The sequence below is a fragment of the Hymenobacter armeniacus genome (assembly GCF_014699055.1).
Lineage (GTDB): Bacteria > Bacteroidota > Bacteroidia > Cytophagales > Hymenobacteraceae > Hymenobacter > Hymenobacter armeniacus.
This window is the reverse complement of the sequence record NZ_JACXAC010000004.1, coordinates 115344-227947: the sequence shown is the minus strand read 5'-3', so window position 1 is coordinate 227947 and position 112604 is coordinate 115344. Positions and strand designations below refer to the sequence as shown.

Here is a 112604-nt window from a genome sequence, read left to right as displayed (position 1 = left end):
GGACGCCGGCACGCCCAAGCTGAGCCAAGCCAACGTGTAGTGTTCCACGGCTTACCTAGCTGATTAGTTGAAAAAAGCCCGGCCGCGCGCCGGGCTTTTTTTGTGCCTGGGGCAACCGTTTTTGCTTATCTTCCGAGTGGTTTAGTGAAGCCCCGCCAACCGCCGCTCGCATGCTGCACCTCTCCTCACCTAGCTCTGCTCCTCCTACCCTGCCCGAGCTGCTGGCAGCCTGCCAACGGCAGGAGCGCGTGGCTCAGCGCCGGCTGTACGGGCAGTTTCACGGCTTTGCGATGAGCATCTGCCTGCGCTACGCCCGCGACCGCGACCAGGCCCTGGAAGCGGCCAACGACGGCTTCCTGAAAATATTCCGCGACTTGTACCGCTTCGACGCGGCCCGCCACCCGGAGGACGTGCTGGGCTCGTTTCGGGGCTGGCTCAAGCGCATCATGATTCACACGGCCATCGACCACTACCGCGCCAACGAGCGCCAGCAGCACCAGCAGGAGCTCGACGACGCGACCCTGAACCAAGCCGACGGCGGCGCCACGCCCCTCGACACGCTGAGCTACGACGAGCTGCTGGGCCTGGTGCAGCGCCTGCCCCCGGCCTACCGCGCGGTGTTCAACCTGGCGGTGATTGACGGATTTGGCCACGAGGAAATCGCCGAGCAGCTGCGCATTTCGGTGGGCACGTCCAAATCGAATTTATTTAAAGCCCGAGCCCATTTGCGCACAATGCTGGCCCAAATCACTCCTATTACTTCAGCCCGCTATGTGGTCGGATAACGATATTGATAACGCTTTCCAACGGCTAAACCCGCCGGAGCCGGACCCCGCGCCCTTCCCGCTGGATGCCTGGCTGCGCCTGGAAACGCAGCTAGACAAGGCCGAGATTCAGCGGGCGGTGCGGCGGAAAATGTGGAAGTTTTTCGCGGCGGAAGTGCTGGTCGTGGCGCTCATGGGACTGGGCTGGCTGCTGTGGTGGCCCGCCGGCCCGGCGTCGCGCGCCAAAATGACGGCTGCCGCGAGCACGCCCGCCGCCTCTTACGCCGCCACTCACGCCGAGCATACCGGACACCAACCGGCCAACCAAAAGGGCGCTGCTTGGTCTGCTTCAGGGGCAAACGCCCCGGCGGCTTCGCCTGCCACACCGGCCTCAACAGCCACCACCACGCCCGCTACGACAAAGCCAACGGAGGCTACACCAACCACCGCCTTATCTCCTCCTTCTGCTGGCGAAACGGTGACCGCAACGGTGGCCCCGGCTGCGCAACCAGCCGCGCCCAAAAGGCCAGCGCCCACGCTGGCAGCCTTGCTGCCCAACCAGCCGGCTCGCTCCACTGCCGCGCCGCGCGAAGGCCGGACGGGCGGGGTGGTGCTAGCTGAAGCGGTGGCCGCTGCGCCAACCAAACGACCCTACGCAGCTGCACCAGCCGAAGCCCAACCGGCCGCTATAGCTCGCTACAACGCGCCGAAAGCGGCCTGGGCAACGGCGGCAGTTGGGCGGCGGCCTTCGCGGCGGGCCTTGCAGCGAGGTGCGCAAGAGCAGCCGGCTGTTGTTGTCCGCGCTGCAGCGCACCGCCTGGGGCATGCCCAGCCATCTTATCAGGCGACTGATAATGGCTCCTCGGCGCTATCCGTGGCGCAAGCTGACGGCGCTGCGCCTACGGCTTCAAGAAACCTTGCTCCCACCACCTCCGACAACGCCGCGTTGGCGCTCAAGGAAGTGCGGTTGACTCTGCCCACTGGCAGTGACTTGCCGGCTCCGCTGGCTTCGGTGGCACCAACGCCGACGCCGTCTCGGCCTGATGTGCCCGCTCCGGCCCGGCAGCCCCGCTTTTACGTGGGCCTGGTGGGAGCGCCCGATGTGACGACCGTGAAATTTGCCAGCGTGGAGAGCCCGCTGCCCAACCTGGGCGTGGTGCTGGAATACCGCCTGGGCCGCCGCCTGCGCCTGAGCACCGGCCTGCTGCGCTCGACGAAACAGTACAGCGCCCGGCGCGAAGACTGCGATTTTGGAGCTTACGCGCCTTACGTAAAACACCGCTATTTCGACGACGTGGACGGCACCTGCACCGTGCTCGACGTGCCCCTGAACCTGCGCTACGACCTGCTTTCGCGGCCCGGCTACGCGCTGTACGGCAGCACCGGCCTGTCGTCGTTCTTCATGCAGCGCGAAACCTATTCCTACGCCTACGTGGAGTACAACAAGCCCGGCTACTGGGAGGGCGAGGCCGTGAACGCCAACCGGCATTTGTTCAGCATCCTCAACCTGTCGGTGGGCTACGAGCGCGCCCTGAGCCCGCGCTGGAGCCTGCACGCCGAGCCTTACGTGAAGGTGCCTCTGGCCGGCGTGGGCGTCTACAAGCTAAAGCTGACCAGCGCGGGCGTGTTTGTGGGCGTGAAATACGGTTTTTAGCCGCCCTCAAATGCCCTGGTTGCGCCGTAGCTTGCGGGTTGAAATTTCACGCCTGGTTTATTCATCATTCACTTTCTGGCGATGTTCGGTATGTCCGACAATTACACTGTATCGGCCCGGCTGCGCGCGGCGTTGGCGGGCGTGGCCCTGCTGGCGCTGGGCGCGGCGGCCAGCTGCACCTACTCGCACGGCGACCCGGCCCCGGCCTGCGACGTGGCCCGCGAAAACGTGACGTACGCCAACGTCATCTCGCCCATTTTCGACGCCCACTGCCGCGAATGCCACGGGAGTACCGTGTATTCGGTGAAGGGTGGCGGCAACAATTTTGGCGATTACCAGGCCATCAACAGCTACTTCTCGCCCAGCAAGCTGCTCGGCTGCATTCGGCACGACCCCGGCTTCGACCCCATGCCCCAAGGCCGGCCCAAGCTGTCGGACTGCGACATCCAGCGCATCGAAGCCTGGATTGCGGCCGGCAAGAAAAACAACTAACGCCCCTTCTCACTGCTATGAAACGCTCCCTTTTTCTGCTGCCGTTGCTGCTGTTGCTCTTGGCCCAACCCCACGCACGGGCGCAAAGCAAGTTCATGACCAAGGCGGGGCGGGTGTCGTTTTTCTCGGCCAGCCCCATCGAAGACATCGAGGCCAAAAACCAGGAGGTGGCCGCCGTGCTCGATTTTGGCACCGGCCAGTTGGCTTTCTCGCTGCCCGTGAAGGGGTTCGTGTTCAAGCGCACGCTCATGCAGGAGCACTTCAACGAGAACTACATGGAGTCGGACAAATTTCCCAAAGCCACCTTCACCGGCCGTTTTGTGGGGATAGACGCGGCCACCCTGGCCACCCCCGGCTCGCACACCGCCCAGGTGGAGGGCGACCTTACGCTGCACGGCGTGACGCACCGCATCAAGGTGCCGGCCACCGTGGAGCTAAAAGGCGGCCAGCTACTGGCGGCGGCCGTGTTTTCGGTGGCTCCGGCCGACTATAACATCGAGATTCCGCTGATTGTGCGCAACAACATCGCCAAAATCGTGAGCGTGCGCGTGGCCCTGGCCTGCGACCCCGTGCCCGCCGCCGTGGGCGCCACCACGCGCCCCACCAACTGATTTTCTGCCGCTTAACATCTTATTCCATGCTCCGCAATTTTTACGCTGTTTCACTTAAGGGCTTATTGCTGGTCGGCTTGCTGGCTTGGGCCGGTGCCGCCCACGCCCAAACCGAAAACGACTTGCTGCGCGACCTTGAAAAGCAAACCACCGACTCGACCAAGCGCGAGGCGGTGGCGGCTACCTTTAAGGGCACGCACATCATCAACTCGCAGTCGGTGGAAACGCCGGGCCAGGGCACGCTGGCCTTCCTCATCCAGCACCGCTTCGGCACCATCAACAGCGGCCCGTACGAGTTTTTTGGGCTCGACAACGCCGTGCTGCGCCTCAGCTTCGAGTACGGCGTCACCGACCGGCTGGCGCTGGGCCTGGGTCGCAGCTCGCAGGAGAAAACGTTCGACGGCTTTGTGAAATACAAGGCCTTGCAGCAAAGCACCGGCGCGCACCCCATGCCGGTTTCGGTCACGCTGTTTGCCTCGTCGGCCATCACCACGCTCAAGTTCAACCAAACCGCCAACACCGCCGAGCGCAGCACCGCTTCGCGCCTCGATTACACCTACCAGGTGTTGCTGGCGCGCAAGTTCAGCCCCAGCCTGTCGGTGCAGCTTATGCCCACGCTCATCCACCGCAACTACGTGGCGCTGGAAGGCATGCAAAACGACGTGTACTCCATCGGCGCGGGTCTGCGCCAGAAGCTGACCAAGCGCTTGGCCCTCACCGCCGACTACTTCTACCTGCTGCCCGGCTACGTGGCCGACAACTACCGCAACGCCCTGGGCGTGGGCGTCGACATCGAAACCGGCGGCCACGTGTTTCAGCTGCACCTCACCAATTCCAGCGGCATGGTGGAGAAGTTCTTCGTGCCCCAAACCACGGGCAACTTCTTCGACGGCGACATTTTCTTCGGCTTCACCGTGGCCCGCAACTTCACGGTGAAGTCGCGGGATTAGACAACTGGCCGCCATGCAAAAGGCCCGCTGGAACACTCCAGCGGGCCTTTTTCTTGTACTTGCGTGGCTTCGAGGACTACACCATCACGCCTTCGGCCACTACGCTTTGCACCTCGGGCACCATGCGCTTGAGCAGGTTCTCGATGCCCGATTTCAGCGTAACGGTGGCCGAGGGGCAGCCGGAACACGAGCCCTGCAGGTTCACGGTCACCACGCCTTCGTGGTAGCTTTTGAAGGTGATGTTGCCGCCGTCCTGCTCCACGGCGGGGCGCACGTAGTTGTCGAGCAGGTCGATGACCTTCTGGGCAATCTGGCCTTCCTGCTGGGTGGGGTCGCCGGCGGTGGCGGCCTGGGCGGCCTTTTGCTCGGCGGCGGGGTCGACGGTGAAAATGGGCCCGCCGGCTTCCACGTAGCTCTTCAGGAACTGACGCAGCTCGGGGATGAGCTGCGTCCAGCCCAGCTCGGGCTGGGTTTTGGTGACGGTGACAAAGTTTTGGGCGATAAACACGCGGCCCACGTAGTCAAAATTGAACAGCTCCTGCGCCAGCGGCGAATTGGCGGCGGCTTCCACGTTGGGGTAGTCCACGCTCACGCCATCGGCCAGCAGGTTGTTGTTGAGGACAAATTTCATGCTCTCCGGGTTGGGAGAAGCTTCGGCATAAATGGAAACAGACATGGCTGGGGGCTTAAAATCAAGGAGAAAGCTTGACGCGTTTGCAACGGCAAAGGTACAACCGCAACGCGGCGCTAGAGGTTGCAAATGTACCTACATTGATTGACTCGCGCCCGGGCAGCCCGGCAATGGGGCTACACCTTGTCCAGCGCAAAATATCCGACGATGGTCGCGGCCAGCACCGTCACCAAAGGCCCAAACCGTTCTGCGGGGGTGGCGCCCGTGACCAGTCCCCATCCCACCCACACCGCCGCCGCCGCCAGCAACAGGACCACCAGCGCCGGGGCCAGCCGGCCGCCCCAGTTCACCGCGGGCGAAATTTCACCCACAAACGCCGTCCTGTCGGGCTCGTTTGGGTCGGCGTTGTTGATGTACTGCGAGATGCTGCGATGGTTTCCCACTTCCAACGGGGCGCCGTGGCCCCCCGAAAAGTAGGCGTATTCCTGCACCTGCTTGCCGCTATAGGCGCCCCGGAAGCCTTCGATGCCCCCGGTGCCCACGTCGCGGATGCCCAATACCTTGTTCATCACCCGGCACAAAATGCCCACCGGCCAGTCGGCGCAGGACTTGTCGTTGCGCAACGTTTCCACCTGGTGTTTTTTAAACAATTCTCCCCAGGGATAATCGACCGGCAACACCGTGCCCGCCAGGTACACGCGCTGAAAGCGCATGTTGGGCAAACGCCGCAGGCTCTCGCCCAAAATGTAGGTGCCGTTGCTGTGCCCCACGAAATGAAAGTTGGCGTTGGGGTACTGCGCCAGCGCGTCGCTGTAGCTGTTTTTAAACCAGCGGGTGTTGGCACGCCGCACGCCGGAACGAAGGAATTTGGCCGCCGAAAAGTATCCGTAGTTCCCGATGCGCACGTCCGTGTCTGGTCGCTTCAGCACGTCCCGCAGCTGGGTGGTCCAGTCGGGGTTGAGCGCGCGAATGCCCGGCATGACGAACACCACGTTTTGGACGGCATTGCGCTCCGCTTGCTTGGCCGAGGGCGCGTCCGACGGCTGGTGCTCGAAGGTGTAGTGCATCAGCATGCGCTTGTAGTCCTCCCGCTCGCTGCCCGCGGGCAGCCAGTCCCAGCGGTGCACGTTGCTGTGGGTGGCGCCGCTCAGCCGGCGCTGTTCGCCGGTGGGCAGCTGCTCTACTTCGAGGCTTTCCGATTCATCCACGATGCTGTCGGCGTCGCCGAGCAATTGCAGCACCACGGGCTGCTGGCTGGGGGGCGTGCGGCGGAAATACCGCAGCCAGCCAATTTTCAGGTTGCTGATGAAATCGGCGCCTTGCACCGTGTCGTCGAGCAGCGGCGAAAGCCAGCGGGCCAGCCCCAGAAAAGGCACCACGCCGAAGAGTTTGGCGCCGGGCACCACCACGCCCTGGTTGGGCGCGGCAAACAAGATGATGCGCGTGACCTTGCGGGCCCAAGCGTCGACCTCTTCCCCCTCATACGTGGCGTCTACGGCGGCCAGGTAGGCCTCTCGCACGATGAGCCCGCCCAGGCTGTGGCCCAGCAACAAGATTTCATCGGGCAGCCCCTGCACTTCTGCTCTGTTGCGGATGCGGTCGCGCAGCCGCTGGGCCAGCACCGCCACGCCCTCGCGGCTAAACGGGGTCGCGCCGTGCTCATAAAACAGCCACTCGTCTTGCGCGTGGCCAGGCTGGGCCTGGGCCACCGATTTAAAATCTTCCCACTGCACGGCTTTGCCACGCAGTCCGGGAACGACCACCAGAAGGCGGCGTACGGGGGTAGATGGTTGGGGAGTCACGGCGTTGATAGAAATAGAAAAGTGAGCGAGTAACGACAGCCAAACCAAGGGCCACTGGTTGCCCGGCAGCTACGTTGCGCGCTTCTTGCCTTTCTTTCTCTACTCAAGGCAACTTGGCCGGAATGCAACAGCACGCCGACATAAAAATGAAATTAATTCATCAAATAAACAAATTTATTTATATAATAAAGTAACCTCGGCTATAACCGGTTGGCCCGGGCGCGCAGCAGCAGGTCGGCCAGCACCAGTTGGGTCATGGCTTCCACGATGGGCACGGCGCGGGGCAGCACGCAGGGGTCGTGCCGGCCGCGGCCCACCAGCGTGATGGCCTCGCCCTGGTCGTTGATGGTTTGCTGGGGCTGCAGCAGCGTGGCCACGGGCTTGAACGCGACGCGGAAGTAGATGTCCTGCCCGTTGGAGATGCCGCCCTGGCTGCCGCCGCTGTGGTTGGTGCGGGTGCGCACGGCGCCGGTTTCGTCGGTGTAAAACTCGTCGTTGTGCACCGAGCCGGGCAGCTTGGTGCCCTCGAAACCCGAGCCGAACTCAAAGCCTTTCACGGCGTTGATGCTGAGCAGCGCGTGGCCCAACACAGCGGGCAGCTTGTCGAACACCGGCTCGCCGAGGCCGGCGGGCACGTGCCGGGCCACGCCCGTTATCACGCCGCCCACCGTGTCGTGCGCGGCCTGGGCTTCGCGAATGCGCGCTTCCATGCGGGCCGCGGTTTCGGGATGCGGGCAGCGCACCAGGTTTGTGTCGATAAGGCCAAAATCCAGCTCCTGATACGCCACGGGCACTTCCACTTCGCCCACAGCCGAGACGTAGGCAGCAATTTCAACCCCAAAATGCGCCAGCAGCTGCATGGCCACGGCCCCGGCAGCCACGCGGGCGGCCGTTTCGCGGGCCGAGCTGCGGCCGCCGCCGCGGTAGTCGCGGCGGCCGTACTTCACGTCGTAGGTGTAGTCGGCGTGGCTGGCGCGGTAGGCGTGGGCAATGTGCGAGTAGTCGTCGGAGCGTTGGTCAGCGTTGGGAATGAACAGGCTGATGGGCGTGCCGGTGGTGACGCCCTCGAACAGGCCCGACTGGATGTGCACCGTGTCGGCTTCCTTGCGCGGGGTGGTGAGGGCCGACTGGCCGGGCCGCCGCCGGTCCAGCGCCGCCTGAATGCGGGCCGCGTCCACGGCCACGCCGGCCGGGCAGCCGTCGATGATGACCCCGATGCCCGCGCCGTGCGACTCGCCGAAAGTGGTGATGCGAAAGAGGGAGCCGAAGGTATTGGACATGAGAATGGTTATCAGTTGGTTGTTGTCAGTTGTCAGGGCTCGCGTGGCCCGTTGCCTACCAAACCGACAACAAGCACCAAGCAGCTAACAACCACGAAAAGCCCCGCAAAACTACGCCCGCCGGCCGGCGCGCCACCAGCCAAACGCTGCCACCCCGGCCAGCGCCACCAGCAGCCACTGGGCGTAGCGGCGCACGTCGCGGTACACGTCCACCGACTGCAGGGTGGTGTCGGCGCTGGCCAGGGCGGGGCCGTAGAAGGGGTCGTCTTCGGGCTTGGGCAGCGAGGTGGCCACTTGCGCGGCGCCGCGCACCTGGGGCCGCAGCTCCGGCCGCAGCGTGTCGTAGCGGGCCGTGGCGGGGTTGAACACCACAATGCGCAGCAGGCTATCGAGCGGCAGCACGCCGGGGCGGCGGGCCACCAGGCGGTAGCGAAACAGCTTGCGCCCGCCGCCCGGCACCGGCTCCTCGCGCACTTCCGGGCCGTACACCTCCAGGCCGGGCCGGGCGGGCCACACCGGCGCCAGCACCGCCGACAGGTTGCCCTGCCCTTCTACCCCAAACGAGTACGTGAACGACTCGCCCACCCGAAACCGCGTCCGGCTGATGGCTTCTTTCACTTTGTAGCTGCCCACCGGTACGGGGCCGCGCTGGGCCGCTTCGGGCAGGGGCCGCACCTGCACAGCCACGCCGGGAGCGTAGTAGGTTTTGTAGCCGGCCAGGCGGTTGTCCTGGCCGGCCTCGGGCTTTTTCAAGACCTTGAACTTGACCATGGTCAGGGCCAGGGGCGGAAAGCGCAGGGGCTGTGCCGTCAGGGGATAGTACACGTTTTCGGCCAGGCGGAAGCGCAGGTAGCGCTGGCCCAGGTGGCGCACGGTGTCGGGGGTCACGCTGGCGTCGGGGCCGGGCTCCTGCCAGGCGGTGGGCTGGTGCAGTTCGTGCAGCAGCGGCGGCAGCTGGTCGTTGAAGTCGTGAAACGCCAGCAGGGCCTGGTCTTCGGGCTTGAGGTAGAAATACAGCCCCACCCGCACGCCCTCGCCCACAAACACGCTGGGCCGCTCGGCCACCACGGCCAGAAACGCGTGGTCGGGCACGTCCTGGTACAGCGCGGGCTTGGGCTTGCCAAACAGCTTGTCGAGGTCGCCCACGGCCTGCAGCGGCGCGGCGGGGTTGGCCGGCTTAGTCAGGGCCGGCGCCGTGGCGGGCGTGGCCGCGGCCGGCGGGGCCGAGGCCGTCGGCGCGGGCCCCACGCGCACCGTGGCGCCGGCACTTTTCAGCACCACGCCGTTCACGGTCATCTGAAACGGCTTGATGACGATTTCGCCCTCGCCGTAGGGCACGTAGCGCTGGGTGATGGTGACATCCGTGAAGCGGCGGCCCTGCACCGTGCGCGTGGTAATGATGCGCACCTTGGTGGTTTTCTTGAAGCCCTCAAGCTCCGGAAATTCCGAGTACTTGTCGGGGGTGCCACCGCGCACCCGGAAGCCCAGCGTGAACGTGCCCGTGACCGGCAGCGTGGCCGGGCCGGGCACTAGCACTACGTCGGCGGCGGGGGCCGGGCGTGCGGCCGGGGGCGGGGGGCCGGGCTGGGCCGCCGCCGGGCCGGCGGCCCCCAGCCACCACAGCCACGCTAATATCCCAAAAAGTCTCCCCATAGGTGTTGGTGCCATTGCAGCCCCTAAAAGTAGGTTTAAACGGTGGAATCGGGATTTTATCGCAGGCTGTACGTCAAGGGTATAATCATAAATCCGGATTCTTGCAACAGAAATTTTGGCGCTATTGAATCCTTTTGAGCTTCTCCCACCGTATCTGCCTTCACAACTCCCCTCACGGTTCAGGTTTTCACTTTCCAGAACGGGCCGCTGGCCCGCGGGGGCACTGCTTTGCCTTTTCCCAAGCGTCATTCATTTTTCACCAAATCCTTCTCACCCATGTCCGACAATCTCCAGCCCCGCGGCTCCGACGACGCCACGTTCGCTCAGCCGCTGTACACGCCCATCAAGCGGCGGTCCTTCTTCATGTACGCCGGCGCTACGGCCGGGGCCTCGGCCCTGGTGCTGGCCGGGTGCTCGAAAGACTCGGACCCGGTGAAACCCAACCTGCCCACCGGCAACTCCACCACCGCTGATGGCTCCATCAGCTTGGGCTCGGGCGACGTGGGCGTGCTCAACTACGCCTATGCGCTGGAGCAGCTGGAAGCCGATTTCTATAGCAAAGTGGCCGCCCTGTCCAACGGCGCCAGCCTGCTCGGCGCCACGGAATTTGCTTATTTCCAACAAGTAGCTAAGCACGAAGCCATTCACCGCGACTTCTTCAAGGCCGCCCTTACCCGCGATGCGGCCGGGCAGGTGCTGCGCAACCTCACGCCGAAGTACCCCGCTGGCACGTTCGACTCGAAAACCACTATTCTGGCCACGGCCAAAGCGTTTGAAGACCTCGGCGTGGCCGCCTACAACGGCGCCGGCAAGCTCATCAAAACGCCGGCTTACCTGGTCATTGCCGGCCAGATTGTGTCGGTGGAAGCCCGCCACGCCGCCTACATCCGCGACTTGATTACGCCCGGCTCGTTTGCCGCCGACGACCAGGTAGCCGCCGCCTCCGGCCTCGACATGGCCATGACGCCCAAAGAGGTGCTCAATACCGCCCAGAACTTCATCACGGAGAAGCTGAGCGGCGACAGCATCGGCGTCAACGCGTAGCTCATTCCCTTCCACTCGTAATCAATCCTCGCCATGAATTTCTTCAATATAATCAATCAGCTAGCCGAAGTGGACCCCGACGTAATGGGCCGCCTCGACACCCGTCGCTCGGTATTCAACTCGCTTACGTCGATGAGCAAGCGCGCCGCAATGGCCGCCGGCCCGGCCTTGCTGGCTTCGTTCTTCACCAAGGCTTACGCAGGCACCACCGCCGGCGACCCCAAAGAGGTGTTCAACTACGCCCTGACGCTGGAGTACCTGGAGGCAGACTTTTACAATAAGATGATTGCCTCGCCGTACTTCTCCACGGCGTCGGCCGCTGCGCAGGCCGCCATCCGTCAGATTTCCAAGCACGAAACCGCCCACGTGAACCTGCTGAAGGCCGTGGTAACCGGCATCGGCGGGACGCCCACGCCGGCCGTCACGTTCAAATCAGCCACGTTTGCTTCGCTCACGTCATTTGCGGCGCAGCTGCAGGTGGCACAATTGCTGGAAGACACCGGCGTGCGGGCCTACAAAGGCCGCGCCGGCGACTTGCTGGGCCTAGCCGACGTCACCATCACCGGCATCGGCACCATCAATCCCCTGCAGTCTGCGCTGCAAATTCACTCGGTGGAAGCGCGCCACGCGGCCCACATCCGCTACATGCGCAACCAGACGCCCTGGATTACGGGCACCGGCGACCTCGACTCGCAGCCCCACTACACCGGCGCCATTCCCGAAAGCAACACCACGCAATCGAACGTGAACCTCATTGCCGCCAACTCCATCACCCCGAACACCACGTATTCGGCGGCCGATGCCGCGGCCTCGTTCGACGAAATCCTGACGCCCGCTGAGGTGACGGACAACTCGCGCGCTGGCGGCCTGATTGGCGCTTAAGTTGCCGGGCCACGGCCCTGAACATGTTTTGCTGATAAAGCCGGTTTCGCTGTTGCGGAACCGGCTTTGTTTTTTGGGCCTTTGCAACCATTGAACAGGTAGCGAGTACCTTTGCAGTAGCTCGTGGCCCGAGGTTTCGGGCCGGCCGATTGATTTAACTACGCATGTCTGAACACTCTTTCTCGCCTGCCTGGCGGGCCCAGCCGCTGGGACGGCGCGGTTTTTTGCGGGTTTCGGCAGCTTCTGCCGCCACGGTGGCGCTGGTAGCTGCCACGGGGTGCGACACCTCGACCCCGGAGCCCGTGCTCCCCGACCCGAACCTGATAACGCTGCCCGCCGGCGACAACGGCCTGTTGTATTCCCTCTACCTGCTGGCGCTGGCGAAGGCCACGCTGTACCAGAAGATATACGAAACGCCGCCTACCGACCTGACGACCGCCGAGCGCGCCATTTTTTCGGACCTGCGCGACCACGAGGTGGCTTACCGCGAGCTGCTCCACCTCATCCTCGACCCCAACTACCTCGACCCCACCAAGGCGGCGCAGCTTTTCCCCACCGATTTTGCCTTCAAGCTCACTTCGTTCACGCTCACCACGCGGGCGGGGGTGCTGGTCGCGGCCCAGCAGCTCGAAGACCTGGCCGCGGCCACGTACCCGGTGATGGTGCCGCTGCTGACCAGCAGCAACCCCTACCAACGCGTGCTGCTGCTGAAGGCCGCCTCGGTGCAGGCCCGGCACGCCGCCGTGGTGCGCGACCTGCTCGCGCCCGGCTCGTTTGCCAACGACGACGTGGTGAACGCCGCCGGCCAGCTCAAGCCGAAGACTCCGGTAGAGGTGAACACCGCCCTGGCGCCGTTTTTCGCTCCTTACGTTATTTCCGTCGCCAATTTGCCCGTTCCCGTCCTATGAAGCTGATGTCCATTCTTGACCACGTAGCGTCTGCCCCCGCCGCCGCAGCGCCGCGTCGGGCCTTGTTTCAGCAGCTAGGCCGGGCCGCCGTGGCCGCGCTGCCCCTGGGCCTGGGCGCGGCCCTGCCCGCCGCCGCCGAAACCAAAGACACTTCCCTCGACGCCCTGACCCAGCTCCTGCTGCTCGAGCGGCTGGTGTCGGCGTTCTATACCCGGGCGCTGGCTAACACCAGCCTGATTCCGGCGGCGCAGGTTCCCGACTTCCAGCGCATCCTGCGTCACCAGACGCAGCACGTGGCCTTGTTCACGCAGGCCCTGCAGGACAGCGGCGCCATCATGCCCGCCATGCCCACCTTCGACTTTAGCGGGCAGCGCAACGTACCTGGCAACCCCGTGCTGTTTCCCAACGTGCTTACGGCCTACGACGATTTCCTGGCCCTGGCGCAGCAGCTCGAAGACCTGAGCGCCCGCCTCTACCGGAGCCAGGTGTTCAACATCTCCTACGACCCCAAGCTCTACAAAGCGGCCCTGAGCATAGTGGCCGTAGAAGCCGAGCACTCGGCCCACGTGCGCACCCTGCGCCGCAACCGCGGCGTGGCCGTGAAAAGCTGGCCCAGTGCCACCGATGCCGCCATTGCGCGGCCGGCAGCGGCCCAGGTGCTGGCCACGGCCGCTACCGGCGGCGAAGACAATCTTGCGCAAGAGCAACAGGCCGGCGTTCTGGTGCCCTTTGCCTCCTTGCTGAGCGTATTGCGCCTCACTTTCGTGAGCGACCCCTCAGTGGCTGAGGCATTTGACGAGCCCGTAAGCACTGCCGTAGCGCAGGCCGCCCTCAGTTTGTTCTATTAAATAGGGAAATATAGAACGATACATAATTTTGGCATTCCCCGGAAAAAGAGCGGCCCAGGCTGCTCTTTTTGCGTATTGGGGCACCCGGGCCTGGCCGCGCCCCTTGCGCCTCTTGCGCTACGCCGCCTTCATGTAGTATCTTTCTTATCAGGTGGCTGCCAAGCTCTTCCCGGAAGCTCAAGGCCCCTCTACTCTCTTCCCCTCCCCGTATTCTTTGATGCTATGCTAGACTACGTGAAAATGATTCTGCTCAAAGTCAGTTTCAGCAAAGCGCTGTTCGAGAAAGAGCTGCGCAAAGCCATCAAGATGCTGGTGCCCGCCGAGCTCACCGATTTTCGGGCGTGGTGCTACCAGCAGTTTGCGCGTGTGTACCGGCGGGTGTTGAAAAAGGTATTCGGCAACCCTCAAGGCGCATTGCCGGTGGTAGCGCTGGGCTAGTCTCCGGCCACAAACCGAATGTTGCGCTTCAGCCCCTCGTAGCCCGTGCGTTTCACGGCCGACTGGCGAAACAACTCTGAGAACAATTCGTTGGTAATCTCGCGCCAGTCGCCCGGCGTCAGGTCTTTCAGACCGGGCGCGGGGTCGAACTGCGGCTCGTTGTGCGGCTTCGAGAAACGGTTCCAGGGGCACACGTCCTGGCAGATGTCGCAGCCGAACACCCAGTTGCCGAACTGCCCGGCCACCTCGGTCGGAATCTGGTCCTTGAGCTCGATGGTGAAGTAGCTGATGCACTTGCTGCCGTCTACCACATAAGGCTCGGTGATGGCCTGGGTGGGGCAGGCGTCCAAGCACTTGGTGCAGGTGCCGCAGTAGTCGCGGATGGGGCCGTCGGCGGGCAACTCCACGTCCACAATCAGCTCGGCAATGAAGTAGAATGAGCCCGTGCCGGGCGTTATCAGGTTCGAGTTTTTACCTACCCAGCCGAGGCCAGATTTCTTCGCCCAGGCCTTGTCCAGCACCGGCGCCGAGTCGACGAAGCAGCGGCCGCCAATTTGCCCGATTTCGGCCTCCATGTCAGCCAGCAGCGTTTTCAGTTTGTCTTTGATGACGAAGTGGTAGTCGCGGCCGTAGGCGTATTTGCTGATTTTGAGGGTATCGTCGGGCTGCTGGGCTTCCGGCGCGGGGTAGTAGTTGAGCAGCAGCGAAATCACCGATTTGGCACCGTCTACCAGCAAGCGCGGGTCGAGGCGCTTGTCGAAGTGGTTTTCCATGTAGCCCATCTTGCCATTCATGCGGCGCGTGAGCCAGGTTTCAAGGCGCGGGGCTTCCTCTTCCAGAAAATCTGCCTTCGAGATGCCGCAGGCCATGAAGCCCAGCTCGGCCGCGCGGCGCTTGATGAAAGGAGCCCATTGGGACTGAGGAAGCATGGGCAACGAAAGAAACTGCGGTGCAAAGAAACAGGAAACGCGCCGCTGGGGGCGGCGCGTTCCGTTGGGCTAAACGATGCGTCTCGGCGTTAAACCTACACCGCATACGGCTGAGCATGCGGCGCGGACGCTGAGACGCGAAGTGTCGCGTCTCTACATCGCTCGGTCAGCTTGTTATCTCATCAAACAGGCTCACGCCGTTGTTGCCGCGCAGGTGGTTGGGCAACAGGCGGCCGAGGTGCTGGTACGCGGCCTCGGTGGCTTCGCGGCCGCGCGAGGTGCGCTTGATGTAGCCCTCCTGAATGAGGAAGGGCTCGTACACTTCCTCGATGGTTTCGCCTTCCTCGCCGCAGGCCGTGGCGATGGTGCTGATGCCCACCGGGCCGCCCTTAAACTTGTCGATGATGGTGGTGAGAATGCGCTTGTCCATGTCGTCGAGGCCGCGGGCGTCCACGTCGAGGGCGTTGAGGGCAAACTGCGCGATTTCGACCGTAATGGTGCCATTGCCCTTGATTTGGGCGAAGTCGCGGGTGCGGCGCAGCAGGTTGTTGGCAATGCGGGGCGTGCCGCGGGAGCGGCGGGCAATTTCAAAGGCCGCGTCCTCGTGAATGGGCGTGCCCAGGATTTCGGCCGAGCGCTGCACGATGGTAGTCAGCAGCTTGGAATCGTAGTACTCCAAGCGGGCCGAGATGCCGAAGCGGGCCCGCAGCGGTGCCGTGAGCATGCCCGAGCGCGTGGTGGCGCCCACCAGGGTGAAGGGCGAGAGCGAAATCTGCACCGAGCGGGCGTTGGGGCCTGAGTCGAGCATGATGTCGATGCGGTAGTCCTCCATCGCCGAGTACAGGTACTCTTCCACCACGGGGTTGAGACGGTGGATTTCGTCGATGAACAGCACGTCGTGCGGCTCCAGGTTGGTGAGCAGGCCGGCCAGGTCGGAGGGCTTGTCGAGCACCGGGCCGCTGGTCATCTTGATGCCCGAGCCCAACTCGTTGGCGATGATGTGCGAGAGGGTGGTTTTGCCCAGGCCGGGGGGGCCGTGCAGCAGCACGTGGTCGAGGGCGTCGCCGCGCTGTTTGGCAGCGGCCACGAACACCTTCAGGTTCTCCAGAATCTTGTCCTGGCCCGTGAAATCGTCGAAACTGAGCGGACGGAGGGCTTTGTCGATGTCCTTATCGGTAGCATCAAACCCGTCGATTCCGCCGGTGAGATAGGCTTCGCGCATAATGATATTGCTAAAATGATTGGTCAGTGCTTGCTAAGCGAATGAGTAACTATGTTGGAGACCAAAAAGCTCCTTCAGGGAAGTAAAAATTCGTCTGTCATCCTGAGCGCAGCGAAGGACCCTGCCTCATCCAAACGACTTTGGCTGACGTGACAAGGTCCTTCACTGCGCTCAGGATGACAGACGGTTTCCATCGCCGACTACTCGTGCAGCAGCACCTCAATGTCGAGGTGCAGCCAGTCGGTTTCCCAGGATTTGTGGTTGAGGCGGGCCGAGAGGTGCTTGCCAGCGTCGAGGAGCCGGGCCACGGTTTCGTTGCGGCCCTCGGGCAGGTAGCCGAGCCACACGTTGGCGGGGTCGGTGGCGGGGGCGGTGTGCACCTGCACGGCCCAGTCGTCGTAGTGGTTGTCGGCTTCGCGGCTCAGGTGCAGGGCCTGGCCCACCTGTAGCTTGGGCTCGTACTTCTCCAGGTTGGGGCGGTGCGAGGTGCCGGCCACGAGGCATTCGAGCAGCACGAGGGGTTCGGACGCGGGGACGATTTTCATCATGGGGCCAAATTACGGCGCGGACAGCGGGTTTTGGTTTTATGCAACTTCAACATTGCAAGCATAAAGTCTAAGTAAGTTGCGCGCCCATTTCACACTTCACTCCTTCAAACCGCATGAAAAAAATGTTTCTCCCCGCCGCGCTGGCGCTGGCCGTGGCTGGCTCGTGGGCCTTTTACCCGAAAGCCCCAGCCGATTCGGCGGGCTACATGATGGTCATTGGCACCGGCCGCACTTCGGGCCTGGCTTCCTACACGGCCGCCGTTACGGTGGTGCAGTCCGATGGGGAGCAGCAAACCCAGGAAGTCGACACCAAACTTCTGAATCGCAAGAATGCCGTGGCCGGCTTTGTCGATTTGCACAGGGCTGAGCTGGCCAAAATCAATCAGCTAACCGCCCAAGGCTGGCGCGTAATCAGCGTGACGCAGGGCAATAGTTTCCAGGGCGTCATCAACGAAACCACTTACTTGCTGGAAAAGCGCTGAGTGAACTCGCCCATTGTTGCCAAAAGAGCCGCCCCATATCCGGAGCGGCTCTTTTGGTAACTCATGATATGGGCAGCTTACTTGAACGCCTGAATGCCGGTGATGTCGGCGCCCGTGATGAGCAGGTGAATGTCGTGCGTGCCCTCGTAGGTAATCACCGATTCGAGGTTCATCATGTGGCGCATGATGGGGTACTCGCCCGTGATGCCCATGCCGCCGTGAATCTGGCGGGCTTCGCGGGCCACGTGCAGGGCCATTTCTACGGAGTTGCGCTTGGCCATGCTGATTTGGGCGCTGGTGGCTTTGCCCTCGTTTTTGAGCACGCCCAGGCGCCAAGCCATGAGTTGGGCCTTGGTGATTTCGGTAATCATCTCGGCCAGCTTCTTCTGCTGGAGCTGGTAGCTGGCAATGGGCTTGCCGAACTGCTCGCGCTGCAGCGAGTATTTCAGGGCCGACTCGTAGCAGTCGATGGCCGCGCCGATGGCGCCCCAGGCAATGCCGAAGCGGGCCGAATCGAGACAAGACAGCGGGCCTTTGAGACCGTCGACGTTGGGGAGGATGTTCTCTTTGGGGATTTTCACGTCCTCAAACACCAGCTCGCCGGTGGTGCTGGCGCGCAGGCTCCACTTGTTGTGGATTTCGGGGGTGCTGAAGCCTTCCATGCCGCGCTCCACGATGACGCCTTTGATGCGGCCCTGCTCGTTTTTGGCCCACACCACGGCTACCTGGCACTCGGGCGAGTTTGATATCCAGAGCTTGGCCCCGTTCAGCAGGTAATGGTCGCCCATGTCCTTGATGTTGGTGGTCATGCCGCCGGGGTTCGAGCCGTGGTCGGGCTCGGTGAGGCCGAAGCAGCCCAGCCACTCGCCGCTGGCGAGCTTGGGCAGGTACTTTTTGCGTTGCTCTTCGGAGCCGTAGGCGTAGATGGGGAACATCACCAGCGAGCCCTGCACCGAAGCAGTGGAGCGCATGCCGGAGTCGCCGCGCTCAATTTCCTGCATAATCAGGCCGTAGCTAATGTAGTCGAGGCCGCCGCCGCCATATTCCTGCGGAATGGTGGGGCCGAAGGCGCCCACGTCGCCAAATTTGCGCACGATTTCTGAAGGGAAGTGCGCGTCCTGCGCCCACTTCTCGATGTTGGGCGAAATCTCCTTTTTCACGAAGTCGCGGATGCTCTGGCGAATGAGCAGGTGCTCTTCGGTGAGCAGGCCGTCGAGGTCGAAATAATCGGTGAAGCCGTTGGCGTTGGTGCTGCCTTTCTGGGCGGTGTGGGCTTTGGCTTCGGGGGAGAGTACGTCGGCTTGCGAGGACATAAGCGGAAAAGTGGGGTGGTGGGAATTGGGTGGGAGTATGGCCGCAAAGGTAACAGCCGGGACCGAGGCGCGGTTCGGCCCGCGCCGGGCACGGCGGGGGCGGGCCCAGCCGGGGCGTGGCCAGCCGGGCCCCTCCTTTTGCCCGGCAAAGTCGTATGCTTGCCAAAATTCACTTGCTCCTTCCCATGTCCACTCCCGGACTTCCCACCCACCACGCGCCCAAGCTCAACGAGCTGGAAGCCACCGCCATTTGCGGCAACGACATTTCCTCGTCGTGCCTCTACGTATCGGCGCTGGCCATTTCCTACGCCGGGCAGTATGCCTGGCTGGCCCTGCTGGTGGTGGGCGCGGTGCTGTTTTTGTTCCGCAAAATCTACGGCGAGGTGGTGGGCGCCCTGCCCCTGAACGGCGGCGCCTACAACGTGCTGCTGAATACCACCAGCAAGCGCAACGCTGCGCTGGCCGCCTGCCTCACCATCCTGTCGTACATGGCCACGGCCGTGCTTTCGGCCAACGAGGCCATGCACTACCTGCACACGCTGTGGCAGGAGCTGCCCATCATTTGGGCCACGGTGGGGCTGCTGGGGCTGTTTTTGCTGCTCACCATTCTGGGCATGTCGGAGTCGGCCATTGTGGCCGTCATCATTTTTCTCACGCACCTGGCTTCGCTCACGCTGCTGGTGGGCGTGGCGGGCTGGTACCTGGCCACCCACGGCCTGCACAACCTGGCCCTCAACTTCCAAGTGCCGGTGAAAGGCGGCAGCATCCTCAACGCGCTGTTTTTTGGGTTTAGCGCGGCCATGCTGGGCATTTCGGGCTTCGAGAGCTCGGCCAACTTCGTGGAGGAGCAAGCCCAAGGCGTATTTCAGAAAACGCTGCGCAACATGTGGGTGGTGGTCACGGTGTTCAACCCGCTCATTGCCTTCCTGGCCATTGCGGTGCTGCCGCTGGCGGAAGTGGGCCAGCACACCGAAACGCTGCTCTCGCACCTGGGCCGCGTGACGGGCGGGCCGTGGCTGGGCACGGCCATTTCGGTGAATGCGGTGGCCGTGCTGAGCGGAGCCGTGCTCACGTCTTTCGTGGGCGTAAGCGGCCTGATGAAGCGCATGACCCTGGACCGCATCCTGCCGCAGCTTTTCCTGAAAGAGAACAAGCGCGGCAGCAACTACCTCATCCTGTTGGTGTTCTTTTTGTTGTGCGTGTCGGCGCTGTTCATCACGCAGGGGCAGCTGGGCCCGCTGGCGGGCGTCTACACCATCTCATTCTTGTCGGTGATGGCCTTTTTTGCCCTCGGCAACTTCCTGCTGAAAGGCAAGCGGCCCAACCTGCCGCGGCCCGTGTACGCGGGCATTCTCACGGTCACGCTGGCCTTGCTGGGCGTGCTGCTGGCCTTGTTCGGCAACATCAAGATTCATCCCGAATACCTGATTGTGTTCCTGCAATACTTCCTGCCGGCCATGGCCGTGGTGTCCATCATGCTCAACCGCATTGCCATTCTCAACCTGGCGCTGTCGGCGGCCGAGCAACTGGCCCGGCACCTGCCGCGGGTGGCGCGACTGGCCCGCCTCAAGGTGCGCCGGCAGCTGAAGGAGCTGGCCCAGCAGGAATTCGTGTTTTTCACGAAGGGCGACAACGTCTCGAACCTCAACAAGGTGATGGCCTACGTGGTGGAAAATGAATTCACCAACCGCCTGCGCATCGTGACCTTGCTCAGGGAAGGCGAGAAATACCCCGAGGAGCTGTTGAACGACATTCGGGTGCTGGACCGCGCTTATGAGCAGATTGAGGTCGAGTTCGTGACCATGCACGGCACCTTCGGCCCAGCCTTGATTGAGGAGCTTTCCAAGCAGTGGAAAATCCCCAAAAACTTCATGTTCATCGGCTCGCCCGGCGACCGGTTTCCGTATCAGATTTCGGAGCTGGGCGGCGTGCGGCTGATTATCTGAACCACGGATTCCTGCGGATTTTACGGATTGCGCGGATTTTGTGGACGGCGCCAGCGGGCAGCGGAAGCTCAACAAAAAAGGCCACTCTGATGAGTGGCCTTTTTGCAGATGGGCAATTGTAGCATTCGTCCACAAAATCCGTGCAATCCGTAAAATCCGCAGGAATCCATGGTTCAGACATCAAAATCGCACATTGAGCGAGGCCAGGAAATTGGTCTTGGCTTGCGGGTAATAGTAGTTGAAGTACTGCGTTTGCCCGCCGTACACATAGCCGTAGGTGTAGCCGTTGTTCACGTACTCGGTGGCAAATATGTTGTTGACCAGCACGGCCAGCTCCACTTCCCGGAAGCCCCATTTCTGCGGCTGCCAGAGGTAGCGCAGGCGCACGTCCTGCACGTAGTAGGGGGCAATGCTGCGGGCTTCGGTGCTGGTGTTGTCGAGGTACTGGCGGCCGGCGTAGCGGGCCAGCGTGGCCAGCTTCAGGCCGGGCAGGGCTTCGTACTCCACGGTGTAGGCGGCCGTGAAGCCGGGCGAAAACGCGATGTTGGTTTGGGAGAAGGTGGTGGCTTTTTCGCCGCCCTGGTCGTAATCGGTCAGGTAATCGGTGTAGTTGTTGATTTTGTTCTGGCTGACGGTGGCCGTGGCCGTCAGGCTCAGGGCCGGCACGGGGCGGTAGGTCACCTGGCCTTCCACGCCGCGGCGGTAGCTCTCGGCCACGTTGGTGTGAATGGCATTGCCCACGTCGTCGAGGCGGCCGCTCAGCACCAGCTGGTTGCGGTAGTACATGTAGTAGAAGTTTAGGTTGGCCTGCACTTTTTCGGTGGCGCGGCGCAGGCCCAGCTCGTAGTTGTAGAGCGTCTCGGCGGTGGGCCGGCGCTCGGCGGGCGTGTCGGTGTAGTCGGTGCGGGTGGGCTCGCGCTGGGCCAGCGCAAAGGAGGCGTATAGCTGCGTAGCGGGGCGCAGCTGGTAGGTGAGGCCAAACTTGGGGTTGAGGAAGTTGAAGCGAGTCGCTTGCTGGCTTTTGGCACCGTCGGGCCGGCCGTCGGGCGCGTACAGCTCGTAGCGCACGAAGCGGTATTGCAGGTCGGCAAAGCCCGCCAGCTGGCTCGTCAGGTCCAGGTTCAGGCGGCCGTACACGTTCACGTCCTGCTTGTGGGCGTTGGGCTCGTCGTTGTAGCGCGTGCCGGTTTCGGGGATGAACGTGCCGCGCTGGGCCCAGGTCAGCTCGTCAAAGTGCTGGCCCCGGTAGCCCACCACGGCCCCGCCCAGCGTGGCCTCGGTGATGCGCCCGGTCACGGGCCGGGCCTGCAGGGCGAAGGTGGCACCGTACATGTCGGTTTTCAGCCAGCGCCGCCGAATGACGTCGGTGGTGCGCAGCGTATCGAACCCACCGCCGGCCGCCGGCTGGTACACCGGCCCGCCGATGCCGTACTTCTCGAATTCCTGATTGGCCTTATATTCCTCGTAGTAGCCGCCCCCGCGCGTCCAGAAGGGCGTCACGCTCAGGTTGAGGGTGGGCGTTAGCTGGCGCGAAATCAGGAACTGGTAGTAGTCCTGCTGGTAGTTGTCGGTCTGGTTTTTATAGGCCGGCAGGTGCTGGCCGGCGTCGGTGCCAGCCTCGTTGTAGCGGCGGTTGCGGCGCAGCAGCGAGTCGGCCAGGCCGTACCAGCTTTGGTAAGTGGTTTCGTAGCCGGTGAGCACGAGGGCGCGCAGCAGGGTCTTGTCGTCGGAGTACGTGCCGGTCAGATACAGCGACTTCAGCCGCGACGAGGCGCGGTCGACGTAGCCGTCGCTCTGCACCCGCGAGGCCCGGGCGTCCACCGTGAAATGGCCATTGATAAGCCCCGTGCCGGCCATGATGGTCGATTTCCAGGTACCAAACGAGCCGGCCGAGTTGTTGACTTCGGCGTAGGCCTTGGGCCGCAGGCCGAGGGTTTCCACGTTCAGGCTGGCCCCGAAGGCACCCGCGCCGTTGGTGCTGGGCCCGGCCCCGCGCTGCACCTGAATGCTTTGGGTGGACGAGGCCAAATCCGGCAAATCCACAAAAAACACGCCGTGGCTTTCGGCCTCGTTCACCGGCACGCCGTTCAGCGTCACGTTGATGCGGGTGCCGTCGGTGCCGCGAATGCGGATGCCGGTGTAGCCCACGCCGGTACCCGCGTCGGAGGTCGTCACCACGCTCGGCGTCTGGTCGAGCAGGTAAGGGATGTCCTGGCCGAAGTTGCGGGCCTGCAGCTCCTGGCGGCTCACGTTCTGGTAAGCAGTGCCGGTTTTGTCGGTGGCGCGGGTGGCCGTCACCACCGCTTCGGGCGTGAGAATGCGGCGCACCTTGCTCGTATCGGGCAAGGCGGGGGGTTGTTGGGCCCGCGCCGGGGCAGTAGCCAGCCCCATTAGGGCGGCGCCCGCAAGCAGTACAGTTTTCAAAAAAGGAAAAGACTATAAGTGGAACGCGCCGTCGCCCCAGGGGTCGGAGCGGCGGCGGAAACGTCCGCGGATTGTTTGTTCCCTGCGCCGGCATTACCCGGTTCAGGTTCGATGGGTATCATCTCAGCCGCGGTTGACCTCAACCGCAGCACCCCTAAACATGCCGCAAAGGTAACACCCGGGGCGCCCGCCATCTTTTTTTCTCGTTCCGCACGCCCGAAGCGCGGACGTTTACTGACTGTCAGTTAATTTAGGGACGTCGGCCGCGCAACGCCGGGCCGCGCGCCTGCGTTGTAGGATTCCGCACCGCTCAAGTCGTTTTTGCCATGTTCAGCCTCGTCTACGCCGTCGCCTTTTGCGCCTTTTTCCTGTTCGTGCTGGTCATGCCGCGTCGGCGGCGTGTGCTGCCCCCACCCCCGCCCCACGACGGCGACGACGACGGCGGCGAACCGCACGACCCCGGCCTGCCCGACCTCGACCTGCCGCCCGGCATCTCGCGCCCCATCAATGACTGGGAGCCCGAGTACAACCGCCGCCGCATCGGCGTGTAGTGGTCCTTATGCCGGGTTTCCGTCTGCTTCATGGCCGGCCAGCTCCTGCAGCTGGCCGGCCATGCGCACGTACGGGATGGGGCCTTTGTAAAAAATTTCGCCTTCGGGCCGCAGGCCGAAGCGCGCATAAAACCCGGCGCTGTCCTGCCGGGCATCGCACCAGATGTGCCGGGCTCCCAGCCGCTGCGCTTCCGTAAACGTGCGGCGCAGCAGGGCGCTGCCCACGCCCTGCCGCTGGCAGTCGGGGCGGGTGGCAAACTTGCGAAAACGGGCCTCCGCCCCCGTCACAAACAGGGAGATGACGGCCACCAGCTCGCCCCGCCGGAAGGCCCCGAAATGGTGCCCGGCGTGGTCGTCCGCAAGTTTGACGTATTCCAGCGGCTTGTCGGGCCAGAGCACCTGATGCCGCAGGGCGTAGGTAGCGGCGGGCGCAATGGGGCGAATGGCAACGGCGCTGGGCATGGCAATAAGAACCGGATAAACTCGTCGTCGAACTAGCCCACCTCAATGGTGTAGGCGGCCGTGAACACCTGGCCCGGCTCCAGGGTCAGGATGCCTTCCTTGTCGCGCAGTTCGCCGGGGGCGCCGTCGGGGCTGGCCACGCCGTGCCAGGGCTCCACGCACACAAAGCCCGCGCCGGGCCCTTTGGTCCAAAGGCCCAGGTAGGGAAAGCCGTCGAACTGAAAGCGCACGAACCGCTCCGACTTGCGCGAGCGCAGCGTGAGGCTCGTGAAGTCGTAGTGCTTGAACACCAGGGCGTCGTCGGCGAAAAGCGCGTAGCTGAGCGGCAGTTCCTGCTCGTCGTTCAGCACGGGCGCGGTCTGGCCCGTGAGCAGGCCGCCCCGAAGCAGGTGGCGCTCCAGGGTCACGGGGTGGTCGAACTGGAAGAAATAGTCGTCGAAAGACTCGTCGGGCAGCAGGGGGCAGCGCACCGCCGGGTGCGCGCCGATGCTGAACAGCAGCGGCTGGTTTTCGGCGGGGTTGCGCACGTCCCAGCGCACGGTGAGCTGGGCGTCGCGCAGGGTGTAGGTGATGGTGAGCTCAAAGGCAAACGGAAACACCGTTTGGGTGGCCTCGTCGTGCCGCAGCTGAAACACCAGCTCGGTATCGTTGTGGCGTAGCACCGCAAATTCTTGGTCGCGGGCGAAGCCGTGCTGGGGCAGTTTGTAGTCGCGCCCTTCGTAGTGGTAGGCGTCGTTGGGCAGGCGGCCCACCAGCGGAAACAGCACGGGCGCGTGGCGGGCCCACACGGCGGGGTCGCCGGGCCAGATGTATTCTAGGTGGTGGGCGGTGGTGACGAGGCTGGTGAGCTCGGCGCCGTGGGCGGCAAACACGGCTTGGCAGTGCGGCGTGCGCAGGGTGTAGGTGGGCATGGTGGCGGTGGGCAACAAAACTTCTGGCGATGAAATACGGCGTTCGGCGGCGTGCAGGAGCTCATCCACGAGGAAGCGCGCCTGGGCAAACCGGCGGGCGGGCGGCCCCGAAATTTCGGCAAAGTTGGACATGCGGTCCCGCAGTTCGCGCTGGTATAGGTCGTAGAACTGCTGGCGCAGGTGGGGGTGCTCGCGCAGGGGGTCGGGTTGCCAGGGCATGTCGACGCCCATGAGCAGCACCAAATCATACTGCTGCTCATCAATCTGGCGCAGTATCCACTCGGGGCAGGTGCCGAAGGCGTGCTCGGCCCAGATTTTTATCACCAGCAGGTCGCTGTCGAAAAACACCACGCGGTGGGCCGTACGCAGGGCGTCGGCTTCGGCCTGCAGCTGGCCGCGGGCCATTTCCTCCAAGTCGGCCAGGGTGTAGTGCGGGCCGGTTTCGGCCAGGTACTCGCGGGCGTATTCGGGGGCGAAGGACGTGCCGTAGTGCGCCGCCAGCTGGGCAGCCAACGTCGATTTGCCCGTTGATTCGGGGCCAGTTAAAGAAATGCGCAGCAAAGGGGGTGGTGGAGAGGGCGGCGGGGATGGGAAAGGCGCCGACGCCTCGGAGTCGTTAGGGGTGGATAACGCGGGTGTCTCCGGGCGGTGTGGCGTGGCAAAGATTGCAGGAAGCCACGACTTAATTACCTTTTTCTTTCACTATCTGCTTCCTTCTTAAGGAGTAACCACCGCGGCCACTTCGCGCCGCCACTGCCAGTAACCGTAGGCCGCCAGCCCCAGAAACACCACGTAGAGGCCGCTGGTGAGGTAGAGGTCGCGGTGCCAGTACATGCCCACGTAGGCCACGTCGACCCCAATCCAAAGCAGCCAGTTTTCGAGGTGGCGGCGCGACAACAGCAGCTGGGCCACCAGGCTGATGGCCGTGGTGGTGCTGTCCCAGTAGGGCAGCGCGGCATTGGTGTACGTCACCAATAATACGCCTGCTACCCCCGCGTACAGCACGCCTGCCACGCCCAGCCACACCGCCAGCCGGCGGGGCGTGCGCGTGATGGGCAGCTCCGGCCCCGTGGCTTTGCGCAACCACTTCACCCACCCATATATCAGCAAGGCAATGAAGGCCAGCTGCAGGCCGGCGTCGGAGTAGAGCCGGCTTTGCCAGAACACCACCAGGTAAAGAATGCCGTTGACGACGCCCACGGGGAAATTCCAGATGGAATTGCGGGCCGCCAGCCACACGCAGGCCGCCCCGGTGACCACCGCCGCCACCTCCAGCGGGGAGGACGACTGAACGGCGACCCGGACCGCCGTCAAAACATCAAACAAAAGCAGTGCAGCCACGGAACAGAAACAAGCGAGGCCGCAAGGTAGAGCCCCTCCCCTACTTTTGCGCCCTCTAACGCCCTGCCATGGAAAGCGCCCCGCTGGAAATAACCGCCGCCGAACTGCACCGCCGCCTGCAAGCCGGCCACGACCTGCAGCTCATCGACGTGCGCGAACCCGAAGAATATGACTACTGCCACCTGCCCGGCAGCCAGCTCGTGCCCCTGAGCAAGTTCACGCGCCGCACCACCGAAATTCGGGAGGTAGGCCCCGTAATTGTCATCTGCCACCACGGCGTGCGCTCGGGCCAGGCCGCGGGCTACCTGCGCCAGCGCCTGGGCCGCACCAACGTGCTGAACCTGCGCGGCGGCGTGGCGGCCTGGGCCGAACAGGTAGACCCCACGTTTCCGACCTACTGACGGCGGCGCCCCGCCACGCGCCGTAATCGTTTGGGGCCTGAATCCGTTGTAGGAGAACAACGCTTCTACTTATGGCCGATTTTGCATTTGCGCCCTTGGGCGTTGCCGACCCCAACGCCCCCACCCTGGCGGCTCGCCTGGCCTTGCGCGAGCGGCCTCTGGGCGCACCGCTGCTGCGCCAGCAGTGGAGCGACCTGCTGTTTATGCACTGGCCGGTGCCGGCGGCGCTGTTGCAGCCGCTGCTGCCGCCCCGCCTCCGCGTCGACACCTACGACGGCCTGGCCTGGCTGGCGGTGGTGCCCTTCAAGATGTCGAAGGTGAGCACCCGCCTCACGCCGCCCGCGCCCGGCACCGACGAGTTTCTGGAGCTGAACGTGCGCACCTACGTGCACCTCGACGGCGTGCCGGGCGTGTGGTTTTTCTCGCTCGATGCCACCAGTCCGCTGGCCGTGTGGGTGGCGCGCACCTTTTTTCACCTGCCCTACCTGCGCGCCACCATGCGCCTGGACAGCCCTGGCCCGCAGCTGCGCCAGTTCACGGCCCGGCGCACGCAGGGGCGCATGCCGGCCGCCATCTTCCGCGCCACCTGGAAAATTGGGGCGCCCCTGCCCCCGGCCGAGCCCGGCTCGCTGGCCTTCTTCCTCACCGAGCGCTACTGCCTCTACGCCAGCAACAAAGCCCACACCAAGCTCTACCGAGGCCGGGTGGCCCACCAGCCCTGGCCGCTGAGCGCAGCGCAGGTGCTGCACTACGAGTCGACATTGGTGGAAAGCCACGGGCTGCCCACGCCCGCCGGGGCGCCGCTGGTGCACGCGGGCGGCCCAGTGAGCGTGGAGCTGTGGCCCATGCAGCGGGTGTAGCGGGCCGTTACGCGCGCAGCCAGCGCGTCATGCGCGGGAAGGCCTCGGTGGTCGTCAGGTCCATCCACACCAGCAAGGGCAGGCCGGGGAAGATGCCCTGCCTGAAATTTTCCAGCATCCAAACACTGCTGTCTCGGTAGCCGGCGGGGTGAAACACGACTTCGGGCGGCACGCCAATGGCCCGGGCGGCGGCGTACGACCAGAGCATGGCCACGATTTCATCGCCGTCGGTCCCGGCCTGCTCGGGCTTGCCGGCCATCACGTTGCCCGACAGCCGGGCACGCTCGGCAGCGGGCGTCACGGACAGGTGGCCCGCCTCGTGCAGGATGTCGCCGGGGTAAAGCAGCTTGGCAAGGTCGATGAGCAAACCGCCGCTTTCGATAAGAATGCCGGGCAGGAAGGTATCGGCAGTCAACTCAGCTTCTTGAGTTGGAATGCCAATCTCGGCCAAAAACTGCCGCATGGCAGGCAGGTGGGCAAGGGCTGCCGCATCGGCGGAGCGGGGGGCAGGGTGGTTGTCGGGCATGGCAGAAGTGAGAAGCGGCTGCAAACCAAACGTAGCGCCGTTTCAATCATTTCCCGTTGCAGCAGATGCCCCGCCCGCTTCTTATCCGCCGCTCCCGCTGGTTCAGGGCGTAATTTTGCCGGGTGAACCCTGCCTTCGTTTTGCCGCCGCTGCCCGACTTGCCCATTCTCGCGGCGCTGCCTGCCTTGCGGGCAGCGCTGGCGGCCAATCGCCGCGTGGTGCTGGAAGCCCCGCCCGGCGCCGGCAAAACCACCGTGGTGCCGTTGGAGCTGCTGGCCGCCGAGTGGCGCGCCCCGCAGGATAAAATTCTGGTGCTGGAGCCGCGCCAGCTGGCCGTGCGCGGCGCGGCGGCCCGCCTGGCCCAGCTGCTGGGCGAACCCGTGGGCCGCACCATCGGCTACCGCGTGCGGCTCGACAGCAAAGTGAGCGCCGAAACCCGCGTGGAAGTCATCACGGAGGGCATTCTCACCCGCATGATTCAGGACGACCCGGCCCTGGAAGGCGTAGCGGCCGTGGTGTTTGACGAGTTTCACGAGCGCAGCCTCAACGCCGACCTGGGCCTGGCGCTGGCGCTGGACGCGCAAGCCGTGCTGCGCGATGATTTACGCATTCTCATCATGAGCGCGACGCTGGAAGCGCAGCGACTGGGGCAGTGGCTGCCCGCGCCGGTGGTGTCGTCGGCCGGCTTTTTGTTTCCCATCGAAACGCACTACCTCGACCCGCGCCGGGCTTCGAGCCTGCCCAGCAAGCCCAATGAGCGGCTGGCCGAGCTGGTGCCGGCCCAGGTGAAACTGGCCTTGAACGCGCACGCCGAAGGCGACATTCTGGTGTTTCTGCCCGGCGTGGCCGATTTGCAGCGCAGCGCCCGCAAGCTCGAATTCTTGCCCGACCACGTCGACTTGCACCTGCTGCACGGCGAGCTGCCCCTCGAAGCCCAGGACGCCGCCCTGCGCCCCGTGCGCGGCGGCCGACGCAAGGTCATCCTCGCCACCAGTATTGCCGAAACCAGCCTCACCATTGAGGGCGTGCGCGTGGTGATTGACGGCGGCTTTGCGCGGGTGCCGCGCTTTGTGCCGCGCACCGGCTTCACCACCCTCGAAACCGTGCCCGTGGCCCGCGCCGCCGCCGACCAGCGCCGGGGCCGCGCCGGCCGCCTCGCGCCCGGCACCTGCTACCGTCTCTGGACCGAAGCCGAGCACCACAGCCTGCCCGCCCACCGCCCGCCCGAAATCCAGACCGCCGACCTCAGCGGCCTGGCGCTGGAGCTGGCCCTCTGGGGCACTGCCGACCCCGCCGGCCTGCGGTGGCTGGACGTGCCGCCGGCGGCCGCCTTTGCTCAGGCCAGCGACCTGCTGTTGCGACTGGGGGCGTTGGCAACCGATGCAACTTCGACGAAGCCCACTCCGCACGGCCGGCAACTGGCCGCGCTGGGCCTACCGCCGCGCCTTGGCCACCTGGTGGTACGCGGGCAGGAGCTGGGACACGGGGCCGCGGCGGCCGCCTTGGCTGCCTTGCTGGCCGAGCGTGACTTGCTGCGCTGGGCCTCGCCCACCGACACGCGCCCGGCACCGCCCGACCTGCGTTTGCGCCTGGAGGCCCTGGCCAGCGGCCGCCCGCCGCTGCCGGGCCTGGCCTTGCACCACGCTACGCTGCAACGGGCGCGCGACGTGGCTCGCAACCTCACCGGCCGTCTGGGCAAAGCCGCGGCCACGGCTCCTCGCGCACTCACTGATTCGCCCGTGGGCCTGCTCACTGCGCTGGCTTACCCTGACCGGCTGGCCCAGCGCGAAACCCACGACCGGCTGCGCCTCGTGACGGGCCAACGCGTGAGCCTGAACACCACCGACGTCGACCCGCAGGCCACGTTTTTTGCGGTGGCACACTTGGCGGGCACGGCCTCGGCCCCGCGGGCTACGCTGGCGGCACCGCTGGGACAAGACGAGCTGGAGCTGGCCTTTGCCGACCAGATTACCACTACCGACGAAGTGCGCTACGACCCGGCCGCCCAACGCGTGACCGGCCGCCGGGTGCGGCGCCTCGGCGCCCTGCTGCTCGACGAAAAAGTCATCGGCCAGCCCAACGCCGAGCTGGTGGCCGCGGCCTTGCTGCACTACCTGCAGGAGGCTAGTGTGAGCAAGCTGAACTGGACCGCCTACGCCCGGCAGCTGCAGCAGCGCCTGGAGTTTCTGCGGCAGCACTTCCCCACCGCCGCAGATGGCGCGGCCGAAGCGTGGCCCGCCTTCGACGAGGAGACGCTGACCCAGGAGCTGGCCGAGTGGCTGGGCCCGCATCTGGCCGGCCTTAAAACCCTCGCCGACGTGCAGCGCCTCGACCTGACGGAGCCGCTGCTGGCCCGCTTGCCCGGCGGCTGGGCCCAGCGCCAGGCCCTCGACCGCCTCGCCCCGGCCGAGCTGGAGGTGCCCAGCGGCTCGCACATCACCCTCGACTACAGCGACCCCGCCGCGCCCGTGCTGGCGGTGAAGCTGCAGGAGCTGTTCGGCCTCACCGAAACGCCCACGGTGGCGGGCGGGCTGGTGCCGTTGTTGCTGCACCTGCTGTCGCCGGGCGGTCGGCCCGCACAAGTCACGCGCGACCTGCGCAGCTTTTGGGAAAAAGGGTATTTCGAAGTGCGCAAGGATTTAAAGGGCCGCTACCCCAAGCATCCCTGGCCGGATAAGCCGATGGAGCACATTCCCACCAAACTGACCAAAAAGCGACTAGGGCAATAAATTCAGTGAACAGTAAGCAGCGAGTAATTGAAACAAAATATCCCTTGCTCACTGTTCACTGCTAGCTAAATCACCGCATCTCGTTCTCATCCAAGAAGCTACGGCCATCGGTGCGGGGCGAGTAGTGCCGGTGCAGCCAGCGGCTGAGGCCACCGAGGCCGGGCAGCAGCACCCGCTCGGTGATGTTGGCTTGGTCGAGCTTGTCGCGCACTTCCCACTTCAGCTCGGCCGGGATGATGATGCGGAAATACAGTTCGGGGCGGTCGGCCAGCCAGTCGTGCAGCACGCTTTGGGCGGTGCTCATCAGCGAAAACAAGGCGTACTGGTGCACGATGCGGGCATCGAGGCTGGGCGGCTCCAGAAACAGCACGTAGGGCTCGGCCTGCAGCTGCTCTAGGTCGTGCAGGCTGCTGCTCACGGGTTGCAGCAGTTCGGAGGTGAAGACGTTGGACCCCTCCTGGCGCAGGGCCTGGCGCAGGCGTTCGGGCAGGTGCTCGGCGGCTTTCACGTAGTTCAGGGCCCACACGATGCCGTCTTCGTGGTAGGCGTCGAGGTCGTCGGTGGCGAAGTGCAGGGCCACGTAGGGCGAGTACGTCCAGTCGAGCAGGCGGGTGGGCAGGCCGTGGTGCTGGGCCAGGGCCAGCCAGTCCCAAGTGCTGGCGCCGGCGGCCTGCATGGGCGTGTCGCGGGCGTATTTGCGGAAGTTGCGCAGCAGGTGGTGCTCCAGGCGGTGGTATTCGCCGCCGAGGCGTTGCAGGCTGGTATTGAGCAGGTAATGGCGCGAGCGGCTGCCTCGGTACACAAACGGCGAGCGAAACCGCCCAATGCGCCCGTCCCAGGTGTTCTGGAACAGCAGGCGCTGCAAGTCCTCCCAGGAATCGGCGCGGTGGTCGTTGGTGGAATGCGGCATGGGACGAAGATACGCCGGGCAGGCAGCCGGAGCGGGTTTAAGAATTCATTTAAAAAAGGTCCTGCTGAACGCAGGCGAAGCCTCTCTGCCGTGGAAGTAATTATTTACTCCCGTAGCAGAGAGGCTTCGCCTGCGCTCAGCAGGACCTTTTATTCGGCAGCCAGCGCTATTCTCCCGCCGGAAAATCGGCGGCATCGCCCATGTCGGCGTACTGCTCCAGCTCTTTGGTGAGGGCCGCAAACTTCTCGCGGGCGCCCTTCACGGCGGCTTTGCCCAGGGGCAGGTGCAGGGGCGGGTTTTCCATGTGCACCACTTCGTACATGGCTTTGGCGGCGCGCACGGGGTCGCCAGGCTGGCGGCCGCTGTAGCCCTCAATGCCGCGGATGTTTTCGCCCACGGTGGGCTGGTAATCGTCGATTTTCGTGTTGGCAATGGTGGCCGACTCGCCGGCCCACTTGGTGCGGAAGCCGCTGGGCTCGATGTTGGTAACCTTGATGCCCAGCGGGCCCACCTGCTGGCTCAGGCTCTCGCCAATGGCCTCCAAGGCAAATTTCGAGGCGTTGTAGATGCCCACACCAGGGAAAGTTTTCAGCCCGCCAATGCTGGTGATGTTGAGCACGTGCCCGCTTTTGCGCTCGCGCAAGTGCGGCAGCACGGCCCGCAGCACGTGCAAGGCTCCGAACACGTTCACGTCGAACTGGCGCTGCACTTCCTCGGCCGGCACCTCTTCGATGCTGCCCATGGAGCCATAGCCGGCGTTGTTCACCACCACGTCGAGGTGGCCAAAACGCGCGATGGAGTCGGCAACGGCGGTTTTTACCTGGCCTTCGTTGGTCACGTCGGCCACCACGCCGAGGGTGCGGTCGGGGGTTTTGGCGGTGAAGTCGGCGGCCTGCTCGGGCTTACGGAAGGTGGCGGCCACGCGGCCGCCTTGTTCGAGCACGTGGTCGGCCAGGGCTTCGCCGAAGCCGGACGAGGCGCCGGTAATAAACCAGGTTTTGGGAGTGGAGTCGGGCATGATGGAATGCAATGAAATGGTAGGTGCTAAGACGGATTGCGCCCCCGAATTGTTTGAACCGCACCCCAAACCGTGCATAGTCGCCGCGGCACAACGCCCAACCCAATTTCTCGCCGTAACTTTGACTGGCAAAAGGTACCAACCCCCAACCCCTTTTGCCATGGCGGACTCCGCAACCCCCAAAATTGCCTTCGAGGCCCTCACCTACGACGACGTGCTGCTGCTGCCGGCATACTCCGAGGTGCTCCCCCGAGACTGCGACACCGGCACCCGCCTCACCCCCACCATCCGGCTGCACACCCCGCTGATTTCGGCGGCCATGGACACCGTTACGGAGTCGGACATGGCCATTGCGCTGGCGCAGGAAGGCGGCCTGGGCATCATTCACAAGAACATGTCCATCAAGGCGCAGGCCGAGCACGTGCGCCGCGTGAAGCGCAGCGAGTCGGCCCTGATTCAGGACCCGTTCACGCTGCCGCCCACCGCCACCCTGGCCGACGCCCGCCAGCTCATGCGCAAGCACAACATCGGCGGCATCCCGGTGGTGGCCCCGGACCACACCCTGCAGGGCATCCTCACCAGCCGCGACCTGCGCTTCGAAGCCGACCTGACCCAGCCCGTGACCACGGTCATGATTCCGCTCGACCGCCTCGTGACTGCCCCCGCCGGCATCGACCAGGCCGCCGCCGAGCAGCTGCTCACCGACAGCAAAGTGGACAAGCTGCCCCTCGTGGACACCGAAGGCCGCCTGGCTGGCCTGATGACGTATAAGGACATTCGCAAGCGCCGCCGCGCCCCGCACGCCAGCAAAGACGGCCAGGGCCGCCTGCGCGTAGGCGCCGCCGTGGGCGTCACCGCCGACCTGCTGCCCCGCGTCGCGGCCTTGGTCGAAGCCGGCGTCGACCTCGTGAGCCTCGACACCGCCCACGGCCACTCCAAGGGCGTGCTGGACGCCGTGCGCGCCATCAAAGCAGCCTACCCCGGCCTGCCCGTGATGGCCGGCAACGTGGCCACCGCCGCCGGCGCCCGGGCCCTGGCCGATGCCGGCGCCGACGTAGTGAAAGTAGGCGTGGGCCCGGGCTCCATCTGCACCACGCGCATCATCGCCGGCATTGGCGTGCCGCAGCTTTCGGCCGTGCTCGAAGCCGCGAAGGGCCTGGAAGGCACCGGCGTGACGCTGGTGGCCGACGGCGGCATTAAGTTCTCGGGCGACATCGTGAAGGCCCTGGCCGGCGGCGCCGCCGCCGTGATGGTGGGCTCCTTGCTGGCCGGCACCGAAGAAGCCCCCGGCGACCTCATCATCTACGAAGGCCGCAAGTACAAATCCTACCGCGGCATGGGCTCGGTGGAAGCTATGGAAGACGGCAGCAAAGACCGGTACTTCCAAGACGCCGAGGACGACGTGAAGAAGCTAGTGCCCGAAGGCATCGTGGGCCGCGTGCCGTTCAAGGGCAACGTGAGCGAGGTGATTTACCAGCTGGCGGGCGGGTTGCGCGCCGGCATGGGCTACGTGGGCGCCCCCAACATCGAGGCCCTGCAGGCGGCACAGTTCGTGCGCATCACCGGGGCGGGCTTGCGCGAGTCGCACCCGCACGACGTGCAAATCACCCGCGAAGCCCCGAACTATTCGAGCCGCTAAGCGAAGTCTTTTAGCGGCCTGACATCCAAGGAGCCCCGCCGGCCTACGCTGGCGGGGCTCTTCTGCGCAGGCCATAATGTTGGACTTGCTTTTGCGGAGGGGATTGTATCTTGCATGCCGGTTGAGCGCCAACGACGGCGCAACGGGCTGGTGGGCTTGTGTTATTCCTAGTTTGTGTCTGTGCCTCAACGCTTACCCTCTTTTCTGCTGCCGCTTAGCTTCCTGAGCTGGGTCTTGCTGCTGCTGAGTGCCCTGAGCCACTCGGGGGCCGGGCCGTGGCTGGGCACCTGGCCGGAATGGACCACGCAGCTGGCGCAGGGCGTGTTCGTGCTGGGCGTGTTTTTGTATTACCGCTACCAACGCTCGCCGCTGCACGGGCAAGCTTTCATCCGCTTGCTGCGGCGCCTGCTCACGGGGCCGGGCCTGCTGGCGCTGGCCTGTATGGGCCTGCACCTGCTGGAGCGCCTGATGAAGGACCAGCCGGTGTTCGACAGCAACGGCCTGTTCTTCACTAGCATCTACACGCTGAACCTGGGGCTGTTCGTCGTTTTTCTGGCGCGCACCAACTACGCCTGGCGGGCGCTGGTGCTGTTTCGGTCTTCGCCCCGCCTGCAGCGCGAATGGACGGTTTTTGAGGTGCTGCTGGGCGCTACGCTGCTGTTCCGGCTGGTGGGCGTCAACCCGCCAAACTACGTCGGCATCCCCCTCGTGGTGCTGCTGGGCCTGTACGGCATCTACCTCAGCGGGCACCAGAAATGGGTGGCCTACCTCAGCCAGCGCGAAAAGTGGCGCGCGGTGCTGCTGCAGTCCGGCCTGCTGTTCAGCGTGCTCGTGTTTGTGCAGTACTTCCGCGTCACGCAGGTCGACCCGCAGCTCATTGCCCCGCAGCCGCAGCACGCGTTTCTGCTGCTCACGGCTTTCTTCTCGGCATTTTATGCTTTGATGGGCTTGTTGGTGACGTTCTTCAACCTGCCCATTGCCGACGTCATCGAGCAGCGGCGCAGCGAAATCCTGCGCCTGCAGCGCCTCACCCAAATCATTCAGCGCGGCCAAACCACGGCCGAGGTGTACCACATTTTGCTGGAGTCGGCGGTGCAGACGGTGAAAGCCGATGCCGCCTGGCTCGACCTCGACCCCGGCCACTCGGGCGTGACCGCGGCGGCCGCCACGCAGTATTTCAACCTCGAGCCGGAACAGGCCGACGCCCTCCGCGCCCGCCTGCAGGGCCATGACCTGCCCGAAGGCGAGTTCATCACCAACGACCTGCACGCCCGCATTGGGTTCGAGGGCACCACGCAGCACTACCGCTCGCTGCTGCAGCTGCCCCTGCGCGGCCTGCACTTCAACTACGGCATGCTCTACCTGCTGAAGGTGGAGCCCAACACCTTTGACCGCGAAGACCTGAGCATCCTGCAAACCTTCACCAGCCAGGCCGTGCTCAGCATCGAAAACCTGGAACTGGTGCGCACGTCGCTGGAAAACCAGCGCACGCAGGAGGAGCTGAAAATCGCCTCGCAGGTGCAGGACAGCCTCATTCCGAAAAACCTGCCCACCGACAACTGGTTCGACATCAGCTCGCACTCGCTGGCGGCCAAGGAAGTGGGCGGCGACTTCTACGACTTCCTACATTTGCCGGGCCGGCGGCTGGCCGTCATCATCGGCGACGTGAGCGGCAAGGGCGTGACGGCGGCCTTCCACATGGCTCAGATGAAGGGCATTTTCCATTCGCTGATGCAGGAAAACCCGCTGGCGAAAAACGAGCGGGACAAATTTCCGGTGCCCAGCCGCTTCATGGCCCAGGCCAACGCGGCCCTCACTCACTGCTTGGAGAAGTCGTCCTTCATCACCTCGTCGCTCTACATCATCGATTATGAGCAGGGCGGCTTCGTGTTTGCCCGGGCCGGGCATTGCCACACGCTGTACTATCACGCTTTGCGCGAGGAAGTGTTTTACTTCGAGTCACAGGGCCTCGGCCTCGGCATTATCCGCAACGAGAGCTACGAGAAGCATATCAAGAACCAGTTTTACGACTACAGCCCCGGCGACGTGATGGTGATTTACACCGACGGCATCGTGGAAGCCCGCGGCGGCGACGGCACCGCGGAGTACGGCGAAGACCGCCTGAAGCTGCGCCTTGAAGAAAGCTATTACCAGGAAGCGGATGAAATCAAGGACTTTATCCTGAAGGACCTCAACGCCTTCACCCACGGGCATCCGATTCACGACGACCAGACCCTGCTGGTCATTAAATTCAAGTCGGCTCAACCCCCACCGTTGGCCTGACGTATCGACCTCATTATGAAAGTAACTGCCCAACCCTCCGCCGACACCCTCACCCTCCTGCTTGATGGCGAGCTGGACGCTAGCTCCGCCATTGTGCTTGACACTGAACTGGCCAAGCCGGACATCCTCAACTACCGCAAGGTGCTGGTCGACTGTGCCAAGCTCAGCTATATCTCCTCGGCCGGCCTGGGGGTGTTCATCTCGCACCTGCAGCGTTTTCAGGACGCCAACGTGAAGCTGGTGTTCTTCAACATGCAGGAAAAAGTGTTCAACGTGTTCGAAATCCTGGGCCTCGACGCGCTGATGACCATCGTGCCGAGCGCCGCCGAAGCCGAAGCCGCGTAATCAATTAGTAATTAACAATTAATAAAGAACAATTGGCCCCTGCCGGGCTCATGCGCAATTGTTAATTGTGAATTACTAATTATTAATTACTTATGAAATCCACCCTCCGCATTGCCTGTTCTCGCAGCCACCTCCAGCAGGTGCGGGACTTTGTGCGGGATTACCTCAACAGCCGCAACCTGCCCGAAATCACGGTCAACCAAGTGGTGTTGGCCATCGACGAGGTAGTGGCGAATTTCATCATCCACGCCAACGGCGAGGACGAAACGCAGTTTCTGGACCTGAAACTGGCGTTCAGCCAGCACGAGCTTAATGTGGAAATTGCTGACAACGGCGAAACCATTTACCTGCCCGGCACGCACCAAAGCCCTGATTTGCGCGCCTACATCAAGGAAGGCCGCAAGGGCGGCATGGGCATGGCCCTGGTCAACCGCCTCATGGACCGGGTGGAGTTTTTCACCCGCGGCAACCACACGGTGTGCCACCTGAGCAAGCACCTGGCCTGAGGTCGCATTCTGGCCGGCCGAACACCGCGAAGCCTCTTTGCCGCCGCAGTAATTCCGGTTACTAGCACGGCAAAGAGGCTTCGCGGCGCTCGGCCGGCCGTTTTATGGCCCGCCACTGCGCCTTGTGTGCTGCCTTTCATTCCGTCCGGAAATTAGTTAATTTCGCACCGGTAATTTTATGCCCGCGCGGCTGCTCCTTTCCGGGCCAGCGCTTTTGTTTCCTTCTTCTCTTATATGCACAAACGCATTCTGTACGCCGGCGCTGCCGTCGTCACGCTGCTGGCTGGTTGCCAGACCTCCAAACCGGCTGCCTCGGCCACCACGGCTGCTACCGCTGTGGGCCCCGTGGTGGAAACCTTGGGAGACTACCCGGTGCCGGCCAACGAGTTTGCCTACGTGTACCGCAAGAACAACAGCTCGGCCCCCGACTACGGCACCCGCCAAAGCGTGACCGATTACCTCGACCTCTACACCAACTTCCGCCTCAAGGTGCTGGAAGCCGAAAAGCGCGGCCTTGACACCACGCAGGCTTTCCGGCGCGAGCTGGACGGCTACCGCCAGCAACTGGCCCAGCCCTACCTCACCGAGAAGAGCGTGACCGACCAGCTAGTGCGCGAGGCCTACGACCGTATGAGCCAGGAGGTGAACGCCTCGCACATCCTGGTGCGCGTGGCGCCCGATGCCACGCCGCAGGACACCCTCGCGGCTTTTCAGAAGATTGAGCAGCTTCGCAAGCAGGCCTTGGCCGGCGAAGACTTCGGCCAGCTGGCCCGCGCCAACAGCGAAGACCCCTCGGCCAAAGAAAACGGCGGCAAGCTGGGCTACTTCACCGCCATGCAGATGGTGTACCCGTTTGAGTCGGCGGCCTACAAAACGCCCGTGGGGCAGGTGTCGCAGCCGGTGCGCACGCGCTTCGGCTACCACATCATCAAGGTGAACGACAAGCGCGCGGCGCAGGGCGAAATCAAGGTGGCTCACCTCATGATTCGGATGAACGCCAACGCGGCCAAATCCGACTCGCTCACGGCCAAGAAGAAGATTGACGAGCTGTACAGCCGCCTCAAGAAAGGCGAAAACTGGGACAAGCTCGTGGCGCAGTTCTCGGAAGACGCCGGCTCGGCGGCCAACGGCGGCGAGCTGCCGCCCTTCGGCACGGGCCGCATGATTCCCTCGTTTGAGGAAGCCGCTTTCAAGCTGCAAAAGCCCGGCGACCTCTCGGCGCCCGTGCAAACGCCCTACGGCTGGCACGTCATCAAGCTCATTGAAAAGCAGCCGCTGGCCAAGTTCGCCGACCTCGAAGCCGGCCTGAAAAGCAAAGTGGCCAAGGATTCGCGCTCGGAGCTCAACAAAGCTGCTTTCCTGAAGCGCGTGCGCCAGGAAGACCAGTTTGTGGAAGTGCCCGCCGCCAAAACCTACGCTTTCAGCAAAGCGGATACGGCACTGGTGGCCGGCCGCTTCAAGTATACGGCGCCCGCTGCTGCCACCGGCAAGCCGGCCAAAGGCGCCGCCAACGACAATTCGGCGCTGTTCACCATCAAGGGCAAGCCCTACACGGTGAAGGACTTCCTGACCTACGCCCAGCAAAACCAGCGGCCCCGCACCGGCGCCCAGCCCAGCTTCGCCATGCAGCAGCTCTACGACCAGTACGTGGAGCAGTCGCTGACCGACTTTGAGAAAAACAGCCTCGAAACCAAGTACGAGGACTACCGCATGCTGGTGAAGGAGTACCGCGACGGCATCCTGCTCTTCCAGTTGATGGACGAGAAGGTGTGGAGCAAGGCCATTGAAGACACCGTGGGCCTGAAAAAATACTTCGCCGAAAACCAGGCCAAGTACCAGTGGGACCAGCGCGTGCAGGGCAGCGTGGTGAGCGCCGCCACCCCCGCCCTGCTGAGCCGCGTGCAGAAGGAATTGAAAGGCGGCCGTTTCCCTGTGACGCGCAACGTGCCCAAAACGGCAGCCTTCCGTCCCAATTCGGCCGTTTTCTACAAGACTGGCGCGCTGGCCCTGCAGGAAGTGGCCAAGCGCATGCTGCAAGACACCCTGGCCCGCGTGACGCTGACCGGCCGCGTGAAAAAAGGCGAAAAAGCCAGCTTGGCCGCCGCTCGCGCCGACTCGGCCGCCCGCTACCTGCGGACGCGCGGCGGCGTGCCCGCCCGCCGCATCGGCAAAGCCGCGCAAAAGGCCGCCGCCGATAGCCAGGTGCAGATTGCGCTGACCACCGCCAACCCCGCCGCCATTGAGGCGGAAATGAACGAGCAAAACCCGCTGTCGGTCCAAATCAGCCAGCGCATCTTCCAGAAGGGCGACAACAAGGTGATGGACGAGCTGATGAGTAAAGGCCCCGGCACCTACAACGTGCAGAAGGACGGCCGCTACTACGCCGTTACCATCGACAAAACCTTGCCCGCCGGCCCCAAAACGCTGGCCGAAGCCCGCGGCCAGGCCACTTCCGACTACCAAACCTACCTGGAGAAGGAATGGATTGCGCAGATGCGCGCCGCCCGCCCGGTGAAGGTGAACGAAGCCGAAGTCAACAAACTTGTAACGAAGTAAATAACGGGCAAATGAGCGAATGGCTGAATGGGTGAAGCGCAATTATTCACCCATTCAGCCATTCGCTCATTTGCCCATTACCGCCGCCCTGCAACCATCTGAGGCGGGCGGCGCTCCTTGTTTTTGTCCGCCCACGGATTTATCGTGAAATTTGTGGGACCGTTTGCGTGTTAATGCGCTCGTGTGGCTCAGGCCCCGGCATTTGGCCGAAGGGCTTTATTTATTTGTTTATGCTTGTTAAAGTGAATCGCGCCGCGGCGTCGGCCCTGCTTACGCTGTTGTTGCTCGTGGGCCTGGTGCCCGCCTCAAAAGCCCAATTGGGCATTAGCCGCCCCAAGGGCCAGGAGCTGCTCGACGGCATCGTGGTGAAAGTGGACAACCAAATTGTGCTGCGCTCCGACGTGGAGAACATCTACATGCAGGAGATGGCCCGCGCCGCCGGCAAGCCCGTGGCGCCCGACCTAAAGTGCAAAATTCTGCAAAGCCTCGTGCTGAACAAGCTGATGCTGGCCCGCGCCGAGGTGGACTCGGTGATAGTGGAAGACAAGCGCGTGAACGACGAGGTGGACCGCCGCATGGCCTACTTCGTGCAGCAAATTGGCTCCGAGAAGCGCCTGGAAGAGCAGTACAACAAGCCCATCAAGGCGCTGAAAGACGATTTGCGTCCGCAAATCAAAGACCAGCTCACGCAGCAGAAAATGCAGGAAACCATCACGGGCAAGGTAGCCGTGACGCCCCGCGAAGTAGCCCAGTACTTCAGCCGCGTGCCCAAGGACAGCCTGCCCTACTTCAACACCGAAGTGGAAGTGGGCCAGATTGTGATTCCGGCGCAGGTGAACGAGAAAGCCAAGCAGGCCGCGCTGGCCAAGCTGAACGACATCCGGGCGCAGGTGCTGGCCGGGGCCGACTTTGCCACGCTGGCCAAGCAATACTCCGAAGACCCGGGCTCGGCGAAGGAAGGCGGCTACCTGGGCTTTTTCAAGCGCGGCGAGCTGGTGCCGGAATACGAAGCCGCCTCCATGAAGCTGGAGCCCGGCCAGCTGTCGCCGGTGGTGCAGTCGCAGTTCGGCTTCCACCTCATTCAGTTCATTGAGCGCAAGGGCAACACGTATTCGACGCGCCACATCCTGCTGAAGCCCGAAACCGGCACCGCCGATGCCAGCGAAGCCGCCAAAAAACTTACCCGCCTGCGCCGCCAGATTCTGAGCGACAGCATCAGCTTTGCCAAGGCGGCCAAAGACAACTCTTCCGACAAACAGAGCAGCACCAACGGCGGCCTGCTGGCCAACCGCCAGGACGGCGGCTCGCGCCTGCCCCTCGACAAGCTCGACCCGGCCGTGTTCTTCACCATCGACACCATGAAGGTGGGCCACATCACCCCGCCCATGCCCTACCGCACCGACGACGGCAAGGACGCCATGCGCATCCTGTGGCTGAAGTCGAACACGCCGCCCCACCAGGCCAACCTGGAGCAGGACTACCAGAAAATTGCCGCCGCTGCCCTCAACGAAAAGCGCAACAAGGCGTTGGATGAGTGGTTTGAGAAGAACCGCAACAGCGTGTACCTGGAAGTGGCCCCCGAATACGCCCAGTGCAAAGTGCTGGAATCAACGGAAAACAGATAGTATTTCTCCCTGTCATCCTGAGCGGAGCGAAGGACCTCATCACGTCAGCCGCAGTTCTAACTGCAACTGTTCGGTATTGATAAGGTCCTTTGTTGCGCTCAGGATGACGTTTTTAAGTAGATTAGAACTCGACCCCGCATGGCCCAATACCCCTCCGACAAAGAAGCCGCCGACGCCCTGGCCGCCTCCTTCCAGAAGCTGCGCCAGGAAATCGGCAAAGTCATTGTGGGGCAAGACGACGTGGTGCGGCTGGTGCTCACCGCCGTGTTTTCGCAAGGCCACAGCTTGCTCGTGGGCGTGCCCGGCCTGGCCAAAACCCTGCTGATTCAAACCATCGCCGACTCGCTGGACCTGTCGTTCAACCGCATTCAGTTCACGCCCGACCTGATGCCGTCCGACATCGTGGGCTCGGAAACCATGAACCAGCAGCGGGACTTCACTTTTGTGAAAGGCCCCGTGTTTGCCAACATCATTCTGGCCGACGAAATCAACCGCACGCCGCCCAAAACGCAGGCTGCCCTGCTGGAAAGCATGCAGGAATACGCCGTGACGGTGGCCGGGCAGCGCTACGCCCTGCAGCGCCCGTTCTTCGTGCTGGCCACCCAAAACCCCATCGAGCAGGAAGGCACTTACCCCCTGCCCGAGGCGCAGCTCGACCGCTTCATGTTCAACATCGAGCTGGGCTACCCCAGCTACGCCGAGGAGCTGAACATTGTAAAAAATACCACTTCCGACCGCAAGCCGACGGTGAACAAGGTGCTCCACGCCGCCGACATTCAGGCCTTCCAGGAGCTGGTGCGCCGCGTGCCGGTGGCCGACAACGTGGTGGAATACGCCGTGGGCCTGGTGCAGAAAACCCGCCCCAACACCGAGCGCGCCCACGCCCGCACCAACCAGCTGCTGGAATGGGGCGCTGGCCCGCGGGCGTCGCAGCACCTCATTGTGGGCGCCAAATGCAACGCCCTGCTCAACGGCAAGTACTCGCCCGACATTGAGGACGTGCGGGCCGTGGCCGTGCCCATCCTGCGCCACCGCCTGGTGCGCAACTTCAAAGCCGAAGCCGAAGGCGTGGGCGTGGAGCAGATTGTGAAAGAGTTGTTGTAAGAATGAGTAGTATAACTGTCATGCTGAGCGAAGCCGAAGCATCTCTGCCGGGTGAGTAATTATTTACTCCGACAGTAGAGATGCCTCGGCTTTGCTCAGCATGACGTTCTTTGTAGCTGCAAAGACATTAGTTCAGAATGGAAGCCCAAGCCTATTACCAGCAATTTGAGCGCAACGTGCGCATCATCCTCGACGCTCTGGCCGCCGGCCTCGACCTGCGCACCACCGCCCTCGAAACCAGCCTGCCCATTGAGGTATACGTGCTGTGTGAGGTGCTGAACCAGGGCGCCGGCGAAGATTTCGTGCTCACCGCCAGCGGCGTGGCGCGGCTGGCCGAGTTTCAGCAGCAGTTCATGAAGCACGAGGGCCAGACCCTGGCCGCCATGCAGCGCGTGCTGGCCGACAAGCGCGGCACCATGCGCACGCCCGAGGGCCGCGTGCTGACGAAGGAAATGCTCATTCGCCGCCTTGAGTTCTTCAACGAAGCCGCCCGGCAGGTAAACGTGATGCGCACCCAGCAGGCGCTGGGCAGCCCCAGCCAGTACGTGGGCGTGAATAAATAGCCGGCCCGTCCTAGCGAGCGAAGCCGCTTCTGCATCGGAGGCGGCTTTTGTTTTTTCGGGGCCTCCTTCCACTTCTTCGGCGGCGCTTTTGCCGCATTTGCAGCCATGTTGCCCCGCACCCCGCTGTATACCGCCCGCCTGTGCCTGCGCCCCTACGAGCCGGCCGACGCCCGCGCCTTCTTCGCGCTGCTCGATGCCGACCGGGCCCGGTTTCGCACCTCCTTCCCCGACCGGCTGCAGGCCGTGCGGGTGCCCGCCGATGCCACCACGGCCCTGCAGGCCTTTGCGCAGGACTGGGAATCGGGCCGTTTCTACGTGTTTGGCATCTGGCACCGCGCCACGCAGGACTATCTGGGCGATATCTGCCTGATGCCCCAGTCCCGCGGGCAGGCCGAAATTGGCTACTACCTGGCGGCGGCGGCCGAAGGCCACGGCTTTGCCCGCGAGGCCCTGCATGCCGTCATCGACTTCGGCTTTGGGCCCGTGGGCAGCCAGAAGCTGCTCATTCGCTGCTTCGTCGACAACGCCCGCGGGCAGGCCGTGGCCAAAGCCGCCGGCTTTCGGCCCGAAGCCCCGCCCAAACGCCCGCAATGGTTCCGGGCCACCGAGGCCACGAGCAACATCCGCCGCTTCTGGCTCTCGCGCGACGAGTAGCTACTGCCCCACCCGCACGCGCTTGCTCAGGTTGCCCAGCAGCCACTCGGTGCGCACGTTCAGGTACATGGCAAACGAGTAGTCGAGCAGCTTGGCGTTGAGGTCGAACAAGGGCTCGGCCCGCGCCGTGAGCGCCGCCGCGTCGCCGATGCGAAAATCACGCAGCAGCCGCAGCATTACGATTTTGCGCTCCGGGTCCAGAAAATCGGGGTTCGACACCGTGCGCGAGGCGCCCTGGTACAAATCGCCGCCCAGGGGCGAGATGAAGCGCGAGCCCTGCCAATAGCTCAGCATTACGTCCGCGAAGCGGGTTTCAAGGGTGCCGTTCAGGTACAGGCCCCGCCCGTACTTGTAAGGAAACTGGCCGGCGGTGAATGAATAGTCCTGAAAGCCCAGCACGTAGCCGTTGAAGCGCACGGCCTGCACGGTGGCGCCGTCCATGCGGTAGCGCGCTTCCAGCCCAAGGGCTTCGTTGAAGGCCGTTTGCAGCGGCTTGTTCAGCGTATCGATTTGTCCGCCGTGGTGAATGGCGGTGAACTGAAACGGAATGGCTACCGTCCAGCGGCTGCCGTCAGGACTGATGCGGTAGCTGCTGCTGATGCCGCCCGCCACTTCTTCCTGGTAGTTGCTGTAGCGGTACTGCTGGCGCTGCCAGTCCACCCATTGGTCCACAAACAGCCGCGTGCCCTGGTAGCGCACCTGAATGCCTTCTTCCAGCGGGTTCAGCATCACGCGCTCGAAGTTGAACATCGGCTCGATGTAATTGTGGGCCAGATGAGGCCGAATGTTGCCCAAAATGATTTGCTGCTTGCCCACCGTCCAGGTGGCCCGAAACGTGGGCCGCACCTGCTGCAGCACCGGGTTGCCAAAGTCCTTCCACAAAAACACGCCGCCCTCCAGCCGCAGGTCTTTGATGGGATAATACACCAGTTGGGGATTTAGCTGCGTGCCATACAGGGTATACCCGTCGACAATCTTATTAAAGTATTCGTTGTCCTTAAAGAAGGTGAAGGCTTTGAAGGAAAGCAGCAAGCTGCCGGCCTCCGGCTGTTTTATTTCGATGGTATCGCCCAAGTCGGTGCGCCGCCATTTCCGGTCGTGCTCGGGGTCAACCGCATAAACCGTGTTGCGGGTGAGCCCCGGCGCCTCCTGGTAAAACGCCCGATTGTCCAGTTGCGCCTGCGCTGTTTCCACTCTAATTAGCACAGCCACAAGGCCAACTAAAATTCTTAGATAATTCCTCATATATTTCCGCTTTCTACGGCACGATTCCGGTGGGCTCTGTGTTAGAAAAAGCCGTCGCAAAAGGGCCTTTCCGAAGTTTTAACCAAGGAATAGAATTATCTGATTGCGACGTCGCCAAAACCCTTAACTTTACCAAACCTAATTCCTTTTTCCCAACCCCATGGCAGTAGCTACCGAAAAGGCCTCGAAAGCCGACAAGGCGGAGACCAACGTCGCAGCCGAAAAAATGAAAGCCCTCCAGCTCACGCTCGATAAGCTGGACAAAGCCTACGGCAAAGGCACCGTGATGAAGCTCAGCGACAACAAAGTTGGCGACATCCCGAGCATCAGCACCGGTTCGCTCTCGCTCGACATTGCTCTGGGCATTGGCGGCGTGCCCCGCGGCCGCGTGATTGAAATTTACGGTCCGGAATCGTCGGGTAAGACGACCCTAACCATGCACATGATTGCCGAGGCGCAGAAGAAAGGCGGCATGGCGGCCTTCATCGACGCCGAGCACGCTTTCGACAAATCCTACGCCGAGAAACTCGGCATCGACACCACCAACCTGCTCATCGCCCAGCCCGATAACGGCGAACAAGCCCTCGAAATCGCCGACCAGCTGATTTCATCGGGTGCGATTGACATCATCGTCATCGACTCCGTGGCGGCCCTTGTGCCGAAAGGCGAACTTGAAGGCGACATGGGCGACTCGAAAGTGGGCCTGCACGCCCGCCTCATGAGCCAGGCCCTGCGCAAGCTCACCGGCACCATCAACAAGACCGGTTGCGCCTGCATTTTCATCAACCAGCTGCGTGAGAAAATCGGCGTGATGTTCGGCTCGCCCGAAACCACGACCGGCGGTAACGCCCTGAAATTCTACGCTTCCGTGCGCCTCGACATCCGTCGCATTGGCCAAATCAAGGAAGACAAGGACAACGTGACCGGCAACCGCACCAAGGTGAAGGTGGTGAAGAACAAAGTGGCCCCGCCCTTCAAGGTGGTCGAGTTCGACATCATCTACGGCCAGGGCATCTCCAAAGTCGGCGAAATCGTGGACCTTGGCGTCGACATGGGCATCATTGCCAAGTCGGGCTCGTGGTTCAGCTACGGCGACCAGAAAATCGGCCAGGGCCGCGAAGCCGTGAAGACGCTGCTGCTCGACAACCCCGAGCTGGCCGACGAAATCGAAGCCAAAATCCGGACCATGGCCAAGGGCGACGCCGACGTTATCCCCGTGGACATGGCGGGCCCGGAAGACGGCGAAGACACGCTCTAAGCGTGCCGGACCCGGTAAGAATGAAAGCCCGTTGCCATCCGCAACGGGCTTTTTTTACGTCCGTATCTTTGGGAATGCTTTGGCTGGCATTGCGTTTGTCTATGGCTGTAATCGTTACTTCTACTTATTCCGTTATGAACCGCCGCTGGCTCATTTTTACCCCCGTTATCCTCTTCTTACTGGCCTCGGCGCAACTGGCCCTGGGGCCCGGCGATGCCGTGCGCAACGTTCCGCAGTCCAGCTTCGGGCGCGGTGAAGTCATTAAGTACACCGTGCACTACGGCCTCATCAACGGCGGCGAGGCCACCGTGGAAACCGGCGGCAGCCTGGAGCGCATCAACGACCGGCCCTGTTACAAGGCCACGGTGAGCGGCAAAACCACGGGGTCGTTCGACTTTTTTCTGCGCATTCGCGACCAGTGGCGCGCCTACATCGACACCACCAGCATCCTGCCCATCCGCGCGCAGCGCGAGATTGCCGAGAAGAACTACCGCAAAAAGGAAACCGTGGAATTCGACCACCTGCGCGACGTGGCCGAGGTGACCGACCACACCCACAACAACGCCCGCAGCACCGTGAAGGTGGCCAACAACACCCTGGAGCTGGTGAGCGGCTTCTATTACCTGCGCACCCTCAACTTTGAGCGCATGAAGGTGGGCGACGTGGTGCGCGTACCCGGCTACTTCGACGGCGACAACTTCATGTTGGAAGTGGTGTTCAAAGGCCGCGAAGTGGTGGAAACCAAGGCCGGCGACGTGCGCGCCTTCAAGCTGGTGCCCAAGATGCCGAACAACAAGCTATTTCGGGGCGAAAACGCCATTTCGGTGTACTTTTCCGACGACCGTAACAAGATTCCGGTGCTGTTTCAGGCCGAAATGTTTGTGGGCACGGTGAAAGTGGACATGGTGCGCTACCAGGGCCTGAAGTCGCGGCTGAACCTCGTAAATTAGCTCAACCTTTGCGCGTACTCAACGGCTTTGCCACCGGCCATTACATGGCCTGAAGCAGGCATTGCCATTTCTCATCTACGGATTTCTCTTTTGCGCTAGCGCGGTGCGCGTTACGCCTCACCTAATGAAATCCGTTCAGCAATTCATTCTCGAATTCTCGGTCGTTCCCGTCGTCGTGGCTACGCTCGTGGGGCTGTGGCGCTACCGGCGGCTGGGGCCCGCCCCGCGCTACCTGGTGCCGCTGCTGGTGGCCTGCTTGCTGATGGAAATTGCGTCGCGCACCTTGGGCTATTTCCATCGGCCCAACCTGTTCCTGGCCCCGATTGATACGGCCATCGAGTTCACTTTCCTGGCCCTCATGTACCGGCGGGCGCTGCGGCCCTCGGCCCTGAGCCGCCTGATTCCGCTGCTGCTCATCGGGTTCCTGCTGGGGTCGGCGCTCACCTACTCGCCGCGGCTCGACACCATGCAATTCAGCCCGGTGCAGCACTTCATCGAGAGCGTGCTGGTGCTGGTTTTTGTGGGCGTTTACTTTCAGCGCGAGGCCACGCGGCAAACCATTAGCCGCCGGCTGGAGCGCGAGCCCATGCTGTGGGTGTCGGCGGCGCTGTTGCTCTATTTTCTCAGCAACATCTTCATTTTCTTGTCCAGCAACTACGTGCTCAGCCTTTCGCGGGAACTGAGCATACAGGTGTGGGCCATTCACGGCCTGCTCTACATCTTCACCAACGTGCTGTACACGGTGGCCTTGTGCGTGAACCCGGTGGTGTCCTCACCGGCCGGCCCACTCGCTCCGGCGGGCGGCGTCACATAATCGTAACATCGGGCGGGCCGCGGAGAGCGGTACTTTTGCAGGCGCAACCCTTGCTTCACTTAAGCCCGTAACGCCGTGACTGCTCCCAAATCCGCCGTGTACAAGATTCTCGTGGTCGACGACGACCCGGACATCGTTGAGTTGCTGGAGTTCAACCTCAAAAAGGAAGGCTACCAAACCGCTTCGGCGTCCGACGGGCGCAAAGCCCTGGAAATTGCTGCCGATTTTCACCCCGACATCATCCTGCTCGACGTGATGATGCCCAACCTCGACGGCATTGCCACCTGCCGCCTGCTGCGCGAGCAACCCAAGTTTAAAGACACCTACATCCTGTTTCTGACGGCCCGCGCCGAGGAATTCTCCGAGGTGGCCGCTTTCGAGGCCGGCGCCGACGACTTCATCGCCAAGCCCATCAAGCCGCGCGCCCTGCTGGGCCGCCTGGCCGCCGTGAAGCGCCGCGACCAAGACCCCCACGGCGCCGTGGATGCCATCGACATCAACGGCCTGCGCATCGACCGCACGGCTTTTGCCGTGTACCAGGACGGCAAAAAAATCAGCCTGCCCAAAAAGGAATTCGAGCTGCTGGCTTTTCTGGCGGCCACGCCCCACAAAGTGTTCAACCGCGAAGAGCTGCTCCAGAACATCTGGGGCAACGACGTCTTTGTGCTGGCGCGCACCGTGGACGTGCACGTGCGCAAAGTGCGCGAGAAAGTGGGCGAACACCACATTCAGACCATCAAGGGCGTGGGCTACAAGTTCAACGTGGACTAAGTCCGGCAGCATGTGCTGACGAAAGCACGTCATGCAGCGCGCAGCAAAGCATCTTTCCCGCAGGCAGTAATTATTTACTATTGCACGCAAGATGCTTCGCTGCGCGCTGCACGACGTGCTTTTTCAATTATTTTACTATCCCAATGAACCTCTCTTCTCGCACCATTGCCATTCTGATTGCGCTGCTGGTGGCGGGCGTGCTCACCACCTACGCCCGCATCGGCCCCACGCTGCCGTTCCGGGAGGCGTTTCTGGCAGCGGGCGTCACGGTGGCGGCGTGTTTTCTGCTGGTGTACCTATCGTTTGAAGCCCTGATTTTTCGCGAAATCAACGGCATCTACGCGGGCCTGGAACACATCAAGCGCAAGGAATTCAAGAAGCTCAGCAGCAAGTTTCTCTTTCGGCCCGAGCCGGTGAAGCGCGTGCGCGACGAAATACTGCTCATGGCCGAGCGGCGCCAGCAGGAGCTGGACGAGCTGGTGCGCCTGCAGGCCCTGCGCCGCGAGTTTCTGGCCGACGTGTCGCACGAGCTCAAGACGCCGCTGTTCGCCGCCCAGGGCTTTGTGCACACCATTCTCGACAACGAAGACGGCGACATCGACGCCCCCACCCGGCGCAAGTTCCTGACTAAAGCCGCCGCCAGCCTCGATACGCTCGACGCGCTGGTGCAGGACCTCGTCACCATTGCGCAGCTCGAAAAAGGCGTGGTGCGCATGCGCCGCCAGCGCTTCGACCTGGTGGCGCTGGTGCGCGAAATATTCGAGCTGCTGGAGCAGCAGGCCGCCCGGCGGGGCACCACCCTGGAGCTGTTTCCGCCCAACCTGCCCGCCGAGCTGCCCGTGGTGGCCGACCGCAACCGCATCCGGCAAGTGCTGGTGAACTTGGTGGACAATGCCATCAAATACGGCCGCGACAACGGCCGCGTGGTGGTGGCCCTCATCGAAGGCAGCCGGGGCGTGCGCATTGCCGTGCGCGACGACGGCACCGGCATTGCCCCCGAACACCAAAACCGCATTTTCGAGCGTTTTTACCGCATCGACAAAAGCCGCTCGCGCGAGTCCGGCGGCTCCGGGCTGGGCCTGGCCATCAGCAAGCACATTGTGGAGGCGCACAAGTCCACCATCAAAGTGAAGAGCACCGTGGGCGAAGGCACCACGCTGGAATTCAAGCTGAGCAAGCCGAAAGGCGCCGCGGGCAGCTAGCCATCCACCCCCCTGCCGAGGCTGCGTTCGGCAGGGGGCTTCCCCGCCCGCCGGTTGCACGCCGTACCTTTGGGGCTGCGTATGAAGCTTCCCCATTTCTCCGACCTCGTCATTTTTGAAAACGACGACTACGTTGTCGTCAACAAACCCCCGTTTCTGGCCACGCTGGATGAGCGGGTGGGCGGCGCGCCCAACATGCTGCGCCTGGCCCGTCAGCACCACGACGACATTCAGGCCGCCCACCGGCTTGACCGTGAAACCAGCGGCGCGCTGGCCTTCGCCAAAAACCCGGCTGCCTACCGTCACCTCGCCATGCAGTTCGAGAACCGCGAGGTGAAAAAGCAGTACCACGCCGTGGTGTGGGGCACGCCGCAGCTACAGGACGAGGTAGTGGAGCGCAACATCGAAACCACTTCGCGCGGCAAGGCCCGCCTGGCCTACAAGGGCAAGCCCGCCGAGACGCACTTCACCACCCTCGAAACTTTCGCCCGCCACGCCCTCATGCTGTGCGAGCCCGTGACCGGCCGCATGCACCAGATTCGCCTGCACCTGATGTATTTGCAGGCGCCCATCGTGGGCGACAAAGACTACGGCGGCGAAGACTTTTACCTGTCTTCGTTGAAGAAGAAATTCAACATGAAGGAAGGCGAAGAAGAGCAGCCCTTCATCAAGCGTTTCGCGCTGCACGCCCTCCGGCTGCAGTTCACGGGCCTCAACGGCGAAGAAATTGCCGTGGAAGCGCCTTACCCGAAAGACTTTCGGGTGCTGGTAGAAACCCTGCGGCAGCACCAGTAAGCCACCGGGCTAGCGCACCCGCTCAAACACAATGACCTGCGTGGTGTCGCGCTCCGGGTGGTAGCGGTTGCGGGGCTGGGCGTCGTGCCACATTTCCCGGAACCGGGCGTCGCGGCGCAGCATGGGCAACTGCACGTAGCCTTCGGTGCGCGAAAACCAGTCGTCCCACACGATGAGCGTGCCCACGGGCACCTCGGCCAGCTGGTCGCCGTGCGCGCGAAAATCGGGGTGCTGTTTGGCGTCGAAAAAGTCGTTGTTGGTGGCCACGGCCACGTAGGGGAACTCGTAGGCCAGCGGCCGGGTGCCCTCCCCGTAAGTTTTGCGAATCCAGGCGGCAGCATTTTCGGCCACTTCCTGGTCGGGCGGGCGCGTGAAGTCGCGCCGCCAGCGGAACCCCTGGCGGGTGCCCAGAAACAGAAACACCACCGCAGCGGCCACCCACCCAAGGCGGATGCGCCGCTGAGCAGCCGGAGTGTTGCCCAGTTGCACGAGCCAAGTCAGGCCATTGAGTGCGACCACAGCAAACAGCGGCACCGTCACGTCAAGCACGCGCGTCATGCCAAAGGAATTGAACAAGCCCGCCCCCCAGAATATAGTATGGGCCGCAATGAACACGCAGATGTTGCCGTAAACGAGCAACAGCTCGGCGCTGAACAAACGGCGCTGCCGCAGCTCCGGGTCCAGCAGGTCGAGCGCCATGCGCACGCCGCCCACCACCGCCAGAAACAGCACCACCCAGCCCAGCAGGCCCGGCAGGCTGAACACAAAATGGTCCCACTCGCCGTGCCCGTACACCGATTTGGTGGCGTAGGGGTTGTGGCCAAACACCCAGCCGGGCTCGCCCAGCACCACGGCTCCCACCGCACTATACACCGCGTAGCCCAGCACCAGCAGCGGCAGGTAGCGCCACTGCCGCCGCCACAGAAAATACACCACCCACAGCCCAATCAGAATAAATCCTTCCGACCGCACAAAGGGCAGCCAGGTAATCAGCGCCGCCGACCACCCGGGCCGGCCCGTCATCAGCAGCGCCACCGAGGCCACCAGGATAAGGCCGAACAAGGGCTCCGTGAGCCCGGAAAACTGGATGATGAAATAATCGGGCGACGCGTAGGCAAACACGATGGCCAGCTCCGGCGCGGGCAGCCGCAGGGTGCGCGCCACCACGTAGGCGCACCACGCCGATAGGGCCACAATCGCGCACTGAAACAGCTTCATACCGATGAAGCCGCCCTGTGCGGCCGGCGACGCCAGCAGCGTAAACAACGGCTTGGCCCACGAGTCCATGTAGTTCATGGGGTACTGAAAAGCATAGCGCGCAAACAAGTAGTGCTTGATGCTGTCGCCCGAATCGTAAGTATTAGTAGTGATGAAAGCCATCACGACCGAAACCAGCAGCAACGCGGCCAGCAAAAGCAACGCCCGACGGTGGGAATCGGCCGGATTTGCAGCAGCAGCAGATAAACGAGCAGAGGGACTCATAAGAAATAATAAGCCTCAAATGTACGCGTGGGCAATGTGGGACGCACCCGGCGCGGCTACCGCCAGACCGGGTGCCCGGGGAGGGTAGCAGAAAACTATTCCGACACTTTTGGCTATTTCCCCATAAATCAGTACCTTTGTGTCCGTTTTTCCCGAAGCCTTCGCGGCTCCGTACTCTTATTCAATAGTTTAGCATACCTTTTTTTCGACTCATGGACCACCTGAGCTTCAAGACGACCCACGTCAATAAGGCCAACGCCCAGAAGAGCTGGGTTATCGTAGACGCCAGCGTGGCCCCGCTGGGCCGCGTTGCCAGCCAAATTGCCAACATCCTGCGTGGCAAGCACAAGCCTTCGTTCACCCCCAACTCGGACTGCGGCGACAACGTCATCGTGCTCAACGCCGACAAGCTGCGCGTAACGGGCAAGAAAATGACCGAGAAGGTCTACATCACGCACTCGGGCTACCCCGGCGGCCAGAAGCGCCGCACCGTGCGCGAGCAAATGGCCCGCGACTCGCGTCGTGTAATTGAGCACGCTGTGAAAGGCATGCTGCAAGACAACCGCCTCGGCGCCGCCCAGTACCGCAACCTGTACGTGTACGCCGGCACGGAGCACCCCCACGAGGCCCAGCAGCCCGTGGCCATCGAACTGACCAACCTGTAAGCCAACGCCGGCTTACGCTTTTATTTTTCCACTAAATGGCAATTACCAACACCTCTGGTAGAAGAAAAACCTCGGTGGCCCGCATCTACATGCAGGCCGGGCAAGGGAATATCACTATCAATGACCGGGACATGAAGTCGTACTTCAGCAACGAACTGCTGGAGAACGTCGTGAACCAACCCCTGGCAATCCTCGAGCAAGTCGGCCAGTACGACATCAAGGTGAATGTGCGCGGCGGCGGCATTTCGGCTCAGGCCGAAGCCATCCGTTTGGCCATCACCAAGGCGCTCGTGAGCGACAACGAAGAAACCCGTCCTGCTCTCAAGAAGGAAGGTTTCCTGACCCGCGACCCGCGCATGGTGGAACGCAAGAAATTCGGCAAGCGCAAGGCTCGTCGTTCGTTCCAGTTCTCGAAACGCTAATCCAGGAGGAAATACATCATGGCCCAGACTACCTATAAGGACCTGCTCGACGCAGGTGCCCACTTTGGTCACCTCACCCGCAAGTGGGACCCCAAAATGGCGCCGTACATCTTCATGGAGAAGAACGGCATCCACATCATCGACCTCAACAAAACGCTGGTTTCGCTTGACTACGCAGCCCAGGCTATTCGCAACATTGCGAAGAGCGGCCGCAAAATCATGTTCGTAGCCACGAAAAAGCAGGCGCAGGAAATCGTTACGACGGAAGCCGAGCGCTTGAAAATGCCCTTCGTGACCGACCGGTGGTTGGGCGGCATGCTCACCAACTTCGCCACGGTGCGCAAGAGCCTGAAGAAGATGGCCACCATCGACAAGATGGTGAAAGAAAACACCGCCTACGCCGCACTGGCCAAGCGCGAGAAGCTGATGATGTCGCGTGAGCGCGCCAAGCTCGACCGCGTGCTCGGCGGTATCGCCGACCTCGGCCGCCTCCCCGCTGCCCTGTTCGTGGTGGACGTGAAGCGCGAGCACATCGCCGTGAAAGAGGCGCACAAGCTGGGCATTCCGGTTTTCGCTATCTGCGACACGAACTCGAACCCCGAGCTGGTGCAGTTCCCGATTCCCGCCAACGACGACGCCTCGAAGTCGATTCAGCTCATCGTGAGCGTGATTGGCAAGGCCATCGAAGACGGCCTGTCGGAGCGCAAAGTTGACAAAGAAGACGCCGAGCGCAAGGAAGCCGACGAGGCTGCCATTGCCGAAAAAACGGCTGCTGACGAAGAATAGTCCCTTCCGAGCTCTTTGAAAAAAGGGAACCTTCGAGTAGCTAGGCTCCGGAGGTTCCCTTTTTTATTTTGCTTTCAGGCCGATGTAGAGACGCATACTTGCGTCTCACGCCAGAACGGAATCGGCCGCACGTTTAAATCAATTGTTCAAACGGGAGACGCAAATATGCGTCTCTACAACCCCACCCCTACTTCCAATGGCCGCTATTACCGCCGCAGACGTAAACAAGCTCCGCACCATGACCGGTGCCGGCATGATGGATTGCAAAAAAGCCCTGACCGAAGCCGATGGCGACTTCGAAGCTGCGCGCGACATCCTGCGCAAGGCGGGCCAGAAAATCGCCGACAAGCGTGCCGAAAACACCACTTCGGAAGGCTTTGTGGCCGTGGCCGTGAGCGAAGACGGCACCAACGGCAAACTGGTGGCGTTGGCTTGCGAAACCGAGTCGGTGGCCAAAGTGGCAAACTTCCGCGAGCTGGTGCAGCGCATCCTCGATGCCGCAGTGCGCACCAACGCCGCTACCAAAGAAGACCTGCTGGCCGTGAAAGAAGACGATGGCCTGACCATTCAGGAGCACATCACCGACCTGACCGGCAAAATCGGCGAGAAGCTGGACCTGACCTACGTGACGCTGACCGGCGAGAAAGTGGCTTCGTACATCCACTCCGACAGCAAGAAAGGCGTACTCGTGGCGCTGAAAAACGTGGGCTCGGCCGACGCTGCTGCCGTGGGCCGCGACGTGGCCATGCAAATCGTGGCCATGAAGCCCGTTGCCGTTGACAAAGACGGTGTGGACTCGGCTACGGTGGAGCGCGAAATCGAAATCGGCAAAGAGCAGGCGCGTGCCGAAGGCAAGCCCGAAGCCATGCTGGAGAAAATCGCCCAGGGCAAGCTGAACAAGTTCTACAAAGAGCAGACCCTGCTGAACCAGGAGTTCGTGAAAGACGGCTCGATGACCATCGCCCAGCTGCTCGACAGCAAGTCGAAAGGCATGACCGTGACGGACTTCAAGCGCGTGGCTATCGGCGCTTAATTGCCGTTTTTAGCTAAATTGAAAGCCCCGCTGGCATCGTGCCGGCGGGGCTTTTCTTTGCAGTTATGGCTACTTCTGTCCAAACTCCCAGTAAGCTGCCGGGGATAGTTACTCTACTCGTTGTAATCGTAGGCACGCTGCTGTTAGACGGATTTCTGGTGGCATGGATATGGGCCGATGGAGTTGACTTTGCAATAATGGACCGAGTGATGCCAGGAGAATCAGGGTTTCACATAGACCCGCTTCCCATCAGCTATAAACTGTTGTTAGGCATAATTCTACTTATCCACATAGGAATACTTTACCTATTATCAAAAAGAAGCAGACAGTATGCAGTGGGGTTTGTAGTAGGAGCTATTGTGCCAATGGGTTACCTACTCTGTATTCTAGTATCGTCCTGACTCAGTTTGTATCACTGCTTCTGCCATGCCCGCACCCGCGCCTTGGCGTTCTCGCGGATGTTCATGTAAAACAGCGCGTAATCGGCGATGTGGCGGGAGTAGCGCAGCTTCTTCTTGCCGGAGGGTGGGAAGTGCGGGAAGCCACGGAAGCGCGGCGCGTGCACCCAGAGCTGGCCGTGATGAATTTGGGCATCGGTGAAGTTGGGGTGGACGTGCTTGAAGCGGATGCTGACCGCGCCACGGTTGAGGCTGGCGGGCGCCAGGGCGGAATCGAGCGTCCAGGTGAGTGGGTTGACGGCGATGCTGGGCTGGAACATGGGCGACTCGTGGCCGGCATCGGAGGTGTTGTAGGCGATGAAGCAGTCGGTGGCCAGCGAGTCGGGGCAGGGCTTGATGGTGAGGAATTCGTTGCGTTTCACCTGGAAGCCGATGAGGTAGGCGGCCACTAGTTGGCGGTGTAGCGGGGTGGCTTTGTCGAAGAATTCGTGGAGCAGGCGCGTTGCGTGGTCGGTGCCCTGGCTGTGACTAGCGATGATGAATGGGCGGCCTTGGTTGTAGTGCGCGAGGTAGTACTGGAAGGCGGCGCGCACGTCGGAATAGGCCAGTTCTAAGGCTTTCTGGCCATTGGGCTCCTTGTCGAGGAAGGAGAAGAGGGTGGCCTGCCGGTAGCGCGGCGCGTAGATGCGGCCGGTGGCGTTGAACACGCTGGCCTGTTGCTTGATGGTGGTGCGGTCGGTGTACTTGTTCAGCCACTTTTTGCGCACGTCGCCGTTCCAGTGGCGGGGCGAGTAGTAGGTGGTGGGATGCACGAAAAATACGTCGACGGCAGCGGTGGCCTGCTCATTCCGCAAGGTGGAGTGGCGCGGCACCGCATCGGCCGAATCCCGCGTTGTGGGCAAGGCGGCCCAGTTGGCAGCTTGGGAGTAATCAGGCGCGGGTGGGGGCGTATACTTCTCAAAATCCCGACCCGGCTTGAGAAGCAGCCGGATGCAACCGTTCAGCGGCAGAAACAGCAACGCAAGCAGAGCAGTGCGGAGGTGAGATGGTAACCGAAACATAGTTTGTGAAACGGTCATGTTGAGCGAAGCCGAAGCATGACCGTTCTTTTTTAATTCAATACAACCGGCCAGTGCTTCAGCTGGCGCGGAGAGCCGTCGGCGTTATACAGCAGCGTCAGGGGCTCGGTGGGGGTGGCCACTACGTCGGCGAGGGTGATGTTCCAGCGCTGCCACATTTCGGCCAGGGTTTGGGTGTAGGCGCTGTTTTCCCACGGGTTGAAGATGGCGCCGGTGACGTCGTCGATGAGGGCATCGTACACAATGTGCGTGTCGCCGGGGCGCGGGTGGCGGGGGTAGATGTCGGGCACCACGTGCAGCAGGTGGGCGGCGTAGTACACCCGGGCCTTGAACTCGGCAATCTGGACCGGGTGCAGCGGGCGCTGGGCATCGGCGTACACCTTGCGCATGGCCTGGCCCACGAGGCCAATATCCACCAGGCAGGCCACCAGTACGGTTTTATCGAGCTTGATGCTGAACACGAGGGTATTCAGGTCGTCGTCGTATTCAAAAGGCGTCACGTCCTCAGTTGGGTCGGCTTCGAGCACGAACACGGAGCCGGGCACGAAATCGGCATACTCGGTGGGCACGCGCAGGCCCTGCAGCAACTGGTAGAACGCCTGGAAACGGCGCACCAGCGCGGCGTTTTCGGCCAGCGGGTACTTGGGCTTTATCAGCGGCTCAAACTCGTTCAGCAGTTCGGTGATGAAGATGCCGTAGAACATTTTGCCCATCCAGAGAAACAGCGTGTCGTCGCCGAGGGCTCGCAGAGCGGCCGGGCCTTGCGCGGCGGCGGCCTCCACCCGGCTTTCCAATGCTTCGATGCGGTGGCGGGCGGCGGGGCTGGCGGGCAGGCGCAGGTCCTGCATGAGCACGGTGCGCTGGTCGAGGAGCTGAATGGGGCGCTCGGCGAGGTGGTAGCGGGCCTGCAGCCACTCAGCAAACACGGGCACCGTGTCGTCGGGCCCCACGGGCTGGCCGCTGAGAAAACAGGTATCAGGGCCGAAGCGCATGCCGTCGAAGGGGTCGTAGGGCAGCAGGTCGGCGGGAGAGAATGAGGCCATCAGAAAAAACAGTAGCGCGAACGTTGTAATTGCGTCGCCACGCGCCGGCCCAACTAGTGAGACTTGGCGTGGGGACGCGAACTACAAAGTTCGCGCTACAATGGTTAGGACGGCGCAGGCTAGCGCGAGAGCGAATTGCCTGCTTTAAGCAGCAGCTTGCTCAGGTTGGTGAGGGGGCCGTTGTAGTCGCCACCGGCTTCTTCGGCCACTTTGGCGGTTTCGGCACCCAGGCTGGCCAGGATTTCGGCGATGTCGTGGGCCGGGCTTTTGGGGTCGCTCAGCAGCTCGCTCAGCTGGCCCAGCTCTTGCTTGATTTTGGCCAGGCCAGGACGGTCCGTGGCCGCGAGCACGGCAGCCCAGCGCTCGATTTCCACGATGCCCTGGGGGCCGGAGTTGGCGGGCGTGCTGGCGGTGAGAAAGGTAAGCGTATCGTCGAGCAGCGCGGTGTTTTGCTGGTCGCTCACGGCCATGGGCACTTCGGGCGTGGCGGGCGTCTGCGGGGTGGCGGCGGTTGAATCCATGAGAATGCGAAATAAGGGAGATGCGTAAGGGGCTATACTAGCGCCGTGACTAAAAAGTTAGCCCACGCCGCCCGGTCCGCCCTCAACCCGATGCTCCAACAGCCGGGTTACCTTTTACAGCTCCGCTTAATTAAGCGGTATCATTTCACCTCCATTTTATTTTCCATGAATACTTCACTCAAAACCTTGTTTGCCGCTGCCGCTCTGGCCTTCGCCGCCACTTCCTGCGAGCAGAAAACCGCCGAAACCACCACCGCGGCCGACGGCACCACCACGACCACCGTGACCACCGACAGCACCGCCCCCGCTGGCTCGGCCGCCGAGGCCGGTGCCAAAATCGACGCCGCCGCGGCTAAAGCCGGCGATAAGCTGGAAGCCGCCGGGCAGAAGCTCGACGCCAAGATGGACGCGGCCGGGCAAAAGCTCGACGCCAAAATGAACGAGGCCGACGCTAAGATGGAAGCCGCCGGCGACAAGCTCGATGCCAAAATGAAAGCCTTGGGCGACGCCGCCAAGCGCTCGGCCGAACAAACCAAAGCCAACGTGCAGGAAGCAACCAAGAAATAAGTTGCATCCCGCCGAGACGGAAAAGGCCCGGCCGCAATTGCGGCCGGGCCTTTTCCGTCTCGGCGGGGCTAGGCGGCGGCTAGCTCCAGCAGCACGTCGTAATAGGGCCGGCCCAGCGTTTGGGCGCGCAGCCAGGCGTAGAAGCTGAGTACCTGCAAATCTTCGCGCTCCTGCGAGAGGAAGTTGGGAATGTGGGCCACCCGGTGCACAAAGTCGGGCTGGCGCGCGGCGGCTGGGTTTTCAATCACCTCGCGCACGAAGGCTAGGTACAGCAGCACGGGGTTGTAGGGGCCGCCCACGGGCACGGCGGGCGCCTCGCCCTCGGCCGGCACGGCCGGAAACTGCTCGCGCAAGGTGCGCTCGATGGCGCGCAGGCGGCTCAGGGCCAGCTCGGAGTTGCCCATCTCAAACTGAATGAGCAGCTCGCCGATGTTGCGGTTCACCATCCATTCCAGGCCCAGGTGCTGCTCCAGCCAGTGGTCGGTGCGGCCCAGGCTGAGCATGCTTTGGTTGGCTTTGGCGAAGTGGCCCCCGGCGAAGTAGTGAAAGGAAAGCTGAAAGCGGGCCGTGAGGTCGTCGGAAGCGGTGAGCGGCTTGGGGCCGCGCAACAGGGCTTCGAGCAGCGCGATGCTTTCGGCGTTGCGGCGCAGAAAGGCGTAGTTGGCCGCCAGCAGGAAGGTGAAGCGGGGCACGAACTCGCCAAACTGCCGCGCTGGTCCGGCCGCCAGCAGCGTCTGCCCTTTCTCCAGGTACGCCACCGACTCGGCGAAGCGCCGCGAACGGTACAGGGCGTGGGCCAGCATGTAGAGCAGCCGGAGCTGGTGCCCGCGCTGGGCCGGCGCAAACCCGTGCCGGCGTTCCATGAGCGTGTAGCAACGCTCGATGAAGGGCGCAAACGCCGTGAAATCGCGCCGCACCAGCATGGCGTTGCGGGCAATGGACATGAGGCGGCTCAGCAGCGAGGGCGAGCGGGCAAAGGCCTCCTGCAGGTCGTATTCGGCCAGAATTTTCTGCAGAATGTCGTCGACCGGCACGGCGGCCCGGCCGCGCACGCGGGCTTCGCGCAGGCGCTGGCGCAGCAGACTGTCGGCAATGTTGGCGCGCTCTTCTTCGTCGGCAGCTTTTTTATTGGAGCGGTAGCGGGGCAGAATCTCGTCGAGCGGCGGGGCGTAGGGCGAGTCGGCGTGCTGAATCTGCAGGTTGTACACCGCGTTCAGGGGCTCGTACTGCTCGTTTTCGTGGGCCAGCTTTTCGGCTTTGCGCAGCGTGCTCCAGGCCAGGCGCGGGATGCCGGTTTCGAAGAGGTACTGGGCCAGGGTGAGCTGCCCGCGCACCGAGGCCGCGGCCGTGGTGTCGAGCTGGCGCTGGCGCAGCAGAAGGAAGTCGGTGAGGTGGCGCAGCAGGCGCTTGCGCAGGGCATAGTAGGCGGTGGGGTTGGGCTCGTCGGGGTAGAGCCTGGCAATGAGCTGGTCCGACTTTAGCTCCTTGGGCTGCACCAGCAACTCGTAGAGGCGCGAATCCTGCCGGCCGGCGGCCTTGCGGCGCTGCCGCTGAATGAACACGCCGAAGTCGCGGCGTTCGTCGGGGCCCAGAGTTAGCAGCGTGGTGCGCAGGTCGTCCATGCCGCCAAATTACGGCGCGGGGTGCCGCCGCCAACCAACTTTATTTGCGCCTAGACTCGCAAATTTCTCCTCCCCCGGGGGCTTGCAGCAGCGCGCTGGCAACGAGTGAAAAGCTCACGCCGTAAGGTGAAGCTGACGCGCGAAGCGAAGCTCGACCGTAGCATTCTGCCGGGTTACCTTTTGCCGCCGCGGCTCATTAACCTCGATTTTCAACCATTCCTTTCCCCCATAATCCAATGAAAACGTCCTTCAAAACGCTGCTTCTGGTGGCCGCTCTGGGAGCCTTCACCGCCACGTCGTGCTCGGAGAAAAAAGCCGACGATACCGCCAATTCCGTAGAAAACACCGCCGATAATGCCGGCGAGGCCATGGACAACGCCGTCGACAGCGCGAAAGCCGACCTGGCCCGCGAACCCGGCGACACGGCCGTGGTGCGCAACACGCCCGCCGGCAAAGTGGTGGAAGAAGTGCCCGCCACCCCGCAGAAATAACCTCGGCTCGCCGAGTTGAGAAGCCCCGCTACCCTGGTAGCGGGGCTTTTTTGTGTTTAGGCACCTATTAAAACTTGTATTTACTATATTTATAATATCCCTTATCAAATCTGCAACAGGTTGATTTTTAATTATCTGCTTTATAAACAACCTCTCCGCAAAGTCTGAATTTACTAGAAATGAGCTGGCGCTCGGGGGGGCATTCGTCCACCTTTACGCACGATTTCACTTCAACCCAGACTCACCATGCGGACATTTTTACTCGTTTTTCTATTTCTGCTGGTTGCCGGCGGAGTTGCGCAGGCCCAGGACGTCCTCACCAAGCGCAATGGGGAGGAGCTGAAGGTGAAAGTGGTGGAAATCACGCCTTCGGAAGTGAAGTTTCGCCGCGCCGACAACCTTGAGGGGCCGCTTATCAGCGTGTGGCGCACCGACGTGTTCATGATAGTGTATGCCAACGGCGTGAAGGAGGTGCTCAACGCGGCCACCATTTTCCAGCCGGGGCCGTCCAGCCCACCGGCGGCCGTGCGCGCCGCCTTTCCCGAAGAGGTGCCCACCGTGGCCAACCAAGACCCCAACGACGCGGTGCTGGAAGAACCCATCCGGCTCGACGGGCCGCGGGTGGGCGTCACGTTCCTGTCGCAGGGCGTGCGGGGCAAGGCCCGGGAAGAAGGCGTGGAGGTCGGGGCCGTCATCACGCAGTTTGGCTGGCAGTTCGAGAGCCGCCTGTTTCGGCTGCCCAACGGCGTGAGCGGGCTGGTCGAGTTCGTGCCGCTGGTGGGCGGGCTCGAACAGGGCCGCTTCCTTCCCAGCGTCAGCGGCTTGCTAGGCATCCGGGGGGCCAAGGGATTTGAGTTTGGGGCGGGGCCCAACGTGACGCCGCTGGGCGCGAGCGTGGTGCTGGCCCTGGGCACGTCCATTCGCTCCTATGGCGTCAACTTCCCGGTGAACCTGGCCGTGGTGCCGGGCCGCGACGGCATGCGCGTGAGCTTGCTGGTGGGCTTCAACGCCCGGCACCGCTAACGGCCGGCCCTGCTGCCTCTCGCCATGCGTACGCTCCTGCTGTTTCTCTTGCTATTCGCTGGAGCCCGGGTGGCCGCGGCCCAAGCCTCTACCGACGTCATCCTGCGCACCGACGGCGCCGAAATTCCCGGCCGGGTGCTCACCATCACGCCCGTGGCCGTGACCTATCTGCCCGCCGGTCCCTCCTCCCCCGACACCCTGCGCCTGGCCAATGCCGACGTGTTCCTGATTCGGTACGCCAACGGCACCCGCGAGGTATTGCGCTCCATGGCGCTCACCGTTCCCGCCGGCCCACCCGATTTGCTGCCGGGCCTGAGCATCACCCAGCGGGCAGAGCTGGGCCGCGCCGCCGCCTTCTACTACACCGACCGCGGGCCGTTTTGGGGCGCGCTGGGGGCCACGCTCTATGGCGGGCCACTGCTGGGCGTGGTGGCTCCGGCGGCCATTGCGCCGCACGCCGTGAAAACCCACAACCTGGCCGCTCCCACTCCGGCCCTGCTGGCCGACCCGGTTTACAACCGCGCCTACCGCAGTGAAGCATTGCGCCGCAAACGCGGGCGCGCCTGGAGCGGCTACGCAGCCGGCACGGGCGTCTGGTTGGTGCTGATAGGCAGCTTGGCGGCTAGCCAATAGCCGGGCCGGCGCCGGCAGGCACGTGCAAAATTTCGGCATTCCGAAGGCCGGCTTCAACGCGCCCGGCAACGGGGCCGTACAAGCCCAACTATTGCCTTCTTCCCATCCACATTTTCTTACCTTTTCAACTGTTTCACTCATGGACCTCAACCAGAATAACCTCAACGACCAAACCGAGCTCAAAGCCCGCGGCAACTGGAACCAGCTGAAAGGCGAAGCCAAGCAGAAGTGGGGCCAACTGACCGACGACGACCTCGACTACGAGGACGGCAAACAGGACGAGTGGTTTGGCCGCCTGCAGGAGAAAACCGGCCACGCCGTGGAAGACATCAAGAACTGGTTTAGCCGCACATTCTAGCCCGCGCCTCTTTTCCTCTAACAACGCCCGGTGCCTTCCCTAAGCACACGCCGCCGCGTTGCAACAAAAAAGCCTTTTCCGGCAACGGGAAAGGCTTTTTTGTTGCCCACGCTGTTGCTTTCCAACCCTGCATAGGCGGCGGTGCGTAAGGAAGGGCCCGGTCCAACTTCATTTCTTCCTGCCGCCATGTCCGCCCCCGATGCTTTGCTTGCTGCTGTTCCGCGTACCGCCTCTTCCGGCATTCGGGCGCTGGCGCGGCTGGGCTTTGCGGCCATCGGGGTGGTGTACGTGCTGATGGGCGTGCTGGCGCTGCTGGCGGCCTTTGGCCAGCGCGCCGGCGCCCACGCCGACAAGGAGGAAGCCGTGCAGCACCTGCAGGACCTGCCCGCCGGCAGCGTGCTGCTGGGCCTGATTGCGTTGGGGCTGCTGGGCTACATCGCCTGGCGCTTCACCCAGGCCATTCGCGACACCGAGAGCAAAGGCAGCGGGGCCAAAGGCTTGGCCGTGCGCCTGTGGTACGTGTGCAGCGGCCTGTTCTACAGCGGCCTGGCCCTGTACGCCGGCAAACTGGCCCTCAATGGCCGCGCCGAAAAAGGCGGCGACTCTTCCCAGAGCCTGACCGCCAAAGTGCTGGCTTGGCCCGGCGGCGACTGGCTCCTCATCGTGCTGGGGCTGGTCGTCATCGGCATTGGCCTGTTTCAAGGGTACCGGGCCTTCTCGGGGCGGCTAAAAAACGACGTCGACGGCCAGCACCTCACCGCCAAGCAGGCCCGGCTGGTGTTCCGGGCCGGCCAAGTGGGCGTCACGGCCCGCGGCGTGGTGGTAGCCATCATCGGCTACTTCGTGGTGCAGGCCGGCCGCCAGTCCCACGCCGGCGCCGTGGGCAGCACCGACGAAGCGTTTGACCTGCTGGCCGCCATGGGGCCGCTGGCTTTGGGCGCCGTAGCCGCCGGCCTGCTGGCCTACGGCCTGTACTCGCTGGTGCAGGCCAAGTACCCGTTGCTGCGGGGCGTGTAGCGCCGCCTTAGGCCCGCACGGTTTCGGCCACGTAATCGGCCAGATACTGGTAGCGCGGCATCAGTTGCCCGTTCCTGGCAATGGTGGCGCGGGAAATTACGCCCTCGGCGTCGTCGCCCAGCAGGTGCGGCAGCACGTTATCGAGCAGCTGGCGGCCGAAGTCGCGGCTGGCGTTGCGGGGCAGCTCACAAGGCAGATTGTCCACGGCCATCACCGTGATGTTATCGGGCCGCGAGTAGGCGGGTTCCAATTGCCCAGTCTGCGGGTTGTAGTCGAACGCCGGGTCGGCGATGGTGCTGCTGCGCTTGGTGGTGGGGATGGAGCCGTCCACGTCGCAGGTCACGTCGGCGATGGTATTGATGCGGAAGCCGGACAGGCGGGTATCGGCTTCTTCAAACAGCTTGGGCGCCGCCGGGTGCCAGTAGGCGCAGGCAATGAGCAAATCCGTCACGGGCAGAAACGTGCCAAACGCCGACTCGTACTCCTGCGGGTTGCGATGAAAATCCAGCGTGTCCCACACCCGGCCGTCGCGGCGGCGGTTGTAGTCGGAGCTGCGCAGTTGGGTGTACACGGGCTCGTTGAAATCGAGGTAGAGGTAGTCGTACACACTCACCCGCCGAATGCCCATGCGGTCGAGCACCTCCAGCGCGCCCTGGGCCACGCGGCCCGAGCCGGTCACGGCCATCTTGATGGGCGGCAGCTTCTTCACCTTGAAAAATTCCTCCTGCATGTCGTCCATGTCCACGCACTGGTAGGCGGGCTTCAGGTCGTACAGGCCGTGCTTGCGGCCGTAAGTGAGCAGGCCGTTGTAGGCCCCCACGATGCCGGCGTAGCGCCCAAAGGCCACGATGCGCTCGCCCTGGGCGTTGGTCAGCAGCTCATAGTCGACCAGCGTGATGTTCTTTTTCAGCACCTCCTGCAGCAGCTTGCGGTTGGCGGGCTGCTTTTTCACGGTGTGCGAGAAAATAAGGTAGGTTTTGTTGGCAATGAGCTGGTCGACGGCCACTTCCTTCACGCCCATCAGCACGTCGCAGTCGCTCACGTCGTCGCGCACTTCCAGGCCCAGGTCGCGGTATTCCTGGTCGCGGTAGCTGCGCACGGCGCTGCTTTGCACCACCAGGCGCAGGTTGGGGAAGGTGCTCAGGGCTTCCGCGCATTTTTTGGGCGTGAGGGGCACGCGCTTGTCGGGCGGGGTTTTGGTTTCGCGAAGCAGGGCTACGGTGAGGGACATGGGTGGGAATCAAGGAGTGGATGGGAGCTGCAAAGCTAAAGTTTTCGGGGATGAAAGCCGCCAGCCGCGTGGGCAGCACCCGGCTTTTGCCCGGTCTTTCCCACCCGCGGCAATCCTTTCGGGGCTACCTTTGTTGTCTCCGAAACCAGCCCCTACTCACAACCTTTATTCGTCTTTATGTCGTTGAAATTCTCGCCAGTTGACGTTTTCGAAGCCCGCCACAACGCCCCCGGCGCCGACGAGCAGGCCGCCATGCTTCGCGCCATTGGCGTGAGCAGCATCGAGCAGCTCATCGACGAAACCGTGCCGCCGGCCATCCGCCTCAAGCGTCCGCTGGAACTGCCGGCCGCCCTCAGCGAGCGCGCCTTCCTGGCCAAGTTCAAGCAGATTGCCAGCCAGAACCAAGTGTTCAAGTCCTACATCGGCCTCGGCTACCACGACACCACCCTGCCGCCCGTTATCCAGCGCAACATTCTGGAAAACCCGGGCTGGTACACCGCTTACACGCCTTACCAGGCCGAAATTGCCCAGGGCCGCCTCGAAGCCCTCATCAATTACCAGACGATGGTGATTGACCTCACCGGCCTCGAAATCGCCAACGCCAGCTTGCTGGATGAAGGCACCGCCGCCGCCGAGGCCATGCACATGCTGCACAGCCAAACCAAGAAAAAAGGCGCGCACCAATACTTCGTCTCGGAGCAAGTGCTGCCCCAGACCATCGACCTGCTGCGCACCCGCGCCACGCCGGTGGGCATCGAGCTGGTCATTGGCGACCACCGCCAGATTGACCTCAGCGGCGAAGGCTTCTTCGGCGCCATGGTGCAGTACCCCGCCGCCGACGGCGAGGTGTTCGACTACAAAGACTTTATCGCGCAGGCGCAGCAAAACAACGTTTTCGTGGTGATGGGCGCCGACCTGCTGGCCCTCACGCTGCTCACCTCGCCCGGCGAGCTGGGCGCCGACGTGTGCGTGGGCAACTCGCAGCGCTTCGGCGTGCCGATGGGCTACGGCGGCCCGCACGCCGGCTTCTTCGCCTGCAAAGACCAGTTCAAGCGCGTCATTCCCGGCCGCCTCATCGGCCAGAGCGTGGACGCTGCCGGCAACAAGGCCTACCGCATGGCCCTGCAAACCCGCGAGCAGCATATCCGCCGCGAGAAAGCCACCAGCAACATCTGCACCGCGCAGGTGCTGCTGAGCGTACTGGCCGGCATGTACGCCGTGTACCACGGCCCGCAGCGCCTCCGCCAGTTTGCCGTGAACACCCACGTGCTGGCCCAAACGCTGGAAGCCGGCCTGCAAAAGCTGGGCGTAGAGCAAACCAACGAAAGCTACTTCGACACCCTGAGCCTGCGCTTGGAGAGCGCCGAGCTGGCCCAGGCCCTCCGCCAAGAGGCCGAAGCGGCCCGCATCAACTTCCGCTATTTCGATGAGGTGCGCGTGGGCATTTCGCTGAACCAGAACACCGAGCTGCACGACGTGGCCGACATTCTGGACGTGTTTGCCAAAGTGTTGGGCAAGGAGAGCGACCAGCTGGCCGAAGTCGTGGAAGCCACCGAGCTGCGTGTACCCGCCGCCCTGCAGCGCAGCAGCGAGTACCTCACGCACCCCATCTTTAACACGCACCACGCCGAGCATGAGATGCTGCGCTACATGAAGCAGCTCGAAAACAAGGACCTCAGCCTGGCCCACAGCATGATTCCGCTGGGCTCGTGCACCATGAAGCTCAACGCCACCGCCGAAATGATTCCGGTGACCTGGGCTGAAATCGGCGGCCTCCACCCCTTCGCTCCGCTGGAGCAAGCCCAGGGCTACCAGCAAATTTTCTCTGACCTGCAAGCCTGGCTGTGCGAGGTGACCGGCTTTGCGGCCGTGAGCCTGCAGCCCAACTCCGGCGCGCAGGGCGAATACGCCGGTCTGCTGGCCATCAAAGGCTACCACGATGCCCGCGGCGACCACCACCGCAACGTGGCCCTGATTCCGGCCTCGGCCCACGGCACCAACCCCGCGTCGGCCGTGATGGCCGGCATGCAGGTGGTGGTGGTGAAGAGCACCGAAGACGGCAACATCGACGTGGCCGACCTCAAGGCCCAGGCCGAGAAGCACGCCGCCAACCTGAGCTGCCTGATGGTGACCTACCCCAGCACGCACGGCGTGTACGAGGAAACAATCATCGACATCTGCCAGACCATTCACAACCACGGCGGCCGCGTGTACATGGACGGCGCCAACATGAACGCCCAGGTGGGCCTCACCTCGCCCGCCAACATCGGCGCCGACGTGTGCCACCTCAACCTGCACAAAACCTTCTGCATTCCGCACGGCGGCGGCGGCCCCGGCGTGGGCCCCATCGGCGTGGTGGCCGACCTGGTGCCCTACCTGCCCGGCCACGCCGTGGTAGCCGTGGAGGGCCGCGTGAACGGCTCGGTTTCGGCCGCGCCGTGGGGTTCGGCCAGCATCCTGCCCATCAGCTACGCCTACATCTCGATGATGGGCGGCGATGGTTTGAAGCGCGCCACCGAAATCGCCATTCTGAACGCGAACTACATCAAGGCCCGTCTGGAGGAGCACTACCCGGTGCTGTATTCGGGCAGCTATGGCCGCTGCGCCCACGAAATGATTCTCGACTGCCGCCACTTCAAAAAGGCCGGCATTGAGGTAGAGGACATTGCCAAGCGCCTGATGGACTACGGCTTCCACGCCCCTACCGTGAGCTTCCCCGTGGCCGGCACGCTGATGGTAGAGCCCACCGAAAGCGAAAGCAAAGACGAGTTGGACCGTTTCTGCGACGCCATGATTTCCATCCGCAAGGAAATCGCGGCCGTGGAGGCTGGCCAGGCCGACGCCAAGGAAAACGTGCTGAAGCACGCTCCGCACACCGCCGCCACCGTACTGGCCCACGAGTGGACGCGCCCCTACACCCGCGAGCAGGCCGTGTACCCCATGGACTACGTGCGCGCCAACAAGTTCTGGCCCAGCGTCAGCCGCATCGACTCGGCCTACGGCGACCGCAACCTCATCTGCAGCTGCACGCCCATCGAGCAGTACGCCGACAAAGAAGAAGACTTGGTGCAAGCCGACAAAGGCCCGTCTTATTAGGAAGTTGACAGCTGAGCGCTAAAAGTAAAAAAGCCCGCCTGACGACTCAGGCGGGCTTTTTTACTTTTGGCGCTCAGCTGTTAATTCCACTCACTTACTGCCCCGCTCGCCGAAGCAGCGGCGGTCCATGTAACCGGTTTGCACGAGGCCGTTTTTTTCGAGGCGCACACGCACAAAATAGGCGTTGATGGTGTCGAGCACCTGCACTTCGTTGCCGGCAGTGGTCTGCGTGAGCACGGTGGAAGTTTTTTTCATGCCGTCGTACACGGGGCAGTCCACAATGGTGTTGTGGGGCACCGGCACGGCGTTGGAGGAGGTTTGACGCAACTCCTCGCGGCCGGAGGTGCAAGCAGCCAGCATGCTGGCAATGGCCAACACCAACAAGACAGTACTTTTCATTGACGAAGCAGGAACGGAGGAATGGGAATTTGGGGGTAAGGTAGGATAAAATCCTGTTATTGCAATGCTTCAGGGCCACTTCACCCCCGCCCGATTTGGTTGCTACACCCAATAAAAAGTGAACGTCGGCGTTGGGTTTTTCGTTAGTACAGCAGCCCCCAACACCCCGCCGCTTCTCGCTGATACGCGGGGTTTTAGGCCCTCACTTCACTCTGTATCCTACCCTTCTTTTATGAACCGCATCACCCGTTTTCTGGCTCATCCGGTGGCTTTGGTCGCCGCGAGCTTCGTGTTGCTGCTGGGCCCCAGCGGCTGCACCTCTGCCGCCCGCGTGGGCGTGACCAACGACTTCGACCACGCCGTTAACTTCCGCGCTTTCAAAACCTGGGCCTGGTACCCGCAGCAGCCCAAGGATGCCGAAGGTGGCCCCGCCAAAGGCTACGAGTCCTTCCTCGACAAGCGCATGCGCGCCGCCGTGGCCGCCGAGATGACGGCCAAAGGCCTGACCGAAGTAACGTCGGCCCCCGACATCTACATCGCCTACAGCGCCCGCGTGGAGGACAAGCAGCAAGTGTCGCCGTACTACAACGGCCTGGGCTACCCCTACGGGTACGGCTACGGCTACTACGGCCGCGGCTATGCCCCCGTGACGCAGTACAAAGCCGGCACCGTGGTGATTGACATCATCGACGCGCGCCGCAAGGAGTTGGCATGGCGCGGCACCGGCCAGGCTCAGGTCGACCAGAACACCATCGACGAAGCCGAAACCCACCGCATCGTGAACGGCATCTTGAGCACTTACCCGCCCCAGGGCAACAACGCCCGCCGCTAACCCTCGGCAGGCACAAGCATGACAAAGGCCGCTCCAGCATTGGAGCGGCCTTTTTGTTTATCACGCTTCGGTGGCTGGCTCCGATTCCGGGGCTTGCAAGGGCAAGGCAGGGAGCAGATGGGGCCGTTTGGGGTCCGGCCCGAAACGGTTGGGGCCAACGGTGCCCTGCACAAACTGCAGGCCCGCCCCCAGCACATAGCTCACGCCCGGCAGCAACATCACAAGCCACCACCAGGCCCGAAGGTCCACGTCGTGCAACCGCAACGCCACCTGCACCATGGTCAGATACAGCACGGCTCCGATGCCCGCCAACGCGGCCAATGCCAGGCCGGGCGGCACTTCGGCCGCGTAGAGCAAACCGGGCGTTGCGTAGAAAAGGATTGCCAGGGTGTAAAGCCCCAGCACCCGCAGCAGGTAAGCACGACGGCGCAAGCGCCCATTAGCAGTAAAAAAGGCCATGGAATGATTTTTGGCCCAATATACTGCGTCCTTACACGGGCACGTTCACGTGGCGCTCGGCGTGGTAGGAGCTGCGCACCAGCGGGCCGCTTTCCACGTATTTCAGGCCACGGCGCAGGCCCTCTTCGCGGTAGTGAGCAAACTGGTCGGGGGTGATGAACTCGGCCACGTCGAGGTGGCGCTTGGTGGGCTGCAGGTACTGGCCGAGGGTGAGGATGTCGAGGCCGTTGGCCACGAGGTCGTCCATGGCCTGGTACAACTCGTCGGGCTTTTCGCCCAAGCCCAGCATGATGCCGGATTTGGTGCGGTGGCCGGCCTGCTTGGTGCGGCGAATTTGCTCCAGGCTGCGGTCGTAGCGGGCCTGCGGGCGCACGAGGCGGTAGAGGCTGCCCACGGTTTCGATGTTGTGCGAAATCACTTCCTGGCCGCCCGAAATCATGACATCAAGGGCGTCCCAGTTGGCTTTCACGTCCGGAATGAGGGTTTCGATGGTGGTGCCGGGCGAGAGCTGCTTGGTGAGCACCACCGTCTCGCGCCACACGCTGGCGCCGCGGTCCTTGAGCTCGTCGCGGTTCACCGAGGTGATGACGGCGTGCTTCACTTTCATGAGGGCAATGGCTTCGGCCACGCGGCGGGGCTCGTCGAGGTCGTACTCGGTGGGGCGGCCGGTGGCCACGGCGCAAAACGAGCACGAGCGGGTGCAGATGTTGCCCAGAATCATGAACGTGGCGGTGCCAGCGCCCCAGCACTCACCCATGTTGGGGCAGTTGCCGCTTTCGCAGATGGTGTGCAGCTTGTGCTCGTCGACGAGGCGGCGCACGGCGGCGTATTCCTGGCCCACGGGCAGCTTCACGCGCAGCCAGTCGGGCTTGCGGGGGCGGGCAGGGGCAGCCGTTTCGGGCTGGATAACGGGCAAATCAATCATTTTCAGTTAACAGTTAGCAGTTAACAGTGAGCAGTTAACCCTATGAAAAGTAATTCGCGGCCAAATCGTTTCGACTTGGACAAGCCATACAAAATTAACTCCCGAAACGTGTGCGGCGCACAATGGCCCTTCCAGCACTTGCGTGGCCGGCGTTAACTGCTAACCATGAACTGCTAACTGCTCTTAGCTGCGGTGGCCGAAATACAGCGTGAGGTAGACCGAGGGGAAAAACTGACGGTTCAGCCGGTCGGTTTCGGAGAGGTTGCCAGGGCTCAGAATGACCATGCGCTTGGTGAAGCCTTCTATCAACACGCCGGCTTCGAGGCCGGTCACGGCATCGCGATAGCGGCCGTACTCGAAGCTGAGGCCGCCGCGCAAGTGGAAGCCGGGCACCACCTTGGTTTCGCCAATGCCGCTGAAAAGCGGGCCGTGGTCGAGAATCACGTTGGGGTCCACGTGCTTGAACGGGTCGTACTGCTCGTTGCGAATGTCGTCGGTTTGGATGTTGATGACCTGCGTGCGGGCGGCCGTGTAGTCGTAGCTGATGTAGTAAGGCATCAGCAGGCCGATGGACGGGCCCAAGCTCAGCAGGCCATTTACCTGCACGCCGGCGTCGGCGGCCTTGCGGAACAAAATGCGCTGCATGCCAATGGACGGCCGCAGCACAAAGGCATAGTTGGTTTTGCGGTCGACGTAGCTGCCGCCCACAATGGTATTGATGGTCAGCTCCTTGGCTTTGTTTTTCAGCATCACGCCCTCAATGCTCCAAAAGCGGAGCAGGCGGTCGTCGAGCACGCGCGAGGAGCGCACCGACACGCCGCCCAGCAAGCCGCCTTGGGTGTTGAAGTTGACGCCGTACACGACTTCTTTGCTGTACGACTGCTCGTCGGAGGGCGCAACCGGAATTATTTCCGAGCGCACCGGCGCCTGGGCCCGGGCCCCAATGGCGGCGAGCAAACCGAGGGCCAGCAGCCCCCCAAAGCGAGGAAGGAAAGAAAACATAGTCGACCGAAAATGTACTCCGTAAACCGCTACCGGCCCGGCCCGGTTCACAGTACGTAATTTAGCGAAATAAGAAACTTCCTGGTAAAGGTAACTACCTGACTTGATGAACACCGCCACCGCCCGCTACGCCGGCCACCTACGCACCGAAGCCACTCATGTGGCCTCGGGCACCGTTATTCAGACCGACGCCCCCGTGGACAACCACGGCCGTGGCGAAGCGTTTTCGCCCACCGACCTAACCAGCGCCGCCTTGGGCTCGTGCATGATGACCATCATGGGCATCGTGGCCGAACGCCACGCCTGGGACTTGGTGGGCAGCACGTGGGCCGTGGTGAAGCACATGAGCGCCGAGCCGCCCCGCCGCATTGCCCAAATCGACGTCACGTTTCAGCTGCCCGCCGCCCTGGCCTCCGCCGACCGCGCCGTGCTGGAACGCGCCGCCCTCACCTGCCCCGTGGCCCTGAGCCTGCACCCGGATATCAAGCAGAACGTGGCGTTTGAGTACAAGTAGGGGCTTTTGTCGCGTCATGCTGAGCGCAGCCGAAGCATCTCTACCGCAATAGCAAACAGATTACTACCGCGGTAGAGATGCTTCGGCTGCGCTCAGCATGACGCTTGTTTTGTTTCTCACTATTTCACCACAGCCTGCACGTCGCTCAGGCGAATACCCATGTGGGAGGCGTCGTAAGTGCACTCGCCGTCTTTGATAAGCAGCAGCTGCGGCGACTCGTGGCGCACGCCAAACTGCTCGGCTATCTGAGCTGAGAGGGGGCGGAAGCGCAGCAGGTCGAGGTAGTAGATGGGAAGGTCGAGGCCGCTGTCGGCCCATTGGCGCTCAATCTTGCTCTTGGCCGCCGCGCTGATGGAGCACGTGGTGCTGTGCTTGAAAATGAGCACCGGCTGCTCGTGCGAGGCCTGGGCCAGGTCGGTGAGTTGTTCGGGTTGGGTGAGGGGAAGCCAGGGGGTCGACATTCGAAAGGGATTAGTGAAGAAAACCGCCGCCCGAAGGCGTCGCTCAGAGCGCGCGTACGGGCGGCGTGTGACGGGTGTGCCGGTACTACAAACTTTGCGGGCCAGTTGATTCCCGGGCGGTGGGGCAAATTTATTTCTCGGCTTTTTCCGAGCCAGCGTTGCGGGGCTTGGTGCGCTGCTCCTTGCGCACCACGGTGGTGGTTTTGTCGCGGCGCAGGCCCAAGAAACCGGCCGGCTTTACGCCGGGCGCGGTGCCCTTGTAGCGCAGCTCCTGGTCGATTTGGGGCTGGGGCTGGGTGCTTTGGCCGCGCTTGAGGCGGGCCGGCGTCACGTCGAGGTGACTGTCTTTGAAGGGCGAATCCGTGCGTTTGGCTTCGCGCAGGGCGCGGCGGTTGGCGGCTTTCACCTTGGCCGGTTTTTCGCGCACAATCTGGGCTTGGGCCGCGCCGCCGCCCATCCACAGCAGCAGGGCCGCCAGCAGCCACACCACCCGGCCGCTAGGGCTTGCTGCCGGCATCGTCGGGCGCGGGGCTGGGCGCGGGCTCGTCCTGCGGGGCTTTTGGGGCCACCTTGTGGTCGATGTCGTAGTTGGGTTTCTTGTGGAGGCCATATTTGAAAAAGTCCTTGATGGATTGCCAGGGGCGGAACGGCTTGTGCTGCTTGTTAATCTTGCGGCGTTTCAGCTTGGGCTTTTTCATCAGCCCCTTCTTGTCGTAGCGCACCGTGGAGCGTTCGGGCAGGGTGCGCGGCGCGGTGGTGGTGGCCGTGGGCGCGCTCAGGGCGCCGCCGCTGGGCGTCGAAACGTCGGTGGCGGCTTCCTCGGTGCCGTCGCCCGACTTGGTCTTTTTCTCGGTGTCACGCTGCAACGCCAGCAGCTCTTTGTCTTTTTTCTTTTTGGCTTCGAGCTGGGCTTTGTACTCGGGCGAGGGCTTGGGCGTGGGCAGGCGGTACGGGTGAAATACCTTGTGGTAGAGCGTGCAGCTGCTCAATAGCCACACGCCCAGCAAGGACCGAAGAACAACGGAAGGTATACGAAGAATCACCGTAAAACGTGCAAAGTCAGGAAGGAAGCTGGGAAAGGTAAGGCCTGCGGGCGCGAAAACCGCGCCAACTCCGACGCCTCCTAGTACTGGCGCAGGGCCTGCACCTGCTCGCGCAGCCGCTGTTGGGGCAGAAATGCGGCTTCGAGCGGCGGCGCAAACGGGATGGCCGTATCCAGCGAGGCCACGCGGCGCACGGGCGCGTCGAGGTGCTCGAAGCAGTTCTCCCCTATCCAGGCCGCAATTTCGCCGCCGATGCCGCCCGTCAGCGTGTCTTCGTGCAGGATGAGGACGCGGCCGTTTTTGGCCACGGTGCGGCGCACGGCTTCCTGGTCCCAGGGCAGCAGGGTGCGCAGGTCGAGGATGTCGGCCGACACGCCGAGGTCTTGGCATACGTCCAAGGCCCAGCGCACGCCCATGCCGTAGGTGATGATGCTCAGTTCGTCGCCCTCGGCCACCAGCGCGGCCTGGCCGATGGGTGTGGTGTAGTAGGCCGCCGGCACCGGGCCGCTCAGGCTGCGGTACAGCATCTTGTGCTCGAAATACAGCACCGGGTTCGGGTCCTCAATAGCGGCGCAGAGCAGGCCTTTGGCGTCGTGCGGGTTGCTGGGGTACACCACTTTCAGGCCGGGCACGTGCGTAAACCACGCCTCGTTGCTCTGGGAGTGAAACGGCCCCGCGGCTGAGCCCGCGCCGGTGGGCATCCGGATGACGACGTCGGCGTTCTGGCCCCAGCGGTAGTGGCTCTTGGCCAGGTTGTTCACAATCTGGTTGAAGCCGCAGGTCACGAAGTCCGCAAACTGCATTTCGACCATGCTTTTCTTCTTCTTGATGCTCAGGCCCAGGCCCACGCCCACAATGGCCGACTCGCACAAGGGCGTGTTGCGCACCCGCGCTTTGCCAAACGCGGCCACGAAGCCCTCCGTGATTTTGAACACCCCGCCGTAGTCGGCAATGTCCTGGCCCATGAGCACGAGGTCGGGGTAGCGCTCCATGCTCTGTTTCAGGCCCTCCGAAATGGCGTCGATGAAGCGCTTTTCGGGCACGGCGCCGTCCTGGGGCGCGTCCGTGACGGGCGCCTGGAAGGGCTGATACATGTCGGCAATTTCCTCCTGAATGTCGGCCGTGGGCATGGGCTCGGCGTCGGCCTCCTGCAGGCCGGCTTCGATGGCCGCTTTGATGGTTTCGCGGATGCTGTGCCGGGCGGTTTCGGTGAGGACGCCTTCGGCCAACAGCCACTTTTCGTAGTTTTCGACCGGGTCTTTAGCGGCCCATTCCTCCATCAGGCTTTGGGGCACGTACTTGGTGCCGCTGGCTTCCTCGTGGCCGCGCATGCGGAACGTGAGGGCTTCGACCAGCACCGGCCGCGGGTTCTCGCGCAGGTCTTCGGCCAGCTTTTTCACCGTGTTGTACACTTCGAGCACGTTGTTGCCGTCCACCTGCACGGCGTCCATGCCGTAAGCGGGGCCTTTGTCCACGAAGGATTTGAAGCGGAACTGCTCGTTGCTGGGCGTGCTCAGGCCGTAGCCGTTGTTTTCAATCATGAAAATGACCGGCAGCTGCCACACGGCGGCCACGTTCAGGGCCTCGTGGAAGTCGCCCTCGGAGGCGCCGCCGTCGCCGCTGTACGTCAGGGTTACCTTGGGCTTTTTGTCGAGCACATCGGCCAGGGCAATACCGCCGGCCACGGCCAGCTGCGGCCCCAAGTGCGAAATCATGCCCACGATGTGGTGCTCGTTGGTGCCGAAGTGGAAGCTGCGGTCGCGGCCCTTGGTATAGCCCGTGCGCTTGCCCTGCCACTGCGCAAACAGGCGGCCCAGCGGCACCTCGCGGCCCGTGAACACGCCCAGGTTGCGGTGCAGCGGCAGAATGTACTCATCGGCCTCCAGCGCCAGGGTGCTGCCCACCGAAATGGCTTCCTGCCCGATGCCCGAAAACCACTTGCTCACCTTGCCCTGGCGCAGCAGAATCAGCATTTTCTCCTCAATCAGCCGCGGGCGCAGCAGGTGCTGGTAGAGGTGCAGCAGGGTTTCGTTGGTGAGGTCCTGGCGGTCGAACTGAAGGGCCGTTGCGGTGGGAGTCATGGAGCAAAAGGGGTGGGTTGGGAGGGGCAAAGGTAGCGGGCAGGGATGGGCCGACGAACTGCCGTGCCGCGGCTCCGGGCGGCGTGCTAGCTTTGAACCGGCGGGGCGTCCAGGGCCCGCGCCTTTCCGTTGCCCACTCTCATCTACTTCGCCAGTGGCCGCCATTTCTCCCGCTTCGCGCCCGGCTGGCTGGCCGGCATCCGTGCCTTCGAGGCCCTGCGGCATCCCGGCGAGTGGCTGGTGCGCACGGACTCCTGCTGTATGCTGCGGCTGGGGGTGGCGCGCTAGTTTGCGGCCGAGGCTTGTGCAAACGGCCGGGGCGCAGCATCTGCTTTCGAGCAGCCTTCTCCGCTTATTTTTCTACCTATGAATCGACTTCTACCCACCACGTTTTTAGTTCTGGCCGTTGCCGGGGTTCAGGCCCAGCAAGTTGATACGCTGGCGCCACGCCGCGTGGCAGTAGCCACGGCCATTCCCGACAGCGTTGAGGCGGTGGTGCTGCCACTCCGCTTTTCGTGCGGTACGAGTTGTGTCCTTATTAGCGCCGTTAGCCCATGGACGCCGCCGCCTTTCCTCACCCTTCAGCCCCTCCTGCCCCAGGTGCCCGGCGTGCAGGTAACGCCTACCTCCGGCGCGCCCGGCGATTGGGCCACGGTACGCATCCGGGGCGGCAGCAGCCTGGCCAGCCCCGACCAGCCCCTGTACGTGGTGGACGGGGTGCCGGCGCTGAATGCGGACTTTGAACCCGGAGTTTTCCTGCGTGCCGCTTTTCCGCTTGGAAGCGGCCCCCAGCTCGCCCATACGGGGGCCAATCCGCTGCCCACCCTGCCGCCGGAAGACATTGCCAGCGTCACGGTGCTGTCGGGTGGAATTGCGGCGGCGCAGTACGGGGCGCAAGGCAGCAACGGGGTGATTGAAATCGTGACGAAGCGCGGGGGCAAAACCGGCCAACGCCAGCCCCTGCGGGTGCGCTACGCCGGAATTGGCGGCGTGCAGCAGGTGCGCCAGCGCTACGATTTGCTGAACGCCCGCCAGTATGCGGACCTCGCCAACGAGGCCAGCCAGAAGCCCAACGGCGGCGGACTGGTGCGCTACCCCCTCACCGGGCCCATTTCGCCCGATACCGACTGGCAGGGTGAGCTGTTCCGCCCGGCCGTGCTGCACGGCCACCACCTCACCCTCGACGGCAGCAGCGTCCGCACGCGCTTCCTGCTCAGCGCCGACTACCTTAACCAAGCAGGTGTGGTGACGCATTCCGGCCTCGACCGCTACGCCCTGCGGCTCAACCTCGACCAGCAGATTAGCCCCAAGCTGCGCCTGTTTTTAAATGCCTCGGCTGCATCGGTCAGCCAGACGCTGCCCACCGATGCCACGGTGGCCCAGGCCCTGCTGGCCCCGCCCACCGTGGCCGTGCACGATGCCCGGGGCAACTTCGAGCGCTACGGCCCTTTCTTCAACCAGCGCAACCCCGTAGACCTGGCTACCAACGACGGCACGGCCACCACGTCGCGCCGGCTGCTGCTGCAGGCCGGCGCCGAGTACATCCTGTGGCCCGGCGTGGTGCTCACGGGCAGCCTGGGCCGCGAGGAGGGCCGCGTGGCCAGCGAAACGCACTTTCTGGTGAACACCAGCATTGGCCAGCAGACCACGGCTACGGCCGTCAGCACCTTGCGCCTGCCCACCACGGCCAGCGTCGCCCAGCTGCGCCTGGCCTACGACCACACCTTTGGCGAAGCCCACCGCCTGGGCCTGACGGCCAGCGCCGGCTACCAGGATTACCAGCGCAACACCAACGGCACCTACCGCGAGCCGGGCTCGGAATCGTACTACAGCACCAGCAGCACCACCACTTTTTCCAACGCCGGCCTCACGGCTACTTACGCCTACCGGGGCCGCTACGAAGCGCTGGCCTCGCTGCGCCGCGACGCCAACAGCGGCGCCACCCTGCTTTTCGTGCCCAAGGTGCCAGCACTGTGGCTGCCGGCGGCGGAAGTGCGCTGGTACCTGCACCAGGAGTCTTTCCTGGCCGATGCGCCGGCCATTAGCACCGCCACGCTGTGGGCCGGCGTGGGCCAAACCAGCTCCACGAGCTTGCCCGGCACCGGCTGGGGCAGCGGCGTGACGTCGGACTACCTCCGGCTGGGGCCGGGGCAAGTGGTGTCAACGCTCGGCTCGTCGGCGCCGGAGCCGGCCCCGCCCCGCACCACCCAGCTGGAGGCCGGCCTGCGCCTGGGCTTGTGGCAAAACCGACTCATGGTCGACGTAACCACTTATCGCCGCAGCACGGCCCACCTCGTGGTGCCTCAGCTGCTGGTGCTGCCCACCGGCACGGGCTTGGGCGCGCTGGTGCTGCCACGCGAGGCGGCGTTGCGCAACCAGGGCTTGCTGCTGTCCGTGTCGGGCAGCTGGCAGGCGGGCCGGTTCCGGGGCTTCAGCCGGCTGGCGGCGGCCTGGCAGCAGCAGCGCGTAGCCGACCTGCTTGCGGTGCCCGATGCCGGACCCGTGCCGGGGCTGGTGGTGGGCGAGGCCCCGCATCCATTCTTCCTGTATCATCGGCTGCCGGTGGCTGCTGCCGGGGCCGTGGATGCCCAGGGCCGGAACATCGGGGGGCGCCTGCGCTATCAGGACGTCGACGCCAACGGCTTCATCACCGACGCCGATGCCAGCTACCAGGGCACGGCCTTGCCCACGCAGCTTTATTCCTTCAGCCAGACGCTGGCGCTGGGCCGCTTCACGCTAGATGCGCAACTGGACGCCCAGGCCGGGCATCAGTTGCTGAACACTACGCTGGCCACCCTCGACCTGCCAACCGGCTACACCAACGGTACCACCCGCCTGCTCGACCGCTGGACGCCAACGCACTACAGCCCCGACGTTCCGGAAGCCAATGTGGGGCTGGCCAACTCCGTGGCCCTGAACCAACGCTACGACGACGCTCAGCTGCAGTCGGCCGCGCACTTGCGCCTCAGCCAGCTCACGTTTAGCTACGCCCTGCGGCCCGCCGCCCACCCCCATCCCATGAGCGTGTGGGTGGGCGGCCAAAACCTGTTTGTGCTCAGCAGCTACCGGGGTTTCGACCCCAACGTGAGCAGCGGCGGGGCCACCCTGCTGGCGGCCGGCTACGACGCCAACGCGTACCCCGTGCCCCGCACGTGGCTGCTGGGCGTGCGGGCCAGCTTTTAGGCGCCCACTGCCGGCATGCGCAACCGCTAGCTCTTTCCTTCATAAAACAGGACGCAACAGGCGGGACCGCGCCCGTGTTGAGAGGGGCTGGCCGATGCTCACGGCTTGATAATGGCAGACAGCAGGCCCACTGCCCAGTTTTTCCGTAGACCTTTTTGCCAATGGGACTGTTAAGTTTGCTCCACTTGTATTGCGCCTGATTTTTCAATGATTCATTTCCAGGAATTCACCCTCGATAACGGCCTTCGCTGCATCGTGCACGAAGATTTTTCTACCCCCATGGCCGTGCTCAACGTGATGTACGACGTGGGCTCGCGCGACGAAGACCCCGGCCATACGGGCTTTGCGCACTTGTTTGAACACCTCATGTTTTCCGGCTCGGTGAACATTCCGAGCTACGACGAGCCGCTGCAGCGCGTGGGCGGCGAAAACAACGCCTTCACTTCCAGCGACGTCACCAACTACTACCTCTCGCTGCCGGCGGCCAACCTCGAAACCGGCTTTTGGCTGGAAAGCGACCGGATGCTGAACCTGGCTTTTTCCGAAAACGGCCTGGAGGTGCAGCGCAAAGTGGTGGTGGAAGAATTCAAGCAGAGCTACCTCAACCAGCCCTACGGCGACGTGTGGCTCAAGCTTAAGCCCCTGGCCTACCATACCCACCCCTACCAGTGGAACACCATCGGCAAGGAGATTTCGCACATCGAAAACGCCGTAATGGACGACGTGCGCGGCTTTTTCCAAAAGCACTACGCGCCCCAAAACGCCGTGCTGGTGGTGGCCGGCGCGGCCAGCGCCGCCGAGGTGCGCCGCCTGGCCGAAAAGTGGTTTGGGCCCATCCCGGGCGGGCCGGCCTACCAGCGCCAGCTGCCGCAGGAGCCCCCGCAGCAGGAAGCCCGCCACCTCACGGCCCAGGCCCCCGTGCCGCTCTCGGCGCTCTACAAAGCCTACCACATGCCGGCCCGCAGCGACGCCCGCTACAATTCCGTCGACCTGCTGAGCGACATGCTCGGCCACGGCAAATCGGCCCGCCTGCACCAGCGCCTGGTGAAAGAAAAGGCCCTGTTCAATAACATTTCGGCCTCCCTCACCGGCTCCCTCGACCCCGGCCTGCTCGTCATCAGCGGCAAGCTAAACGCGGGCGTGGACCTCAAAACCGCCGACGCGGCCGTGGAAGAAGTAGTGGCCGAATTCCTGGCCGAAGACGTGAACGCCCAGGAACTGGAAAAAGTGAAAAACCAGGCCGAAAGTAGCTTGGTTTTCGGCGAAATTGACCTGCTGAACCGCGCCCTCAACCTGGCCTACAGCAAGCTGCAGGGCGATGCCAACTTGGTGAACGAAGAAAGCGGCCGCATTCAGGCCGTGACGGTGGCCAGCGTGCGCACCGCCGCGCAGGAAGTGCTGCGCCCCGAAAACTGCAGCACGCTCTACTACGAAGCCGTCGGGCAGGATTAGTCACCTCCTTCACCAAAAAGAACGGTCCGGCTGTGTTCAGCCGGACCGTTCTTTTTTAGGTCATTAGCGCCAGCCATTCGGGCCAGCTTATTTGCGCTTGGCCTTCACCTTGGTTTTGGCCGGTGCGACGGGCAGGTTGCTGTCGCGGCTCAAGGAGCTGTTGGAGGGCTTGGCGTAGCGCGGGCGGGGCGTGCGGTTGTCGTTGTAGCCGCCGTTGGCGGTGTAGCCCACCTGCCGGCGCATGGGCGTGGCCGGGGCCAGGTACATCGAGCCGTTGCGAATGTCTTCGGGCACGCCGGCGCCGTAGGGCTTGCCGGTGTGGGGGTTGATTTTGACGGCCGTCTTCACCTTGCGCGGACCGCGCGAGGAGTACGGGGCGATTTTTTTGCCGCGGTTGCCCGTTTGGGCCGAGGCATCGGTGGCGGCAATGGCCAGCAGCACCAGCGAAGCGAAAAAGTAGCGAAACATGGAAATAGAAGTTAGGGGGACAAAGAAAAACCAGTGGAGCGGCCCTGCCGAAATCGGGCCGAAAGCCAACCGGCTCCCGTTCATACGCACAACCGACCGAAGTGGATGGTGGCGCTGAGCGGAAGCCGGTTCCAGCGAAGCCAAACAGCCGGCCCGGGGAATAATCCGGGCCGGCTGAGCGGGCAGTATTAGTTGCCGAGCGTGGTTTGGGTGGCGGCGGGCTTGCGGGGCGGGCGCACGCTGTAGGGCGTCAGGCCGTTGCTGGTGCGCACGTGCACGGGCATGCCGGGCGCGGCCGAAATGTTCTGGTTATCGATTTCGCCGCGCGAAGGGCTGCTGGCCATCACCGATTCGGGCGAGCCCCAGCCGTCGTTCGAGGCCACGGCGGTTTGGGTGTTGTTTTCGATGGGGGGCCAGCCGTCGTTAAGGGGAGCGGCGGGGGCCGACTTCACGGCGACGCGGCGGGCTTTGGCGGCTTTGCGGGCGGCTACCTTGGTGGCGCGGGCCGTCTTTTTGGTCGAGGCCACCGGAGCGGTTTGGGCACTGGCTTCAGCCAGCAGGAACATCGACAGGGCAAGGGTGAGGAACGAACGAAGCATGGCTGAAGGGCTAAGAATGTGAAGAGGAAAAGTTGGTTACCGTTGTTGAATGGACATATTCCAAAGGCGTGCCAACTTTCTCTGCTCGCTCGGCAGCGCGCAAAAAAAGGCCCGGATGGTGCGCAAACGCCTACCATCCGGGCCATTGTCCCGACCAACTCCCGCCTTTTATCGCGGGGTGAGCGTGGTGCGGCTTTTGGTGCGGGCCGGCGCGGGGCCGTTGTAGCTGCCCACTTTTTTGGGGTTGTCCACGTTCACGGGCATGCCCGGGGCCGCGTACACGCTCTGGCCCTTGCCGTCGGCGCTCTCAGTGGAGCCCACCGCGCCATTGCCGCCGGGCCCGATGTCGTTGCGGCCGCCCGCAGCGGGGGCAGCCGTGGTGTTGGCGGTGCCCGCGCGCTTGGTGGTGGCGGTGCGCGCGGCCGAGGCGGCTCTGGGAGCCGGCCGAGCGGCCGATTGGCGGGTGGCAGTGGTGGTTTTGGCGGCCGGGGCGGCTTGGGCAGCGGCTTCGGAGATGGCAGCCAGCGCCAGCAGGCCAGAAATTAGAATGCGGTACATAAGCGGGTGGTGAACGGGTGAAAAGAAAGAACCACCCAACGAGCCCGCGCTCAGCAAGAGGCGGGCTCGTTGGGGTGCCTGTGGCATACGCGTAAGCCGCTGCCCCGGTCGGCCGGGCCCAAAACTTATGCCCGCATTCACGGCAAACGGCCCGGCTGCTCCCCTCACCTGAGAAGAGCAACCGGGCCGCGGGCTTGCTTTATGCGAAGGAATTATGCTCGCCTACCAGCCAAGGGGCTCGGGCGCTTTTTTCTTGGGTACAAGGGCCTTGGCAGGCGCCTTAGTGGCCGTTTTGGGCTTTTCGGCCGCGGCGCTGCCACCTTTGGCGGCCGTGGCGCCCGTGCCAGCCATGGCATCAGCGGCCGGAGCAGCCGGCTCGGGAGCAGGGGCGGCAGCGGCTGCGGGGGTGGCTACCGGAGCCGGGGCAGCGTCGACGGGGCGCGGCGGCCAGGGCTTCTCGCGGCGCGGCTTGCGGTTGAGGCGACGCTCGCGGGCGGCAATGGCGTCGTCCTGCATCACGTGCCGGCCGCCGCGCATCATCACCGGAGCGCCGGGCGCCACCGAAATGCCTTGGCCAATGTTGGCGCTGCTGGAAGACGAGCCCCCGGCGGCAGCGCCAAAGCCTTTGTCGTCGGCGGCCGCGGGGGCAGCAGCGGCGGCCTCAGGCGCGGGCGCTGCTTCGGTGGCGGGGGCTGCGGCTGCGCCGCCGTTTTGCGTGGCTTTCTGGCCAGCAGCGGCGGCAGCCGGCGCTTTGGTGGATTTCTTGGCGGGGGCCTTCTTGGGCGTGTCCCAGCCGGCGGCGGGGGTATCCCAGCCGCTCTGGGCCGAGGCGGTGGAAGCTAATCCGCCGAATACGAACAGAAAAAATAGCGCACGTTTCATGACAAAGGCTTTAGGGTAGGTGGATACGGAACCGGGGTAACTGAATGTGTTCGTGAATCGTTCGGCGAGGGCCGGGCCCTTGCCGTAACTTTGCGGCCTATGATGCAGGAATCCATTGCCGCTCTTACGGCCGAAATTACGAAGGCCGAACTGAATAATCCCGCCGAACTCGATGCATTTCGCATCAGCTACCTCGGCCGCAAGGGCCGGCTGGCCGACTTGTTCGACCAGCTCAAGACCGTGCCCAACGAGGAGAAGCGCGCCGTGGGCCAGCAGCTCAACGCCCTCAAGCAGCAGGCCCAGGCCCGCTTCGACGAGGCCCAGCAAGCCGCCGAAGCCGCCGCCGACAATGCTCCTGCCAACCCCGATTTCGACTATACCCTGCCCGTGGTGCCCAACGCCCTGGGCACCCGCCATCCGCTGAGCCTGGTGCGCGAAGAAATGCTGCGCGTGTTTGCCCGCATCGGCTTCGCCGTGGCCGAGGGGCCCGAAATTGAAGACGACTGGCACAACTTCACCGCCCTCAACTTCCCCGAGAACCACCCGGCGCGCGACATGCAGGACACGTTTTTCGTGGCCCCGCCCGTGGGCAGCGAGCCCGGCACCCAGCCCTACCTGCTGCGCACCCACACCAGCACCGTGCAGGTGCGCGTGATGGAAACCGAGCCCCTGCCCATTCGGCGGGTGATGCCGGGCCGCGTGTTCCGCAACGAGGCCATTTCGGCCCGGGCGCACATGATGTTCCACCAGGTGGAAGGCATTTTCATTGACGAAGGCGTGAGCTTCGCCGACCTCAAGCAGACGGTGTACTACTTCGTGCAGGAGCTGTTTGGGCAAGACATCAACATCCGCTTCCGGCCCAGCTTCTTCCCCTTCACCGAGCCCAGCGCCGAAATTGACATCACCTGCCTGATTTGCAAAGGGGCGGGCTGCAACATCTGCAAGTACTCGGGCTGGGTCGAGATTGGTGGCTGCGGCATGGTGGACCCCGCCGTGCTCGAAAACGCCAAGATTGATTCTGAGAAATACTCCGGCTACGCTTGGGGCATGGGCATCGAGCGCATTGCCATGCTCAAGTACCAGATAAAGGACCTGCGCCTGTTTACGGAGAATGACATGCGCTTCCTGCGGCAGTTTGAGGCGTTGTAGTTGGACGAGGTAGAGACGCGATACTTCGCGTCTCGGCGTTCGCGCTATTTGAGCGAAACGTTCAACGAGGAGACGCGAAGTGTCGCGTCTCTACACCGTTTAGCTAGGCGGGGAATGGTTGACGACAACCGTTCCCCGCTTTTTTGCATCTGCTCCGGTATGCCGCCTTCTCTCCCCACGCCCGCTACGCGCACGCCTCTCGACCCGTTTCTGAGCCAGAAGCTGCGGTTTTGGTCGCTGATGGCCATGGTGCTGCTCATTTACGTGCACGCCTACAACCTGCACCCGCGCTACCTGCAGCCGTTCACGCCGGTGCAGGAGCCGCTGTCGGCGGGCACTTGGCTGCAGTATTTTCTGGCCAATGGCGTGCTGCGCTTCCGCATTCCCATCCTGTTTGCCATCTCGGGCTACCTGTTTGCGCGGCACGAGGGCACGGCACCCCACGCCCAGCGCGTGAAGCGCCGGCTGCGCACGCTGGGCCTGCCCTTTCTGCTCTGGAGCCTGATATGGCTGGGCGTGCTGTGGGTATTGGAGCAATTCCCCGTCACCAAGCAGGCCGTCGTCGATGCCGAAATCAGCCCCTTCTGGCCCCGGCAGCTGCTGAGCCAGTACTCGGTGGGCGAGCTGGTGCAACGCTGGCTGCTGGTGCCGGTGCCGTTTCAGCTGTGGTTTTTGCGCAGCCTGCTGGTGTGCAACCTGGCGTACCCGTGGCTGCGCACGGCCATAGTGCGGCGGCCCGCCATTTACTTCAGCGTGGCGGCGCTGCTGTGGTTTTTCATGGTGCCGCTGCCGCTGGTGGAGGGCGACGGGCTGCTGTTTTTTGGGCTGGGCGTGTGGCTGGCCGTGCGCAACCAAGATGTGCTGACGCGCCCCCGGTGGGTGCGCCTTTGGCTGCTGGGCGGGCTGTGGCTGGGCTCGGCGGCCCTGAAAACCTGGCTGGCTTTCCACGTGGGGCCGCCGTTTTCGCTGCCGGTGGCGCTCACCATGCTGGCGCTGCACCGCGTGGGCGAAATCAGCGGCATGCTCGTGGCCTGGTTCGGGCTGAACGGGCTGGTGCGCGGGTGCATGGCGCGTGGCTGGTTCCGCTGGCTCACGGGCTTTTCGTTTATGATTTACGTGCTGCACGTGCCCTTTGTGAACTATGCCACCGAACTCGTGTTGCGCTACGGCCGGCCGCTGCCCCACCTGCACGTGCTCACGTATTTGCTGCTGCCGCTACTGGTCATCATCGTGAGCGTGGGCGTGGGGGCACTGCTGCGCTGGGCGGTGCCAGGGGTGTATGCGGTGCTGACTGGCGGACGGGGACTGGCTACGTCGTAATTTTGTAGTCGCAACCACACTGCCCACCCCGGCACATTTTATATCAGGCCTTATTTCAGCTTGCATCGGCTGAACGCTACTCCTACGAAAACCGCCTTTGGGGCGTGCGTTTCGATAAAACCGTGATTCATGAAGGTTAGAAATCAAACCACCAATAAAGTAAACGTCATCACCCTGGGCTGCTCCAAAAACGTGGTGGACAGCGAAGTGCTGATGGGCCAGCTGCAAGCCAACGACTTTGACGTGACGCACGAGGCCGAGAAATCCGACGCCAACATCGTCATCATCAACACCTGCGGCTTCATCGACAACGCCAAGCAGGAAAGCATCGACACCATTCTGCGCTACGCCGATGAGAAGGAAGCCGGCCGCCTCGAAAAGCTCTACGTGACGGGCTGCCTCTCGCAGCGCTACAAGGACGAGCTGGAAGTGGAAATCCCGCAGGTAGACGCCTATTTCGGCACCCTGGAGCTGCCCCAGATGCTGAAGGTGCTGAACGCCGACTACAAGCACGAGCTCATCGGCGAACGCCTCATCACCACGCCCAAACACTACGCCTATTTCAAAATTGCGGAGGGCTGCAACCGCCCCTGCTCGTTCTGCGCCATTCCGCTGATGCGCGGCAAGCACGTGGACCGGCCCATCGAGGACCTGGTGAAAGAAGCCAAGCGCCTGGCCGGCATGGGCACCAAAGAGCTCATTCTCATTGCCCAGGACCTGACCTACTACGGCCTGCAGGCCTACGGCGAGCGCAAGCTGGCCGACCTGCTCCGCCACCTCTCCGACGTGAACGGCATCGAGTGGATTCGCCTGCAGTACGCCTACCCCTCGCAGTTCCCGCTGGAGGCGCTGGACGTGATGGCCGAGCGCGAAAACATCTGCAAGTACCTCGACATGCCTTTGCAGCACGGCTCCGACAACATGCTGAAAGCCATGCGCCGCGGCATCACCAAGCGCCGCACCGTGGAGCTGGTGGACACCATTCGGCAGCGCGTGCCGGGCATTGCCCTGCGCACCACGCTCATTTCGGGCCACCCCGGCGAAACCGAACGGGACTTCCAGGAGATGTATGATTTTGTGGAGCAGACGCGCTTCGAGCGCCTGGGCATCTTCACGTACTCGCACGAGGAAAACACGCACTCGCACACCCTGGTAGACGACGTGCCGGCCGAAGTGAAGCAGGAGCGCGCCGACGCCATCATGGAGCTGCAGCAAGGCATTTCGATGGAACTGAACGAAGCCCGCGTGGGCCAGACCTATAAGGTGCTCTTCGACCGTAAGGAAAGCGGCCATTTCGTGGGCCGCACCGAGTTCGACTCGCCCGAAGTGGACAACGAAGTGCTGGTGCCGGTGGAGAAAAACACCTTCGTACGCCTGGGAGATTTCGCCAACGTGAAGATTGATTCGGCGTCGGACTTTGACCTGTACGGGCACCTGGTATAATCCGGAACGACTGTAGAGACGCGACACTTCGCGTCTCGGCGCCCGCGCCGCGTGGGTGTCGTTTGCGCGTTATCGTTCAACGTGGAGACGCGAAGTGTCGCGTCTCTACACCGTTCAAACCACCCATAAAGGAACATTTCGGCCGGGGCCGGGTTTTGTGCGGACTTTTGCCATTGGCAGGGGTTCGCCCCGAACCCGGCCCCGCTCGTATTTCGCCCATGCCCACCACCTGTAGCACCCTGCCCTACGCCGAAACCGGCGCTTTCTCCGGCCTGTTGACCGATTACCTGGCCGAGAAGCCCACGCTGGCACCCTTCTACCACCGCTTTCCAACGCTGGAAAACATTGCGGCGCAGATAGAAGAAAAACAGGCCCGCTACACGCCCGAAGCCCGCAAGCGCCTGGTGGCCGCCCTGCGCGACCAATACGGCTTCGCCCCCGAGCCCGAGCCGGCCATCGAAAACAACCTGCTGCTGCTGGCCGAGCCCACCACCTTCACCGTGACCACCGGCCACCAGCTCAACCTGCTCACCGGGCCGCTGTATTTTATTTACAAGATTGTGTCGGCCATCAAGCTGAGCCGGCAGCTGAAGGAAAAGTACCCGCAATACGACTTCGTGCCGGTGTACTGGATGGCCACCGAGGATCACGACTTCGCCGAAATCAACCACTTCTCGCTGTTTGGCAAAACCTATTCCTGGGACGCGGCCAACACCGGCGGCCCGGTGGGCCGCTTGCCGCTCGACGGCCTGGCCGAGCAACTGCTGAGCCAGCTGCCGCCCGAAGTGCCGGCCGCTTTTCACAAGGCCTACGCTGAGTCGAAGAACCTGGCCCAGGCCACCCGCAAACTGGCCGATGCGCTATTTGGCGAGTTTGGCCTGGTGACGCTGGACGCCGACCGCCCCGCCCTAAAGCAGGCCCTGGTGCCGGTGCTGGAAAAGGAAATCCGGGAGCAGGTGTCGAACGCCGCGGTGCAGGCCACCAACGCGCGCCTCACCGCCGCGGGCTACAAGCCGCAGGTGTATTCGCGGCCCATCAACCTGTTTTACATCACCGACGAGGGCAAGCGCGAGCGCCTGGAGCCCGACGCCGGCGGGGCCGACTGCGTGGAAGTGACCATCCGCAACACGGCCACGTGCCACAGCCAGGCCGAACTGCTGGAGCTGGCGAAGGCACACCCCGAGCAGTTCAGCCCCAACGTGGTGCTGCGGCCGGTGTACCAGGAAATGCTGCTGCCCAACCTCGTCTACATCGGCGGCGGGGCCGAGGTGGCGTACTGGTTCCAGCTGAAAGACGTGTTTGCGGCCTTTGGCGTGCCCTACCCCATTGTGCTGCCCCGCAACTCGGCCGAGTACATCAGCCGCGCCAACGCGGGCAAACTCAAGAAGCTGGGCCTGACCACGCACGAAATTTTCCGGCCGCTGCCGGAGCTCAAGAAGCAGGTAGGCGCCGCCCTGGGCCAGGAAGAAATCAGCCTGAAGGAGCAGCAGCAGGCCCTGGCCGCCGCCTTCCAGCAGGTGCAGGACCTGGCCCAGCGCCTCGACCCCACCCTGGTGAAAACCGTGGCCGCCGAAGCCCAGAAAGCCGCCGCCGGCCTCATGGGCCTCGAAAAACGCCTCAGCAAAGCCGCCGAAGCCAAGCACGAAACCGCCTACGCCCAGCTCGCGGCCCTCAAAGACAAGCTCTTCCCCGGCGGGGGCTTGCAGGAGCGCAGCGAAAACGTGCTCAGCATTCTGATTAACAACCCCGGCTTCATCCGGCAACTGATTGAGGCATTTGAGCCGCTAGCGCTGGAGTTCACGGTGATGGTGGAGGAATAAAAGCGCGTAGGCAACCCCGGCCCGGCCGGCGGCATCTACCAGGCACCGGCCCGTTGGCCGGTGCTTTCCTTTGCCCCATGCGCGCTTCGTTCTTTTTCCTGCTTTTTGCCCTTTGGCTGCCCGCGGCCACTGCCGCAGCCCAACCCATCAGCGGCACCATCACCAACGCGGCCACGCGGGCGGGGCTGCCCTACGTCAACATCGGCGTGGTGGGCAAGAACCTGGGCACCGTGAGCACGGAGCAAGGCACTTACCAACTGGCCTTCCTCGAAGCGCTGGCCAACGACACCGTGCGCGTGTCGAGCGTGGGCTACCAGACGCAGCTGCTCACGTTGCGGGCCTTGCGGGCGCACCCCAACGTGGCGCTGGCGCCCGAGAGCGTGAGCCTGCAGGAAGTGCAGGTGCAAGGCAAAAGCCTGTTTCGGCGCAACGTGACGCTGGGCAACACCGGCAACAGCGAAGCCTCCACCCTAAACCTGCGAACGAAGGACCTGGGCTCCGAGATGGGCACGGTCATTTCCCTCAAACACAAGCCCACGCGGCTGCTCACGGCCAATTTTAACCTGGCCTACAACAAAATCGGGCCACTGGCGCTGCGCGTCAATCTGTACCGCCTCGACGCCAAGGGCCGGCCCACCGAAACCAAGCTGCCCAACCGCGACCTCATCGTGCATTCCGACCTCACGAAGGGCACGATTTCGGTCGATTTAACGGCCGACCGCCTGGTGGTGGACGAAGATTTTTTCCTGGCCGTGGAATGGATAACGAACAACCCGACGGCCGAAGCCCCCACCGCTCCGACCGGCCCAACCACCTTAACAACCAAGGTGCACCGCACCGAGGCCGAAGCGCTGGCCGCCCAGGAAGGCCTCGCGTTTTCGATAGGCGTGGGCTATGCCAACAACGACCTCTACCTGCGCAGCACCAGCCAGGGAACCTGGGAGCGCGCCTCGATTGGGGCCTTGCTGCTGGGCATGCAGCCGCGCATCAGTTTCTTTGTGACGGCCCAGGACTAACTGCCTCCCGGCGCTTGCCCCGCCCATGTTTGGGATGTCCTCCACCAAAGCCGACCTGCGCCGCACCGCCCTGGCCCGCCGCCTGGCGCTGGACGCGGGCGAAGTGGCGCGCCGCAGCGACAAGCTGCGCGAGAACCTGTTCCGCCAGTTTCCGGTGGCGGAGTGGCGGTGGCTGCACCTGTTTCTGCCGCTGAAAAAGCGCAACGAGCCCGATACCTGGGGCTTTGTGGAGTGGGTGTGGAGCGAGGAATTGCCCCTGCGCCTGGCCGTGCCCGTGGTGCAGGCCGATGGCACCTCGCTGAGGCACTACGAGCTAACCCCGGACACCCAGCTCACCCAAAACAAGTGGGGAATTGAAGAACCGGTGCCCGACCCCGACACCGCGCCGGAGGTGCTTCCGGCCGTGCTGGACGCCGTGCTGGTGCCGCTACTGGCCGTGGACACGGCGGGGCACCGCGTGGGCTACGGCGGCGGCTTCTACGACCGGTTTTTGGCCCAGTGCCGGCCGGGCACGCAGTTCATCGGGCTGAGCGTGCTGGACGAGGCGCCCGTGCCGGCCCTGACCGATGTGCTGCCCACCGACGTGCCGCTCACGGCCTGCATCACGCCGGGCCGGGTGTGGCGGTTTTGAGGAGGGCCGCCACTACTTACCGGACAACTTGATAAAACGCCAATAATCAGGTTCTGGTATGCTTCCTAAAATTTATATTTTACCTATAAATTCCTCACAATAAGCAACTAGCGCGCTGCGTTGGCCGGGCATCCATCACCTCAAAAGGAGAGAACCCATGGCCGACATCCAACCCCAAAGCGCCGGGCCCAACAAAGCCGGCAAGCGACGAGCCAAGAAGATGTCGACCCGTATCGACATGACGCCGATGGTGGACCTGGCGTTTCTGCTGCTCACGTTTTTCATGCTCACCACCACCTTCGCCAAGCCCTACAACCTGGAGCTCACGATGCCGGCGAAGGGGCCGGAAATAGCCACCAAAGAGTCGGGCGCCCTCACCATCATTCTGGGCAAGGGGCATAAGGTGCACTACTTCTTCGGGCTGAATGCGCCGCGCGATGCCTCCGTGCCCGCGGCCGAGCTGCACACGACCACCTTCGCCGCCGACGGCATCCGGCGGGTGCTGCTCAGCCGCCAGCAGCGGGGCGGCCTCACGGTGCTCATCAAGCCCGGCGACGACTCCAAATACCAGGACATGATTGACATTCTGGACGAGATGAGCATCACGAACCAGAAGAAATACGCGCTGGTGAACATCACCCCCGACGACCTCACCCTCCTTAAAACCGCAACCTTATGATGACCAATACGCAGCTGGCCACGGCCAGCCTCGACGACATCGTGTTCGATGGTCGCAACCGCCTGTACGGCGCCTACCAGCTTCGCGCCCTCTACCAACGCCACGTGACGCGGGCGCTGGTCATTGCCACCGCCATTTTTGCGCTGCTGCTGGTGTTTCCGCTGGCCGCGCAGTGGCTGAAGGACCGGACGCCCGTGGCAGCCCCCAAACTCGACGACGGCCATGTGCTGATGGCCCCACCGCTGGACCCCAAAGTGCTGCCCCCGCCGCCCGTGGAAACGCAGCCCGCCCCGCCGCCGGCGCGCACGGTGCTGCCGTCCATCCGCTTCACGCCGCCCGTGGTGGCGCCCGACCCGCAGGTGACCGAGGAGGTGCCCGACCAAACCGCGCTGCAAAACGCGCGCATCTCCACCGTGACCGTGGAAGGCAAAGACGACCCCGGCGTGCTGGAAGAGCCGCTGGAAGCCGTGGAAGGCCCCAAAACCGTGGGCGATGCCGTGGATACCAAGGTCTACGTATCGGTAGAGCAAATGCCGGAACTGCCCGGCGGCGGCGGACAGGCCGCCATCGTGGCGGCCATTCAAAAATCGGCCCGCTACCCCGGCCCGGCCCTCAGCAACGGCATCGAAGGCAAGGTGTACGCCAGCTTCACGGTGAACCCCAAGGGCGAGGTGACGGACGTGAAAATCGTGCGCGGCCTCGGCTACGGACTGGATGAGGAAGCCATGCGGGCCATCAAAGCGCTGCCCAAGTTCATTCCCGGCAGGCAGAATGGCCGCGAAGTGAGCGTGTCCTTCACCGTGCCCGTGACGTTTAAAATTCAGTAGACGCGGCGCCTGTCATTGCGAGCGTAGTGCGGCAATCCGTTCTGTTCTCAGCAACCACCTTTTGAATGTGAATCGCCCCGGCACTGCGCAGTGCCGGGGCTTTGCGTTTGGGTGTATCACGTCTCGAAGCTGGTGGCTGAAAACAGGACGGATTAGCTCCGCTGACCTTCGGTTGCCACGGCCTGCGGCCTCGCAATGACAGACTGCCATCGCCCAATGCCTATTTCCGCCCCGCCCCCGCATCCTCCACCCGGGCAATGCGGGCCTGGCCCCAGGGCGCAATGCTGACGTGCACGCGCAGCGGGTGCCGGCGGCCGGCTTTTTCGAGGCGCAGGCCGCTGCCTTCGGGCACGTAGTAGCGCTCCAGGTTGAAGCGCAGGGCCAGGGAGTTTCGGTACACATCGGTGACCCAGGCGCGGAGCACGGCCTGGCTAGGGCCGGCCGTGGGGGCTTTGGGATAGACGCCAACGGTAGTGCTCAGGCTATCGGGCCCGGTGGCCAGCAGCAGGAACACGCCCTGCCGGCGCCGCGGCGGCGTTTCGCCGCGCCACTGGCTCAGGGGCGCTTCACTGATGGCGTAGCGCAGGCGCACAAAGTCGCCGTAGAGCAAGTCGCGCGGGTCGACGGGGGTGGTGGCCAGCACGATGTGCTGGCCAAGCGCCGTGGTGGCGTAGCCGGCGCCGGCCACGCCCAGCACGTAGAGCACCTGCGCGGCCACCAATAGGCGCAGCAGCGGCCGGCGGCGCGCCGGGTCCGAAGCCCAGGTCAGCAGGTCGGGCATTGGGGAAGGTTGAGGGTTGAGTTAGGACGGTTGCGTTGCCTCATCGGCGCCTTTCGATGCTGCAGGTTGGGCGGGCGGCGGGGCGGCGGCCAGGGTTTGGGCGTTGCGGCGGCGCAGGTACCAGCTCAGGCCGAGCAGCAGCACACCGCCCAGCAGGAAGAACAACGACTTGTCTAGAAAAGCCCAGGTCAGCTTGAAGTAGGCCACGGCCGTGGCCACCACAAACAGCACCGCGCCGACGGTGAGCTGGTCGGAATCCTGCTGCCGGTGGGCCCGCGCCAGCACCGAGCCGGCGTGGGCGTACAGCACCACCAGCGTGGCCACCGCCAGCGGCAGTCCGCCCGGCAAGTAAAACCCCGGCAGCAGCAACAGCCAGTCCAGCAGCGTGTCGAAGCGGCCGCGCGCCCGCTTGCCGACCACCGAAATGGCAAACACCGCCCCCAACGACAGCAGATACGGCAGCAGCGGGGGCCGCAGCACGTTGGCGTAGGTATCGGTTTCGCCAAAAGTGGCCAGCCCAACCATGAACAGGTAGGCCGCCACCAGCGGCGGGCCCTGCAAGGCGCGGGCACCGCTGCGGCTGGCCTGCCAGTCGCCGGCCGCGTAGATGGCCATGGCCGGCACAAAAAACCAGGTGATTTTGGCGTGCAGCACAATTACCAGCAGGCCGGCTTGCCACAGCAGGCCGGTGGCCAGCACCGTGCTGCTCACCACGGCGGGCCGCCGCCACCAGTAGTAGCCCAGGCCGACCGCAACCAGCGCCGCCGTGGCATAGCTGAAGCTGCCCAGCACCTGCACGCAGTAGGTTTGCACGGCCGCCCCAATCACCACCGTGAGCAGCACCAGCAGCCGCGAGCCGTACACGTAGCTGAGGGCCACGCCGGCCACCACCCAGGCCAGCAGCCCGCTCACGTCGTAGCCCACCAATTGATATAGCTGGCTGACGAGGATGATGCTGGCGCCAAACACGATGAGCCCCAGCCCGATGAGGCCGTGGCCCAGGTCGGCATTGCCCCGCCGCAGAAAGTAGGCGCCGGCGCCGTAGGCCCCCAGCAAGCTGCCCAGCAGCAGCGCCACCCGCAGCACCGCCGGCAGGCCCTGCCAGTTGGCGGCCACCACGCTCAGGGCGCTCAGGCCCACCAGCACGCTGCCCAGCAGGGGCAGCAGGCCCACGGCCTGTGCCTCGGGCGGGTAGCGGGCCAGCAGCTGCTGCCGCTGCGCTTCGCTGATGAGCCCGTCGGCCACCCAGCCGGGGCTTTCGTTTTCGAGAAATTTACGACTCATTGGAAGTGCAACATACGCTAACCGGCGCGGTGAGCGCCTGCTCCACGAGTTGCGCTACGGTTTCATCCAGCCCGTGGTACCAGTCGGGGTGGGGCGAGGACGCGCCGCAGCCGCCGGGGTAAGTCGGGCACTGGGTGTCGCGGTGTCGGTACCGGCACTGCGGGCACACGGCCGTGGTATCAAACGTGTTCCAGATGCAGCCGCAATGGCACTGCCAATGCGCCCCGCCGTCGGGGGCCCAGCGGCAGCGGGGGCAATAAATTTCAAGCGTGGAATCGGCGGGCATAGCAAGAGCCAAGTAGAAAGGTAACGGCGTGTTTTGCCTTTATCGCGCAGGCTTTTCGGCTTCCGCTTCCTTGCGGGCCCGCGTCATCTCGCGCTTGCCGGGTGGGCCGGGCAGCTTTTCGGTCTGCCAGCCGGCGGCCCGCAGGTTGCGCCGGAACTGGCCCTGGGCGCAGTAGCTCACCAGCACCGCGCCGGGCGCGGCAGCGGCGTAGAGCTGCGCGAAAATGGCTTCCGTCCACAGCTCGGGCTGTTTTTCGGGGGCGAAGGCGTCGAAATAAATGAGGTCGTAGTAGCCGGCGGGCAATTGCGCCTCCTCCAATGCCTCAGGCAGCTTGGTGAGGATGAAGTGCGGCGACAGCGGGTAGGCCGCGGCCCAGGGCGCGGCGTGCAGCCGTTGCAGCAAGGCCACGGAATCGGGGGCTTCGGCGGCCCATTTCTGGGACAATTCGGCCACCACGGCGGCGGGCAGCGGCACGGTTTCGAGGGCGTCGTAGGCCACGGCGGCGCCGGCGGCCTGGGCGCGGCGCAGGGTCAGCAGGGCGTTCAGGCCGGTGCCCAGGCCCACTTCGAGCAGGTGCAGCGGCCGGGCGCAGGGCCCGCCCAGGCCGGCTTCCAGCAGGGGCACCAGCCCGGCCTCGATGAACACGTGTTCCGACTCCTGCCGGGCCCCGTGGCGCGAGTGGTAATGCTCGTCCAGGGCCGGTACGTAAAGCGTGGCCGAGCCATCGGCGGTGCGCCGCACTTCTACCTTTGGCTCGTCCGTCAATTCTTCGTTCTTCATCGCTCATTCTTCATTAAAAGCCATGGCCCGCGTAAAAGTAGCCTTGCCCGATGCCTTCTCCTTCCGCACCGAGATACCCGTGCGCATCACCGACCTCAACTACGGCGGCCACCTCGGCAACGATGCGCTGCTGGGCCTGCTGCACGAGGCGCGGGTGCAGTTTCTGCGCTCGCTGGGCCTCGAAAACGACTACGACCCCGTGAGCAAGCTCGGCCTCATCATGGTGGATGCAGCCGTGGAGTACAAGGGCGAGGCCTTCCACGGCGACGTGCTGCACTTCCAGATAGCTGCCGCCGACGCCAGCAAGTACGGCTTCGACGTGGTGTATCACGTGCACAACCAGGCCGGCAAGGAAATAGCCCGCGCCAAAACTGGCATGCTCTGCTTCGATTACAACGTGCGCAAGCTGCGCCTGCTGCCCGAGGCGCTGGCCGCGCAGGTGCACGCAGGGCCGCTGGCGTGAGGTACCTTTGCGGGCTTACACGCTAGCTGCTTTTTTATCGAATGACCACTACCATTGCGCTTTTCCTAGGGGTTGGCCTGGGGACAATAACGTTTGCCCCGGCCGCACTGGCGCAAACCGTTTCCGCAACGCCGGAACGGCCCAATATTTCGTTCAGAACCCCCGAAATGCCAGAAGGCGGCGGGCAGCCCGGCCTGGTGCGGGCCATTCAGCTGCGCGTGAAGTACCCGATGCAGGCGCTGCGCTACGGCATTCAGGGCCAGAGCGAGGTGAGTTTTGTGGTGGCCCCCGACGGCCGCGTGGGCCGGGTGAAAATAACCCGTAGCCTGGAAGCCCAAACCGACTCGGCCGTGGTGCGGGCCGTGCGGCAATTGCCGCAGCTGTCGCCCGGCGTGCAATTTGGCAAGCCGGTGGCGTGCGTGCTCACCGCGCCCATTACCTTCCAGCTCGACGGACTCTCGAAACTGGCGCGCAGCAAACGCCCGGTGCCCGCCGCCGACTCGCTGCGCCTGTACACGGCCGTGGAACAAATGCCCATTTACCAGGGCATACTGGGCTACCGCGGGCTGGCCAACGACCTGAACGCAGAATACCTGCGGCTGCGGGGCGAAAGCGGCTGCTTCGTGCCCAAAACCAACCTGGGCATTCTCGTCACCGTGGGGCCGGGCGGCACGCTGTATGACGTGCAGCGCGTGACGCACGACCCCAAAGACTACGAAGCCCTGCGGGCCGAATACGGCGATGCCGTGGCCATTCAGGAGGAAGAAGAGCTGCCACCGGCCTGCCTGGAGCTGCTGGGCCGCGCAGCCCGGAACTTGCCCCGCGTGGCGCCGGCCTATGCCAACGGCAAGCGCGTGGCTATGCGCCTGCAACTAACGCTGCTGGCGCCCGGCAATTAGGCCGGCCAGGGGCGCGGTGCCACGTTTTTACATGGCATTCGCGCCCATTTATCGGTTTTCGGAACTCAACGCCCTGAGGGGTTGTATTTTTGCACTATGTTACTGGAACTGCCCCTCGCCCCCGTCATCAAAAAGCGTGACATCCGCAAAACCTCGCCCGACGAGCTCAAGGCCTTCATGGTGGAGCACGGCGAGAAGCCCTTCCGCGCCAAGCAGGTGCTGGAATGGCTGTGGAAAAACACCGCCGCCACGTTTGAGGAGATGAACAACATCTCGGTGGCCACGCGCGAGCTGCTGGCCAACCACTTCGTGATAAACGGCGTGACGGTGCAGAACAAGCAGCTCTCGAACGACGGCACCATCAAATCGGCCTTTAAGCTGTATGATGGCAACGTGGTGGAGGGCGTGCTCATTCCGCACGATACGCGGATGACGGCCTGCATCAGCTCGCAGGTGGGCTGTTCGCTCACCTGTAAGTTTTGCGCCACCGGCTACATGGACCGCAAGCGCAACCTCGACGCGGCCGAGATTTACGACCAGGTGGTGCGCATTCGGGAGCAGTGCGAGGCCCAGTACGGCACGCCGCTCACCAACATCGTGTACATGGGCATGGGCGAGCCCCTGCTCAACTACGCCAACGTGGTGGAAAGCGTGCGCCGCATCACCGCGCCCGACGGCCTGAACATGGCCCCGCGCCGCATCACCATCAGCACCGCCGGCATCGCCAAGATGATTAAAAAGCTGGCCGACGACGACGTGAAGGCCAACCTGGCCCTCTCGCTGCACGCCCCCACCGATGCCAAGCGCAACGAAATCATGCCCATCAACGAGGCCAACTCCCTGGCCGCGCTGAAGGAGGCCCTGCAGTACTACCACCAGAAAACCGGCCGCAAAGTCACCTACGAGTACATCGTGTTCGACGGCTTCAACGACGGGCTGGACGACGCCGCCGAGCTGCTGAAAATCGCGAAGTGGCTGCCCTGCAAGGTAAATTTGATTGAATACAACCCCATCGAAAACGCCAGCTACCAGAACGCCGAGGCCGACAAAATCACGGCTTTCCACAAGTTCCTGGCCGACCGCGGCGTGCAAACCAACATCCGCCGCTCGCGCGGCAAAGACATCGACGCCGCCTGCGGGCAGCTGGCGGTGAAAGAGGAAAAGGCCGAAGCGGCGCAATAGCCCGCCGCCGTTGCCACACGAAAAAGCCCGGACGTGCTTCACGTCCGGGCTTTTTTACGGGCTTAGCACAGCGTGCAGGCTGCGGAACTTCCCGTTAAGGCTTGCCCTTTTTCGCGTCTTCGCCCAGCATGATGATGTAGCTGGGGCACTGCGTCATCATGATGCCGGCCAGCTTGATGCCGAAGGCCCGCATGCTGTCCTTGTTGCTGAGCTGCTCCATGGAATAGATGCTCATCAGCGGGGTCATGTTTTTAACAATGGTGCCCTGCATAACGGTGGTTATCAATTCGGTGCGCTCGGCGGCCGTGCGCTGCTGAAGCGGGCGGCGGGCATCTTCGGCCCGCAGCTTGACGCAGATGGAATCGACCAGGGGCTGTATCACCGCCTTTTCTTCGGCCGAAACGTCGTTGAGGGCCTTTGCCCCGCTTTCGCCCATCTCCTTTTGGGCCGAGGAGGTGCGCACAAACAAGCTCATGGAGCTGGGGCAGCTCACGCTGAGCTGCTTCACGGCGCCCAAGCCCACGGCGCGCCCGAGCTTGTCGCTGCTGAGTTTCTGGCGGCGGGCCGCGGCCAGCAGGGCGGCGTATTCGGTGGATTGCTCGCTCATGCTCGTCATCATGAGGCGCATCAGAAGGTCGTCGGCCTGCTTGGGGGTCAGGCTTTCAAACTTTGTGGTGCGGCCCGACTCCTGAATGCGGGTGCAGAGCGTGGCCGCCACCCGGCTCACAAAGCGGGCCTGGCCGGGCACGGTGTCGGCCGCGGCGGTTTGGGCGGCGGCGGGGCGGGCGGCCAGCAGCAGGCCGATGAGGAGTAAGGCGAGGGTAGAAAAGTGCTTCATGCAGGCAGGGGCGTAAAGAGTGCCCACCGCTTTGTACCAACGCGAACACCAGGAAAGGGCCACAAACCTACAATAAGACGGGCTTGGTTTGGCTGATTGAGGCCGTAAAATACCGGCGCGCTACTTTATTTTCCCGAAGCGCACCGTGACCTCGCCAAACGGGTAGGCCGTGCCGTTGTCGTAGCCAAAGCGGGTATTGCCGCTGCTCGTGTCCCGGTAGTTGGCATAGACGTAGGCCAGGCCCAGCCCCCCCCCAATGCGCGACGTAGCATAGCGCAGCCCGGCAATGCCGAACACCCCGGTGGCAACGCCGTCGCCAAAGTTGCTGCGCACGAGGTAGGTTTCGTTCATGAGCGAGATGCGCCGGCTCACGCGCGTGGCCCCACCCAGCACAAATACGGGCGTGCTGTAAAAGCCATCGGTGCCGGAATACGCGTAGCCCACGCCCAGGGTCAGGTTGTTGTCGGGGCCGCCGTAGGTGCCGTTGGCGTAGGTGATGCCAAAGGCGCCGTCCCGGTTCAGGAGGAGCAGGCCACCGGCGCCCAACCGCACGTTTTCGGCCACCGGAAAGCTCACTTTGGGCGTGAGGCCGATAAAATTGAAGCTGCCCGCCTCGGGGATGAGGCTGCCCAGGGCGCCAATCGAGAAGTTATCGGTCACGCCGTAGTTCACGCTCAGCAGAAAGAGCTCCAGGTTTTGCACGTAGCCCTCGCCTTTGCGCAGGTTGCGGGCCGTGGGGGCAAAAAACAGGCGGTTGCCGTTGCCCACGTCGTCGTAGCCCCGCCGGGCTTGCGCCTCCGACAGCAGCGCCAGCCGCTTGAGGGTGGCGCGCTGCACCCGCACCACGCCCAGGTCCTGGGTTTGAAACTCCAGTTCCTGCGCGCCGCTGCTGCGCAGCACGCCCACAAACGTGTTGCCCGACACCAGTTCCACGCTGTACGTGCGCCCCACTAGCTCGGGCTGGCCAGTGGCCGGGGCGGGCGCGGGCGCAGCCGCCGGCCCCGGCGCAGGAGGCCCCGAGGGCAAGGTCGGCGGGGCCGGCACGGGGGTTTGGGCGCGCAGGGCGGCCAGTGGGGCACCGAGCAGGCACGCGGCCAGCAGGCAGGCGGAGAATTTCGGCATGAGCGGAGGGAGATGTGGCGCGGCAAAGATGCACGCCCCCGGCCAACCGGTTGCATGCCCCGGCGCGCCCCTCCCTACGATTTCCAGCTGCCCGTGGAGCGGGGCCGGCCGGTGGCCTTTTCCTCGTCCGACTCGCCGGGGGCAATTTCTTCGAGGCGCACGCGCACGGCGTGGGCCTTGGGCTGCACTTTCTGCCCAAAGGCGTCGGCAAACTCCTGCGTGAACTCGGCCCCGAAGAAGATGATGAGCGACGAGTAGTTGACCCACAGCAGCAGCACAATGGCCGAGCCCGCCGCCCCAAACGCCGAGCCGGGGTTCGACTTGGCGATGTAGTAGGCAATGAGAAACTTACCAATCACGAAGAGCAGCGCCGTGATGAAGGCCCCCACGCCCACGTCGCGCCAGCGAATGACGGCATCGGGCAAAAACCGGTAGATGAGGGCAAACAGCAGCGTGGTGACGCCCAGCGACAGCACGAAATCGACCAGCCGAATGACGACCACGCCCACGGCCGGAATCTGCTGCTGCAGCCAGCCCGTGAAGGCGCTCAGCACGGCGCTTATCACAAACGAAATGAGCAGCAGCAGCGCCACGCTCAGAATAAGCCCGAACGACAGAAACCGCTGCTTCAGAAACGCCCCGATGCCGATGCCGGTGGTTTTCACCTTCAGGTTCCAGATGTCGTTGATGCTTTCCTGCAGCGTGACAAAGAAGGTGGTGGCCGCAAAAATGAGCGTGGCAATGCCAATGGTGGTGGCCACCGGCCCCCGCTGTTGCACGGTGAACTTGGCAATGCTGTCCTGCAGAAACTTGGCCGAGTCGGCGCCCACCAGCCCCTTCAGCTGCCCGTAAATCTGACCCGTCAGGGCCTCGCCGCCGTAGGCCGCGCTGGCCACCGTGATGACGATGAGCAGCAGCGGCGGCAGCGAAAAGATGGTGTAGTACGACAGCGCCGCCGCGTGCCGAAACGAGTTGTTGTTGCTGAACTCCGAAGCGGAAGACTTCAGAACCGCCACGACGTCGGTGAATTTATAGTGCGAAGCCATGCTGCAATGGGGATGAAACGAGCTCCTCTTACGGCGGCAGCCGGGCCGCGTTATGGCGCCGCCCGGCGTGCGGCCGAGCTTAGCAGGCCCGTCAGGCGCGACGCAGGGTCCAGCGTAGCGTTTCGATGGGGGCCGCGCGCAGGGCGGCGGCCAGCTCGGCATCGTCGCGGAACTGCAGTTGCGTGAGCACGCTGGCTTCCACGCTCACTTCAAGTTCGGGCGCCGCGAAAGGCCAGGGCTCGATGTGCACCGGGCCGTCGGGCCCGTGGGGCTGGCGCAGGTCGTAGCGGCGGCCGTCGGGGCCGTGGTGGATTTCCACGGCCCGCCCCATTTCCGGGATTTCGTGCCGGCAGAGAATGAGCGACAGCCGGTCGCACCAGTGCAGCAGGTCGTAGGCCTGCTGGGCCTCGGCCTTGGTGAGCTTGAGGCCGCGCCGCCACTCCTGCTGGCGCGCCTTGAGGTAGTCGAGGAACGACGTTATTTCATCGGACTGGCCCCGCAGGCCCTCGTAGAGGCAGCTCAGGTGCAGGCTGGTGAGCAGGCTGCGCCAGCGCCCCTGAAAGCGGGCAGCAGCCAGCACCCCGGCGGCCTGTTCCAGCGAGAACGGCTTGTGGGTGAAGTTGGCCGGTGCCCCGGCGGCCGTGAGGCCGTGGTGGCCGCCGCGCCCGCGCCAGGCGTCCTGCTCGTCGTCGTGCTGCGCGATGGCGGCCAGCAGGCCCACCCAGCGGTCGGGCGGCAGGGTGGGCGGCCAGTGCCAGGCCAGCTGCATGGCCAGCAGGGCGTGGGCTTGTTGGTAGATGATTTGCCAGCCGGCGGGCGTGGAGTTGACTATCATAGATGAAAAAGGCGAACTAGCCCGGCTCCTTACAACTGCAAAGGCCACAGCTGGGTTGCGGCCCCGGCAGTCAGCCCTCCCCAACTGCTGCCCCCGCTGTCCGTACCAGCAGCCATGCCCTCCCCCACCGCCGGCCGCCCCACGCCCCTCACCATCGGCCTGCCCGACGGCCGCCGCCTGGGCCTGACGCGCTACGGCGACCCCGCCCACCGACCGGTGGTGTTTCACCACGGCTTCGGCTCCTCGGGGCTGGAGCTGCCCGACGATGCGGCGCTGCTGGCGCGGCTGCAACTGCAGATTCTGGCGCCCGACCGTCCCGGCGTGGGCCAGTCGAGCGTGTACCGGCGGCTCACGTTTCCCTCGTTTGCCGACGACGTGGCGGCCATGCTCGAGGCGCTGGAAATCCGCGGGCCGGTGGGCGTGATGGGCTGGTCGGTGGGCGGAGTGCACGCGCTGGCGCTGGCGGCGCGGCACCCGGCACGGGTGGCGGCCGGGCAGCTGCTCAGCACCTGCCTGCCGCTGGGCGAGCCCGCGGCCTACCGCCACCTTTCGCCCCTGTGGAAATTCCTGCGCTGGGGCCAAATCGGCTTTCCGTGGCTGAACAGAACGACGTTTCTCTGGCTCAGCCGGCAATGGCGGCGCCACCCCGACCGCACCATCGACTGGTTTATCCGCCTCATGTTTTCGGAAGAAGCGCGCGTGACCACTCATTTTCGGGCCCTGCTGCGCGATGCGGCCGTGGCCGGCTTCGCCCACCACGGCCGCGGCGTGTACGACGACGCGCAAGCGTGGTGCCGCCCACCCGGCTTCCGCATCGAAGACGTGCGCGCCCCCGTGCGCCTCTGGCACGGCGACGCCGATGGCGTGTGGGCGCCCGGCAACATTCCGTATCTGGCCCGGCGGCTGGGCCACGCGCCGGTGCGCCTACTGCCCGGGCAGGGCCACATGCTGTATCTGGAGAATTGGAAGGCGATAGTGGAGGAGATGGCGGAACTGCTGGGTGCCGCCACTTAGCAAGCACTTCGTGCGGCGCGGCGCGCGGCATGACGTTCTTTTGTGCTCATTGCCCGCCGGGCATCTTTCCACTTGCCGCCTCGTTACCCAAGTTCCCTAGCTTCTCCGCCGTGAACCATTACCTCGAGCAAATCCTCAACAACCCGCTGGCCTCGCTGGCCATCGTGGGCAACCTGGTTATCATCGAAAGCCTACTTTCGGTGGATAATGCGGCGGTGCTGGCCACCATGGTGGGCGACTTGCCCAAGGAGCAGCGGCACAAGGCCCTGCGCTACGGCATCATTGGGGCGTATGTGTTTCGGGGTGTGTGCATCGTGTTTGCCTCGTTTCTCATCCAGTTCTGGTTTTTGAAGCCGCTGGGCGGGCTCTACCTGCTGTACCTGGCGTATGGGCACTTCAAGGCCCGGCCCGCGCACGACGACGCCGAAGCCATCAACAAAGAGAAAAGCTGGTTTTACCGCAACACGCTGGGCCTGTTCGGGAAATTCTGGGCCACGGTGGCGCTCATTGAGCTGATGGACCTGGCCTTCAGCATCGACAACGTGTTTGCCGTGGTGGCCTTCACCGACAACCTGATTCTGATTTGCGTGGGCGTGTTCATCGGCATTCTGGCCATGCGGCTGGTGGCGCAGGCTTTTGTGCTGCTCATGGGCAAGTACCCGTTTCTGGAAACGGCGGCCTTCGTGGTCATTGCCCTGCTGGGCCTCAAGCTCATGCTCTCGCTGGCGAGCCACTTCCTGCCCGGCCACCCCGTGAGCGAAGCCCTGGAAAGCGAAGCCGCCGATGTGGCCCTGACCGTTCTCACGGTAGCCTGCTTCCTGGTGCCGTGGGCCACGTCGCTGCTCTTCAACGTGCCCCAGCGCCCCGGCGGCAACCGCCTGGCCGAAGCCAAAGCCGCGGAGAACCTTCGCCGGCAAGCGTAGCCGCTGCCCCTGGCAAAACGCGAAAGCCCAGCGTCCGCTCAGGAATCTGAGCGGGCGCTGGGCTTTGTTTGGGCGCATTCGCAAGCCTAGGCTGGCTGCATCTCCTTCAAATGCAGCAGCATGTCGGCCGTCATCTTGTCGAGGTCGAACTCGGGCTGCCAGCCCCAATCCTGCCGGGCCTTGGAGTCGTCGATGCTGGCGGGCCAGGAGTTGGCAATTTGCTGGCGGGCGTCGGGGGCGTAGGTCACCTCAAAATCAGGCACGTGCTTCTGGATGCTGGCCGTGATTTCGGCCGGCGAGAAGCTCATGGCGCCCAGGTTGTAGCTGGTGCGGACTTTGATTTGCTCGGCCGGCGCGTGCATGAGGTCCAGCGTGGCTTTTAGCGCGTCGGGCATGTACATCATCGGCAGGTAAGTGTCTTCTTCGAGGAAGCACTCATAAGGCGCGCCGGCCACGGCCTTGTGGTAAATGTCGACGGCGTAGTCGGTGGTGCCGCCGCCGGGCAGGCTCTTGTAGCCGATGAGGCCGGGGTAGCGCAGGCTGCGCACGTCCAAGCCGTGCTTGCGGTGGTACCATTCGCACCACTGCTCGCCGGCCAGCTTGCTGATGCCGTACACCGTGTTGGGGTTCATGATGGTGACCTGGGGCGTGTGGTCGCGCGGGGTGTCGGGCCCGAACACGGCAATGGAGCTGGGCCAGTACACCTGGGCCACGCCGTGGGCCACGGCCGCTTCGAGCACGATGAGCAGGCCGTCCATGTTCAGCTGCCAGCCGAAGAGCGGGTTTTTCTCGGCCGTGGCCGAGAGCAGGGCGGCCAAGTGGTAAATCTGCTTGGGGCGGTACTGGCGGATGAGCTTATCGAGGCGGGTGCGGTCGAGCACGTCGAGCAGCTCGAAGGGGCCGCCGGCCAGCAGGTTGGGGTCTTTGGGAGGACGCACGTCGGCGGCTACCACCAGGTGGGGCTCGTAGCGCTGGCGCAGGGCGGCCACCAGCTCGAGGCCAAGCTGGCCGCAGGCGCCAATGACCAGCACGGAGCCGGGCAGAACAGGGGGAGTTTCGGGGTCGCCGGAAGGGGAAGCCATGCGGAAAGTCGGGGTTGAGTGAGCAGGTGGGAATGGATAAGGGCGCAAAGATACCGGCACCGCCGTAGCCCGAACGTGCCAAGCTACGTATTACCTCCTTCCACGTTGCCAGGCCGCCTCACCCAAGGCCCTGCGTCCTTCCTATGCCCGAGCTCACCCCTCTCTACACCCTGATTTATCGCAGTCAGGCCTCCCGCGCCGTGCACGAGGTCACGCTAAACTCGCTGGTGCGCAAGGCCCGTCTGCACAATCAGCAGGCCCGCCTCACGGGCATCCTGCTGTTTGCCAAGGGCCAGTTTTTGCAGGTGCTGGAAGGCCCTGAGCCGGCCCTGAGCGACTTGTACGCCCGCATCAACGACGACCCGCGCCACTACGACGTGCGCACGCTCGCCTACGGGCCCATCGAGCTGCGCTCCTTCGGTCCCTGGCCCATGGCTTACGCTTCCGTAGAAGCTGCTTTTGTGGACAAGGTGGCGCACTGCCTGCCCGCGCCCACCGACGTGGGCCAAACGGCGGCGCCCTGCAAGGAGGTGAGCCAGCTGCTGCGCGACTTTGCCCAGAGCAACGCCCAAGACTCCTGATAGGCATCCGGCTGCGGCTGGCCCCCGTCGGTATCTTTGGCCCGATGAAAAGCCGGCTGGTTTCCTTGTTGATTGGCGTGAGCGTGCTCTTGCGCGGGCCGTTGGTGTGCGGCCAGGCGCCGCCCGCGTCGCCCTACCGCAACCTCGTGATGGAGGGAGGCGGCATCCGCGGCATTGCCTACGGCGGCGCCCTGCAGGAGCTGGAGCAGCGCGGGCTGCTGCAGGGCATCCGGCGGGTGGGCGGCACCTCGGCGGGGGCCATTCAGGCGGCGCTGCTGGCCGTGGGCTACTCCGCCGACGAGATTGTGGCCGTGGTGAACGCCACGCCCGTGCAGCGGCTCAACGACGGCCGTTTCATCTTTTTTGGGGGCACGCACCGGCTCATCACCCAGTACGGCTGGTATAGGGGCGACGAGTTTGCCACCTACCTCAGCGAGCTGGTGGCCCGCAAAACCCAGCGCCCCAACCTCACCCTGGCCGAGCTGCACCAGTTGGCCCAGGAGCAGCCGGGCCGCTTCCGCGACCTCTACACCACCGGCACCAACCTCACGCTGCAGCGCGTGCAGGTGTTCAGCTACGAAACCAACCCCGCCATGCGCGTGGCCGACGCCGTGCGCATCAGCATGAGCATTCCGCTGTATTTCCGGGCCGTGCTGCTCGACGCCCAGGGCCACGTGGTGACCGGCAACCCGGCCCCCGGCCAGCCCGTGCAGGTGCTGGTGGACGGCGGCCTGCTGGCCAACTACCCGGTCGACATGTTCGACTACCCGCGCTACTTGCCGGCCGGCTTCGCGGGCCCGCCCGACGCGCGCGGCCGCATCTTCAACCCCGAAACCCTCGGCCTGCGCCTCGACCGCGCCGAGCAGATTCCGCTCGACACCGCCCCCACCGGCCGCCAGCAGCTGGCGCCCTACGACATCCAAGATTTCAACTCCTACATGGCCGCGCTCTACACCGTGGCCCTCGAAAACCTCAACCCCGTGCAGCCCGCCGACCAACGCCGCACCGTCAACATCGACTTCCTGAACTTCAGCCCCAAAATCAAGCGTGTGACGGATGCCCAGAAAAAGCAGCTGATGGACAGCGGGCGCCGGGGCGTGCAGGCGTTTTTCAGTCGGTAAAAGCCGTCAACAAAGAGCGTCCTGCTTCGACTACGCGTGGCATGACGTGCTTATATTCATTCATCATCCCACCACTTCACCAACCTTATGTACGCCACCCTCCAGCCCGACCTCGAACAAGAGCTTCAGAAAATCAAAGACGCCGGCCTTTTCAAGAAGGAGCGCATCATCACCTCGCCCCAGGGCGCCGAAATTGAAACCAACGAAGCCGGCGAGGTGCTGAACTTTTGCGCCAATAACTACCTGGGGTTGAGCTCCCACCCAGAGGTCATCAAGGCGGCCAAGGAAGCCATCGACACGCACGGCTACGGCATGTCGTCGGTGCGCTTCATCTGCGGCACGCAGGACATTCACAAAGAGCTGGAAAAGAAGCTGGCCGAGTTTCTGGGCACCGAAGACACCATCCTCTACGCCGCGGCCTTCGACGCCAACGGCGGCGTGTTCGAGCCGCTATTCAACGAGCAGGACGCCATTATTTCCGATGCCCTGAACCACGCCAGCATCATCGACGGCGTGCGCCTGTGCAAAGCCCAGCGCTACCGCTACGCCCACAACGACATGGCCGACCTGGAAAAGCAGCTCCAGGACGCCCAGGCCAAGGGCACGCGCCACCGCATCATCGTGACGGACGGCTCGTTCTCGATGGACGGCACCATTGCGCAGCTCGACAAAATCTGCGACCTCGCCGACCAGTACCAGGCCCTGGTGATGGTGGACGAATGCCACAGCAGCGGCTTTCTGGGCAAAACCGGCCGCGGCACCCACGAGCTGCGCGGCGTGATGGGCCGCGTCGACATCATCACCGGCACGCTGGGCAAGGCGCTGGGCGGCGCCATGGGTGGCTTCACCTCAGGCCGCAAGGAAATCATCGACATGCTGCGCCAGCGCAGCCGGCCGTATTTGTTCTCCAACACGCTGGCCCCGGCCATCGTGGGCGCCAGCCTGCGCGTGCTGGAGCTGCTCACGGAAAGCACCCAGCTGCGCGACCAGCTCGAAGAAAACACCAAATACTTCCGTGAGAAGATGACCGAAGCCGGGTTCGACATTCGCCCCGGCCAGCACCCCATCGTGCCCGTCATGCTGTATGACGCCAAGCTGGCCCAGGAGTTCGCGGCCAAAATGCTCGACCAAGGCATTTACGTGGTGGGCTTCTACTACCCCGTGGTGCCGCAGGGCCAGGCCCGCATCCGGGTGCAGCTCTCGGCCGGCCACACCCGCGCGCACCTCGACAAGGCCATTGCCGCCTTCATCGCCGTGGGCAAGGAGCTGGGCACGCTCAAGGAGCCGGGCGCTGAGCAGTCGGCCAGCGGCCAGGTAGTGACCAATACGCCGTGAGGCCGCGCCGCACCTGCACAAAAAAGCCCCGCTGGCAGCTTGCCAGCGGGGCTTTTTAATTACGCGAAGCGTGGGGCTATTCCCGCACGATGCGCTGCGTGAGCACGCCTTCCGAAGTTTGCACGCGGAGGGTGTACACGCCCGAAGACAGGTTGTTCAGGCTCAGCGACTCCAGGCCAGCGCCCAGCGTGCCGGTGCGTACCACCTGGCCCAGAGCGTTGAACACCGAGAACTGCGAGGCGTTGGCCTTCGTGCCACGGAGCTCCACGGTCAGGTTGCCGTTGGGCGTGGGGTTGGGGTACACCAGCAGGCTCACCCCGTTGCGGGTAGCCGTCTGCGTACCGGTCACCACCACCGATACCGGCGCCGAGGGGATGGACGAGCAGCCCGTGGTGGCCGTCACGACCACGGTGTAGCTGCCGGTTTGGGTGCCGGCGGCCAGCAGCAGCGTGTTGGAGCTGCTGGGCGGGCCCACGGCCACGGCCGGGCTGCCCTTGAAGAACTGGTACGTGGCGCCGGCCAGCACCGGCGTGCTCAGCAGCACCGAACCGCCCGCCTGCGGCGTGGCCGTGAGCGTGGGCTGGGCAATGCCGAAGATGACCGTGAAGGTGGTGGAAGCAGTGAAGGACGAGCAAGCCCCCGTGCCGGCCACCGTGTTGGTCACCGTGAAGGTGCCGTCGATGTTCGTGTTGGCCAGGTTAATCACCCCGGTCACGGGGTCGATGCGCAAGCCAAAGCCCGTGGTGGCAAACGTGCCAGCCACCGCGCCCGGCGCCAGCACCGGCGCCACCGTCACCGGCGAGTTGGTGCAGTACGTGCCGGCGGGGTACGAGAACGCCGCGTTGGGCGCCGCCTGCAGGGTGAGCACCACGCGGCCCGTGGAGGTGCACGGCGCGGCCGGGCCCGTCGGGGTCAGGGTGATGGTCACGGTACCGGCGGCCACGTCGGCGGCCGAAGGCGTGTAGGTGGCATTCAGCGTGGTGGCGTTGGGCGAGAACGTGCCCGTGCCCGTGCTCGTGTACACCGCGCCCGTGGCCGTGCCGGCGATGGCGCCGTTCAGCTGGTAAGGCGTCTGGCCGCAGCTCGTGAAGGCTGCCACCGGCAGGGAGGCCACCAGGCCGGGGGTCACGTTCACCTGGATGGGCGTGCGCGAGCCGCCTACGCATTCGGAGCCAATCTGCCAGTTGTAGAAAAAGTAGTAGTAATCATTGCCCAGCGTCGAGCTGGTAATGGTAACCAAGCCGCTGGGCGACGCGTAGGGGTAGGCCGTGGCCGGCTGCGGCGTGCTGCTGAAGTCCCGGATGAGGCTCGGGGTAGCCGCGCTCAGGTAGAGCGTATACGAGCCGGCGGCAGGCACCGCCAGGTTGAGCGTGAGCACCGTGGGCGAGATGGCCGCCGTGGTGTTGGCCGGCACCGGCACCGTGACGCTGGCCACCGGCGTGCCGCTGGTGGTGCTGCCGTTCAGCAGTTGGATAGTGGCCGTGCCCGCGGCGGCGTTGGCCGTGCGGTATACCGTCACGTTGGTAATAACGGTGGGAGCCGTGGCCGTGAAGTACAGGCCGCCGATGGTGTTGGTGCCGTCGGTGCCCGTGGTGGAGGGCTTGCCCACGTTTTCCTGGTTGCCGGCAAAGGCTTCGGCGTAGTACGTAGTGCTGGCCGTGAGGGCGGGGGTGGTGAAGGGGTTGCCCGTGCCAATGGCCGTGCCGCCGGTGGCGGTGGTGAAGTAGCGCACGCTCACGCCCGAAGGCACGGTGGCCGAAAGCGAAGCCGTGGCCCCGGCGCAGGTGCTCACCGGTGAGGGCGCGGCCGAAATCACCGGGTTGTTCACCGCCACGGTGCTCACGTTGGAGGTAGCCGAGTTGTTGCCGCAGCTCACCACGGCCCGGTAGTAGGTGGTGCTGGTGAGCGTGGGCGTGGTGTAAGTGGCCGACGTGGCCCCGCTGATGTCGGAGAACGGACCGGTGGCGCTGGTGCTGCTCTGGTACTGGATGCTGCCGTTGGCGGCGCCGGCCAGGGTCAGCGTGGTGGAGCCGCTCACGCAAATCGCATACGTCGACGGCGAGAGCGTGCCGGCCACCGGGGCCACCACGTTGAGCGTGGCCGCGGGGGTCAGCACGTCGTTGGTGGTGTTTAGGTCGCCGGTTACGGTGGTAGTCACGCCGAAGGAGTAGGTGCCCAGCGTGGTGAAGTTGGCCAAGCTGGTGAGCGTGATGTTCTGCGTGGCCGTCGAGGCCAGCGTGCCCGTGTTGATGACTTGCGTCAGCGTCTGCGGGGTGGTACCTGTGGGGCCGGTGATGACCACCGTCACCGTGAGGGGGTTGGTGGCAAAGTTGAGTGTCGCCGTGCCGTTGTTGCGCACCTGCACCGTCACGGGCGTGCCCGCGCCGAAGCAGGTCGAAGTGCCCGAGTTCACCGGCGACACCAGCGCGCTGGCGGCGATGTCGATGGGCTGGGGCGTGAACTCATACGCGCCGATGTCGGGCGTGGTGGCCGAGCGCGCCGCGCCGGTAAAGTCCGTGGTGATGCCCGCTACGGGCGTGCCCACGTTGTTAAGCGCCGGCTGGCTCGATTTCAGGTCGGTGTTCGACGCAAAGATGGGGTCGGCGCTCACCGAGCTGGCGTCTTTGCCAGTGGCCGTTTGCAGGGCCGCGAGCGTGGCCACCGCCGTGGTGGCCGAAACGCCGCCCGAGCCGCCCACGTTGGCCAGCACGCCTTGGGCACCGGCCACGTAGTAGTCGTTGCTGTTGAGCACGGTGTAGGCCGAAGCCGGCGCATAAGTGTAGAACGAGTACGCCACGCTGGCCGTGCCGCCCGTGTTGGTGAGCGTGTTCACCAGCACGTTGTTGGCCACGGTCAGGTTGGTCGAGCCCGTGTTCACAAACAGCGCCGCCGAGAGGTAGGCACTGGTCGAAGCCGCCAGGTAGGAACCGTACAGGTTCACCGAGTTGTAGGCCACCGTGATGCCCGAGCCGCTGGCCACCCGAATGCCGATGATGGCGTCCGAAGTGAGGGTGCTCCAGCCCGAGCCGTTCATGCCCGAAATCAGGTTGTTGCTCACCACCAGATTGCTGGTGGCGTTGCCGGTGGCAATGTCGATGCCCTTGCCGCCGTAGCCGCCGGTGGGCGCGCCCACCACGTTTTCAATGCGGTTGCGGTCCACTACGCCGTTGATGAAGTTCGTGCCCAGGTAGATACCGTAGGCGTTGGTGCTGCTCGTCGAAACGCCGCTGATGGTGTTCTGGCTCACCGTGGCGCCGTTTACGCCGGCCGGGAAGTTCATGCCGTAGGTAGCGGTCGAGGCCGTCACGTTGCGCACCGTGTTGCCGCTCACCACCGGGTTCACGGCGTTGGTCAGGTACAGGCCGGTGTTGCCGATGTTATCGGCGGCGGCAGCCGTGGCCGGCCCAATCAGGTTGTTCGAAATGGTCAGGCCGTCGAGGCCGCCGGCGCTCACGGCCGTGGTGCCCCCGGCATAGATGCCGTAGTACACGCCCGAAATCGCGTTGTTCTGAATGGTCAGGTTGTCGTTGTCGGCGCCGGTGCCCGTGGCGGGAGTGCCCGTCGGCGTGGCCGACACCAGGATGCCAAACGAGCTCGAATTGCCGTTGCTGGCGCCGCGCAGGTTCAGGTTGCGCAAGGCAAGGAACGAGGTGCCGTTGCCCAGGCCCTGGCTGCCCACGATGACAACGCCGGAGGCCGTGGTCTGGGTGTTGTTCAGCGTGAGGTTGCGCTGGGTGCCGCCCACCACGTTCGAGCCGTCGAAGGTGAGGTAGGTAGTGGCCTTAAACTGGAGCAGGCTGTTGGCCGCGCCCGTAATGGTGCTCGTCACGCCCGTGTAGGGGCTGATGCGAACCGTGTTGGTGGCCGACGCCGAGGCGTTGGCGTTGAACACGATGGGGAACGTCTCGGCCGTCGAATACGTCGCGTCGAGCAGGTAGAACGTCACCGCTCCACTCAACACGTTCAGGTTGTAGGCATTGGCAGCGGCGGTCAGGGTCGGGTACACACGGTCGGCGGGAGTGCCAGCTGGGGGCGTGGAGGTGCCCACGTAGTAGATGCCGCTCAGCACGGTCACAATCTGGTAGGAACCGGGCGTGGCCGGGGCCGTGGTGCCGGGCGGCGTGGCGCCGCTGCCGCCATTGGGGGCGGTGCTCACGTTGGGGGTGGCGGCCAGGTCCTGGGCCGCCACGTAGTACTGAATCACGTCGCCGGTGGCCACGGTGCCGCCGGGCAGCAGGGCGTAGTTCAGCGTGAAGGTGTACTGGTTGCCGCTCACGCTGGTGGCGTTCACAAACACGTAGGCGCCCGAGGTGCCTTTGCGGTAGTACAGGCGCGGGGCGTTGGCCCCCGTGGCCACGCCCGCAGCGTCGCTGATAGTGACCACCAGCGTGCGGTTGGCTGTGCTGTTGGTGTTGCTCAGCGTGGCGTTCAGAATGGCGGGGCCGGTGAGGTCGAGCGGCTGGTACGTGCCTTCGTAGGCGCCCAGGTCAGGCGCGGTGGCGCTGCGCGTGGCGTTGGCATAGTCGGTGGTGATGCCCGCAATGGCTACGCCGCCGCCCTCCACCTGCGTGGGCGTGGTGGTGCTTACTTTCAGGAAGTTGGCGTTAGTACCCGCGGTGCTCACGAAGGGCACGTTTTCGGTCACCGAATTGCCTTCGCGGTCGGTCAGGAATGCCTTGTAGTCGGCCAGGGCCGACAGGCCGTTGGTGAGGGTGCCCGTGCCTTCGGCGTATATCAGGTTGCCGGTAGTAGCCGGCGCGCCGGCGTAGTACAGGTTGTTGTTGGTGGCAGTGGTCAGGTTAGTGGGCGCAACGCCCACCGTGCCGGTCGAGCGGCGCAGGGCGACGGTGCTGCCCGTGCCCGCGGCCGTGGAGGTGTTCACCACCACGTTGTTGCGCAGGGTCACCAGCGTGGTGGCCGTGGAAGTGAAGTAGATGCCCGAGGTGCCAAAGTTGGCACCCGAGCTACTGCCGTTGAGGTAG

General features: G+C 63.9%; 108 protein-coding genes and 1 riboswitch (2 of these 109 cut by a window edge). Of the genes, 64 read left to right on the top strand and 44 right to left on the bottom strand.

Features of this window, described 5'->3' with window-relative positions; genetic code table 11:
- From secDF to IC234_RS12505, 6 genes are all read left to right on the top strand, one after another.
- Window positions 1-40, top strand: partial view of a protein translocase subunit SecDF gene (gene secDF / locus IC234_RS12530; RefSeq protein WP_190925083.1) — the end only. The gene continues 2942 nt to the left of window position 1, outside the view; 40 of the gene's 2982 nt are visible here — the last part of the coding sequence; its start codon lies beyond the left edge, outside the window; the stop codon is at window positions 38-40.
- A 130-nt stretch (window positions 41-170) separates the two neighbouring features.
- Window positions 171-785 carry an RNA polymerase sigma factor gene (locus IC234_RS12525; RefSeq protein WP_190925081.1) on the top strand — a complete coding sequence of 205 codons (615 nt, stop codon included), beginning with the start codon at window positions 171-173 and terminating at the stop codon, window positions 783-785.
- Window positions 772-2418, top strand: coding sequence for a hypothetical protein (locus IC234_RS12520; RefSeq protein ID WP_190925079.1), 1647 nt, complete (start codon window positions 772-774; stop codon window positions 2416-2418). Before IC234_RS12525 ends, IC234_RS12520 begins: the two co-directional genes overlap by 14 nt.
- 90 nt (window positions 2419-2508) lie before the next feature.
- On the top strand, window positions 2509-2910 hold the full coding sequence (locus IC234_RS12515) for a c-type cytochrome (RefSeq protein ID WP_190925077.1): 402 nt from the start codon (window positions 2509-2511) through the stop codon (window positions 2908-2910).
- A gap of 17 nt (window positions 2911-2927) precedes the next feature.
- Entirely contained in the window at window positions 2928-3521 is a 594-nt protein-coding gene (locus IC234_RS12510) for a YceI family protein (protein ID WP_190925075.1), read from the top strand.
- 26 nt (window positions 3522-3547) lie between these two features.
- Window positions 3548-4471: a DUF5777 family beta-barrel protein gene (locus IC234_RS12505; RefSeq protein ID WP_223827658.1), complete on the top strand. Its 924-nt coding sequence runs from the start codon at window positions 3548-3550 to the stop codon at window positions 4469-4471.
- A 76-nt stretch (window positions 4472-4547) separates the two neighbouring features.
- Here IC234_RS12505 and IC234_RS12500 read toward each other — a convergent pair whose 3' ends face one another.
- The 4 genes from IC234_RS12500 to IC234_RS12485 all read right to left on the bottom strand — a co-directional run bounded on the left by IC234_RS12500 (window position 4548) and on the right by IC234_RS12485 (window position 9852).
- Window positions 4548-5147 carry a NifU family protein gene (locus IC234_RS12500; RefSeq protein WP_190925073.1) on the bottom strand — a complete coding sequence of 200 codons (600 nt, stop codon included), beginning with the start codon at window positions 5145-5147 and terminating at the stop codon, window positions 4548-4550.
- Between the two features lie 131 nt (window positions 5148-5278).
- The gene (locus tag IC234_RS12495) at window positions 5279-6865 is read right to left on the bottom strand and encodes an alpha/beta hydrolase (RefSeq protein WP_190925071.1); all 1587 of its coding nucleotides are present in this window, start codon (window positions 6863-6865) and stop codon (window positions 5279-5281) included.
- A 239-nt stretch (window positions 6866-7104) separates the two neighbouring features.
- Window positions 7105-8184, bottom strand: a complete 1080-nt coding sequence (gene aroC, locus IC234_RS12490; protein ID WP_190925069.1) for a chorismate synthase — start codon at window positions 8182-8184, stop codon at window positions 7105-7107.
- 111 nt (window positions 8185-8295) lie between these two features.
- On the bottom strand, window positions 8296-9852 hold the full coding sequence (locus IC234_RS12485) for a BatD family protein (protein WP_190925067.1): 1557 nt from the start codon (window positions 9850-9852) through the stop codon (window positions 8296-8298).
- A gap of 261 nt (window positions 9853-10113) precedes the next feature.
- Here IC234_RS12485 and IC234_RS12480 point away from each other — a divergent pair, with 261 nt between their 5' ends.
- From IC234_RS12480 to IC234_RS12460, 5 genes are all read left to right on the top strand, one after another.
- Window positions 10114-10881: a ferritin-like domain-containing protein gene (locus tag IC234_RS12480; RefSeq protein ID WP_223827656.1), complete on the top strand. Its 768-nt coding sequence runs from the start codon at window positions 10114-10116 to the stop codon at window positions 10879-10881.
- Between the two features lie 33 nt (window positions 10882-10914).
- Entirely contained in the window at window positions 10915-11763 is an 849-nt protein-coding gene (locus IC234_RS12475; protein WP_190925064.1) for a ferritin-like domain-containing protein, read from the top strand.
- Between the two features lie 164 nt (window positions 11764-11927).
- Window positions 11928-12671, top strand: a complete 744-nt coding sequence (locus IC234_RS12470) for a ferritin-like domain-containing protein (protein WP_190925063.1) — start codon at window positions 11928-11930, stop codon at window positions 12669-12671.
- Window positions 12672-12676: 5 nt separating this feature from the next.
- Window positions 12677-13519, top strand: a complete 843-nt coding sequence (locus tag IC234_RS12465; RefSeq protein ID WP_190925060.1) for a ferritin-like domain-containing protein — start codon at window positions 12677-12679, stop codon at window positions 13517-13519.
- Window positions 13520-13741: 222 nt separating this feature from the next.
- A complete protein-coding gene (locus IC234_RS12460) occupies window positions 13742-13957 on the top strand; it encodes a hypothetical protein (RefSeq protein WP_190925057.1) in 216 nt (71 codons plus the stop codon).
- On the opposite strand, the gene queG is transcribed toward IC234_RS12460, so the two are convergent.
- The 3 genes from queG to IC234_RS12445 all read right to left on the bottom strand — a co-directional run bounded on the left by queG (window position 13954) and on the right by IC234_RS12445 (window position 16656).
- Complete coding sequence (queG, locus tag IC234_RS12455; protein WP_190925055.1) at window positions 13954-14886, bottom strand: tRNA epoxyqueuosine(34) reductase QueG; 933 nt, start codon at window positions 14884-14886, stop codon at window positions 13954-13956. The two genes, IC234_RS12460 and queG, sit on opposite strands and share 4 nt — an antisense overlap.
- Window positions 14887-15052: 166 nt before the next feature.
- Window positions 15053-16108: a Holliday junction branch migration DNA helicase RuvB gene (gene ruvB / locus IC234_RS12450; protein ID WP_190925052.1), complete on the bottom strand. Its 1056-nt coding sequence runs from the start codon at window positions 16106-16108 to the stop codon at window positions 15053-15055.
- 200 nt (window positions 16109-16308) lie between these two features.
- Complete coding sequence (locus IC234_RS12445) at window positions 16309-16656, bottom strand: HIRAN domain-containing protein (RefSeq protein WP_190925050.1); 348 nt, start codon at window positions 16654-16656, stop codon at window positions 16309-16311.
- A gap of 113 nt (window positions 16657-16769) precedes the next feature.
- Between IC234_RS12445 and IC234_RS12440 the strand changes: the two genes are divergently transcribed.
- A complete protein-coding gene (locus tag IC234_RS12440) occupies window positions 16770-17138 on the top strand; it encodes a hypothetical protein (RefSeq protein ID WP_190925048.1) in 369 nt (122 codons plus the stop codon).
- 77 nt (window positions 17139-17215) lie between these two features.
- Here the strand turns inward: IC234_RS12440 and IC234_RS12435 are convergent, their stop codons facing one another.
- Complete coding sequence (locus IC234_RS12435; protein WP_223827655.1) at window positions 17216-18451, bottom strand: acyl-CoA dehydrogenase family protein; 1236 nt, start codon at window positions 18449-18451, stop codon at window positions 17216-17218.
- A gap of 185 nt (window positions 18452-18636) precedes the next feature.
- Between IC234_RS12435 and IC234_RS12430 the strand changes: the two genes are divergently transcribed.
- Window positions 18637-20397, top strand: a complete 1761-nt coding sequence (locus IC234_RS12430; RefSeq protein WP_190925046.1) for an APC family permease — start codon at window positions 18637-18639, stop codon at window positions 20395-20397.
- A gap of 180 nt (window positions 20398-20577) precedes the next feature.
- Here IC234_RS12430 and IC234_RS12425 read toward each other — a convergent pair whose 3' ends face one another.
- Entirely contained in the window at window positions 20578-22821 is a 2244-nt protein-coding gene (locus IC234_RS12425; RefSeq protein WP_190925044.1) for a TonB-dependent receptor, read from the bottom strand.
- Between the two features lie 60 nt (window positions 22822-22881).
- Window positions 22882-22987: riboswitch (TPP riboswitch) on the bottom strand.
- A 160-nt stretch (window positions 22988-23147) separates the two neighbouring features.
- On the opposite strand from IC234_RS12425, the gene IC234_RS12420 reads away from it, so the two are divergent.
- Window positions 23148-23372 carry a hypothetical protein gene (locus tag IC234_RS12420; protein ID WP_190925985.1) on the top strand — a complete coding sequence of 75 codons (225 nt, stop codon included), beginning with the start codon at window positions 23148-23150 and terminating at the stop codon, window positions 23370-23372.
- Window positions 23373-23378: 6 nt separating this feature from the next.
- Here the strand turns inward: IC234_RS12420 and IC234_RS12415 are convergent, their stop codons facing one another.
- The 3 genes from IC234_RS12415 to pnuC all read right to left on the bottom strand — a co-directional run bounded on the left by IC234_RS12415 (window position 23379) and on the right by pnuC (window position 26086).
- A complete protein-coding gene (locus tag IC234_RS12415) occupies window positions 23379-23834 on the bottom strand; it encodes a GNAT family N-acetyltransferase (protein WP_190925041.1) in 456 nt (151 codons plus the stop codon).
- Window positions 23835-23866: 32 nt separating this feature from the next.
- Window positions 23867-25306, bottom strand: coding sequence for an aldose epimerase family protein (locus IC234_RS12410; protein WP_190925039.1), 1440 nt, complete (start codon window positions 25304-25306; stop codon window positions 23867-23869).
- Window positions 25307-25462: 156 nt separating this feature from the next.
- Complete coding sequence (gene pnuC / locus IC234_RS12405; protein WP_190925037.1) at window positions 25463-26086, bottom strand: nicotinamide riboside transporter PnuC; 624 nt, start codon at window positions 26084-26086, stop codon at window positions 25463-25465.
- 68 nt (window positions 26087-26154) lie between these two features.
- On the opposite strand from pnuC, the gene IC234_RS12400 reads away from it, so the two are divergent.
- Both IC234_RS12400 and IC234_RS12395 read left to right on the top strand, forming a co-directional pair.
- Window positions 26155-26487: a rhodanese-like domain-containing protein gene (locus tag IC234_RS12400; protein ID WP_190925035.1), complete on the top strand. Its 333-nt coding sequence runs from the start codon at window positions 26155-26157 to the stop codon at window positions 26485-26487.
- A 71-nt stretch (window positions 26488-26558) separates the two neighbouring features.
- On the top strand, window positions 26559-27347 hold the full coding sequence (locus IC234_RS12395; RefSeq protein ID WP_190925033.1) for a YqjF family protein: 789 nt from the start codon (window positions 26559-26561) through the stop codon (window positions 27345-27347).
- A gap of 7 nt (window positions 27348-27354) precedes the next feature.
- On the opposite strand, the gene IC234_RS12390 is transcribed toward IC234_RS12395, so the two are convergent.
- The gene (locus IC234_RS12390; protein WP_223827654.1) at window positions 27355-27873 is read right to left on the bottom strand and encodes a hypothetical protein; all 519 of its coding nucleotides are present in this window, start codon (window positions 27871-27873) and stop codon (window positions 27355-27357) included.
- Between the two features lie 122 nt (window positions 27874-27995).
- Here IC234_RS12390 and hrpB point away from each other — a divergent pair, with 122 nt between their 5' ends.
- A complete protein-coding gene (gene hrpB / locus IC234_RS12385; RefSeq protein ID WP_317173374.1) occupies window positions 27996-30602 on the top strand; it encodes an ATP-dependent helicase HrpB in 2607 nt (868 codons plus the stop codon).
- 70 nt (window positions 30603-30672) lie between these two features.
- Here hrpB and IC234_RS12380 read toward each other — a convergent pair whose 3' ends face one another.
- Both IC234_RS12380 and IC234_RS12375 read right to left on the bottom strand, forming a co-directional pair.
- Window positions 30673-31512 (bottom strand): FRG domain-containing protein, encoded by an 840-nt coding sequence (locus IC234_RS12380; RefSeq protein ID WP_190925031.1) that lies wholly within the window; start codon window positions 31510-31512, stop codon window positions 30673-30675.
- A 166-nt stretch (window positions 31513-31678) separates the two neighbouring features.
- Window positions 31679-32530, bottom strand: coding sequence for an oxidoreductase (locus IC234_RS12375; RefSeq protein ID WP_190925029.1), 852 nt, complete (start codon window positions 32528-32530; stop codon window positions 31679-31681).
- Window positions 32531-32690: 160 nt separating this feature from the next.
- Between IC234_RS12375 and guaB the strand changes: the two genes are divergently transcribed.
- The 9 genes from guaB to IC234_RS12330 all read left to right on the top strand — a co-directional run bounded on the left by guaB (window position 32691) and on the right by IC234_RS12330 (window position 43805).
- A complete protein-coding gene (gene guaB / locus IC234_RS12370) occupies window positions 32691-34169 on the top strand; it encodes an IMP dehydrogenase (RefSeq protein ID WP_190925027.1) in 1479 nt (492 codons plus the stop codon).
- Window positions 34170-34349: 180 nt separating this feature from the next.
- Window positions 34350-36452 (top strand): PP2C family protein-serine/threonine phosphatase, encoded by a 2103-nt coding sequence (locus tag IC234_RS22190; protein WP_190925024.1) that lies wholly within the window; start codon window positions 34350-34352, stop codon window positions 36450-36452.
- A 15-nt stretch (window positions 36453-36467) separates the two neighbouring features.
- Window positions 36468-36797 (top strand): STAS domain-containing protein, encoded by a 330-nt coding sequence (locus tag IC234_RS12360; protein WP_190925021.1) that lies wholly within the window; start codon window positions 36468-36470, stop codon window positions 36795-36797.
- Window positions 36798-36889: 92 nt separating this feature from the next.
- Window positions 36890-37303 carry an ATP-binding protein gene (locus IC234_RS12355; RefSeq protein WP_190925019.1) on the top strand — a complete coding sequence of 138 codons (414 nt, stop codon included), beginning with the start codon at window positions 36890-36892 and terminating at the stop codon, window positions 37301-37303.
- A gap of 234 nt (window positions 37304-37537) precedes the next feature.
- Window positions 37538-39859: a peptidylprolyl isomerase gene (locus tag IC234_RS12350; RefSeq protein WP_190925017.1), complete on the top strand. Its 2322-nt coding sequence runs from the start codon at window positions 37538-37540 to the stop codon at window positions 39857-39859.
- A gap of 230 nt (window positions 39860-40089) precedes the next feature.
- Window positions 40090-41484, top strand: coding sequence for a peptidylprolyl isomerase (locus tag IC234_RS12345; protein WP_190925015.1), 1395 nt, complete (start codon window positions 40090-40092; stop codon window positions 41482-41484).
- A 138-nt stretch (window positions 41485-41622) separates the two neighbouring features.
- Window positions 41623-42588: an AAA family ATPase gene (locus IC234_RS12340; RefSeq protein WP_190925012.1), complete on the top strand. Its 966-nt coding sequence runs from the start codon at window positions 41623-41625 to the stop codon at window positions 42586-42588.
- Between the two features lie 137 nt (window positions 42589-42725).
- On the top strand, window positions 42726-43151 hold the full coding sequence (locus IC234_RS12335; RefSeq protein WP_190925010.1) for a hypothetical protein: 426 nt from the start codon (window positions 42726-42728) through the stop codon (window positions 43149-43151).
- Between the two features lie 105 nt (window positions 43152-43256).
- Window positions 43257-43805 carry a GNAT family N-acetyltransferase gene (locus tag IC234_RS12330; RefSeq protein WP_190925008.1) on the top strand — a complete coding sequence of 183 codons (549 nt, stop codon included), beginning with the start codon at window positions 43257-43259 and terminating at the stop codon, window positions 43803-43805.
- On the opposite strand, the gene IC234_RS12325 is transcribed toward IC234_RS12330, so the two are convergent.
- Complete coding sequence (locus tag IC234_RS12325) at window positions 43806-44999, bottom strand: hypothetical protein (protein WP_190925006.1); 1194 nt, start codon at window positions 44997-44999, stop codon at window positions 43806-43808. It lies immediately after the preceding gene.
- 211 nt (window positions 45000-45210) lie between these two features.
- On the opposite strand from IC234_RS12325, the gene recA reads away from it, so the two are divergent.
- The 6 genes from recA to IC234_RS12295 all read left to right on the top strand — a co-directional run bounded on the left by recA (window position 45211) and on the right by IC234_RS12295 (window position 50840).
- Window positions 45211-46308, top strand: a complete 1098-nt coding sequence (gene recA, locus IC234_RS12320; protein ID WP_190925004.1) for a recombinase RecA — start codon at window positions 45211-45213, stop codon at window positions 46306-46308.
- A gap of 134 nt (window positions 46309-46442) precedes the next feature.
- Window positions 46443-47258: a DUF3108 domain-containing protein gene (locus IC234_RS12315; protein WP_223827653.1), complete on the top strand. Its 816-nt coding sequence runs from the start codon at window positions 46443-46445 to the stop codon at window positions 47256-47258.
- A 124-nt stretch (window positions 47259-47382) separates the two neighbouring features.
- Window positions 47383-48072: a hypothetical protein gene (locus IC234_RS12310; RefSeq protein ID WP_190924999.1), complete on the top strand. Its 690-nt coding sequence runs from the start codon at window positions 47383-47385 to the stop codon at window positions 48070-48072.
- A 75-nt stretch (window positions 48073-48147) separates the two neighbouring features.
- On the top strand, window positions 48148-48843 hold the full coding sequence (locus IC234_RS12305) for a response regulator transcription factor (RefSeq protein WP_190924997.1): 696 nt from the start codon (window positions 48148-48150) through the stop codon (window positions 48841-48843).
- Window positions 48844-48986: 143 nt separating this feature from the next.
- Entirely contained in the window at window positions 48987-50045 is a 1059-nt protein-coding gene (locus tag IC234_RS12300; RefSeq protein WP_190924994.1) for a sensor histidine kinase, read from the top strand.
- An 81-nt stretch (window positions 50046-50126) separates the two neighbouring features.
- Window positions 50127-50840 (top strand): RluA family pseudouridine synthase, encoded by a 714-nt coding sequence (locus tag IC234_RS12295; protein WP_190924992.1) that lies wholly within the window; start codon window positions 50127-50129, stop codon window positions 50838-50840.
- Between the two features lie 9 nt (window positions 50841-50849).
- On the opposite strand, the gene IC234_RS12290 is transcribed toward IC234_RS12295, so the two are convergent.
- Window positions 50850-52322 (bottom strand): DUF2029 domain-containing protein, encoded by a 1473-nt coding sequence (locus tag IC234_RS12290; RefSeq protein WP_190924990.1) that lies wholly within the window; start codon window positions 52320-52322, stop codon window positions 50850-50852.
- A gap of 212 nt (window positions 52323-52534) precedes the next feature.
- On the opposite strand from IC234_RS12290, the gene rplM reads away from it, so the two are divergent.
- The 4 genes from rplM (at window position 52535) to tsf (ending at window position 55228) form a co-directional block, all read left to right on the top strand.
- Window positions 52535-52987 (top strand): 50S ribosomal protein L13, encoded by a 453-nt coding sequence (gene rplM / locus IC234_RS12285; protein ID WP_190924988.1) that lies wholly within the window; start codon window positions 52535-52537, stop codon window positions 52985-52987.
- Between the two features lie 35 nt (window positions 52988-53022).
- Complete coding sequence (gene rpsI, locus IC234_RS12280; RefSeq protein ID WP_046246877.1) at window positions 53023-53409, top strand: 30S ribosomal protein S9; 387 nt, start codon at window positions 53023-53025, stop codon at window positions 53407-53409.
- Window positions 53410-53427: 18 nt separating this feature from the next.
- On the top strand, window positions 53428-54195 hold the full coding sequence (gene rpsB, locus IC234_RS12275; RefSeq protein WP_190924986.1) for a 30S ribosomal protein S2: 768 nt from the start codon (window positions 53428-53430) through the stop codon (window positions 54193-54195).
- 196 nt (window positions 54196-54391) lie between these two features.
- Window positions 54392-55228, top strand: a complete 837-nt coding sequence (tsf, locus tag IC234_RS12270; protein WP_190924984.1) for a translation elongation factor Ts — start codon at window positions 54392-54394, stop codon at window positions 55226-55228.
- A gap of 412 nt (window positions 55229-55640) precedes the next feature.
- Here the strand turns inward: tsf and IC234_RS12265 are convergent, their stop codons facing one another.
- The 3 genes from IC234_RS12265 to IC234_RS12255 all read right to left on the bottom strand — a co-directional run bounded on the left by IC234_RS12265 (window position 55641) and on the right by IC234_RS12255 (window position 58269).
- On the bottom strand, window positions 55641-56528 hold the full coding sequence (locus tag IC234_RS12265; RefSeq protein ID WP_190924982.1) for a DUF3089 domain-containing protein: 888 nt from the start codon (window positions 56526-56528) through the stop codon (window positions 55641-55643).
- A 209-nt stretch (window positions 56529-56737) separates the two neighbouring features.
- Entirely contained in the window at window positions 56738-57748 is a 1011-nt protein-coding gene (locus IC234_RS12260; RefSeq protein ID WP_190924980.1) for a hypothetical protein, read from the bottom strand.
- A 119-nt stretch (window positions 57749-57867) separates the two neighbouring features.
- Entirely contained in the window at window positions 57868-58269 is a 402-nt protein-coding gene (locus tag IC234_RS12255; RefSeq protein WP_190924977.1) for a hypothetical protein, read from the bottom strand.
- Between the two features lie 165 nt (window positions 58270-58434).
- Here IC234_RS12255 and IC234_RS12250 point away from each other — a divergent pair, with 165 nt between their 5' ends.
- Complete coding sequence (locus tag IC234_RS12250; protein ID WP_190924975.1) at window positions 58435-58836, top strand: hypothetical protein; 402 nt, start codon at window positions 58435-58437, stop codon at window positions 58834-58836.
- Window positions 58837-58904: 68 nt separating this feature from the next.
- Here IC234_RS12250 and IC234_RS12245 read toward each other — a convergent pair whose 3' ends face one another.
- Window positions 58905-60458: a tetratricopeptide repeat protein gene (locus tag IC234_RS12245; RefSeq protein ID WP_190924973.1), complete on the bottom strand. Its 1554-nt coding sequence runs from the start codon at window positions 60456-60458 to the stop codon at window positions 58905-58907.
- A 236-nt stretch (window positions 60459-60694) separates the two neighbouring features.
- Between IC234_RS12245 and IC234_RS12240 the strand changes: the two genes are divergently transcribed.
- The 5 genes from IC234_RS12240 (at window position 60695) to IC234_RS12220 (ending at window position 63980) form a co-directional block, all read left to right on the top strand.
- The gene (locus tag IC234_RS12240; protein WP_190924971.1) at window positions 60695-60949 is read left to right on the top strand and encodes a hypothetical protein; all 255 of its coding nucleotides are present in this window, start codon (window positions 60695-60697) and stop codon (window positions 60947-60949) included.
- 246 nt (window positions 60950-61195) lie between these two features.
- Complete coding sequence (locus IC234_RS12235) at window positions 61196-61972, top strand: hypothetical protein (protein WP_190924969.1); 777 nt, start codon at window positions 61196-61198, stop codon at window positions 61970-61972.
- Window positions 61973-61996: 24 nt separating this feature from the next.
- On the top strand, window positions 61997-62605 hold the full coding sequence (locus tag IC234_RS12230) for a hypothetical protein (protein WP_190924967.1): 609 nt from the start codon (window positions 61997-61999) through the stop codon (window positions 62603-62605).
- 139 nt (window positions 62606-62744) lie between these two features.
- Window positions 62745-62963 (top strand): CsbD family protein, encoded by a 219-nt coding sequence (locus IC234_RS12225; protein WP_190924964.1) that lies wholly within the window; start codon window positions 62745-62747, stop codon window positions 62961-62963.
- 186 nt (window positions 62964-63149) lie between these two features.
- Complete coding sequence (locus tag IC234_RS12220; protein ID WP_190924962.1) at window positions 63150-63980, top strand: DUF1206 domain-containing protein; 831 nt, start codon at window positions 63150-63152, stop codon at window positions 63978-63980.
- A 7-nt stretch (window positions 63981-63987) separates the two neighbouring features.
- Here the strand turns inward: IC234_RS12220 and IC234_RS12215 are convergent, their stop codons facing one another.
- Window positions 63988-65211, bottom strand: a complete 1224-nt coding sequence (locus IC234_RS12215) for an NAD(P)-dependent oxidoreductase (RefSeq protein WP_190924960.1) — start codon at window positions 65209-65211, stop codon at window positions 63988-63990.
- 177 nt (window positions 65212-65388) lie between these two features.
- On the opposite strand from IC234_RS12215, the gene gcvP reads away from it, so the two are divergent.
- Entirely contained in the window at window positions 65389-68307 is a 2919-nt protein-coding gene (gene gcvP, locus IC234_RS12210) for an aminomethyl-transferring glycine dehydrogenase (protein ID WP_190924958.1), read from the top strand.
- Window positions 68308-68397: 90 nt separating this feature from the next.
- Here the strand turns inward: gcvP and IC234_RS12205 are convergent, their stop codons facing one another.
- The gene (locus tag IC234_RS12205) at window positions 68398-68706 is read right to left on the bottom strand and encodes an SH3 domain-containing protein (RefSeq protein ID WP_190924955.1); all 309 of its coding nucleotides are present in this window, start codon (window positions 68704-68706) and stop codon (window positions 68398-68400) included.
- A gap of 232 nt (window positions 68707-68938) precedes the next feature.
- Here IC234_RS12205 and IC234_RS12200 point away from each other — a divergent pair, with 232 nt between their 5' ends.
- Window positions 68939-69538 (top strand): DUF4136 domain-containing protein, encoded by a 600-nt coding sequence (locus tag IC234_RS12200; RefSeq protein WP_190924953.1) that lies wholly within the window; start codon window positions 68939-68941, stop codon window positions 69536-69538.
- A 60-nt stretch (window positions 69539-69598) separates the two neighbouring features.
- Here IC234_RS12200 and IC234_RS12195 read toward each other — a convergent pair whose 3' ends face one another.
- From IC234_RS12195 to IC234_RS12185, 3 genes are all read right to left on the bottom strand, one after another.
- Window positions 69599-69997 (bottom strand): DUF805 domain-containing protein, encoded by a 399-nt coding sequence (locus IC234_RS12195; protein WP_223827652.1) that lies wholly within the window; start codon window positions 69995-69997, stop codon window positions 69599-69601.
- A gap of 31 nt (window positions 69998-70028) precedes the next feature.
- Window positions 70029-70922: a lipoyl synthase gene (lipA, locus tag IC234_RS12190; protein ID WP_190924949.1), complete on the bottom strand. Its 894-nt coding sequence runs from the start codon at window positions 70920-70922 to the stop codon at window positions 70029-70031.
- Between the two features lie 183 nt (window positions 70923-71105).
- Window positions 71106-71924 (bottom strand): hypothetical protein, encoded by an 819-nt coding sequence (locus IC234_RS12185; RefSeq protein WP_190924947.1) that lies wholly within the window; start codon window positions 71922-71924, stop codon window positions 71106-71108.
- Window positions 71925-72030: 106 nt separating this feature from the next.
- On the opposite strand from IC234_RS12185, the gene IC234_RS12180 reads away from it, so the two are divergent.
- Complete coding sequence (locus IC234_RS12180) at window positions 72031-72438, top strand: OsmC family protein (protein ID WP_190924945.1); 408 nt, start codon at window positions 72031-72033, stop codon at window positions 72436-72438.
- Between the two features lie 119 nt (window positions 72439-72557).
- Here the strand turns inward: IC234_RS12180 and ytxJ are convergent, their stop codons facing one another.
- From ytxJ to IC234_RS12160, 4 genes are all read right to left on the bottom strand, one after another.
- Window positions 72558-72899, bottom strand: coding sequence for a bacillithiol system redox-active protein YtxJ (ytxJ, locus tag IC234_RS12175; RefSeq protein WP_190924943.1), 342 nt, complete (start codon window positions 72897-72899; stop codon window positions 72558-72560).
- A gap of 130 nt (window positions 72900-73029) precedes the next feature.
- Complete coding sequence (locus tag IC234_RS12170; RefSeq protein WP_190924941.1) at window positions 73030-73416, bottom strand: hypothetical protein; 387 nt, start codon at window positions 73414-73416, stop codon at window positions 73030-73032.
- The gene (locus tag IC234_RS12165; protein WP_190924939.1) at window positions 73397-73942 is read right to left on the bottom strand and encodes a TMEM199/VMA12 family protein; all 546 of its coding nucleotides are present in this window, start codon (window positions 73940-73942) and stop codon (window positions 73397-73399) included. The genes IC234_RS12170 and IC234_RS12165 overlap by 20 nt, the downstream gene beginning before the upstream one ends.
- Window positions 73943-74022: 80 nt before the next feature.
- Complete coding sequence (locus IC234_RS12160; protein ID WP_190924937.1) at window positions 74023-76023, bottom strand: alpha-ketoacid dehydrogenase subunit alpha/beta; 2001 nt, start codon at window positions 76021-76023, stop codon at window positions 74023-74025.
- A 129-nt stretch (window positions 76024-76152) separates the two neighbouring features.
- On the opposite strand from IC234_RS12160, the gene IC234_RS12155 reads away from it, so the two are divergent.
- The 3 genes from IC234_RS12155 (at window position 76153) to IC234_RS12145 (ending at window position 80658) form a co-directional block, all read left to right on the top strand.
- On the top strand, window positions 76153-76311 hold the full coding sequence (locus tag IC234_RS12155; protein ID WP_190924935.1) for a hypothetical protein: 159 nt from the start codon (window positions 76153-76155) through the stop codon (window positions 76309-76311).
- A gap of 78 nt (window positions 76312-76389) precedes the next feature.
- Entirely contained in the window at window positions 76390-79206 is a 2817-nt protein-coding gene (locus IC234_RS12150) for a TonB-dependent receptor plug domain-containing protein (protein ID WP_190924933.1), read from the top strand.
- 207 nt (window positions 79207-79413) lie between these two features.
- Entirely contained in the window at window positions 79414-80658 is a 1245-nt protein-coding gene (locus IC234_RS12145; RefSeq protein ID WP_190924931.1) for a M16 family metallopeptidase, read from the top strand.
- Between the two features lie 87 nt (window positions 80659-80745).
- On the opposite strand, the gene IC234_RS12140 is transcribed toward IC234_RS12145, so the two are convergent.
- The 4 genes from IC234_RS12140 to IC234_RS12125 form a co-directional block, all read right to left on the bottom strand.
- On the bottom strand, window positions 80746-81126 hold the full coding sequence (locus IC234_RS12140; RefSeq protein ID WP_190924929.1) for a hypothetical protein: 381 nt from the start codon (window positions 81124-81126) through the stop codon (window positions 80746-80748).
- Window positions 81127-81314: 188 nt separating this feature from the next.
- Entirely contained in the window at window positions 81315-81725 is a 411-nt protein-coding gene (locus IC234_RS12135) for a hypothetical protein (protein WP_190924927.1), read from the bottom strand.
- Window positions 81726-81893: 168 nt separating this feature from the next.
- Window positions 81894-82283, bottom strand: coding sequence for a hypothetical protein (locus IC234_RS12130; RefSeq protein ID WP_190924925.1), 390 nt, complete (start codon window positions 82281-82283; stop codon window positions 81894-81896).
- Window positions 82284-82505: 222 nt separating this feature from the next.
- Complete coding sequence (locus IC234_RS12125) at window positions 82506-83165, bottom strand: hypothetical protein (RefSeq protein ID WP_190924923.1); 660 nt, start codon at window positions 83163-83165, stop codon at window positions 82506-82508.
- Between the two features lie 102 nt (window positions 83166-83267).
- On the opposite strand from IC234_RS12125, the gene pheS reads away from it, so the two are divergent.
- The 8 genes from pheS to IC234_RS12085 all read left to right on the top strand — a co-directional run bounded on the left by pheS (window position 83268) and on the right by IC234_RS12085 (window position 92050).
- Window positions 83268-84314, top strand: coding sequence for a phenylalanine--tRNA ligase subunit alpha (gene pheS / locus IC234_RS12120; RefSeq protein ID WP_394354883.1), 1047 nt, complete (start codon window positions 83268-83270; stop codon window positions 84312-84314).
- Window positions 84315-84473: 159 nt separating this feature from the next.
- Window positions 84474-85634 carry an acyltransferase family protein gene (locus tag IC234_RS12115; protein ID WP_190924919.1) on the top strand — a complete coding sequence of 387 codons (1161 nt, stop codon included), beginning with the start codon at window positions 84474-84476 and terminating at the stop codon, window positions 85632-85634.
- Between the two features lie 129 nt (window positions 85635-85763).
- Window positions 85764-87077, top strand: coding sequence for a 30S ribosomal protein S12 methylthiotransferase RimO (gene rimO / locus IC234_RS12110; protein WP_190924917.1), 1314 nt, complete (start codon window positions 85764-85766; stop codon window positions 87075-87077).
- 218 nt (window positions 87078-87295) lie between these two features.
- Window positions 87296-88897 (top strand): bacillithiol biosynthesis cysteine-adding enzyme BshC, encoded by a 1602-nt coding sequence (gene bshC / locus IC234_RS12105; RefSeq protein ID WP_190924915.1) that lies wholly within the window; start codon window positions 87296-87298, stop codon window positions 88895-88897.
- 77 nt (window positions 88898-88974) lie between these two features.
- The gene (locus tag IC234_RS12100) at window positions 88975-89913 is read left to right on the top strand and encodes a carboxypeptidase-like regulatory domain-containing protein (RefSeq protein WP_190924913.1); all 939 of its coding nucleotides are present in this window, start codon (window positions 88975-88977) and stop codon (window positions 89911-89913) included.
- 34 nt (window positions 89914-89947) lie between these two features.
- On the top strand, window positions 89948-90544 hold the full coding sequence (locus IC234_RS12095; protein ID WP_190924910.1) for a 5-formyltetrahydrofolate cyclo-ligase: 597 nt from the start codon (window positions 89948-89950) through the stop codon (window positions 90542-90544).
- Window positions 90545-90701: 157 nt separating this feature from the next.
- Window positions 90702-91223 (top strand): ExbD/TolR family protein, encoded by a 522-nt coding sequence (locus IC234_RS12090; protein ID WP_190924908.1) that lies wholly within the window; start codon window positions 90702-90704, stop codon window positions 91221-91223.
- The gene (locus IC234_RS12085) at window positions 91220-92050 is read left to right on the top strand and encodes an energy transducer TonB (protein ID WP_223827651.1); all 831 of its coding nucleotides are present in this window, start codon (window positions 91220-91222) and stop codon (window positions 92048-92050) included. The genes IC234_RS12090 and IC234_RS12085 overlap by 4 nt, the downstream gene beginning before the upstream one ends.
- Window positions 92051-92270: 220 nt before the next feature.
- Here the strand turns inward: IC234_RS12085 and IC234_RS12080 are convergent, their stop codons facing one another.
- Genes IC234_RS12080 through mnmD form a run of 4 tightly spaced genes read right to left on the bottom strand, consistent with a single transcriptional unit; the run spans window position 92271 to window position 95181 of the window.
- Window positions 92271-92831 carry a GDYXXLXY domain-containing protein gene (locus tag IC234_RS12080; protein ID WP_190924906.1) on the bottom strand — a complete coding sequence of 187 codons (561 nt, stop codon included), beginning with the start codon at window positions 92829-92831 and terminating at the stop codon, window positions 92271-92273.
- A 21-nt stretch (window positions 92832-92852) separates the two neighbouring features.
- Window positions 92853-94115, bottom strand: coding sequence for a DUF2157 domain-containing protein (locus tag IC234_RS12075; protein ID WP_190924903.1), 1263 nt, complete (start codon window positions 94113-94115; stop codon window positions 92853-92855).
- Window positions 94105-94401, bottom strand: coding sequence for a hypothetical protein (locus IC234_RS12070; RefSeq protein ID WP_190924900.1), 297 nt, complete (start codon window positions 94399-94401; stop codon window positions 94105-94107). Before IC234_RS12070 ends, IC234_RS12075 begins: the two co-directional genes overlap by 11 nt.
- A 39-nt stretch (window positions 94402-94440) precedes the next feature.
- Window positions 94441-95181: a tRNA (5-methylaminomethyl-2-thiouridine)(34)-methyltransferase MnmD gene (gene mnmD, locus IC234_RS12065; RefSeq protein ID WP_190924898.1), complete on the bottom strand. Its 741-nt coding sequence runs from the start codon at window positions 95179-95181 to the stop codon at window positions 94441-94443.
- Window positions 95182-95203: 22 nt separating this feature from the next.
- Between mnmD and IC234_RS12060 the strand changes: the two genes are divergently transcribed.
- The 3 genes from IC234_RS12060 (at window position 95204) to rlmN (ending at window position 97725) form a co-directional block, all read left to right on the top strand.
- Window positions 95204-95644 (top strand): thioesterase family protein, encoded by a 441-nt coding sequence (locus IC234_RS12060; protein WP_190924896.1) that lies wholly within the window; start codon window positions 95204-95206, stop codon window positions 95642-95644.
- Window positions 95645-95685: 41 nt separating this feature from the next.
- The gene (locus IC234_RS12055) at window positions 95686-96543 is read left to right on the top strand and encodes an energy transducer TonB (RefSeq protein WP_190924894.1); all 858 of its coding nucleotides are present in this window, start codon (window positions 95686-95688) and stop codon (window positions 96541-96543) included.
- Between the two features lie 96 nt (window positions 96544-96639).
- Window positions 96640-97725: a 23S rRNA (adenine(2503)-C(2))-methyltransferase RlmN gene (gene rlmN, locus IC234_RS12050; RefSeq protein ID WP_190924892.1), complete on the top strand. Its 1086-nt coding sequence runs from the start codon at window positions 96640-96642 to the stop codon at window positions 97723-97725.
- 94 nt (window positions 97726-97819) lie between these two features.
- Here rlmN and IC234_RS12045 read toward each other — a convergent pair whose 3' ends face one another.
- The 4 genes from IC234_RS12045 to IC234_RS12030 all read right to left on the bottom strand — a co-directional run bounded on the left by IC234_RS12045 (window position 97820) and on the right by IC234_RS12030 (window position 101566).
- On the bottom strand, window positions 97820-98563 hold the full coding sequence (locus tag IC234_RS12045) for a hypothetical protein (protein ID WP_190924890.1): 744 nt from the start codon (window positions 98561-98563) through the stop codon (window positions 97820-97822).
- A gap of 120 nt (window positions 98564-98683) precedes the next feature.
- Window positions 98684-99685 (bottom strand): hypothetical protein, encoded by a 1002-nt coding sequence (locus IC234_RS12040; RefSeq protein WP_190924888.1) that lies wholly within the window; start codon window positions 99683-99685, stop codon window positions 98684-98686.
- A gap of 74 nt (window positions 99686-99759) precedes the next feature.
- Window positions 99760-100731 (bottom strand): YihY/virulence factor BrkB family protein, encoded by a 972-nt coding sequence (locus IC234_RS12035; protein WP_190924886.1) that lies wholly within the window; start codon window positions 100729-100731, stop codon window positions 99760-99762.
- Between the two features lie 91 nt (window positions 100732-100822).
- A complete protein-coding gene (locus IC234_RS12030) occupies window positions 100823-101566 on the bottom strand; it encodes a DUF3891 family protein (RefSeq protein WP_190924884.1) in 744 nt (247 codons plus the stop codon).
- Between the two features lie 114 nt (window positions 101567-101680).
- Here IC234_RS12030 and IC234_RS12025 point away from each other — a divergent pair, with 114 nt between their 5' ends.
- A complete protein-coding gene (locus tag IC234_RS12025; protein WP_190924882.1) occupies window positions 101681-102580 on the top strand; it encodes an alpha/beta fold hydrolase in 900 nt (299 codons plus the stop codon).
- 110 nt (window positions 102581-102690) lie between these two features.
- Entirely contained in the window at window positions 102691-103503 is an 813-nt protein-coding gene (locus tag IC234_RS12020; protein WP_317173372.1) for a TerC family protein, read from the top strand.
- Between the two features lie 86 nt (window positions 103504-103589).
- Here IC234_RS12020 and IC234_RS12015 read toward each other — a convergent pair whose 3' ends face one another.
- On the bottom strand, window positions 103590-104585 hold the full coding sequence (locus IC234_RS12015; RefSeq protein WP_190924878.1) for an NAD-dependent epimerase/dehydratase family protein: 996 nt from the start codon (window positions 104583-104585) through the stop codon (window positions 103590-103592).
- 143 nt (window positions 104586-104728) lie between these two features.
- Between IC234_RS12015 and IC234_RS12010 the strand changes: the two genes are divergently transcribed.
- From IC234_RS12010 to kbl, 3 genes are all read left to right on the top strand, one after another.
- Window positions 104729-105166, top strand: coding sequence for a BLUF domain-containing protein (locus IC234_RS12010; RefSeq protein WP_190924876.1), 438 nt, complete (start codon window positions 104729-104731; stop codon window positions 105164-105166).
- 44 nt (window positions 105167-105210) lie between these two features.
- Window positions 105211-106287 carry a patatin-like phospholipase family protein gene (locus tag IC234_RS12005; RefSeq protein ID WP_190924874.1) on the top strand — a complete coding sequence of 359 codons (1077 nt, stop codon included), beginning with the start codon at window positions 105211-105213 and terminating at the stop codon, window positions 106285-106287.
- 87 nt (window positions 106288-106374) lie between these two features.
- Window positions 106375-107622 carry a glycine C-acetyltransferase gene (gene kbl / locus IC234_RS12000; protein WP_190924872.1) on the top strand — a complete coding sequence of 416 codons (1248 nt, stop codon included), beginning with the start codon at window positions 106375-106377 and terminating at the stop codon, window positions 107620-107622.
- A 76-nt stretch (window positions 107623-107698) separates the two neighbouring features.
- Here kbl and IC234_RS11995 read toward each other — a convergent pair whose 3' ends face one another.
- Window positions 107699-112604, bottom strand: the 3' portion of a protein-coding gene (locus IC234_RS11995) for an Ig-like domain-containing protein (protein WP_190924870.1). It continues 1640 nt past the right edge of the window; only the last 4906 of its 6546 coding nucleotides appear in the window; the start codon falls outside the window, past its right edge — the gene reads right to left on this strand; it ends in the stop codon at window positions 107699-107701.

Excerpts from the sequence above, each read along its gene's own strand:
- IC234_RS12525 (WP_190925081.1), top strand. The coding sequence starts at position 171 with ATGCTGCACCTCTCCTCACCTAGCTCTGCTCCTCCTACCCTGCCCGAG.
- IC234_RS12520 (WP_190925079.1), top strand. The coding sequence starts at position 772 with ATGTGGTCGGATAACGATATTGATAACGCTTTCCAACGGCTAAACCCG.
- IC234_RS12515 (WP_190925077.1), top strand. The coding sequence starts at position 2,509 with ATGTCCGACAATTACACTGTATCGGCCCGGCTGCGCGCGGCGTTGGCG.
- IC234_RS12510 (WP_190925075.1), top strand. The coding sequence starts at position 2,928 with ATGAAACGCTCCCTTTTTCTGCTGCCGTTGCTGCTGTTGCTCTTGGCC.
- IC234_RS12505 (WP_223827658.1), top strand. The coding sequence starts at position 3,548 with ATGCTCCGCAATTTTTACGCTGTTTCACTTAAGGGCTTATTGCTGGTC.
- IC234_RS12500 (WP_190925073.1), bottom strand. The coding sequence starts at position 5,147 with ATGTCTGTTTCCATTTATGCCGAAGCTTCTCCCAACCCGGAGAGCATG.
- aroC (WP_190925069.1), bottom strand. The coding sequence starts at position 8,184 with ATGTCCAATACCTTCGGCTCCCTCTTTCGCATCACCACTTTCGGCGAG.
- IC234_RS12485 (WP_190925067.1), bottom strand. The coding sequence starts at position 9,852 with ATGGCACCAACACCTATGGGGAGACTTTTTGGGATATTAGCGTGGCTG.
- IC234_RS12480 (WP_223827656.1), top strand. The coding sequence starts at position 10,114 with ATGTCCGACAATCTCCAGCCCCGCGGCTCCGACGACGCCACGTTCGCT.
- IC234_RS12475 (WP_190925064.1), top strand. The coding sequence starts at position 10,915 with ATGAATTTCTTCAATATAATCAATCAGCTAGCCGAAGTGGACCCCGAC.
- IC234_RS12470 (WP_190925063.1), top strand. The coding sequence starts at position 11,928 with ATGTCTGAACACTCTTTCTCGCCTGCCTGGCGGGCCCAGCCGCTGGGA.
- IC234_RS12465 (WP_190925060.1), top strand. The coding sequence starts at position 12,677 with ATGTCCATTCTTGACCACGTAGCGTCTGCCCCCGCCGCCGCAGCGCCG.
- IC234_RS12460 (WP_190925057.1), top strand. The coding sequence starts at position 13,742 with ATGCTAGACTACGTGAAAATGATTCTGCTCAAAGTCAGTTTCAGCAAA.
- queG (WP_190925055.1), bottom strand. The coding sequence starts at position 14,886 with ATGCTTCCTCAGTCCCAATGGGCTCCTTTCATCAAGCGCCGCGCGGCC.
- ruvB (WP_190925052.1), bottom strand. The coding sequence starts at position 16,108 with ATGCGCGAAGCCTATCTCACCGGCGGAATCGACGGGTTTGATGCTACC.
- IC234_RS12445 (WP_190925050.1), bottom strand. The coding sequence starts at position 16,656 with ATGATGAAAATCGTCCCCGCGTCCGAACCCCTCGTGCTGCTCGAATGC.
- IC234_RS12440 (WP_190925048.1), top strand. The coding sequence starts at position 16,770 with ATGAAAAAAATGTTTCTCCCCGCCGCGCTGGCGCTGGCCGTGGCTGGC.
- IC234_RS12435 (WP_223827655.1), bottom strand. The coding sequence starts at position 18,451 with ATGTCCTCGCAAGCCGACGTACTCTCCCCCGAAGCCAAAGCCCACACC.
- IC234_RS12430 (WP_190925046.1), top strand. The coding sequence starts at position 18,637 with ATGTCCACTCCCGGACTTCCCACCCACCACGCGCCCAAGCTCAACGAG.
- IC234_RS12420 (WP_190925985.1), top strand. The coding sequence starts at position 23,148 with ATGTTCAGCCTCGTCTACGCCGTCGCCTTTTGCGCCTTTTTCCTGTTC.
- IC234_RS12415 (WP_190925041.1), bottom strand. The coding sequence starts at position 23,834 with ATGCCCAGCGCCGTTGCCATTCGCCCCATTGCGCCCGCCGCTACCTAC.
- IC234_RS12400 (WP_190925035.1), top strand. The coding sequence starts at position 26,155 with ATGGAAAGCGCCCCGCTGGAAATAACCGCCGCCGAACTGCACCGCCGC.
- IC234_RS12395 (WP_190925033.1), top strand. The coding sequence starts at position 26,559 with ATGGCCGATTTTGCATTTGCGCCCTTGGGCGTTGCCGACCCCAACGCC.
- IC234_RS12390 (WP_223827654.1), bottom strand. The coding sequence starts at position 27,873 with ATGCCCGACAACCACCCTGCCCCCCGCTCCGCCGATGCGGCAGCCCTT.
- IC234_RS12380 (WP_190925031.1), bottom strand. The coding sequence starts at position 31,512 with ATGCCGCATTCCACCAACGACCACCGCGCCGATTCCTGGGAGGACTTG.
- IC234_RS12375 (WP_190925029.1), bottom strand. The coding sequence starts at position 32,530 with ATGCCCGACTCCACTCCCAAAACCTGGTTTATTACCGGCGCCTCGTCC.
- guaB (WP_190925027.1), top strand. The coding sequence starts at position 32,691 with ATGGCGGACTCCGCAACCCCCAAAATTGCCTTCGAGGCCCTCACCTAC.
- IC234_RS12360 (WP_190925021.1), top strand. The coding sequence starts at position 36,468 with ATGAAAGTAACTGCCCAACCCTCCGCCGACACCCTCACCCTCCTGCTT.
- IC234_RS12355 (WP_190925019.1), top strand. The coding sequence starts at position 36,890 with ATGAAATCCACCCTCCGCATTGCCTGTTCTCGCAGCCACCTCCAGCAG.
- IC234_RS12350 (WP_190925017.1), top strand. The coding sequence starts at position 37,538 with ATGCACAAACGCATTCTGTACGCCGGCGCTGCCGTCGTCACGCTGCTG.
- IC234_RS12345 (WP_190925015.1), top strand. The coding sequence starts at position 40,090 with ATGCTTGTTAAAGTGAATCGCGCCGCGGCGTCGGCCCTGCTTACGCTG.
- IC234_RS12340 (WP_190925012.1), top strand. The coding sequence starts at position 41,623 with ATGGCCCAATACCCCTCCGACAAAGAAGCCGCCGACGCCCTGGCCGCC.
- IC234_RS12335 (WP_190925010.1), top strand. The coding sequence starts at position 42,726 with ATGGAAGCCCAAGCCTATTACCAGCAATTTGAGCGCAACGTGCGCATC.
- IC234_RS12330 (WP_190925008.1), top strand. The coding sequence starts at position 43,257 with ATGTTGCCCCGCACCCCGCTGTATACCGCCCGCCTGTGCCTGCGCCCC.
- recA (WP_190925004.1), top strand. The coding sequence starts at position 45,211 with ATGGCAGTAGCTACCGAAAAGGCCTCGAAAGCCGACAAGGCGGAGACC.
- IC234_RS12315 (WP_223827653.1), top strand. The coding sequence starts at position 46,443 with ATGAACCGCCGCTGGCTCATTTTTACCCCCGTTATCCTCTTCTTACTG.
- IC234_RS12310 (WP_190924999.1), top strand. The coding sequence starts at position 47,383 with ATGAAATCCGTTCAGCAATTCATTCTCGAATTCTCGGTCGTTCCCGTC.
- IC234_RS12300 (WP_190924994.1), top strand. The coding sequence starts at position 48,987 with ATGAACCTCTCTTCTCGCACCATTGCCATTCTGATTGCGCTGCTGGTG.
- IC234_RS12295 (WP_190924992.1), top strand. The coding sequence starts at position 50,127 with ATGAAGCTTCCCCATTTCTCCGACCTCGTCATTTTTGAAAACGACGAC.
- IC234_RS12290 (WP_190924990.1), bottom strand. The coding sequence starts at position 52,322 with ATGAGTCCCTCTGCTCGTTTATCTGCTGCTGCTGCAAATCCGGCCGAT.
- rplM (WP_190924988.1), top strand. The coding sequence starts at position 52,535 with ATGGACCACCTGAGCTTCAAGACGACCCACGTCAATAAGGCCAACGCC.
- rpsI (WP_046246877.1), top strand. The coding sequence starts at position 53,023 with ATGGCAATTACCAACACCTCTGGTAGAAGAAAAACCTCGGTGGCCCGC.
- rpsB (WP_190924986.1), top strand. The coding sequence starts at position 53,428 with ATGGCCCAGACTACCTATAAGGACCTGCTCGACGCAGGTGCCCACTTT.
- tsf (WP_190924984.1), top strand. The coding sequence starts at position 54,392 with ATGGCCGCTATTACCGCCGCAGACGTAAACAAGCTCCGCACCATGACC.
- IC234_RS12260 (WP_190924980.1), bottom strand. The coding sequence starts at position 57,748 with ATGGCCTCATTCTCTCCCGCCGACCTGCTGCCCTACGACCCCTTCGAC.
- IC234_RS12255 (WP_190924977.1), bottom strand. The coding sequence starts at position 58,269 with ATGGATTCAACCGCCGCCACCCCGCAGACGCCCGCCACGCCCGAAGTG.
- IC234_RS12250 (WP_190924975.1), top strand. The coding sequence starts at position 58,435 with ATGAATACTTCACTCAAAACCTTGTTTGCCGCTGCCGCTCTGGCCTTC.
- IC234_RS12245 (WP_190924973.1), bottom strand. The coding sequence starts at position 60,458 with ATGGACGACCTGCGCACCACGCTGCTAACTCTGGGCCCCGACGAACGC.
- IC234_RS12240 (WP_190924971.1), top strand. The coding sequence starts at position 60,695 with ATGAAAACGTCCTTCAAAACGCTGCTTCTGGTGGCCGCTCTGGGAGCC.
- IC234_RS12235 (WP_190924969.1), top strand. The coding sequence starts at position 61,196 with ATGCGGACATTTTTACTCGTTTTTCTATTTCTGCTGGTTGCCGGCGGA.
- IC234_RS12230 (WP_190924967.1), top strand. The coding sequence starts at position 61,997 with ATGCGTACGCTCCTGCTGTTTCTCTTGCTATTCGCTGGAGCCCGGGTG.
- IC234_RS12225 (WP_190924964.1), top strand. The coding sequence starts at position 62,745 with ATGGACCTCAACCAGAATAACCTCAACGACCAAACCGAGCTCAAAGCC.
- IC234_RS12220 (WP_190924962.1), top strand. The coding sequence starts at position 63,150 with ATGTCCGCCCCCGATGCTTTGCTTGCTGCTGTTCCGCGTACCGCCTCT.
- IC234_RS12215 (WP_190924960.1), bottom strand. The coding sequence starts at position 65,211 with ATGTCCCTCACCGTAGCCCTGCTTCGCGAAACCAAAACCCCGCCCGAC.
- gcvP (WP_190924958.1), top strand. The coding sequence starts at position 65,389 with ATGTCGTTGAAATTCTCGCCAGTTGACGTTTTCGAAGCCCGCCACAAC.
- IC234_RS12205 (WP_190924955.1), bottom strand. The coding sequence starts at position 68,706 with ATGAAAAGTACTGTCTTGTTGGTGTTGGCCATTGCCAGCATGCTGGCT.
- IC234_RS12200 (WP_190924953.1), top strand. The coding sequence starts at position 68,939 with ATGAACCGCATCACCCGTTTTCTGGCTCATCCGGTGGCTTTGGTCGCC.
- IC234_RS12195 (WP_223827652.1), bottom strand. The coding sequence starts at position 69,997 with ATGGCCTTTTTTACTGCTAATGGGCGCTTGCGCCGTCGTGCTTACCTG.
- lipA (WP_190924949.1), bottom strand. The coding sequence starts at position 70,922 with ATGATTGATTTGCCCGTTATCCAGCCCGAAACGGCTGCCCCTGCCCGC.
- IC234_RS12185 (WP_190924947.1), bottom strand. The coding sequence starts at position 71,924 with ATGTTTTCTTTCCTTCCTCGCTTTGGGGGGCTGCTGGCCCTCGGTTTG.
- IC234_RS12180 (WP_190924945.1), top strand. The coding sequence starts at position 72,031 with ATGAACACCGCCACCGCCCGCTACGCCGGCCACCTACGCACCGAAGCC.
- ytxJ (WP_190924943.1), bottom strand. The coding sequence starts at position 72,899 with ATGTCGACCCCCTGGCTTCCCCTCACCCAACCCGAACAACTCACCGAC.
- IC234_RS12170 (WP_190924941.1), bottom strand. The coding sequence starts at position 73,416 with ATGCCGGCAGCAAGCCCTAGCGGCCGGGTGGTGTGGCTGCTGGCGGCC.
- IC234_RS12160 (WP_190924937.1), bottom strand. The coding sequence starts at position 76,023 with ATGACTCCCACCGCAACGGCCCTTCAGTTCGACCGCCAGGACCTCACC.
- IC234_RS12150 (WP_190924933.1), top strand. The coding sequence starts at position 76,390 with ATGAATCGACTTCTACCCACCACGTTTTTAGTTCTGGCCGTTGCCGGG.
- IC234_RS12145 (WP_190924931.1), top strand. The coding sequence starts at position 79,414 with ATGATTCATTTCCAGGAATTCACCCTCGATAACGGCCTTCGCTGCATC.
- IC234_RS12140 (WP_190924929.1), bottom strand. The coding sequence starts at position 81,126 with ATGTTTCGCTACTTTTTCGCTTCGCTGGTGCTGCTGGCCATTGCCGCC.
- IC234_RS12135 (WP_190924927.1), bottom strand. The coding sequence starts at position 81,725 with ATGCTTCGTTCGTTCCTCACCCTTGCCCTGTCGATGTTCCTGCTGGCT.
- IC234_RS12130 (WP_190924925.1), bottom strand. The coding sequence starts at position 82,283 with ATGTACCGCATTCTAATTTCTGGCCTGCTGGCGCTGGCTGCCATCTCC.
- IC234_RS12125 (WP_190924923.1), bottom strand. The coding sequence starts at position 83,165 with ATGAAACGTGCGCTATTTTTTCTGTTCGTATTCGGCGGATTAGCTTCC.
- pheS (WP_394354883.1), top strand. The coding sequence starts at position 83,268 with ATGCAGGAATCCATTGCCGCTCTTACGGCCGAAATTACGAAGGCCGAA.
- IC234_RS12115 (WP_190924919.1), top strand. The coding sequence starts at position 84,474 with ATGCCGCCTTCTCTCCCCACGCCCGCTACGCGCACGCCTCTCGACCCG.
- rimO (WP_190924917.1), top strand. The coding sequence starts at position 85,764 with ATGAAGGTTAGAAATCAAACCACCAATAAAGTAAACGTCATCACCCTG.
- bshC (WP_190924915.1), top strand. The coding sequence starts at position 87,296 with ATGCCCACCACCTGTAGCACCCTGCCCTACGCCGAAACCGGCGCTTTC.
- IC234_RS12100 (WP_190924913.1), top strand. The coding sequence starts at position 88,975 with ATGCGCGCTTCGTTCTTTTTCCTGCTTTTTGCCCTTTGGCTGCCCGCG.
- IC234_RS12095 (WP_190924910.1), top strand. The coding sequence starts at position 89,948 with ATGTCCTCCACCAAAGCCGACCTGCGCCGCACCGCCCTGGCCCGCCGC.
- IC234_RS12090 (WP_190924908.1), top strand. The coding sequence starts at position 90,702 with ATGGCCGACATCCAACCCCAAAGCGCCGGGCCCAACAAAGCCGGCAAG.
- IC234_RS12085 (WP_223827651.1), top strand. The coding sequence starts at position 91,220 with ATGATGACCAATACGCAGCTGGCCACGGCCAGCCTCGACGACATCGTG.
- IC234_RS12080 (WP_190924906.1), bottom strand. The coding sequence starts at position 92,831 with ATGCCCGACCTGCTGACCTGGGCTTCGGACCCGGCGCGCCGCCGGCCG.
- IC234_RS12075 (WP_190924903.1), bottom strand. The coding sequence starts at position 94,115 with ATGAGTCGTAAATTTCTCGAAAACGAAAGCCCCGGCTGGGTGGCCGAC.
- IC234_RS12070 (WP_190924900.1), bottom strand. The coding sequence starts at position 94,401 with ATGCCCGCCGATTCCACGCTTGAAATTTATTGCCCCCGCTGCCGCTGG.
- mnmD (WP_190924898.1), bottom strand. The coding sequence starts at position 95,181 with ATGAAGAACGAAGAATTGACGGACGAGCCAAAGGTAGAAGTGCGGCGC.
- IC234_RS12060 (WP_190924896.1), top strand. The coding sequence starts at position 95,204 with ATGGCCCGCGTAAAAGTAGCCTTGCCCGATGCCTTCTCCTTCCGCACC.
- IC234_RS12055 (WP_190924894.1), top strand. The coding sequence starts at position 95,686 with ATGACCACTACCATTGCGCTTTTCCTAGGGGTTGGCCTGGGGACAATA.
- rlmN (WP_190924892.1), top strand. The coding sequence starts at position 96,640 with ATGTTACTGGAACTGCCCCTCGCCCCCGTCATCAAAAAGCGTGACATC.
- IC234_RS12045 (WP_190924890.1), bottom strand. The coding sequence starts at position 98,563 with ATGAAGCACTTTTCTACCCTCGCCTTACTCCTCATCGGCCTGCTGCTG.
- IC234_RS12040 (WP_190924888.1), bottom strand. The coding sequence starts at position 99,685 with ATGCCGAAATTCTCCGCCTGCCTGCTGGCCGCGTGCCTGCTCGGTGCC.
- IC234_RS12035 (WP_190924886.1), bottom strand. The coding sequence starts at position 100,731 with ATGGCTTCGCACTATAAATTCACCGACGTCGTGGCGGTTCTGAAGTCT.
- IC234_RS12030 (WP_190924884.1), bottom strand. The coding sequence starts at position 101,566 with ATGATAGTCAACTCCACGCCCGCCGGCTGGCAAATCATCTACCAACAA.
- IC234_RS12025 (WP_190924882.1), top strand. The coding sequence starts at position 101,681 with ATGCCCTCCCCCACCGCCGGCCGCCCCACGCCCCTCACCATCGGCCTG.
- IC234_RS12015 (WP_190924878.1), bottom strand. The coding sequence starts at position 104,585 with ATGGCTTCCCCTTCCGGCGACCCCGAAACTCCCCCTGTTCTGCCCGGC.
- IC234_RS12010 (WP_190924876.1), top strand. The coding sequence starts at position 104,729 with ATGCCCGAGCTCACCCCTCTCTACACCCTGATTTATCGCAGTCAGGCC.
- IC234_RS12005 (WP_190924874.1), top strand. The coding sequence starts at position 105,211 with ATGAAAAGCCGGCTGGTTTCCTTGTTGATTGGCGTGAGCGTGCTCTTG.
- kbl (WP_190924872.1), top strand. The coding sequence starts at position 106,375 with ATGTACGCCACCCTCCAGCCCGACCTCGAACAAGAGCTTCAGAAAATC.